Source organism: Haloarcula regularis, assembly GCF_029338315.1.
Classification (GTDB): domain Archaea; phylum Halobacteriota; class Halobacteria; order Halobacteriales; family Haloarculaceae; genus Haloarcula; species Haloarcula regularis.
Genome location: NZ_CP119794.1, coordinates 3,415,867 through 3,502,486, shown reverse-complemented (window position 1 = coordinate 3,502,486; position 86,620 = coordinate 3,415,867). Strand labels below are relative to the sequence as shown.

The window sequence follows — 86,620 nt, the reverse complement described above, 5'->3', positions numbered from 1 at the left end:
TCGGTCGAGAGAGTCGGTGTCGCCGAAGCGACGTCGACGTGCTCTCTGCGAACGGCCCGAGCGTCGCGAGGACGCGTCGGACCGTATTCGCCCGGGGTGGTGCCCCGTGCGACCTTCGCATTTCTTCCGAGGAGAGGGGTATATATAAATGACTCGTCTCAGACCCACACTGTGCAGGCCCCACATGGCCCGTACGTGACGTCACGCCGTCACACACCGAACCGCACGACATCGGAGGGTCGGCGGCAGAACTGGTTTGGTTTCTGATTGATACACCGACGCACGGTTCGCCGACCACCCAGCAGCGGGACCGGAGACGGACAATAGTCTCCCCCGGAGTACCCAGGGATATAGAGGGCTACGTCGTCACACACGGGCAGGTCTCGCCAGCGCGTGCGCGCACGGCGTTGAGTGTGCGAGTCGGCACACGTCGCAGCCGGGGGACTCGCGGACGAACGAGTGCCGGTCGCGTCGGGCCGGTGTGGCGCGGCCGGTGGCGCGGCGACAGTCGGCGTACGAGCGACTCAGGGGAGCCGTCACTCGGGCGCGTCGAGACGGGGTGCAGAAATAAACTTCAGGCGGTCAGCGAGTCGACGTGGCCCTCGGCACGGAGCTGGTCGGCGTCCTGGCCGGTGTAGCGCCACTCGATGTTTGCTTTCTCGTCTTGCCAGTCCCACGGTTCGGCGAGGACGATGTCGTCCTCGTTAATCCACGTGCGGAACTTCATCCGGCCCGGGATACGGCCCAGACGGGTCTCGCCGTCCTCACAGCGGATTCGGACGTGGTTCCCGCCCAGGTGTTCAGTTACGACCGCGAACAGCTCGTCGTTTGTAGGCATACGGAGGTTCCGTCGCCCTGTATCTTCGCTCACGGGTTAACTACGCCCCCACGGCGTATAAGTTGACTGAGAGTTGAGGTACCGCGTACCACACGGGCACACTCAGAAGACGTACTCGTCGTCGTGGCCCATCATCCCGCTGTCGTCGAGCGGGTCGTCCTCGAAGCCCGGTTCGTCGTTGTCCTCGCTTGGGCCGCTCACCTTGTAGGCCTTGAGTCCGGTCGCGAGGAGGCTCTCGAAGGCGTCCTCGCGGTTGAGGAACTCGCCCTGCTCTACCAGCTGTGAAATCTGCATCTCGAGGTGTTCCGGTACGGAGATCTCTATTTTCGGCATCTGACTACCCTGGGGTTCAGCAAGGGTGTATTTAAACGTAGTGGCAGGGCGGCCGGACGTGAGGACGCCGGCGGACGAGAAACCGGTGGCTGGCGGGGAAGTGGGACAGCGGATACCGGCACAGAACGGTTCAGTCGGCGGTGAGCGTCAGCGGTTCGTCGCTACGCTCCAGCATGTCGTCGGTCAGGCCGTCGGCGAGCGCGAAAACGGCGTCTTTGTGGTCAGTCTTCGATTTGTGGATGGACGTCGGCTTGACGCCGAGCGCCGTGTACTCCTCCTGGGCGACCTCGGAACCTGTGTCTGCTTCGTAGTGGTTCTGTACCTGTGCGAGCAGGCTGTGAAGGTGGATGAGCTCCTGCTTCCTCATGGATACAACCGTCTAACAGACGGAGGGTTATAGTACTATCTTGCCACATACTACCACGATTTGACGCGCAGTTCGTGCGGGTTCAAGATATCGAATCGGAGAATTGGGTGCCGATTCCGTGGACTGGGGGACAAAAGAGGGATGACCTGGAGTATCAGGACTGAAAACAGCGCCGAAGTGTACCTCATGAGGGAGAGACACCGGACTCGGGCCCGTCACTCGGCGGGACACCAGCAGGCGACCAGCGAGGACAGATAGCTCCCACCCAGCCATGCGCGCGAGGGCGGCTGGAACGGTCTCGACCACAGGCATCGGGCGCGCCGAGCGATGGAAACGGCCCGAGACGGGGTGCCAGGAAAGGTCGAAGCTTCGATAGTTACCAGATACGTCCCGCCTGACACATCGGTTCCGTCGTGGGATTTCGCGTCGATACGCCTGAAAGCATATTTTTCACGGTCCTCGTTGTTCATCAATAACCACGACAATATATAAGAAATCGAACACTTTATACGCGCAGAGGGAGTACGTGGTGGTGATGAACTGGAAACACCCCCGAAACATGACGAAGGCAGCGACGAAAGAGAGCGAGACCTCCAGCGGGACCCGCTGGTCGTTCATCGCGGCCGCGAGCATTGCCGCGTAACCACCTGCGACTCATTCCACAGCGCGACGCCGAATAGCGGTGTGTCCGCGGTCGGTACCGACGTCAGGTCACTGCTCGACGGCGTCGTGAGGCCCGACCGGCCCGTGTTCCGGACAGGCCCCGACGATGGGCGTCGCGTTGAGACAGCAGTGCCGGCGCGACGTGGCGACGAGACCGGTCACCAGTCGCTCGCCACAGCGCCGGCAGTAGCGCGGCGACTCGTCCATACTACCGCTTCCCGTGCCACGATAAAACGGTTTCCGGAGCGGCCCGGTGTAGGCGAACGACGCGCTCACCCTGCAGATTAAATAAACGGGCGCCGTACTTCGGGACGAGTGACGGCGACAGACACCACGGAACGAGCGGTCATCGCGAAGCGAGTGGACAGCGGCACCGCAGACACCGGGGAGATACGTGACCTCGCGCGCGCGGCGGGCTACGACGTCGTCGCGGAGATAACCCAGACGCGCACCGAGGACCCGGCCTACCACATCGGGGAGGGAAAGGTGACGCGTCTTGCCAACGCGGTCGCCCGCGAGGACGCGACGGTCGTGATCTTCGACAACCAGCTGGGCCCCTACCAGACCTACAACATCGGCAACGAGCTGATGAGCGGCGTCCGCGTCATCGACCGGTTCCGACTCATCCTCGAGATATTCGGGCAACGGGCCCGCACGCGGAAGGCCCAGCTCCAGGTCGAACTCGCCGAGCTGCGCTACGAACTCCCGCGCGCGGAGGCCAAAGCCAGCCTCGCCAAGCGCGACGAGCGCCCCGGGTTCATGGGGCTGGGCGAGTACGACGAGAGCCGCGAAGAGGACATCAAAAAGCAGATCTCGAACATCCGCGACGAGCTCGCCTCCATCGAGGACACCGAGCAACACCGCCGCGAGCAGCGCCGCGAGTCGGGGTTCGACCTGGTCGCGCTGGCGGGCTACACCAACGCCGGCAAGTCGACACTGTTGCGCCGCCTCGCGGCCGACCTCGAGGTCGACGAGAACGAGGACCTCCACCCGGACCTCGACACGACCGCCGAGAGCGAGGACCGTCTCTTTACCACGCTGGGGACGACGACCCGCCGCGCGGAGGTCGGCAAGCGCGAGGTGCTGGTCACCGACACCGTCGGGTTCATCCAGGACCTGCCCCACTGGCTGGTCGAGTCGTTCAAGTCGACGCTGGACTCGGTCTATCGGGCCGACCTCGTCTTGCTGGTCGTCGACGTCTCCGAGTCCGTCGAGGAGATACGCGAGAAGCTGGTGACCAGCCACGACACGCTCTACGAGCGCAACGAGGCGCCCATCGTCACCGTCCTGAACAAGACGGATACGGTCGACGACGAGGAGGTCCGCCGGAAGAAAGAGGCCCTCTCGGCGCTGGCCCCGAACCCCGTCGCCGTCAGCGCACAGGAGGGGCTCAACGTCGAGGCCCTCGCACAGCGCATCGACGCCGAGCTGCCCGACTACGAGCGCGAACGCCTCGTCCTGCCGATGACCGACGACACCATGAGCCTCGTCTCGTGGATCCACGACCACGCTCACGTCGAGACCGTCGACTACGGCGATCAGGTCGTCATCGAGTTCGAGGCCCGCCCGGCGATCGTCGAGCGCTCGCGCGCGAAGGCGGGCGACCTCGTCGGCGCGTCGGCCTGAGCGTGGTCGCGCCTACTGGTCTCCCCAGAGCACCGTCGGAATCGCGTCCAGCAGGTCCGTCGCCACGAGGCCGAATCCGCGGTCCTCGACCACCAGGTCGCCGGCGGCACCCGTCGCGTAGGCCGCGATGGCGGCCGCGTGTCGGGTCTCCTGCGTGCACGCGAGCGCGCCGGTCGCGCCCGCGAGGACGTCGCCGGTCCCGCCGACGGTCATCCCCGCGTTGCCCGTCCGGCCGACGCGGGTCACCTCGCCGTCCGAGATAACGTCGTAGCGGCCCTTCACCAGCAGCGTCTGGCCGAGGTCGGCGGCGAAGGACTCGACGAAGTCGGCCCGCTCGCGCCAGTCGTCGCTCGTCTCGCCACCCATCCCGACGAGTTCGCCCTGGTGGGGAGTACAGATCAGGGTCGCGTCGGTCTCGACCTCCGGAACGACCGCGAGCGCGTCGGCGTCGACGACCGCGGTGCCGTCGAACCGCGAGAGGAGGGCCCGGACGGCGTCCATCGTCGCGTCGGCGTCGCCCAGGCCCGGTCCGAGGACGAGCGTGTCGTGCTCGGCCGCGAGGGAAGCGACCCGGTCGACGTGAGCGGGTTCGAGTCGCTCGCCGTCGTAGGGCCGGACGATGAGGTTCTCGCTGTAGCTCTGGAGTTCGCGCGCGACGGCCGACGGGCAAGCCACGCGCACCAGGTCGGCGCCGGCACGGAGTGCGGCCTGGGCGGAAAGAGCCGGCGCGCCGGTGTAAGGTCCGCCGCCGACGACCAGCACCTCGCCGTTGTCGCCCTTGTGACTGGCCGGGTCGCGCACGAGTCGCTGGAGGTCGCCGCGCTCGACGAACAGTTCGGCGGCGTCGGGGATGCCGATGTCCGCGACGGTCACGCCCGCGTCGAGGTCCGGGAGGCCGGGCTTGGTGTCGTGGAAGGTAACGACGTGGTCGGGGGCGACGGCGTTCTCGGCCAGCGTGCCGTCCTCGGCGTCAAGACCCGAAGGGACGTCCACCGAGAGGACCGTCGCGTCGCCGGCGTTCATCGCGGCCGCCGCCGTGGCGGCCGGTTCGCGCAGCGCCCCCCTGATACCCGTTCCGAGCATCGCGTCGACGACGAGGTCGGGACTCCGGAGATCGAACGCCGAGGCGTCGCGGACCTGTTCGGTGGGGTACTCGGCGCGCTGCAGCGCCTCCCAGTTCTCCCGCGAGATGTCGGTCGTGATGGTCTCGGGGCGACCGAGCAGGAGCACCCGGAGGTCGAAGTCGTCGAGAAAGCGGGCCGCCACGAGCGCGTCGCCGCCGTTGTTCCCCCGGCCGGCGACGACGGTGACCGAATCACCGGGGTCGGCGAGGTCGCGAACCGCCCCCGCGACGGCGTTCCCGGAAGACTCCATCAACTGCTTGCGCGGCACGCCCAGCGCCGCCGCGTTCTCGTCGACGACGCCCATCGCTGAGCCAGTGAGCATGGGCGGGGGTTGGCCGGCCATCCCCCTAACGATAGGGGACGGCCTACCAGCGGACCTCGAACCCCTCGAGCCCGTCGGGGTCCTCGTAGGTCACCTCGACATCGGTGACGTTCGCCCGGTTGCTCCCCTCGTGGCAGAACTCGACCATCGCCTCGACGTCGGCCTCGTCGCCCTCGAAGACCGCTTCGACGCGACCGTCCTCCAGATTCTTCACCCAGCCGTCGATACCCTGGTCCTGTGCCGCCTCGCGGGTCGTCGCCCGGAAGTAGACGCCCTGGACCCGACCGGAGACCAAGACGTGCGCTCGCGTGCGTGCCATAGGGTCGACGTTGCGAGGGACGGAAGTTAGGTCCTAGTGGTCCCGGCCGCCCGAGCGGAGGTAGTGAAAGAGGTACGTCTGCGTGTAGCCGGCGTACGCGCCGCCAAGGGCTTCGCGGATGGCCCGGGAGGTGTCGGCGTAGTTCCCCCGGTCGCACTCGGGATAGTACTCCGCGATGGTGGTGCGGATCCACGTATCGAGGGGGACGGCTTCGAGGTAGCCAAGCGAGAACAGCAGGATGCAGTCGGCCACCTTGTCGCCGACGCCGACGAACTCGGTCAGCGCCGCGCGGGCGTCCTCGTAGTCGAGGCCGCTGGCGTCCTCGGGGTCGGCTTCGCCGTCGGCGACCATCTCGGCCGACCGCTTGACGTAGGGCGCACGGTAGCCGAGGTTCAACTCGCGCAGGTCGGCCTCGCTGGCGGCGGCCAGCGACTCGGGCGTCGGGTAGGCGCGGTACTGCCGGCCGTCGAACGCAACCGGCTCGCCGAACTCGCGGCGCAGCGCCTGTTGCATCCCGTGGATGCGGGCGACCCGCATCTGGGCCGAGCAGATGAACGAGATAAGCGTCGGGAACGCGGGGTCGCGCACGATGCGCATCCCCCAGTAGGCGTCGTAGGCTTCCTCGACGACGGCGTCGGGCGGGGCCGTCTCGCGGATGGCCGGCAGATCGTCGTCCAGGCCCAGGCGGGCTCGCAGGTGCGATTCGGCGTCGAAGGAGGCGTCCCACTCGAGTCGCCCGTCAGTCTGGCGCGCACGGACGACTTCGGGGGCACCGTCGACGCGAGCGGTCGTCCAGTACCAGGCGTCGCTCCCCGTCTCGCCGTCCCGGTCGTACATCCGGTCGTCCTCGCGGTCCCAGAGGTACGACTGGCCGCTCTCGACGGTCGACTGGAGGTCGAAGTCGCCCGCGAGCCCCGCGAGATCGATGGTGCCCTGGTGCATCGTCCGTCCGGACGGACCCGACGCCTTTCCGGGTTTCCATCCGGTCCGGCGTCAGGCCGCCGTCCCGGTGCGAGTCCGGAGGACGGTGATGGCCCCGAGCACGCCGACGACGGCGACGGCCACCGCCTGCGGGGGACTGACCGTGACGCCGACGACGCCGGCGAGGCCCGAGACGAGCGTGAACGCGAGAAACAGCGGGAGGGCGACGGCGACGGCGTAGTACCACGGGAGCCCGGCCATGCGGGCGAGGGGGCCGGCGCCCTTCTCGTACTCCTCTACGGCCAGCCGGCCGAGCACCCAGCCGTCGAACAGCAGGAAGCCAAGCAGACCGGCCGTCAGCGCGAGGTTGGCGATGGTGTCCGCGAGCAGGGTGAACAGCGACGGCGACAGCGCGGCGGCGGTCCCGGTGCCCAGGAAGAGCGCGCCCATGCCGAGGGTCGCCTGCGAGCGAGGGACGTCGTGTTCGTCGACGAGATACGCCACCAGTACCTCGAGGATGCTGATGGCCGAGGACAGCGCCGCCAGCAGGACGACACCGAAGAAGACGACGCCGACGAGCCGGCTGTAGGGGAGGTCGGCGAACGCGCCCGCGAGGCTGACAAACAGCGCGCCGGGGCCGCCCTCGCCGGGCGAGACGCCCAGCGAGAACAGCAGCGGGAAGATGACCAGCCCCGCAAGCACGCCGATGCCGGTGTTCAGGACCGCGATGACGGTGCCGTCTGCCGCCAGCGACCGGTCTTCGTCGACGTAAGAGGCGTAGGTGAGCATCGCACCAGCGCCGACCGAGAGCGTGAACAGGGCCTGGCCGGCCGCGGCGACGAGCACGTCGACGAAGTTCGCCCGGAGGTAAGCCACGTCCAGCGAGAGGAAGAAGGCGTAGCCGCCCGAACTCCCGGGGAGCGTCGCCGCCCAGACGGCCAGCGCGCCAAAGAGGACGACGATGCCGGGGACCATCACCGTCGTTGCCAGTTCGATGCCGCGGTCGACGCCGGCGTAGACGACGGCCACCGTCGCCAGCAAGAAGAGGGCGTGGAAGGCGACCGCGCCGACGCCGAAGTCGATGGCGGCGAAGAACTCGGCGGGGGCCGCGAAGTACGCGCCCGTCGCGCTCGCGACGGTGTAGCGCAGAATCCACCCGCCGACGACCGAGTAAAACGAGATGACCACGACGGAAGCGAGCAACGCCACGCCGCCGAGGGCGCGCCAGCGTGGGCCGCCAAGCGCCCCGAACGCGCCGACGGGGTTCCGGCGCGAGCGCCGGCCGATGACCATCTCGCCGAGCAGTCCGGGGACGCCGACGAGGACGATTACGAGGACGTACAGCAACAGGAACGCTGCGCCGCCGTTGGTCGCGGTCAGCCAGGGGAACCGCCAGATGTTCCCGAGGCCGACGGCGCTCCCGACGGCGGCGAGCAGGAACCCGAGTCGGGTCCGCCAGGTGGCTCTCGTCATCGTTGCAGGGTCCTCGCAGGCCGGTAAACGTGTCGAGAGCGGCCCAGATTGGTCAGAAGGGCGTGAAGAAGGCGGCATCCTCGACGAGGAACAGCTCGTTGATTCCGAGCCCGAGCGTGCCGACGATGGCCACGACCACGACCAGCCGCAGCGTCCAGAGCCACACGGGACCGACGGGACCGAGCCCCTCACTCCCCTGCCGGAGCTCGTCGACGGCGTCGCGGCCGACGACCCAGCCGACGAAGACGACCAGGGCGAGCACGGAGACGGGCAGGAAGAGCTGGTAGGCGACGTTGTCGAACCACGTCAGCCACCCGGTGTCCCACGCCGAGGGGAGCCCGAGCAGGAACAACACGATGCCGACAGCGGACGCGAGGTAGGGCCGCGGAATCCCGAAGTTGTCGTTCGCGTAGGCGACGGTCACCTCGAGCAGGCTGATGGCAGAGGACAGTGCCGCGATGAGGACGACGCCGAAGAAGACGACGCCGAAGACGCGGCCGAAGGGGACCGAACTGAACCCGGCCGCCGTCGCGACGAACAGCGCCCCCGCGCCGCCGCTCTCGGTGGTGATCTCGGCGCCGATGGTCAGCAGGATGGGGAAGACGACCAGGCCGGCGAGGACGCCGACGAGCGTGTTCGTGACGACGACCATGCCGCCGTCGAAGACGAGGTTGTCGTCGCTACCGACGTACGAGGAGTAGGTTATCATGATGGCCATCCCCAGCGAGAGGGTGAAAAAAGCCTGCCCGACCGCGAAGGGGATGATGCTCCCGGCGTTGGCAACCATCACGTCGAGGTCCGGCGAGAGGAAGAAGGCGTAGCCCTCGGCGGCCCCGGGCAGCGTGGCGACCCACGCCGCGAGCGCCACCATCAGCACGACGATGCTGGGGACCATCACCTTCGTCGCCTTCTCGATGCCGTTTTCGATGCCCAGCGCGACGATACCGACGGCGATAGCGAGGAAGGCCGCCTGGGCCAGGACGGCCTCCGGGCCCGAGGAGACGGCCCCGAAGTAGCCGCCGGGGTCGGCGAAGTACGCGCCCGTCGCGCTCCCGAGGATGTAGCGGATGACCCACCCGCCGACGACGTTGTAGTACGACAGGATCCAGAAGCCGGTGAACACCGCGAGGCCGCCGATGATGCGCCACTGGCGGTGGCCCAGTTCGGCGAACGCGTCGACGGCGTTCACGTTGGTCCGCCGGCCGAGCACGAACTCCGCCAGCATCGCCGGGAAGCCCACGAGGACCACCGCCACCAGGTAGAAGACGACGAAGGCCGCCCCGCCGTTGGTCGCGGTCTTGAACGGGAACTGCCAGAGGTTCCCGAGACCGACTGCGCTGCCGATCGCTGCGAGGATGAATCCAACTCTCGTCGCCCACGTCTCTCGCTCGGACATGCTCTATCCTGGCGGGTCTCTCGCATCGCAACAAAATCGCATCGGTTTCCCGGCGAGACTCGCCGAGAACCGCGTTAGCAACCCACAGATCGGTCCGGGGTCCCGTCAGGCCTCGCCGTAGACCGGCACCGCCGCGCCGCTGGTGACAGCGGAGGCGTCCGAACACAGCAGCAGCATCATCGCGGCGATGTCGGCCGGGTCGACCCACTTCGAGTGGTCCGAATCGGGCATCATCTCGCGGTTCATCGGCGTGTCGATGACGCTCGGCAGCACCGCGTTCGCCCGCACCGTCCCGAGGTTCTCCTCGGCGATAGTCTCGGTCAGCAGGCGGACGCCGGCCTTCGTCGCCCGGTAGAGGCCGTCGCCCTCGCCACCCTCCAGCGAGGACCGGGCCGAGACGGAGACGACGGCCCTCCGTCTCCCGGAGGTGTGGCAGGGCGTGTTTCGACGCCAGGAACATCGTCTTGAGGTTGACGTCAAAGAGGAAGTCGAAGGTGTCGACGTCGGTGTCGTGGACCGGGTCGCCGCCGCGCCAGGTGCCGGCGATGTTCAGCAGGTAGTCCAGTCGGCCGTGTTCGTCGATGACGTCGCCGACGACGCGCTCGACGTCGGCCTCGTCGGTGAAATCGCCCTGGTGGAAGTCGATGCGTTCGTGCGGTTCGAGCAGGAAGTCCTCGCTCTCGGGGTCGACGACGTCGGCCCCACAGACCGTCGCCCCAGCCTCCAGGAAGGCCCGTGCGGCCGCACTGCCCAGAGCACCGCCCACGCCGGTCACGAGCGCTACGTCACCGTCGAAGTCAAATTCGACAGACATACGCGAGGTAACGTTCGGCTACCTGATAAATGCCCAGCCGACGCGTCGTGCGTCTCCCGGCGGTCAGAGGCTCGCGAGGTTCTGCCGGAGCTTGATGGTCGCGGTCATCAGCGTCGTCGCCGTCATGATGACGAAGACGACCTGCACGTGCAAGACGACGGCCCGGTCGAGGCCGGCCAGCGTCGCCAGGTCCACGGCCGGGACGAGTGCGGCAAACAGCAAGACCGGCAGGAGATGCCGGAGCAGGGTGTCGACCACCGTGCCCTGGACGCGGGTCGCCGCGGCACCGCGCCGGCCAAAGGAGAACCCCGCGGCCGCGAACACGAGGGCGCTCAGGCCGAGCACCCCGACCAGCGCGGGGTGGCGGCCGACGACGACCAGGCCGGCGAAGACGGCCCCGACGACGAGCAGGGCCGCGCGCGTCAGCGAGCGCGTGTACCGGTGTGGGTCGCCGGTCGAGGGAACGACGTTCCGGTAGAGGACCCGCATCGTGATCGCGAGCAGGAGGACCTGGGCGAGCACGAACGCCCCCTTGAACGGGAACGACAGGGTCGTGACGATCTCCAGCAGGCCGAGCACGGCAAACAGGACCGAGAGGAGGCCGACGACGGCGAGGAAGTCCCACAGCCGGTGTTCCGCCACCAGGTCGCTGGCGCGGCGGTTCCGGACGGCGTAGAACGCGAAGCGAAGCCCCAGCGTCGCGAGCAGAGTCAGAGCGATGAAGAAGATGAACGTCAGGTTGGGGTTGCCCGCCACGAACTGGAGCTCTACGTCCACCTTACCCACCATCGTCTTCGAGACTCTCTTTCAGCGCACGTATCTCTTGTGTTAGGTGGGTTACCGACTCGTAGCGCGCGAGTTTCCGCTTGCCCATCGCCTTGCCGACGAGGGCGTCGACCTCCGACGGGACGTCGGCTACCTCGCTCGGCGTCGGCGGCGGGGCCTGGAGCACGCGCTCGCGGATCGTCTCGAACTCGCCGGCGTAGGGCGGTCGGCCGGTAAACAGGCGGTAGCAGACCGCGCCGAGGTGATAGAGGTCGGTCGCGTGGTCGATGCGCCCGAAGCGACGGTCGTAGAACTCGGGCGCGGCGTAGCGTGGGTCGAGGTAGTTCGCCGGGTCGGTGACGTGCCGGTAGGCCTGGATGGCCCCGACGTTGTCCAGCAGCGGCGGTTGCCGGTCGTCGGCCGCCAGCACGTTCCCGTAGTAGGCGACGTTCTCCGGGTCGATGCTCGCGTGGACGACGCCCCGTTCGTGAAGTGACGAGACGGCGAGGGCCAGCTGTTCGGCGTGCCAGGCGGCCTCTGCCGGGTCGAACTGGTCGCGGTCGGCGAGCGTCTCGTCGGTGTACTCCGTCGTCGCCCAGAGGTACGGCTCGTGGCCCCAGTCATACAGCGAGACGACGTTGTCGAGGCCGGCGACGGCGGCCCAGTCGTCGAGTCGTGTCCCGACGGCCGACCGGAAGGCATCGGTGTCCGTATCGGGCGTGTCGAGCAGGCGTATCGCGACGGCGACGTCGGTGCCGTCGATGGTCCCGAGCGTCCGGTAGACGTCCCCGTACCGCCGTCTGTCGCGCGGGGCCAGGATGGAAAGGTGGTCGAACGGGCTCTCGTGCTCGACGATGGCGAGCCAGTCGGTGCGACCCGGCAACAGGTCGCCGATCGGACGATCGCCTATCGTCCCGTCGGCGTCTTCCTCGTCGTCGGCGGTCTCGACGTCCTCGGGGTCGTAGTCGGTCCGCTGCCCGGTAGTAGCGTCGCCGACGGCCGTCGTCCGGCCCACGTCGAGGCCCAGCGACGGGTCCTGAAGCGTCGCGCTGCCTAAATCCGCCGTCAGGTCACCGAGGTCGCGGTCCCCCTCGTGGGTCGCGTTGTAGGCGTCCAGCTCGGCTTCGACCGCCCCGGGATACCGGGCGGCCAGATACTCGATCGCCAGGGCCACCTCGAGGGGCTGGTCGCCCCCGGTCCGGTCGAGCAGGCGGCGAGCGAGGTAGTCCGCCGTGGCCGGGTGGTCCTCGGCGACGACACAGAGGGCCGTCACCGCGCCGAGTCGGACCTGCCGGTCGCCGACGTCGAGCAACCCCAGCAGGGCCGGGAGCTGCGTGTACCCCGTCTCGGGGGCCGTGATGACCTCGGCAACCAGGGTCCGCGGGTCCGTCGGACCGCGTTCGTCCGGCGACATGATGCGTGACAGTACACTCTAGAAGCGCCCAGCATCACTGTTGTGGTCGTACCGACCGGGGCGGACGCCGGTTCCGGCGGTTCGCCTGGATTGTAGCGCCCCCGGGCGGTACCGGATCTTCCTATCACTGTTGAAAATCGGGGACGAACCCTTTAGGTCGTTTTTTTCGTACCGAACGGCGATGGCATCAGACAGCGCGTCACCGCTTCCGAGCTTCGTCGGCGACAGTTACGCCGGCCGGCTCGGCGCTGCGCTCGCGTTCGCGATCGTCGTCGTCGTCGCCTTCGGGGTCCTCGTCAGCGTCCAGGCGTCTGCCACGCTGGAAGCAGACGTCTCGGACGAGCTGACCGCCCTGTCAGACACCCAGGCCGACCAGCTGGACGCCTGGCTGACGACGACGCGACGCGAGGCCCGGACGACGTCGAGCAGGCCCGTGTTCACGACGGGATCGAACACGGAGAGACAGAATCGGCTCGTGAGCATGGTCGCGGACGACGCGGTCCCGCCGGACGTCGTCGCCGTCCACTACGTGAACACGGCGTCGGGCGAGATACTCGCGAGCTCGAACGAGCAGTTCGTCGGCGTCAACGCCGCGGACCAGGGCGCGCCGTTCGCGACGGACACCCGCCTTCGAGGGGCCCGACGACACCTACGTAACGCGACCGTTCTCCGTCTCGGTCGTCGACCACCCGATCGTCGCAGTGGTCTCGCCGGTCCCGGGCGCCGAGGACCGCCTGCTCGTGTACATGACCGACCTCGAGGCCAAGGCCAGCGAGATATCCAGCCAGCGTGCGGGGTCACGGACGCTCGTCGTCGGCACGGACGGCCGGTTCGTCTTCCACCACAACACGTCGAGGGTCGGGACGGTCGCACCGGTCTCGACGCTCGACGGCGACCCGCTGGGCGAACTCGAACCCGGGAACAGCACGTTCGTCGAGACGGACTCGATGGTGATGGGGCTCTCCCGACTGGAGGGTCAGGACTGGGTCGTCATGACCCACTCCAAACCGTCGGAGGCCTACGCCCTGAGCAGGCAGATAAACTCCGACCTGGTCGGGCTCATCCTCCTGGCGGTGGTGAACCTAGGGCTCGTCGGCGTCACCATCGGTGGCAACACCATCGCATCGCTTCGGCGCCTCTCCGCGAAGGCCGAGGCGATGGCCGACGGCGACCTCGAGGTGGAACTTGAGACCGCCAGGACCGACGAGTTCGGGACGCTCTACGGCGCCTTCGACAACATGCGGACGAACCTCAGAGAACAGATTGCCGAAGCCGAATCCGCCCGCGAGGAGGCCGAGGCCGCCCGTGAGGAGGCCGAAGCAGCGCGGGCAGACGTCGAGCAAGAGCGAAACGAGATGGAAGCGCTCAGCAGCCACCTCGAACTGAAGGCCCAGGAGTACAGCGACGCGCTCGACGCGGCCGCGGACGGCGACCTGACCGCGCGGGTCGACACCGAGAGCATGAGCGACGCGATGGCGGCCGTCGGCGAGGAGATAAACGCCACGCTGGCCGCGCTGGAGTCGACTATCGCGAACATGCAGACGTTCGCCGCGAACGTCCTGCAGTCGAGCGACCGGGTCGCGTCAAACGCCGACCGGGTCGACGAAGCCAGCCAGCAGGTCGCGTCGTCCATCGAGGAGATATTCGAGGGCGCGACCGAACAAAACGAGGGGCTGGACTCGGCGGCATCCGAGATGGAGAACCTCTCGGCGACGGCAGAGGAGGTGGCCTCGGCCGCCCAGCAGGTCGCCGACACCTCCCAGTCGGCCGCGGACGTCGGCGAGGACGGACGCGAGGCCGCACAGGCGGCCATCGAAGAGATGGGCGAGATCGACGACGTGACCAAGGAGACGGTCGCCGAGATCAACGCGCTGGACGACGACTTGGACGAAATCGGCGAAATCGTCAGCGTCATCACCTCCATCGTCGAACAGACGAATATGCTCGCGCTGAACGCCTCCATCGAGGCGGCCCACGCCGACGGCGACGGCGACGGCTTCGCCGTCGTCGCCGACGAGATAAAGGGCCTCGCCGAGGAGACCAAGGAGGCCGCAAGCGACATCGAGGCGCGGATCGAACGCATCCAGGCCCAGGCCGGCGACACGGTCGAGACGATGGAGTCGACGAGCCAGCGCATCAGCGAGGGCGTCGATACCGTCGAGGAGGCCGTCGAGGCCTTAGAGACCATCGTCGAGTACACCGAGGAGGTCGACACGGGAATCCAGGAGATAGATCACGCCACGGCCGAACAGGCCCGGACTGCACAGGACGTCATGGGGACCATCGACGACATCTCGGAGATCAGCCAGCAGACCGCGACGGAGGCCGACGTCGTCGCGGGCGCGGCCGACGACCAGGAAGCCGCCATCGGACAGGTCGCCGACGCCGCCGACGAACTGGGCCAGCGCGCCGCGGACCTCGAGTCGCTCCTCGAACGCTTCCGTGTCGACGCGAGCGGTGAGGTCGGCGCGAACACGGCGACCGCGGAGACCGACGACTGACAATGGCAACGATAACGACCTGGTTCACGCTGGGACTGCTCGGCGAACTGCTCGGGACGGCCGTCCTGGCCTACGGCTACCGGCTCGTCCCCGAATCGACCCGACGGCGCTACCTCCTGCTGGTGGCGATTCCGGGCATCGCCATCGTGGCGTACGCCCTGCTGGTGCTGGGGGTTGGGACCGTCCAGACGGAGAGCCACACGGTGTACGCGGTCCGCTACGCCGACTGGCTGTTGACGACGCCTATCAACGTCCTCTTCCTGGGCCTGCTCGCGAACGCGGCCCGCGAGGACCTCGTCAAGCTCGTGGGCCTGCAGGCGCTGACTATCGTCTTCGGGTTCGCCGGGGCCGTGACCGCCGCGCCGCTGAGTTACGGCCTCTTTGGCCTCGGCGCGCTCGCGTTCGCCGGCGTCGTCTACCTGCTGTACGGCGCCGTCGCCGAGGCCGCCGGACGGGCGCTCGGCGATCTCGAACTGAGCCTCTACCGGACCCTGCGGAACTTCGTCGTGGTCCTGTGGCTCGTCTACCCGGTCGTCTGGCTGCTGGGGCTGGCCGGCATCGGCCTGATGGACGTCGAGACGTCGTCGCTGGTCATCAGTTACCTCGACGTGGTGACGAAGGTCGGCTTCGGCCTCATCGCGATGTACGGGCTCTCGACGATATCGTCGCGTAGCGGACCGACCGCGACGGCACACCCCGCCGACGACTGAACGGTTCCGGCAGGCGGCGATGTTTTCGGTCGCCTCGGACACCTCGAGCACGCGCAGGCGCGTCGCTCACGGGCAGGTGGACGGTTCGAGAGAAGTGTGGTCGGCGGACTCAGTGGATGCCCATCGCTTCGATCTGTTCCTGGTACCGGTTGCGGATGGTGACTTCCGTCACCTGGGCCACGTCGGCGACCTCGCGCTGGGTCTTTTTCTCGTTGCAGAGCAGCGAGGCGGCGTAGATGGCGGCGGCGGCGTAGCCGGTCGGGGACTTGCCCGAGAGCAGGCCCTGTTCGGCGGTGGTGTCGATGATCTCGTTGGCCTTCGACTGGACCTCCTCGGAGAGTTCCAGTTCCGACGCGAAGCGGGGGACGTACTGCTTGGGGTCGACCGGTTCCATCTTCAGCTCGAGCTCCTGGGCGACGTAGCGATAGGTGCGCCCGATCTCCTTTTGTTCGACGCGGGAGACGTCCGACACCTCCTCGAGACTGCGCGGGATGCCCTCCTGTCGGCAGGCGGCGTACAGGCAGGCGGTCGCCACGCCTTCGATCGAGCGGCCGCGGATGAGGTCCTCGTTGAGCGCGCGGCGATAGATGACCGACGCGACCTCGCGTACCGACCGGGGGACGCCCAGCGCCGAGGCCATGCGGTCGATCTCGGAGAGGGCGAACTGGAGGTTCCGCTCGCCGGCATCTTTCGTCCGGATGCGCTCTTGCCACTTGCGCAGGCGGTGCATCTGACTCCGTTTCTCCGAGGAGAGCGAGCGCCCGTAGGCGTCCTTGTCCTTCCAGTCGATCTGGGTGGTCAGTCCCTTGTCGTGCATCGTCTGGGTGGTGGGCGCGCCGACGCGCGACTTCGACTGCCGCTCGGAGTGATTGAACGCCCGCCACTCCGGCCCCCGGTCGATGTTCTCGTCTTCGATGACCAGCCCGCAGTCCTCACAGACGAGCTCCCCCCCGCCGTCACTGGATATCGACTCCGACTCACACTCCGGACAGGTCTGCTGTCCTGTGGCCTCGGACTCCTGCTCGCGCTCCTCCTGTTCGGTGTTGCGCTGGCGCGTCGGACGTTCCATGTGTTCTTTTACGGAGAACAGCCAATTACATATAAATGTTTGGGCGGCTCCGGGGAGTCCGCCGGGCGAAAATCCGGTGACGCTGGCTTCCTATCCCAGCGTAAAGGCTTAACCCGGTTCCAGTCAGTGGTGTCGGCATGGAGGTGGCCGTATCCGGAGCCGGCACGCGGGGACGGAGGCCGTCGCGATCGCCCGCGCGCTCGGAAGCAACAAAGGCGAGCGAACAGCGACGTCCTCGACGGAGCGGGGCGGCCGATGAGCGAGGACGACCAGCAGCCCTCCGACCTCGACGGGCAAGACGCCATCGGCGCGCTCTTCGACGAGCTCGAAGCGCTGGAGGCCATCGTCGACGACCCGACCGAACGCGAGCAGGTCCGGGAGGCAATGCGGGCCGCCATCGACGTCCAGGGTCACGAGACGCCGGTCTTCGGGCGCGTCGTCTGGGGGTTCGACCGCGCGGACTTCGCCGAGGCGGTGCTCGGGTCGCTGCTCTTTGGCATCCCGATGGCCGTCGAGAGCGGGACGGTCGACGCCGGCCGTCACATCGCCCGCCACCCCCTGTACTTCGTCGGTACCGTCGTCGCGGCGGTGGCGGTGGTGGTCGGTATCCTCTACGTCGCCGACTTCCAGGACGTCCGCGTCGCGAACCGTCTGTTCGGGGTCGTCCCGCGGCGACTCGTCGGCGTGACCGTCACCGCCCTCCTGACCGCCGTCGCGCTGCTGACCGGGTGGGGCGTCGTGGCGTGGTCAGCCGACCCCCGGGTGATCTGGGTCTCGCTGTGTATCTGTAGCGTCGCGTTCGTCCCGATGGCCATCGGGGCCGCGCTGGGCGACATCCTGCCGGGGAGCTAGACGAATCCGAGCGAACCCCGGCGGTGTGTCACCCCGTCTCGCCCGGGACGTTTGGCAATCGTTAAAAGTCGCGGTGGGATACGGGGAGGTATGAGCGAGAGCCAGCAGAAACAGGCGCGCAAGTGCGTCTCGTGTGGCATCAACATCGCCGGCACGAACGCCGCCGCGTTCAAGTGCCCGGACTGCGGGCACCAGATCTACCGGTGTGCCACCTGCCGGAAGCAGAGCAACCTCTATGAGTGTCCCGACTGCGGATTCCGAGGGCCATAACGATGGGGAAAGTCGCCGCCAAGATCAAGATCATGCCGCAGAGCCCGGAAGTCGACCTCGACGCACTCCAGGAGCGTCTCGAGGGCGCGCTTCCCGAGGGAGCGAAGATCAAGGGCTTCGAGCGTGACGACGTCGCGTTCGGCCTCGTCGCGCTGTTCCCGACCGTCATCGTCCCCGACGACACCGGTGGTACCGAGGCCGTCGAGGAGGCCTTCGCGGAAGTCGAGGGCGTCGAATCCGTCGACGTCGACAGCGTCGGCCGCCTCTGAACGGACTGGCTCGCGTCTTTTCGGTCACGCGCCCCGTGAGCGACCGCCACAGTCGGTGCCCGACGGCCGCGGAACGCACGTTTTATTAGGGCGAGTGGACAAGCGAAGGCCAAGAATGCCTAGTTCCAACGGACCCCTCGAAGGGACGCGTGACAAGCTCAAGAACAAGCCCCGCGACCGCGGCACCTCCCCGCCCCAGCGCGCCGTCGAGCAGTACGAGGTCGGCGAGAAGGTCCACATGAAGATCGACCCGTCGGTCCCCAAGGGCCGGTTCCACCCGCGCTTCGACGGCCAGACCGGCGAGGTCGTCGGCCAGCAGGGCACGGCCTACAAGGTCCAGATCACCGACGGGAACAAGGAGAAGACCATCATCGTCAAGCCCGCCCACCTCCGACGCCAAGAGAACTAAGCGATGACCATCTTCAAAGAGAAGCTCTCGGAGGAGTATCTCACCGTCGCCGAGACCAAGGAGATACTCGAGGGCCTGGAGATGGAGCGGGCCGCCGACGAGGACCGCGAGATGCGCTACGAGCTCAAGCGGGCCATCGAACACGTCAACCGCTTTGCGATGCTGGACCCCGAGGAGTCCCGCGAGTTCGTCGACCAGCTGCAGGAACTGGAGAAGGTCGACGAGGCGACGGCCTACAAGATTGCCAACCTCCGGCCGCTCGACCGGGACGAGCTCCGCGCCGTCTTCGCCCAGGAGCGGTACTCCCTGGACGGGGACGAACTCGACGAAATTCTCAACATCGTCCGCCAGTACGCCTGAGATTCCGACGCCCCACCGTGGTTCTCCGGGGCACCGTCGACAGGGGAATCAGTCTCACCCGCCGACATTAAGTAGGTTCTGACCGTACGGAGAGGTATGACGACCACGGAACCCGAGGACAGTGGCGACGAGATCGTCGGCGCGGTTCTCGACGTCCTCCCGCACGGACGGAGTGACGACGACCGCCCACAGCACCAGAAAGCGGCGCTCGCGTTCGCGCTCGACGTCCAGGACTTCTCTATCTACGAACTCGTGCTGGACGACGACTCCGACGTCGCCTTCGGTGACCGGGTCGACCTGACGGAGTTCGGCCGTATCTCCGAGGTCGAGTTCGAGGACCTGCCCGGTGGCACCCAGTCGGAGGTCGAGTACGCCGTCGAGGAGATCGTCGAGGGCAACGAGCGGCGCTTCGTCGACTTCTACAACGACGCCCAGCCCATCACGCTGCGCCTCCACCAGCTGAACCTCCTGCCGGGCATCGGCAAGAAGCTGCGCAACTCCATTCTCGACGAGCGAAAGCGAAAGCCCTTCGAGAGCTTCGAGGAGCTGGAAGATCGGGTCAGCGGCCTCCACAAGCCCAAGGAGATCCTCGTCGAGCGTATCCTCGAGGAACTGCGCGAGAACGACCTGAAGTACCGCATCTTCGTCCGGCGGGAAGAGGGCGAATAGGCGCCACTTTTCACCGCCGACCGTCTAGGCCCAAGCGATGACCGACACAGCGACCGGTAGCCGCGACCCGGACGCGCTCGTCAGACGCGCCGGGAAACGCGCCGACACCCGACGGGACCAGCACTTCCTGGTCGACGACCGGGTGCTCGACCGCATCCCCGACTACGCCGTCGACGCGGGGATGGACTGCTCGCACGTCCTCGAGATCGGCGCCGGCCCTGGGGCGCTGACGGACCGCCTGCTCGCCGTCGCCGACCGCGTGACCGCAGTCGAGCGAGACCCGGCCTTCGCCGCCCACCTCCGCGAGGAGTTCGCGCCCGAAGTCGAGGCGGGCCGTCTCACCGTCGTCGAGGGCGACGCGCTCGAGGTCGACCTGCCCGCGTTCACCACCAGCATCTCGAATCTCCCCTACGGTGCGTCCTCGGAGATCGCCTTCCGCCTGCTGCCCGAGAAACGCCCGCTCGTGCTGATGTTCCAGCGGGAGTTCGCCGACCGGATGGCCGCCACCCCGGCGACCGACGACTACGGGCGGCTCTCGGTGACCGCCGGGCACTACGCCGACGTGGAGGTGGTCGAGACGGTGCCGCCGGAGGCGTTCGATCCACAGCCACGCGTGACGAGCGCACTCGTGCGAACGACCCCGCGAGCCCCCGACTACAGCGTCCCGAGTGACGCGTTCTTCATGGACTTCCTGAAGGCGGTGTTCACCCAGCGCCGCAAGACGATGCGAAACGCCGTTCGGAACACGGCCCATATCTCCGGGCTCGGCGACCCGGACGCCGTCGTCGAGGCCGCCGACGAGGACCTGATGAGCGCCCGCGCCGGGAAACTTGCGCCCGCCGACTTCGCGGCGCTGGCGACGCTGGCCTACGAGGTCGGCGAGCCGGAGGACTAGGATGGACGAGGGGGACCCCGGGGACGAGCCGGGCGCGGACGGAGACGACGCGGACGTCCGCGACGGGGGCCGACCGGCGCTCGCCGACGCCCGCGGCGTCGAGTCGGTCTACCAGCCGGCCGAGGACTCGGCCCTGCTGGCACGGACCGCCAGGGAGTACGTCGAACCGGGCGACCGGGCCCTCGACGTCGGCACCGGGTCGGGCTACGTCGCCTCGGTGCTCGGCGACGCCGGAGCGGTGGCCGTCGGCGTCGACCTGAGCCCGCTTGCCTGTCGGCAGGCCGCCGCGAACGGCGTCAGCGTCGTCCGCGGCGACCTCCTCTCGCCGTTCCGCGACGACGTCTTCGACCTGGTGGTGTTCAACCCGCCGTACCTCCCGACGCCCCAGAAGAAAGAGTGGGACGACTGGATGGAACACGCCCTCTCCGGCGGGGAGGACGGCCGGCGCCTGGTCGACCCGTTTCTCGACGACGTCGAGCGGGTCCTGGCGCCCGGCGGCGAAGCGCTCCTGCTGGTCAGCAGCCTCACCGACCCCGAAGCGGTGCGGTCGTACGCGCGCGAACGGAATCTCGAGAGCGAGCGCGTCGCCCGCGAGAAGCACCCGTACGAAAAACTCGTCGTCCTGCGGTTCGTCCCGATGTAATTACTACAGGACATTTTCTTGAATAGGAAATATTAAAGCCCGTCATTTCATAGCCGGGCGTAATGACACAAGTAGTCGCGACGACTCCGGGCCTGTTCCCGCTGCCGGACTGGGCCAAGGACGAGCTGTCCGACCTGAAGGGCCACCAGAAGAGCGACCTCATCTCGGGCGACGAGGGCGACGACGTCGTCGACGCCTACCGGCGCGCCCGCGAGGAGGTCGTCGCCCTCCAGCAGGACGCCGGCCTCGACCGTATCGTCGAGGGGCACTCCGCTGGGACGACATGCTGGCGCACCCGCTGGCGGTCCACGACAGCGTCGAGACGCGCGGTATCGTCCGGTACTACGACAACAACAACTTCTACCGCGAGCCGGTCGTCCAGGGCGAGTTGACCCCCGACGGCGACGTCGCGGCCGAGCTCGAGGCCGCCAGCGAACTCGCCGACGACGGCCTGCAGGCCGTCCTGCCCGGCCCGTATTCGCTTTCTGACCTCGCGACCGACGAGCACTACGGCGACGAGGCGGCGTTCCTCGACGCTGTCGCCGGCTTTCTCACCGGCGAAGTCGAGCAGTTCCCCGACGTCGAGACGCTGTTCCTGCTGGAACCGTCGCTGGTCGAGAACGCGCCCGCCGACGGCCAGGACGAACGAGCAAGCGAGGCCATCGACGCCGTGGCCAGCGCCACCGACGCCGACGTGGTCGCCCACACCTACTGGGGCGCCATCGAGGAGAAGGTCTACGCCCACCTGATGGACGCCGACGTCGACGCCATCGGCTTCGACCTGGTCTCTGACCACGACCAGAACGTCTACAACGTCCAGGAGTACGGGACCAAAGACGACGTCGCGCTGGGCGTCGTCGACGGCCAGAACACGCTCGTCGAGTCACCCGAGACCATCCGTGACCGCGTCGACTGGTTCGAACAGCAGACCAACACCACGTACGACACCGTCTACGCGACGGCCAACACGGAGCTGTTCTACCTGCCGGTCAACAAGTTCGAAGCCAAGCTCGAATCGCTCGCGAACGCCACCGACCTCGCTGTGGAGGCCTAACATGACAGGACCACGAGACCAGTTCAAGCCCGAGAATCACCCCAACGACCACTTCCTGCTGACGACCGTCGTCGGCTCGTACCCCAAGCCCAAGTGGCACGACCGCGCCCGCGAGCTGTTCGAGGACGAGGACGCCGACTTCGGCCAGAAGGAGTGGGAGGAGTCGAAGGACGACGCCTCGCGGCTCATCACCCACGAGCACGAGCGCTCTGGCCTGGACGTCGTCTGTGACGGCGAGATGCGGCGCAACGAGATGGTCGAGTACTTCGCCCACCGCATCGACGGCTACGAGTTCAACGGCCGCGTGAAGGTGTGGGGTCACAACTACTTCGACAAGCCCTCCGTCGCCGAGGAAGTCGAGTACGGCGAGCAGTGGCTCGTCGAGGAGTTCGAGTTCACCGACGAGGTGGCGGAGCGCCCGGTCAAGGTGCCTATCACCGGGCCGTACACGCTCGCAAACTGGTCGTTCAACGAGGTCTACGACAGCGAGGAGACCCTGGCCTACGACCTCGCTGACCTCGTCAACGAGGAGATCGAGGCGCTGGTCGAGGCCGGCGCGCGGTACATCCAGATCGACGAACCGGCCCTGGCGACGACGCCCGACGACCACGCCATCGTCGGCGAGTGTCTCGAGCGCATCGTCGACGACGTGCCCGACGACGTCCGCCTCGGTCTGCACGTCTGTTACGGCGACTACTCGCGCATCTACCCCGAGATTCTGGACTACCCCGTCCACGAGTACGACCTGGAGCTGGCCAACGGCGACTACGAGCAACTCGACGTCTTCAAAGACCACGAGTTCACCAAGGACTTCGCGATGGGCGTCGTTGACGCCCACGTCGCCGAAGTCGAACCCGTCGAGGAGATCAAGGAGAACATTTTGAAGGGCCTGGAGGTCGTCCCACCAGAGCGCCTGACCGTCTCGCCGGACTGCGGAGTGAAAGCTGCTCCCTCGAGAGGTCGCCTACGGCAAGATGAAAAATATGGTCCAGGCCGCCCGCGAGATCGAGGCGGAACTCGACGCCGGCGAGGTAGAGGTCGTCGGGAGCGGTGCGGAAGCCAGCGCGGACGACTGACGGGGCCCCGTAGTACTGTTCACCCATCACCGCTAATTGCCGTCGTGTGAGGTATCGAATATCGGAATATACCGGACACTCGAGTGGCAGATATCTAATAGAAGTTCGAACGACCGTCCCAGAATATTCGACGCTGGCCGAAATTGACATCGACCACCGCTGTAATATAATTTTTTCTAGTTGACACGAATTTCCGAGTCTGTGATTCCCGGAGGCGCTATTCCGATCAAGGATTGTTCTCTGTGGCAGTTCCTTCGTGAGTATGTGTTACGTAATTTATGATTATCTCTGGGAAAGAGTTATGTTGGTATCTGATAAAGTTTGAAACGAGAAACCCATGACAGTCGACTCACAACTCCGGGCGGAACTGTATCTCCGAGGCGACACATACGGAACCTTCGACGCCCAGCAACAGGTCCTGAACCGGGTCAAGCGACTGGAGGCCAACGGCGTGTTCACCGACTCGATGGTCTCCGGTGAGTGGCAGCGCATCCGGACGATGGCCGAGGACAAGCGCTCCGGCGCGCTGGCCACCTACGAGGAGTTCCGTGACTGGGCCGAGCGTAACGGTCACACACTCGAACCGGCGTTCGAGCGCCGAACGCGGACGTACATGGGCATGGACCGCGTCGAGGACGTCGTCGTCTTCCCCGTCGTCTCGCTGGCCATCTACGACGACACCCGGCTCGAGGCGGTGTTCCCCTGCAGCGACGCCGAACGGACCTTCACCGTGGGCGACGCTCTGGAGGCCTTCGAGAGCGGCGACGAGAACTGGCTCGCCCAGTTCGACTCGGTCACCGTGGGCCGTACCGAACCGTGGCTCGAGCCCGGCGTCGAGATTACTGCCTGAGTCCGACGCGAATCACACGTCTCCTCTCTTTTCCCCGTCCCTCTCGAGTAGTCCGTGTCAACCGAATTTCCCACCTAGGCAGTGAACCGACCGGTGTCGCCTATCGCTGGCCGACGGTCACCCCATCGGCGCCCCGTGAACACTGACTTTACGCGTCGGGCCGTAGCGATGGTATGACAGAGCTCGTGCTGATAGCGGGGGTAGGCGAGACGGGCGTCATCGGCGACGGCGAGACCATCCCGTGGCACTACGAGGAGGACGAGCGGCAGTACAAGGAGCGCGTGGCCGGTCACCCGGTCGTGGTCGGCCGGAAGACCTGGGCAGGGATGACCGATATCCGCGGGACCCACCCCGTTGTGCTCACCCGTGACCCCGCCGAGTACGAGGGCGCGAACGCGACGTTCGTCTCGACGGTCCCCGACGCCGTCGAGGCCGTCGCGGCCCGCGACGACGTCGGCTACGTCATCGGCGGCCAGTCCGTCTATTCGATGTTCCTCCCCTACGCCGACCGGGCCCTGGTTTCGGAGCTCCCCGAACGTGCCACGGGCGCGAAGGTGTTCCCCTACCTCGGGACCGACTGGTCGGTGACCGGTCGCGAGCACTACGACGCGTTCGACGTCGTCGAGTACACCCACGAGCACCCCCGTCCGCCGGGCGACGCGGAGACAGCGTAGGCCGCCGCAACCGCCAACGATTACCCTGCCCGGTCCTACGGTCAGGATATGCGACGTGTCGACGCGGCCGGTCTGGGTATCGGCGACGACCAGCCGCCGCGCATCATGGGAGTGCTGAACGTCAGCGAGGAGTCGCCCTACAAGCCCTCCGTCTTCGACGACCCCGGGGAAGCCGCAGCCTTCGTCGACGAGGACCTCATCGGCGAGGGCGCGGACATCGTCGACGTCGGCCTGGAGTCGGCCAACAAGCGCCTGGACGTGCTCTCGGCCGCGGCGGAACTCGACCGCCTGGACACGGCCGTCGAGGCCATCCAGTCGGTCAGCGGCGACGCCGTCTTCTCCATCGAGACCCGGTACGCCGAGGTGGCGGAGGCGGCGCTCGAGCGGGGCTTCGACATGGTCAACGACATCTGTGGCTTCGCCGACCCGGAGATGCCGGTCGTCTGCCGGGAGTACGACGTGGCCGTCGGCAAGATGGCCAGCCCGCCGGACCTCGAGCGCCCCGGCGCCGTCGACGACGTCGACTGGGCCGAGCGGAAGTCCCCCGAGTGGGCCGCCGAGGCCGACTACGTCGACCGTATCTACGAGGCGCTCAAGCAGAACGGCTTCACGGACAAGACCATCGTCGACCCGGCCTTCGGCGGGTGGAGCGAGCGCAAGACGACCGCGGACGACCGCGAGACGTTCCGCCGGCTGCGGGAGTTCCGGGCCTTCGACCTCCCGATTCTGGTCTCTATCAACCGCAAGAACTTCCTCCGGGAGCTGGCCGACCGCTCGACCGATGACGCCCTGCCGGTGAGTCTCGCGGCCACCTCGATGGCCGTCGAGCGGGGCGCCCACGTCGTGCGGACCCACGACGTCCGCGAGACGGTCGACGCCGCGACCATCGGGGCCGCCTTCACCGACCGCCGGTCGGTGGTCCGCGACGGGGTGACCGCCACCGAACTGGACGTCCGCCGGTCCCGGGAGGTAACCCGCCACCTCGAGCGAATCGGCGCCACCGACCGGGACGGGGACCCGTTCGTCGGCCCCGTGTTCGAGGTCCGTGGGCTCGACCCCGGGGCGACGGACGCGCTGGTGACGGCGGCCGGCGAGACAGGGGCCGTGATCCGCACCGGTGACGGCAGTCTCCTGGTGGGCGGCCGCCGGGACACGCTCTCGGCGCTGGCCGACCGCCTCCCCGAGGGACGCGGCTGCGACGCCCTCGTCGACGCACTCCGGACCTGACCGATGGACTACACACAGGAACACGTCACGACGCTGCACGACCTCACGGACCCGACGCCGGACGCACCGGTAGGTGACAGCGCCGTCGTCGTCCCGATCGCCGGGGACACGCTCGAGGCGGTCACGCCCGAGCACGTATTCGGCCCGCTGGAGGCGGTGGGCCCGGCCGAGGTGGTGGTGCCGCTGCGGGCGCCCGCGGCGGTGGCCGAGGGCTTTCGCGAGTGGGTCGCGGGGTTCGACCTGTCGGTGACGACGGTGTGGTGTGACGCCCCGGCGCTGGCGACGCTGCTCGAGGAGCACGGCCTCGGCGGACCGACGGGGAAGGGCCGTGACGTCTGGCTCGGCCTCGGTATCGCGGCCGACCGGGCCGACTACGTCGCGGTCCACGACGCCGACGCGACGACATACGACGAGTCGACGGTGCCCCGACTGCTCGCACCGCTTTCGATGGACCACGAGTTCGTCAAGGGATACTACGCCCGCGTCGAGGGCGGCCAGCTGTACGGGCGGCTCGTCCGTCTGTTCATCGCGCCGCTGGTTCGCGCGCTCGAGGCGCGCCACGCCCACCCGTTCGTCCGGTACCTGGCCGCGTTCCGCTACCCGCTCGCCGGCGAGTTCGCCTTCACCGCCGACGCGGCCCGCCGCATCCGGTCCCAGCGTGCCTGGGGTCTCGAGGTGGGGATGCTCGGGGAGACCTACGAGAAGGTCGGGGCCACGAAGTCGGCACAGGTCGACCTGGGCGTCCACCGGCACGACCACAAGCCGGTCGGCGGCCGCGGCGGCCTCTCGTCGATGGCCGAGCAGGTCGGCGCCGCGCTCCTGCGGGCCGTCGAGGAGGCCGGCGTCGATCCCGACTACGGGAGCCTGACCGAGCGATACCTCGCGGCCGGCGAGCGCCTGGTCGACCAGTACGCCGCCGACGCGGCGTTCAACGGCCTGACCTACGACCGGGCGACCGAACTCGAGCAGGTCGAGGCATACGCCGTCGGCATCCGGTCGCCGGGCCCCGACACGCGCCTCCCCGCCTGGGCCGACGTCGCCCTCTCGCCCGCGACGGTCGTCGAGACGGCCCGGGAGGCACGAGAGACCGTCGACGGCGACGCGAACTGAGCACGGACGGCACGCCGGAGGTGCATCGGTCAACCAGCGGGCGGTTGAAACCCGTTTGAACGGCGGCCCTGCCACGCGCCTGTGGGTTTATCACACACCCGACCACACTGGACTCCATGTCGAACGCCACAGCAGCGCCGGAGGCCCGCGAATGACGGTCCGCGACGTCTACCTCCCGGTGGCCGCCCAGCCGTCCGTCGAGACGCTCGTCGGGATGAGTCAGCGCGCAGAGGACCTGGGCTACGAGCGCGTCTGGTTGCCCGAGACCTGGGGCCGCGACGCCGTGACCACGCTCACGAGCATCGCGAGAGAGACCGACGAGGTCGGCATCGGGACCTCGATACTCAACGTGTACTCGCGTTCGCCGGCGCTCATCGGACAGACGGCAGCAACCCTCCAGGAGGTGTCCGACGGCCGCCTCCGGGTCGGCCTCGGGCCGTCGGGCCCCATCGTCGTCGAGGGCTGGCACGGCGTCGACTTCGAGCGCCCGCTGCGCCGGACCCGCGAGGTCGTCGACGTCGTCAAACAGGTCCTCGCGGGCGAGACGGTCAACTACGACGGCGATATCTTCCAGCTGTCGGGCTTCCGGCTCCGGTGTGATCCGCCCGACCCCGTCCCGCCGGTCGACGCGGGCGGGATGGGGCCCAAGTCGGTCGAACTCGCGGGCCGGTTCGCCGACGGCTGGCACGCGCTGATGCTGACGGCCGACGGCATCCGCGAGCGACTGGCGGACTTCGATACCGGCGCGGAACTGGGCGACCGGGACCGGTCGGCCCAGCGCGTGACGCTGTCACTGCCCTGCTGTGCGCTCGCTGACCGCGAGCGGGCCCGTCACCTCACCCGCCAGCACGTCGCGTTCTACGTCGGCGGGATGGGGACCTTCTACCGCGACGCGCTGGCGAGGCAGGGCTACGAGGAGACGGCCTACGAGATATCACAGCAGTGGGCCTCCGGTGAGAAAGACGCCGCCATCGACGCCATCGACGACGCGCTGCTCGACGAGATCGCCGTCGCGGGGACGCCCGAGGAGTGCCTCGACCGCCTGGACCGGTTCGGGGGCATCGAGGGGGTCGACGCCATCAACGTCTCGTTCCCGCGGGCGGCCGACCGCGAGGCCATCGACGCCACCATGGACGTCCTCGCGCCCTGACTCACAGCGGGTCGATGGCGTCGCGCCGACCGTCCAGTACGGGAAAGCGCTCGCCGCGGCGCCGCTCGAGCCAGTGGAGGAGGCGTTCGGCCCACACTAGTTTCTGCCGCTTGGTCGCGTCGACGCCCGGGTCGTCGAAGTCCCAGCCGACGAACACCAGGTCGGCCGCCCCGAAGTGGTCCGCGAGGAAGGCCGCCCGGTCGCCGTCGGTGAACCCCCCGAAGTTCCGGACGGGGTCCGCCGGCGCGGCCTGCGTCGTCGGCACGACGAACGTGGGGTCGTACTCCGGGACCCACCGCTCGACGGCCGGGACGTTGTCGCCGTGGGCGTGGACGGCGACGGGCCGCCCCGACGCCGTGAACTCCCGGCCGGTCTCTGGGTTCTTGTCCAGGTCAGTCACCATGCAGTCGACGGCGACACCGGCACTCTCGAGGCGGTCAGTCGCCGTCGAGGCCGCGAGGACGACGTCGGCGGCGCTGGCACGGTCGGCCTCGGCCTCGAGCGAGGGGCCGGCGCCGGCGATGGCCACCGTCGCGCCGGCCAGCGGCAGGTCCGCGGGGTCGTAGGTCGACTGGTCGACCAGGAGCGTCGCCAGTCGGTCGCGAGCGTGTTCGTCGCCGGCCCGCGGATACCCGAAGTCGGCGAGCAGCGATTCGTAGACCGGCGCCCACGTCTCGAACTCCATAGCAGGTGCTCCCAGGGTCGTCTCTCGATAAAGTGAGTTTTGAGCCGAAGTGGCACGTCCGTGTACCCCTACCCGGGTGCCCTTTCGGCTTTCATCACGTGTTTTCGAGGCCACCGGTATAAGTTTTCTCTTACTGCCACCTGATTGTCCTGAACGTTCGGCTTAGTTACCACTCCGGTGATACGCCCGCGTAGCGGCGTCAGAGCCGTCATCGAGTGGACATCGGTCACTCGACCGGTGCGAGCGAGAACCGCGGGGTCGGTCGGGCCCCAGCGACGCACAACGTGGCGATCGAACCGACGCGGCAGGCACAGAAAGGCCCAGGACCGATCGAAACCGCAATATTGAGGGGCAGGGTTGCCCGTCGCGTTCGCTTCTCAGGCATCGAGAACGGGAAAAAGAATAATATACTGACTTGTTGAACTACTATACATGGCGACTCGCCAAACCCTACAATCGGAAATCCTCGGCCGGGACGTACAGTTCGACTACTCGGAGAACTGGGTCGGCTATTCCCTGTTCTTCATGCGCATCGTGATGGGCTGGACGCTGTTCCAGGGCGGTATCACCAAACTCGTCACCTACATGGACGGCAACCCGGAGAACAACTGGACTGCGGCCGGGTTCCTCGCGAACGCGATTCCCGAGGGGAACCCCTTCACCGGGCTGTTCGCCACGATGGCCGGTAACCCGCTCATCGACTGGCTGAACATGCTCGGCTTGACGCTTGCCGGCCTGGCACTGTTGCTGGGCGTGGCGGTGCGGTTCGCCGCCTTCTGGGGCGCCGTCATGATGATCTTCTACTGGATGGCGTCGCTGACTGGCGGCCTGCTGGCTGGGCTCCCGGTCGCTCACGGCTGGGTCGTCGACGACCACATCGTCTACGCCGTCCTGCTGTTCGGTCTCGGTGCCTTCGGTTCCGGCCGCATCCTGGGACTCGACGGCTACATCGAGGAGCTCTCGTTCGTCAAGAACAACAAGTGGCTGAAGCTCCTGCTGGGCTGACGGCAACAGTCACATCGCGCTCTTTTAGTCTCGCAACGGACTAGCCACCGGTATGGACAAGGTGAGCATCGGCCTGCGGGGCTGGCGGTTCGACGCGGACGTCGTGGACTCGAACGGCCGCGTCCGCCCGCTGAAGACCATGGAACCGGACACGCGCCAGCGCATCCTCGTGCTGGCCGACCGAGTAGTCGACCCCTGTGACGCCTGCTGGCTCTCGATGGGACGCGAACAGCCCGACCAGTGTAACGTCGCCGAGGTCATCTACGGCGAACCGCTCGGCGAGGTGGTCCTCTGTTCGGCGCACGAACCGGACTTCCTCTACTGGTTTCGCGAAGAAGGCGGCGAGCAGTACGCCGGCGACACCGCCATGCAGGAGGCGTTCCACGAGTGGTTCGTCGACGGTGGGCGCGCGCCGGCGGACTACGAGGGCCTCGAGCACGTCGACGAGGACCCGACGGCCCTCCCCGAGGCACCGAGTCGGGCCGAGGCCATCCCGGGGCTCGAGGCGGAGCTCGAGCAGATGGACGAGGCGGACCTCGAGGCCATCGACCTGAACCTCGACGACCTGGACGTATGATATCGGTCGCCGTCGTCGACGCCGAGACGCCGGGCAACGTCGGCACCATCGCCCGCTCGATGAAGAACTTCGGGCACTCGGACCTGTTGCTCGTCGACCCGCCGGAGTTAGACCCCGACGGCGAGGCCTACGGCTTCGCCGGGCAGGCCCGCGAGGACGTCCTGCCGGACGCACGCGAGGTCACGTTCGACCACCTGGTCGAGAACTACCACACCGTCGCCTGCACGGCCGTCCCGAACGAGGACGACCGGAACCACGTCAGGTACCCGGCGAAGACGCCGCGGGAGCTGGCCGACACGCTGGCCGACGTCGAGAGCGACACCTGCATGATCTTCGGGCGCGAGCGTGTGGGCCTGACCAACGACGAACTGGCACGCCTGGACGAGGTCTGTTCGATCCCCGCGAGCGAGGACTACCCGGTCCTGAACCTCGGTCAGGCGGCGACGATCCTCCTCTACGAACTTCGAGACGTGACCGTCGAGCGCGACCAGCACCCCGACTCGCTGCACACGCGGGCCGAGGAGCGGGCCGTCGAGGGCGTCCACGAGGAGTTCGCCGCCTTCCTCGAGGCCGTCGGTCATCCGGCAGAGAAACAGCCCAAGGCCCGGCGGATGTTCCGGCGCCTGCTGGGACGGGCCCACCCGACGGGTCGCGAGGCGAAGACGCTCCGCGGCCTCCTCCGGAAGGCGAGTCTCCGCCTCGATGGCGAGGAGTGAGTCAGTCGGTCGGGAGGTCGGCCTCCGAGGCGGCGTCGACGTAGGTCTCGGTGAGGTAGGCGTCGAGCCGACTGGTGATGTCGCTGTCGTACGTCCAGAACCCGTTGTACTCGTTGTCGCCGGTCTCGAAGGCGAGCAGCGTGGCCCGCTGGTCCGGGTTGCCGTTGCCGTCGTAGACGACGAACCAGGAGTTGGCGATCTCCGGTTCGTCGTGGCCGTGGGGCACGACGCCGTCCAGGTCGATGTCGGCGTCCGGCACGCCGTAGACGTGTACGTCGGTCCCCGCACGGGAGAGTTTCCGGTAGATGCGGGCGCTCCGCTCGTCGTCGACGAGCCGTGAGAAGCGCTGGAACCCGGCGTGCAGTCGGCCGCCCCCGTTGCGCTCGGCCAGCATCTCGATGTTGTGGCTGACGTCGATGAGCAACGACTTGTCGGCCGCCGAAGCGCCGAAGATGGACTCCTCGAGCCGCGTCAGCAGGTCCGAGGCCCGGCGTTCGGCGAACGCGTCTGTCTCGCCGGAGTCGATCTCGATGGCGCTCCGGAGCGACTGGGCGTTCTCGGAGGCCAGCAGGTCGTCACCGTGGTGGAGCAGGGCGAACGAACGGGGCTGGTCGACGTCCAGCGTCGCCTCCCGAACCGTGACGTTGTGTCGGTCGAAGTACCGCTCTATCTCCGAGAGGGTCTCCGGGGCCCGGTCGTAGTTGCAGATGGTCAGCGTGGGTCGCCCCATCTGCACCTCGTCCATGACCGCCCGGAGCGACTCGGGGACGTCGACGTCGGCCGGTCCCGCGGCGGGACCCGTCACCGACGGCTCGCGCTCGAGCGATCTCGCGAACGGGACCCAGTCAGTGGGTTCGTCGGTCACGCCCAGCACCCTGAGTTCGGTCGCGCCGTCGTCCTCCCGGACCTCGACGACGCCGTCGACGAACGACCGGAGCTGCGTGAGGGCCTCGTCGTCCATTGTATCCGAGTGGGCGACGACGAACCCGACCCCCTCCGCCTCCGAGACGCGGCTGCTGAGGACGTGCAGGAAGCGGACGACCTGCTCGACGGAGGCGTACATCGACATGGTCGTAAGCGAGAAGAGGCCGAGACGGAGGCGGGTCGAGTGTTCGGTGTAGAGGGTTTCGAGCAGGTCGGTCAGTTCCATCCCGATGCCCGTGAGGTCGGCCGGCGAGCCGACGCGGTGGTCCAGCGGGCCGAGTTGGTCGCGGCTCTGCATCTCCCCGACGCAGTCCACGACGCCGAAGGGGAGCCCGTCGACGGCCTCGCCGTGGATCTGTCCCATCATCTCACGGACGTCGTCGGCGCTCGAGTCAGTCGAGACGAGCGCCGCGGCCTCCCCGTCGGCGAACCCCCGTTCCAGCAGTCGCATGCCGAGGAGTCGCTTCCCGGTCATCGGTGGCCCGACCAGCAAGAGCGTCGAGCCCGGGTCGAGGCCATCGACTGGTAGCAGGTCCCCTACGTCGTACATACCGGGTGTAGACCCCCCGGGGATAGAAAGATATCGCCTGCGCGGGGCTCAGGTGTGTGTGTCTCGGCTGCTCAGGCGCGCTTCTGAATCTCCTCGCGGAGCACGTCGCTGACCACGTCGCCGTCGGCCTTCCCGCGGAGCGCGCCCATGCACTCGCCCATCAGCGCCGAGAACGCGCCCATGCCCTCGGCGTCGACCTGGTCGGCGTTGCGCTCGACCACCTCGACGATGGCCTCGCGGACCTCGTCCTCGCCGACGCCGCCAAGGTCCTCCTGTTCGACAGCCTCCGAAGCCGAGAGCGACGGCGTCTCGGCGAGCGCGGTCAGGAGGTCCTCGATGCCCTCCCGTGGAACCTCGCCGCCGTCGACCAGTTCCAGCGTGTCCCGGAGGTGGGCGTCGGTCAGGTTCGCGACCGGCACGTCGTCGCGCCGGAGTTCGGTCAGCGTCGACTCGAGCACCCCCGCGGCGAGCGTGGCGTCGACGCCGTCGTCGACGACCGACTCGAACAGCGGCCAGCGCTGGCCGTAGGCCACCTGGCGGGCCAGCCCCTCGTCTAAGTCGTACTCGGCCTGGTAGCGCTCGACCTTCTCGGTCAGCAGTTCCGGCGTCTCGACGTCGCTCGGGTCCGGTTCGACCGGTGGCACGTCCGTCTCGGGGTACATCCGGGCCGCACCGGGGAGCGGGCGGAGGTACCGCGAGGTGGCGTCGGCGGTGGCGTCGCGGGTCTCCTCGGGGACGCCCTTCAGGGCCGTCTCGGCGCGGTCGACGACGGCCTCGATGGCCAGTTCGGCCGTCTCGGGGTCGTCGGCGACGATCGCGACAGCGTCCTCGGGGTCGGCCCCGACCGCCTCGCGGAGCGCTTCGACCTCGGCCTCGGTGACGCCGTAGGCCGGCAGCTCGTCCGTGTGGAAGATGCCGCCGGCGCCGTGGCGCTTGGCGTGGTCGGATAGCTCCGTCCCGAGGCGGCGGTCGGGCTGAATCTCGCGACCCACGAGCCCGTCGAACCCGGACAGCAGGACGGCCTGGACGCGCCCGCCCGAGGAGAGTGCACCCTGGATGACGCCGGAATCGGTGTCCTCGAAGACCTCGGTGACGTCCCGGGGGTCGCCGACGCTGGCGTCCCGTGCCTGGAGCTCGTCGCGGATGTCGAGCAGTTCGACCTGGCGCCGGACCTCGTTGCGGACCAGAGCCTCGATATCGTCGAGGCTCTGGACGCCCTTCAGTTCGATGCGGGCGCCCTCGGCGATGGAGACGTTGACGTCCTGGCGAATCGTGCCCAGGCCGCGCTTGACCTTGCCGGTCGAGCGCAGCAGCATCCCGATGCGCTCGGCCGCCTCGCGGGCCTGTTCGGGCGTGCTGATGTCGGGTTTCGTGCCGATCTCGACCAGCGGGATGCCCAGGCGGTCCAGCGAGAAGCGGACCCCGTCCGCGGTCTCCTCGACGCGCTGGCAGGACTCCTCCTCGAGCAGGATGTCCTCGACGCCGACGGGCCCCTCGCTGGTCGAGATCTCCCCGTCGTTGCCGACCAGCATCGACCGCTGGAAGCCGGTGGTGTTCGAGCCGTCGACGACGATCTTGCGCATGACGTTGACCTGGTCGACGACGTCCATGTCCAGCAGTTGCGCGATCTCGATGGCGGTGTCCATCGCCTCGCGGTCGATGCGGTGGGGCGGTTCGTCGTCCTCCTCGACCAGGCAGGTCGTATCGTAGGCCAGGTACTCGAACTCCCGGTCGACCATGCTCTCCTCTAAGGCGGCCTCGTCTATCTCGCCGAGTTCGCTCTTGGTCGGGTGGAGGTACCGGGTGAACGACCGCTCGGCGGCCTCGGGTTCGCGCAGGGCGGTCGGGCAGTTACAGAACAGCTTGGTCGCGGTGTCCAGCTGCTGGTGGATCTCCAGCCCGGCCACGAGCCCCAGGTCCTCGTAGTCGAAGTCGGCGGCAGTCATTGTCAGCGTGTCCGTGACCGGGGGCCAAAAAACGCACCCTTCCGGCGGACGCCTTTGCTCCCAGGACCCAACGGCGTGGTATGCGGTGGCACTACGCGGCCGCGGTCGCCGTCCTCGTCGTCACCGCCGGGTGTACGTCCCTCGCGGGGGTCGGGGAGCGGCCGGCCGAGACCGTCACGCCGGCCCCGGTCCCGACCGCCGCGGCGGCGCCCCCGGTGTTGCCGCCGGGCATCTCCGAGGACGGGCTGCACAGCGCGCGGACGCTCTCGACGGCCCACCGGGACGCTCTGGCGAACCGCTCGTACACGATGCACGAGCGGTACGTCGCGACGCGTACGCGAAACAACGAGACCACCACGACCCTCCGGCGCAACGAGACGACGGTCGTCTCCGGGGTGCGGACGTACCGGCACGACCTGGAGCGGGTCCGGACCTCGGCCGACGGTAACCGGACCGAGTACCGACAGTCGACGTACGGCGACGGCGAGCAGTGGTACGAACGTCGCGCCACCGACGGGTCGGTCACCTACCGCGGCGGCGAGATACGCTTCGGCCGCGACCAGTACGCCTACGAGACGGCCTTCTACGTCGACCGGTACCTCGTCACGAACGAGACGTGGACCGCGCGGGTCCAGCGCGACGGGCGCCAGTACGTCCGGCTCGTCGGCGCGGGCGGGTCGCCGCCCTGGGCATCGCTACTCTCGGAACCCGAGACCTACCGGGTCGCCCTGCTCGTCGACGCCACGGGACTCGTCTACCGCATGGACATCCGGTATGTCACGGCCAGTGAGGAGATCCGCTACAGTTTCCGATACGAGAGGATAGACGCGACGACCGTCGAGCCGCCGGCGTGGCTCGGGGAGGCGAAAGCGCAGGTGGCCGCTGCCAACGAGACAGACAGCGACTGAGGCTCCCGCGACCGGACCGCCAGCGGACTCCCGCTCAGTCGTCGCCGAGGACGCCGCGTCTCGTCATCTTCACCGGGTCGAGCACTTCGTCGACCTCGTCCTCGTCGAGGTACCCCTCCTCGAGGACGACCTCGCGGATGGTCTTGCCCTCCGCGAGGGCGCGCTTGGCGACCTTGCTGGCCTTGTCGTAGCCGATGGCCGGGTTGAGCGCCGTCGCAAGCGCCATGCTCTGCTGGACGCGCTCGGCGCAGTGCTCGCGGTCGGCCTCGAGCTTCGCGACGAACTTCTCGGCGAACACCTCGCTCCCGTTGGCGATCAGGCGGGCCGACTGGAGGAAGTTGTGCGCGAGGAGTGGCTTGTAGAGGTTGAGGTCGATCTGGCCCTCGGCGGCGCCGGCCGAGACGGCGGCGTCGTTGCCGACGACCTGCTTGTGAAGCTGGTTGACGGACTCGGCGACGACCGGGTTTATCTTCCCGGGCATGATCGAGGAGCCGGGCTGGTTCTCCGGCTGGTCGAGTTCGCCGAGGCCGTTTCGCGGGCCGGAAGCGAGCAGACGGAGGTCGTTGGCGATCTTGTTCAGCGAGCCGGCGACCGTCCGGAGCGCGCCGTGGGCCTCGGACATGGCGTCGTGGGCGGCCTGGGCCTCGAAGTGGTTGTCGGCCTCCCGGAAGTCGATGCCCGTCTCCTCGCTGATGTACTCGGCTGCCTTCCCGGGGAACTCCGGCAGGGTGTTGAGCCCCGTCCCGACGGCGGTGCCCCCGAGGGCGAGTTCCGCGAGTCGCCCCTGCGTGTCCTGCACCCGGGAGATGCCCTTTTCTATCTGGGTCCGGTAGCCCGAGAACTCCTGGCCGAGCGTGATGGGCGTGGCGTCCTGGAGGTGGGTCCGACCGGTCTTGACGACGTCGTCGAACTCCGCTTCCTTCGCGGCCAGCTCGTCGCGCAGGACCTTCAGGCCGGGGACCACGTCCTTCTCGACGGCCTCGAGGGCGGCGACGTGCATGGCCGTCGGGATGACGTCGTTGCTCGACTGGCCGAAGTTGACGTGGTCGTTGGGGTGGATCTCCCGGGTCCCGATTTCGCCGCCGTACAGCTCGGTCGCGCGGTTGGCGATGACCTCGTTGGCGTTCATGTTCGAGGAGGTTCCCGACCCGGTCTGGAAGACGTCGACCGGGAACTGGTCGTCGTGCTCGCCGGCGATGACCTCGTCTGCGGCCTGGACGATGCAGTCGGCCTTGTCCTCGGGGACGGCCTCCAGGTCGCGGTTGGCCTGCGCCGCGGCCTTCTTGACCACGCCCAGCGCACGGACGAACCGCCGACCGAACGTCTCGCCGCTGATGGGGAAGTTCTCGACCGCACGCTGTGTCTGTGCCCCCCAGTAGGCGTCCGCGGGGACCTGCATCTCACCGAGACTGTCCTGTTCGGTCCGAAACTCGTCGGTCATACAGCTGGAGGGTCGACGGCCGGGTCGTAAAAGCCACCGGTACACCCGAACTGTGCCACGAGACGTCGCTGTCCACGGGGGGAACCGCCCACCTGCCCTCGCCCCGACACCCCCGACGTGACAGCCCTCCGAGCGAAATCGAGAACCGTGAATCACTCGAATTCCACCGTCTCACCCCGTAGAATTGTGCATTAACATTCGGAATCGTTAAGTGTCACCTGTCTCGACTTACGGTGAGTTCGCAGTTCCGGTTGCGACCCACGCAGACCGCAGGTACCGACCGGCGCCACGCCGGGCAAGGTCGCGTCCACACGGCGTTCGACCAGGTCGCGCGGTCGCAGGGAACCACCACCGGACGCGGAAACTCGGATTCGAACGGACCGACCCGCCGCTCACACGCGGGGCGACGGGCCGATTGGGACGCGTCGCTCGCGACGGGGTCGTGTCGGACCCGTGACGGGGACGACTGGCTGACTGCCCGTCACGGCCGCCCGTCGGACTGGCACACCGACGGACCGCAGGGCCATCGAGGCGGCGCCCCACGACACAGCCGCGTGACTGGCACACCCATGCGCGAGATACTCACCCGACTCCGAACTGCCGGAGCGAGGCTCCGGTCAGCCGCACGACGTACAGCACCGACCGACGACAAGGTCGCGACAGACGGCGGAACTGCGGTCGGCGAGCGCCGACGGACCGCACTGCGGGACCGGCTCCCGGTGGAGTGGGAACTGGTCGAGTCCTCGCCGTTCTGGCTCCCGCCGGTCGTCCTGGCGGGGTTTTTCGTCTACGGCGCCATCTTCTGGAACGCCATCATCTCGCTGACCGACTGGGAGGGGCTGTCGCTTTCCGGCGCCGACTACTCCGACCTCGACGTCGAGATGTACGCCCGGTTGCTGGGCGACGGCGCGTTCTGGCAGGCGACACAGAACACCATCGTGTTGCTCGTGGTGTTCACGCTGCTGTGTCTCGTCGTCGGGCTGCTGGCCGCGATACTCATCGACCAGCAGATACGCTTCGAGAACACCTTCCGGACGATCTACCTGCTCCCGATGTCCCTCTCGTTCGTCGTCACGGCGACGATGTGGGCATGGATGTACAACGCCCGCAACGGCGTCATCAACACCTTCCTCCGGCTGCTCAACCTCGAGGGCCTGCTCGTGACGCTCCTGAAACCGGAGGCCATCAACGCGACGGTGCTGCAGTGGCTCTCCTGGAACACGACGGCGCTGCCGGCGGTCATCTTTGCCCTCCTCTGGCAGTTCAGCGGCTACGCGATGGTCGTCTTCCTGGCGGGCCTGCGGGCGATTCCGACCGAGCACTACGAGGCCGCCCGCGTCGACGGCGCCTCGACGGTTCGGATGTACATGCGGGTCATCGTCCCGCAACTGCGGGCCTCGGCGGTGTCGGCCTCGGTCGTCCTGATGGTGTTCGCGCTGAAGGCGTTCGACTTCATTTTCGCGCTGCGAGGCGACCAGCCGGGCGCGAACCTCGACATCCTGGCGACGATGATGTACCGGGAGGCCTTCACCGGCGGCAACGAGTGGGCCTACGGGTCGGCCATCGCCATCGTACTCTTTGTCCTGGCGCTGCTCATCATCGCGCCGTACCTCTACAGCGAGTACAGGCGGGGTGAACTATGAGCACGTCGACGGGCTCCCCGCTTTCGACTCTCCGGGAGATGGGGGCGCGCCGCATCGGGCTCTACCTCGTCTTGCTCGCCGGCATCGTGTTCTACCTCATCCCGGTCGAGACGGCCGTCGCGACCATGTTCAAGACCCAGCAGGCGTTTACCGCCACGGCACCGTACGTCCCCGCGCTTGGCGAGGGGTTCTCCGTCAGTTCGGCCATCCGCGCTTGGGAGACGCTCCGCCCGGGACTCGTCGACTCGATGCTGATGGCGATCCCGGCGACCATCCTCTCGGCGCTCTTTGGCAGCCTCGCGGCCTACGGCCTGACGACGATCGACTGGCGCGGGCAGGTGGCCGTCGTCGTCCTCATCATCGCGGGCATCTTCATCCCGTACCAGGCGGTGCTGGTCCCGCTGACGACGTTCTGGTTCCAGATCTGGCCGGGCCTGGTCACCGGGTTCGTGAACACGGTCTTCGGGTTCGTCACCGGCGGGAACTGGGCGTACCCCCGCAGCGGGAACGTCCAGCTCATCCAGCTGACCATCACGCACGCGGCCTACGGCATCCCTATCTGTACGCTGCTGTTCCGGTCGTACTACCAGGCCATCAGCGACGAGATGATAGAGGCGGCGCGACTCGACGGGGCGACGGCGTTCAGCATCTACAAGAACATCATCTTCCCGCTGTCGCTGCCGATGTTCGCGGTGACGCTCATCTACCAGTTCACGCAGGTCTACAACGACCTGCTGTTCGCGCTCGTCCTGCTGAACGACCCGAACACGCAGGTTGCGACCCAGCGCCTGGTCCGGCTGACCGGCGGGGTCCAGCAGGACTTCACGCTGACGATGGCCGGCGCGGTCATCGCGGCGCTGCCGACCTTGCTCGTGTACATCTTCTTCGGCGAACAGTTCGCGAAGGGAGTCGCGGAGTGATCCACCAATGGCACAACTGACACTCGACGACATCACGAAGATATTCTACGACGACGACGAGGGCGAGATCCGCGCGGTCGATTCGGTCTCGGTCGACATCGAGGACGGCGAGTTCCTCTGTGTCGTCGGCCCCTCCGGCTGTGGGAAGTCGACCACGCTCCGGATGATCGCTGGCCTCGAGGACGTCACCAGCGGCGAGATCCGCCTCGGCGACCGGGTCATCAACGACCAGCCGCCAGCCCAGCGCGACGTCGCGATGGTGTTCCAGTCATACGCGCTGTACCCCCACATGACCATCCGGCGAAACATGGCGTTCGGCCTGGAGCAGTCGACGGACCTCCCGAAAGACGAGATACGGGAGCGCGTCGACGACGCGGCCCAGCTGCTGGGCATCGACGACCTCATCGACCGCAAGCCCGGCGAACTCTCGGGTGGCCAGCAACAGCGCGTCGCGCTGGGCCGTGCCATCGTCCGGGATCCGGAGGTGTTCCTGATGGACGAACCGCTGGCGAACTTAGACGCTAAACTCCGCGCGGACATGCGGACCGAGCTCCAGCACCTCCAGGAGGACCTGGACGTGACGACTGTCTACGTCACCCACGACCAGACGGAGGCGATGACGATGTCGGACCGCATCGCCATCCTCAACGACGGCAAGCTCCAGCAGGCCGCGACGCCGCTCGAGTGTTACCACGAACCGAACAACCGCTTCGTCGCCGGATTCGTCGGCGAACCGGCGATGAACTTCTTCGAGGTGACCCGGGAGGGCGAGACGCTCGTCGCCGGCGACTTCGAGTACCCGCTGTCGGCGTCGGTGGCCGACACGCTCGGCGCTGAGACGGACCTCACGCTGGGTGTCCGGCCCGAGGACGTCGAACTCGTCGCCGAACCGGGTAGCGACCACGACTACGACGCCGTCGTCGACGTCGTCGAACCCCGCGGGAACGAGAACACGGTCCACCTCCATTTCGAGGCCGGCGACCACGAGTCGTTCATCGCGACGGTCGAGGGGATGCGGACCGTCGCGGCCGGCGACGCGGTCACCGTCCGGTTCCCCGAAGAGGCGATTCACGTCTTCGACGGGGCGACCGGCGAGGCCATCCGGAACCGGGACATGGACACGGTCGAGCAGATAGAGTCCGCGGTCTGACGGGCTATCACGGCTGATAGTGCCGTCCCGGAATTTATACGTGCGGATGGGTGACAGACGAATACTACCCAGCAATGCCATGGCAATCGACGTCGACGGTCCTCGTCGTCGGCCGACTGGACGGTCTGCTCGACGCGCTGGCCACTCGGTCGGTGTCGTTCGAACACGTCCCCGACACCCACGCGGCGCTCGAATCGCTCGGTGAGGACCGGTTCGGCTGTCTCCTGAGCGCCGCCGGTAGCACGCCGCTGTCCGGTGTCGAGCTGGCGGCCGTGGCATACGAACGAGCGGGCGTCCCGAGCGTCGTCGTCGGCGGGGACGTGCCGGCGGCAGTCACCGACGTCCCGGGCGTCAGCGACGTCGTCCAGCACGGAGCCCACGAACGGGCCGTGGAGTGCCTTCGCGAGGCGCTGGAGGAGTCCGGTGTGGCGGCTCTCTCGACGACGAGGGAGCCCCCACGTGACCAGCGCTCGGGGAAGGAAAGAGCGCTCGAAGCCCACGAGAAGGCAGTCGATACCGCGGCCGACGGCAGCTGTCGGCTCGACGAGAACGGCCGGTTCGTGACGGTTGACGACGCGCTCTGTGAACTGACCGGCTACGACCGCGAGGCGCTGCTCGGACGGCCCGCCAAGACGGTGTTCGCCGGGGAGCGTGACGACGCGGCGACCGACGGCAACGCGACGCTCGAGACGGTACTCAAATCGGCGCACGCGAGCGACGTCACGGTCGAGACGACCATCGAACGCGCGGACGGCGCGACAGTCCTCGTCGCGCTCCGTCCGTCCGGTCCAGTCGACGGGGGACCGACGACGGGACGGTACTCGCCGTCACGGAGATCAGCGGACAGGTGGCTCACGAGCGGACGCTGACCGAACTCCACGACGTGAGCCGGCGCCTGCTGACCGCGGAAAGCCCGCAGTCGATAAGCGACACCGTCGCGGCAGCCGCAAGGGAGATCCTGGACATCGACGTCGTCGGCGTCTACCGGTTCGACCGGGTGGAAAACGTCCTCCGACCCGAGTGTGTCCCGGACCAGGCCAGGGAGCTCATCGGCGAACCGCCGACGTTCGGTCCCGGCGACGGAATCGCGTGGAAGGTGTTCGTCACGGGCGAGAGCCGAATCTACGACGACGTCTCCCGGGCCGAGGCGGCCTTCAACCCGGCGACGCCCATCCGGTCGGAACTGCTGATTCCCATCGGCAGTCACGGCGTCCTCATCTGTGGGTCGACCGTTCCGGGCGCTTACGACGAGCGGACCGCAGAACTGGCGGATATCCTCGCGGCGAACGCGGAAGCCGCCTACGAACGGATGGAGCGGACGCGGCGCTTGCGCGACCGTGAAGCCGAACTCAGGGCTCAGAACCGACGGCTCGAACAACTCGACGACGTCAACGAGCGGGTCCGGCAGGTGACACACGACCTGGTCGACGCGACGACGCGGGAAGAGATAGAGCGCGTCGTCTGTGACGGACTGGCGGCCGTCGAGGACTACGACCTCGTCTGGGTCGGGGAGCGGGACCCGATCGAAGCCGACGTGACGGTTCGACACGTCGCCGGACCGCGGCGGGGCTACCTCGATTCGGTCTCGTTCACGGACGGTGACGGGGCCCCGTTAGAGCCGACAGCACGGGCCGCACAGAGACGGGAGCCGGTGGTCGTCGACAGCGTCGCCGACGAGCTGCGTGCGGGCACCTGGCAAGGGAAGGCACTCAGTCGTGACTACTGCTCAGTGGCCAGCGTTCCGCTCCTTCACGGCGGCATCCCCTACGGGACCCTCACAGCGTACGCGAGCCGGACGGGCGCGTTCGACGCGGAGACCCGGAGCGTGCTCGCCGACCTCGGCGAAACGGTGGCCCAGGCCATAGCGACGGTCGAACAGCGCCGGGCGCTGCTGAGCGACGAGCAGGTCGAACTCGTCTTCGGCCTCGAAGACCTGCCGACGGTGCTGTTCGAGCTGGCCGGTTCGCTCCGGGGCGCCGTCGAGATAGAACGGGTGCTCCCGGAGAGCGAGAGCGGCAGTCTGGTCTACGGACGGGCGGACGAGACCACCGACAAGGATTTTCGGGCGGCGTGTACCGCGACCGGCGGTATCAGCGACGCCCAGGTCATCACGAACGGCGGCGACGGCCTCCAGTTCGAGGTCCGCATCGAGGGGCCCTGTGTCATCGAACCGGTCGCGGACCACGGTGGCACGTTTACCCGGCTCAGACTGGCCGACGGGCGCGGGCAGCTCGCGGCGACGTTCCCACAGTCGGCTGCCGTCACCGAGTTCATCAAGGCCTACACCGACCGGTACCCGGGAACCGAGTTGCTCGCACGGCGGGAGGTTGGGGTCCCGGAAACGGGCCAGCAGGTCCAACCCCTCCTGTCGGACCTCACCGACCGCCAGCGGGAGGCCCTTGAAGTCGCCTACGAACACGGGTTCTTCGGGTGGCCACGGGAGACGACGAGCGAAGAGATCGCAGCCAGCATGAACATCGCCGGCCCGACCTTCCTCGAGCATCTCCGACGGGCGGAGGGCAAAGTGGTCAGACACGTCCTCGAGGGCTGGGATCGGTCGGCGTCCCCCGACTGAGCGCCGTTTTCACGCCCGATACTCGCGACCCTATGATGATAGGGAACCTCGAGAAACACCCTACTCACCTTGGCAGAGGTGGTAACCCGTGTGACTGAGGTAATTACAGATATGTGGTCGTTACTGACGTCTACCATGGGAAACTCCGCAGGGGAACGGCGAGTCGGGGGCGCGGCCGAAGCCGACGCCGAACGGGCCGACGAGGCAGCGGCGATGGTTCACAGCATCCTCGACGGCCTCTCGAAACCGACCGTGGTGACCGACGAGGAGGGGACGATAACGCACGTCAACAGCCAGGCCACCGCGTTCTACGAAACGGACGAGGCCGTGGCCGTCGGTCGCCGACCGAGCGAGCTCCACGACGATTCGACCGCCATCGTCCGTGAAGCCCTCGAAGAGCGGCGTGACATCCAGGAGCGAGAGACCGTGCTCACCGTCGGCACCGACGAGATTCCGGTCAGTCAGACGGTGACGGTGCTCTACGACGACGCCGGCGCCTGTGTCGGGGCGATGCTTGTCGTCAGGGACGTCTCCGAGCGGCGAAAGCAGGAACGACGGAAGGAGAGGCTGGAGCGCTATCAGCGAGCGGCGCTCGACGACCTCCAGGACAAGCTGCGACGGCTGGCAGAGGGCGACCTCACCATCGACCCCAGCGTCCCGGAACCCGACGCGGACTTCGAGGAAGTCCGGGCGGTGCAGGCGGAGTTCGAGGACATGAGCTCGAACCTCGGGATGGCCGTCTACAACATCCGCGAGGTGATCGAGTCGCTGACCGCACAGTCCGACGACCTCGCGGAGACCGGCGAGGACCTCTCTGCGTCGGCCGAGGAGGTCACCGCGTCGGTCCAGCAGATCGACGCTTCGTCGACCGAACTGGCCGACGGTGCCGAGGACCTCTCGGCACAGACCCAGCGGGCAAACGAGAACGTGGACGACCTCTCGGCGTCCATCGAGGAGATCACGGCGTCGATCCAGCAGATCGACGCCCGCTCGGCCGAGGCGGAGGACCTCGCGGAGACGGGCGTCGAGGAAGTCGACGACGCGGTCGCCCAGATCCGGGACGCTACGGACGCCACCAGCGACGTCGCTCGGGAGATCGACTCGCTGGAGCGCAAGATGGAGGAGGTCAACGACATCGTCGAGATGATTGCGGACATCGCGGAACAGACCAACATGCTCGCGCTGAACGCGAACATCGAGGCGGCGCGCGCGGGCGAGGCCGGAAGCGGGTTCGCCGTGGTCGCAAACGAGGTCAAGGGCCTCGCCGAGGAGTCCCAGGCGTCCGCGGACGACATCGCCGGCATCATCACGGAGGTCCAGGAACAGACCGACGAGGTCGTCGACAGCATCCGGGAGGCCAACGAGCAGGTCGGCGACGGCGCGGACGCCGTCGAGGCTGTGGGGACCCACCTCCACGACATCAAAGAGCGCGTCGAGCAGACCAGCGCGGGCGTCGCAGAGATCAGCGACGCCGTCGAGAAACAGGCCGACAACGCCGAGGAGGTCTCGGCGATCGTCGAGGACAGCTCCGAGCTCTCCGAGGAGATCACCGCCTCCGTCCAGCAGATATCCTCGGGCCTCGACGAGCAGTCCAGGGCGATGGACCAGGTCGCCGACCGCTCACAGCACCTCAACAGGATGAGCGAGGAGCTCTACGAGCTGATCGACCAGTTCCGGCTGGCCGCAGACGAGAACGCGAACCTGGACGACGTCTGAGCGGCCCCTGCAGGGCGAGGCTTGATATGATATCGCGCCGATACGTCCGCGTATGCCGGACGACACGAACCCGTTCCAGTCGGCCTTCGAGCTCCAGCGCCAGGCGATCGAGGGGAGCCAGCGCGCACTGACACACAGCCTCGAGTTCCAGCGCCAGCTCAACCGCGCGATGCTTTCCGGCCTCGAGAGCGGGGCGGACATGAACGAGCGCGGTGCCGAGACCACTCGAGAGACGCTTCACCAGACCCTCGACGCCGTCGAACAGCTCGTCCCCGGGTCGGCGGCGGGCCTCGACCAAGTCAGAGCGGCCATCGACGAGCAGTTCGACGCGGCGAGCGAGGCCGGACAGCAGGCCGTCGAGGCCGCGGAGTCGGGCGTGGAGGGCGTCGAGGACGCGTCGGAGACGTACCTCGAGACGGTCGACAGCCAGCTCGACACACTGCTTGCGGCCCACGAGGACTTCGAGTCACAGACGCTGGCCTTCCTCGACGAGACGGAGCGCCAGCTGGATGCCATCCAGCAGGAAGCCGAGGGGCAGGTCGACGAACAGGTCGAGCGCCTCCAGCAACAGATGCAACAGCTCAGAGACCAGCTGGCCGAGGAGTCCTGAGAAAGACGCCGGTAGTTCGCGGGCGGTGCTGTAGGGCGGTAAGACGCTGTTACCGGATTTTCACGATCGGGCCGTTGCGACGGTGGCCGATGACCTTCGCCCGGGGGCTGTCGATAATCCGGTCGTAACTCTCTTCGTCGAGTTCGATTCGGGTTTCGCCGTTGTTCTGGACCAGGTACACTGCGTCACTCATCACCTGTATAGAACGGGGAGCGGGGTATGAGGGTGGTCGCTATGTGTATAGAACCCCCGCGTCTGACCCGCTAGATAGTTTGCGTCAGCGAGGGTGAAGTAATCGGGTTCAAACCGTTAGTAAGGTTTCCTTATCGGTTCTCGCGGCGGTCTGGGTCTCACGTCCACCGGTCCAGGCCGGTCTGGACCAGCGACTCCTCGATGCGTTCGAACCCGCGCGCGACTTCGTCGGCGTCGACCTCCCACTCCTCGGTGACGAACCGGCGGGCCGCGTCGACGTCCGGGTCCAGGTCCGTCCGGACGCTGTAGTCGTCGGTGACCGCCGGGTCGAGAAAGAGGTCGCGGATGCGGTCGGCGTGGTCGATATGCTCGCCGCGGGCCTCCAGGACGCCGTAGAGGTCGCCGTGCTCGTGGAGCGCCGTGACGGCGGTCTTGGGTCCGATGCCGGCGATACCCTCGTTGAAGTCCGTCCCCATGAGGATGGCGGCGTCGACGAGTTGCTCCCAGGTGAGGTCGTGGCGTTCCAGGGTCGCCTCGAAGTCCATCAGTTCGGGATCGCCACTCGACGTGAGCTGGCGCAGCGTGAACGGCGCCCCGAACAGCAGCGCGTCGTAGTCCTCGGTGCCGGCGTAGTCGACGTCACCCTGTCGGGCCATGTAGGCGGCCTGGCCCTCGCCCTCGGCGGGCGCGTCGACGACGGGCACGTCGAGCAGATCGAGCAAGGCACGAGTGGTCTCGACGATGGTGGATGTCAGGCGCTGGGTCCGCGAGTCGAGCTTCGCCGCGCGCACCGCGTCGCCGGCCTCGCGAGCTTCTTCCAGTTCCGCCTCGTATCGCTCGCGCTGCTCGCGGCGCTTCTGGACCTCGTCCTCTTTGAGGTCGGTGACTGCGCCGTCGAAGACGAACACGGGCGTCAGGTCGTGCTCGAAGAACTTCGGCAGGCCCTGGACGACGCCGATGAGGTTGGCCACCTCCTCGCCGTCGGCGGTGGTGTACTTCGCGTCGCTGGTGAATTTCACCGTGGTCGTGAGATACCGGTAGAGCCAGTTGTGGGCGTCGACGGCGACAACGCTCCCGTCCAGGTCGTCGAACGAGACGTCCTCGATGACTGCGAGCGAGCGGAGGTCTGCGTTTCCCATCGACGGACGTTGGGTCGACATGGGTTTGAAGCTCCCGGGTAGCGAGACGCCGAACGAAGTGAGGCGTCTCGGACCGGAACGGCGACCGGCGGGAGCCGTGGAGGGCGGTGCGGGATGCTAGTGCGAAGTGAGGCGTCTCGGACCGGAACGGCGTCACTCCGCTTCGTCGCTGGGCGGGGCGGTCCCCTCGTGTGCGCGCAGGAACGATTCCTCCACATCCGAGAGGTCACGCTCGCGGAACACGTCGAGCCCCGCCTGATACCGCTCCCTGCTCCGGTCGCCCGGCCATTCGAGTTCGAGTTCGCCCAGGCCCTGTTCGGTGCCGGTGTACGCGAGCCCCGCCTTGTAGGCGGCCTGGTACGAGAACGGATTGTTGACGCCGATGGTGACCCGCTCGTACCCGGTCTGCAGCCTGCTCCCTGACGAAGCGGAGCAGATCGCTCCCGATGCCCTCGCCCCGCCTGTCGTCCCTAACCGTGACGTAGCGAATACAGAGAGTGTCCGGGTCGGTCCGGTCGGCGTCGAAGGCGGCCGCCGCGACGACGCCGTCGTCCCCGACGACGGCCTTCCCCGTCGCGGTCATCACGAACTTCCCGGCGTAGGCGAAGTGCTCGTGGTCGAGCCGGAGTCGGTGGCCGTCCTCGGGCCAGCCCAGCAGGGCGAACTCCATACCCGGGCGTCGCCGCCCGGGGAGAAGTACGTTTGGAGCGGTCGGTCACACCCGGGAGAACAGGCGACGGATGGACGAGGTGATACCGAGGTTCCGTTTCGCCATGATGACGGTGCCCTCGGCGTTGCGCCCGACCGTATCGGGAATGGTCCCGAAGACGATCTGCTGGAGCAGGCCCTCGCGAGTGGCGCCGATGATAGTCAGGTCGTGGTCCGCGGAGGCCTCGACTCTGGTCCCGTCCTCGCTCATGGGACGACCATCAAATCCGAGGGACAAAAAAACCGGCAGGGCGAACGGCAGCCGACGGTATCCGTCGCCGCTCAGAGCACTCGTGGGTCGTCGGGCACCTGGAAGTGGTGCCCACAGGCGGGGCACTCCACACGTCGCGGTTCTGCGTCCGGAACCGCGGCGAACCGCCGGCTCCAGGTCCAGTGGCCACACGCGGGACAACGGCGGGCGAGTGGTGGAATCATGTGACGGTCGGCGGACACTACGGGCCGACCAGGTATGGACCTGCTGGGCGGGCACACGGGTCGGCCGCCACCCCACCGTGACCGCGGCCAGCGCCGTCGGGGAACGGGCGTGTAAATACCTGGGTCGCGAACGAGGGGGTATGCACGCCGACGTCGACCGGTTCGACCGGTTCGCGCGCGCCTACGACCTGGTGATGCCCCGCGCCCGCGTGAGCAAGCTCCGGGCGGGGCTGGCCGTCGCCGACCGAGAGATAGTGCGCGCGCTGGACGTCGGCGGGGGCCCGGGACGGGCCGTCCGGCGACTCGACGTCCCCGAGCGGACGGTGGTCGACGCCGCGCCGGGGATGATCGCCCGGGCGCGCGAGAACGGCGTCGCTGGCGTCGTCGGCGACGCCACGCGGTTGCCGGTTCGCACGGCAGCCGTCGACGCCGTCTTCGTCGTCGACGCGCTTCACCACATCCGCGACGTGGACGCGGTGTTCGCGGAGGCGGCCCGGGTTCTACGGCCCGGTGGTGTCCTCGTCGTCAGGGAGTTCGACCCGACCACGGTACGCGGCCGGGGCCTGGTCGCCGCCGAGCGGCTCGTCGGGTTCGACTCGGCGTTCTACACGCCGTCAGACCTGACCGCTGCGATGAGCGCCGCCGGACTGACTCCGGCGGTCGTCGAGCGCGGGTTCGCCTACACGGTCGCCGGCCGTCGATAGCGGGAGAGCAAAGTACCGCCGCCCCCAACGGCGGGTATGAGCGTCTCGACGGTCGAGAGCGGCCGAGTCGAACTGTCGTCTAGGACCGCCGTGCTCGCGCTCGGGGACGTGCTCGCGCTCCTGATCTTCGTCGTCGCCGGCGAGTACTCACACGGCATCGACCCGCTGGCAAACCCCGGTCGGGTCGGCGGAACGCTGGCCCCGTTTCTCATCGGGTGGGGACTCGTCGCCGTCGCGGGCGGGTTGTACGCCGCCCCGTCACGCAGCTCGCTCGGACGGACACTCGCGACCACGTTCGGCGGGTGGGTCCTCGCCGTGGTCGTCGCTCAGCTGCTCCGAGCGACCGCCGTGTTCCACGGCGACGCCGCACTCACGTTCGCGCTCGTCTCGACGTTCGTCGGGGGTGTGCTCCTCGTGGGGTGGCGCCTGATCGCGACGCTGGTACTGGCAGAGTAGGCAAAAGGAGGCTCCGGAGGTGTCACACGCGACATCGGCGGCGGCCGCTGTCGCCGGGGTCCGACCCCACGCCGGGGATGACGCGCCTACCGAAGGTCGTGTACCGAGACTGTCTTCGAGGACTGGATCCACGCCTGGTGGTTCTCCCGATCGTAGATGACGAACTCGTCGTCTCCGATGCGCAACTCTGCGTATCGCGTCTTCTCGTTTCCCGCGACGTCGGCGGTTTCGTCCGTAGCGTTGGTGCTCATTGATGCTGGGGCAGGTCCCGCGCCGCATTCCCTCCATATCGTGGTATCCTGTCTCACATAATAAGCGCTCCTTCCCGATTATCAGCGGGAAAAATCGGCTCCCGAGACGAGTGGCAAGTCGGGCCGCGATCGAACCGAGCGACGTCCCCCTCGCCTTCGAACCGCTGCTGGAGGGGCTGTTTTCACGCGTCGATGTGTTATGCCCCGCGGGTACTGGAGCCCGCCTCGAAAGTCCATTAGTTCGACGACTGGACAGAACGCGAACAACACTGCGCGCGAGTTCGCTCTTTGGGTCCGGTACTGTCACTCACTCGGCCCAATATAAACGTTAGGAGTCCGTTACCGGCACTTTCCGCACCGAAGCGATGCATAAGTTATCGGTTGGTTTTCTCTGGGCTATATAGTAACTACATAGTACCTACTGAGAATATTATCTGTTGGCTACGGGAAACACTTATGTACTCATAGTTCATACGAATAATTGTACTTATGACGGGTTACTACGACATTGTCCTCGGCCTCATCCCGCTCGCGATGGCAGGAATCACTGGTGGGCTCACGCTCGCCGGCTTCGAACTCACGACCGCGATTCCGCTGGCGTCAGTCGTCGCCGTCGGCCTCATCGGTCACGCGATGTTCGTCCGCGCCCCCGTCGACCCGACGCCGACCGACACGTCGCAGGCCGAGCCGCTCCAGACCGCCGACTGAGTCGCTGAACCCGTCAGCGTTCGTTCTTTTTCAGTCTCGAGCGATTGCTCGAGAATCAGCTCCCCTCTACCCCGCCACATGGGTTAAGGCCCGGTCGGGCAAACACCGACACATGACAGCTGATTCGACCGCGCTGTTTCTCACGAGCGACGACGTCGCCGACCTGGGGACGCCCGCCGAGTACGTCGACGCGGTCCGTGAGGGATACCACGAGCGGGGCGAGGGCGCCCCGGCAGAGCCACGCACGACGCTGTTCAACGAGGACCCCGGAGGCATGCTGACGGGCTACCTCGCGATTCTCCCGGAGACGGGCGCGATGGGTGGATACACCTACGCAGCGGGCTTCGGGGCCCAGGACGCTCACTTCGCCCTTCCGATATTCGACGCCGAGTCGGGCGCGCCGCTGGCCCTCCTCGACGGGGCGAGCATGAACCCCTTCAAGACGGGCGCGGTCGGCGCGGTCGGTATCGACGCGCTCGCTCGTGCGGACGCCACGGACCTCGCGGTCATCGGCAGCGGCGCCCAGGCCCGGGGCCAGGTCCGCGCGGCCGTCACGGTGCGGGACTTCGACCGGGTCGAGGTGTATTCGCCGACTCCCGAGCACCGCCAGGCGTTCGCCGCGGAGCTGAACGAGGAGCTCGACCCGACGGTAGCGGCGGTGGCGTCCTCCGCCGCCGCCGTCGAGGGGGCCGACGTGGTCGTCACCGCGACCACGGCCAGCGAACCCGTCTTCGACGGGTCGGTCCTCGAGGACGGCGCGCACGTCACGGCGATGGGACAGTATCACCCGGAGAAGCGCGAGCTCGACGCCGAGACGATCGCGCGGGCGACGTACGTCCCGGACCTCCGGGCCCGGGTCACGCGGGACGCCGGGTCGTTCATCGCGGCCCTCGAAGCAGGTGATATCGACGAGGACCACGTCCACGCCGAACTCGGCGAGGTCGTCGCCGGCTCGGCCCAGGGGCGGGAGTCACGCGACGACGTGACCGTCTTCGACTCGGGCGGGACGGCAATCGAGACGGTGGCAGCCGGGAAGTTGCTCTACGACCGCGCGCGGGAGGCGGGCCTGGGCGAGGAGATCGAGTTCGCCCGCGAGCGAGGCGCTCACTGGCCGATAACCAGGCCTCACAGGTACGGCGCGAGGCCCAGCGCGTCGACCAGCGTGATGCCCGCCGCGAGCGCACCGAGGAGGTACCCCGCGATGGTCCCGCCGTTCAACAGCGGGAGCCCGGCGTGGGCCCGGCCCTTGAGAACCATCCAGAGGAGGACCGCGAGGCCGGCGAACGTGCCGACCATCGCGGTCACGGTCGGTAGAGGGACGCCGAGGACGGTGGCGATGCCCGCCGGCGCGAAGAACGCCGAGCTGGCGACCAGCACCGACGGGATGACGGCGTCGCCGAGGCCGATAAAGAGCGCGTCCCTGTCCAGCGGGCCGCCGGGACTCGCGTCGGGCTGGTCCTCGGCGGGCCCCGAGTCGCCCTCGCCATCGGTGAGGGGCGCGTCGGATGCGGTGGTGTCGCCGTCGGGCCCGTCCGCATCGTCCTCCGCGCCTGGCGTGGGCGTCTCGGCGTCGAGGAACGAGTACGAGAGCGAGAGGGGAATCACCAGCACCACGGGGACGCGCAGGTCCATCACGCCCGAGGCCAGCGTCAGCATGTGCTCGGTCCCGTAGACGCTGATGGCGTCGTAGACGGCCAGGACGGTCAACAGCACGAGTGCGGGGAGGATGCCGAAGCTGATGCCGAACAGGCCCGCGGCCGCCGCGCCCATCACCGCCCCGGTGGCGTCGATGACGTACCACTCCGGATAGACCAGCAGGCCCGCCGCGACGAGGGCCGCGAGGCCCCAGGCGACGACGTTGAACCCGCCGACGGTCACGACAGGGGGGACCACGACCCGGAAGACGAACAGCGAGAGCCAGGCGCCCGAGAAGACGACGATCGCGCGGATGAGCTGGTCGACGTTGAACTTGAACGCCGCCAGCATCACCGCCGTCGCGACGAGGATGGCGAAGACGTAGGCGATGCTGTTGGTCGGATCGGACGGGTCCTCGACGGCCTGGTAGCCCGCCGACTGGAAGGGCTCGACCAGTGCCAGCGCCCCCAGCTGGACGACCAGGAAGATGAGTGCGATGAGTCCGCTCGCGGCGATCACTCGCCAGCGCGTGTCCATACCGGACGGTCGGCGAGCGTCGGTTTCAGGGTTTCGAAGCCTCGACTCAGCGGGCGTACAGCGTCTGTCCGAGCAGGCCCGGCAGGTGTACCGCGTCCGACGGGTCGACCGCGAGGTAGGGGCGGTCGACCGGGCCGAAGACGTCGACGACGGTGCCGACCGTGCGCAGGTCCTCGTCGACGACGGCCGTCCCGACGTCCGCGTAGGTCTCGTCGGGGCCCGGACGACGGCCAGGCCCTGTGCGGTCCGGACGACGGCCCCGACGCGTCTCATTCGCGCAGGACCTGGAGGTACGCCGCCACGGCACCGAGCAGGTCGCTCTTGCTCGCGTCGTCGGCGTTCTTCACCAGCACCCGGCCCCGCTGTTCGTACTCGCGCGGGTACGTCTTGTCCCGTTCGATGACCGAGTCGTACCCGACCTGCTGGACCGCCTTCGCGATCTCGTCGACGGTGGGGTCCTCCACCGCGAGGTCCAGTGGGACGCGTCGCCCCTCGCTGCGGGTGGCCCCGGCGTCGAGCGCCGCCGGCCAGATGACGTTGTCGACCATACAGACCGTCGCCTCCGTATCCTTATGTGCCTTTCCGAACCGACACGTTGTCGCCGAACCGACCCTTAGGTAGGACGGTATTACTCCGGTAGAAGCGACCTTACACTTACATACTCGCGTCGTCTACCCGGTTGCGAGATGGTCAACAAGGGTATCATCCTGGTCGGGATAATCGTGCTGCTCTCTGCGGTCGGTGTCGGCACCCTCATCGGCATGCAGATCGGTGGCGACGGGCCAGCGCCGGCAATGAGTGACGGCGGCGCGCCCGAAGAACCGACGCAGACACCGACGGGTAACGACGGCGACGATGGCGCGGCGGCGACCGAGACGCCGACCGCGGACGACGAACCGGATGCGACCGAGACCGAGACGGAGCGAACGCCCATCCCACCGTGGGAGTTCAACGGCGACAACGTCGCAGAGCACATCGAACAGTTCATCAACGAAGAGCGACAGGCGAAAGGCCTCGAGCCGCTCGAGCTCACCGGGACGACGTCCAAGGAGCTCGACGACCTCGCGCTCGACCACAGCGCTGGCATGGCGACCGAGGGTCGTGCCGTGCACGAGATCGACGGCGTCTCGAGCGCCGACCGGTACCGGAAACACGACATCTATGATACCTGCGTCTACAAGTCCGAGCGTGGCAGCTACGTCGTCAAGCCCGACAACCCCGAACGCAACCAGTTCGAGGCCGTCGGGAGAGTCGTGGCCGGCCAGACCTACACGGTCGACGGCGAGGAGCGGTTCCTCGAGGACGACCGCGCGGTGGCCAGGGCCATCGTCGACGACTGGATGGCCTCGAACATCTATCGCGACCGGCTCCTGCTCCCGGGCATCGAACGCCTCGGCGTCGGCGCCACCATCGCCAACACCGGCGAGGTGTACGCGTCTGCGAACGTCTGTGGCTGATTAGTCTCGGCGGCGCCACAGGACCTGTGCGACCATCGAGAGGACGACGGCCCCGTCGTCGTTCGTCGTCGTGATCTCGGTGGCGACGCGCCCTCTGGTCTCGTCCCAGACATCTTTCTCGAGGATCTCGACACGCACCGAGAGCTCGTCGCCCGGTTCGACCGGGGTGGGCCACCGGAGATCGTCGACGCCCAAGGCGCCCAGCGCCCCGGACCCGGAGAGGTAGTTATCGACGAGCAGGCGCATCGTCATCGCGCCCGTATGCCATCCGCTGGCGACCAGCCCGCCGAACATCGAGGACGCGGCGGCGGCCTCGTCGGTGTGGAACGGCTGGGGATCGTACTGCCGGGCGAAGGAGACGATCTCGTCGCGCGTGACCTGGTAGGTGCCGAAAGACGCCGTGTCACCGACCGCGAGGTCGTCGTAGAACTCCATACCCCTATCAGGGACGGGACCGAGGAAACGGTTTGGCCGGGAGACTCAGTTCGCGGTCTCGTTTTGCTGGCTCTGGAGCCACTGGTCGTACTCGTCCTGGGGCAGCACCTCGACGGTGCCCAGCATCTGGGAGTGGCCGGAGCCACAGTACTCCGCGCAGTAGAGCTGGTACGTGCCGGGGTTGTTGGCGACCGTCCGGATGCGGTTGTGCTGGCCGGGGAAGGCGTCGGACTTCAGGCCCAGGCCCGGGACGTGGAAGGCGTGGAGCCAGTCGGTCGAGGTTATCCGCAGGACCACCTCCTGGTCGGCCGGGATGCGCAGGGTGCCCTGCGTCGAGACGTCCGTCTGACCGTAGTTGAACGTCCAGCCGTAGCGCTGGGCGACGACTTCGATGCGTTCGGGGTTCTGGTCAGCCAGTTCGGCGCTGTCACCGGCCGACGCCGTCACGTAGGGACTCGCCATCACCTGGTAGGAGGCGACGCCGACGAACAGCAGGATGATGGCCGTCGCGATTGTCCAGGTGATCTCCAAGCGGCGGTTCTCCATGGTCGGGAGCGCTTCTTCCTTGTTCCGGAACCGCCAGACGGTGTAGATGAGAATCCCTTCGACGAGTACCGTGATGGGAATCGCGACGTAGAGCAGGTTCTGGTTCAGGCCCCAGATGAGACTCTCCGTCGTCGAGTCCGCTGTCTGCGCGGCGGCCGGTTCGACGGCGAGCGCGAGTAACGCCACGCCGAACAGCGCGACCAGGCCGGCACGTTTCCGAGTCATATCCGCGGGTTAGGATTTGGGAGATAAATAACTGCTGTCTTCCAGCTGTGGGCGTCCGGTCCCCGACATTTCCCGGGCGCCCGCGTTCCAGGCACACGAGAAAAAGCGCGGGGTCTAAGTGCACCGCACCGAAGAAACGACTAATGGCAGAGACCCGGCGGTTCTCCGGACTGCTGGCGGCCACCGCTGTCGGTGTCTACCTCCTGGTCATCGCCGGCGCAACGAGCGCGGTCACCGACGCCGTGACCGCCTGTACGACCTGGCCGCTGTGTCGAGGCCCCGTGAGCCTGAGCGACCCGGCGCTGCTCATCGCCCGCGGCCACCGACTGACGGCGGCCGTCGTGGGCGTACTCGCGCTCGCGACAGTAGTGGCCGGCCTCAGGACGGCGACCCGGCCACGGGTGAAAGCCGCGCTGGTGCTCGCGCTCGGCCTCTACCCCGTCCAGGTGGCCCTCGGTGCGTTCGTCGCCACGTCGGGGCCGCCGGCCAGCTCCCCGGCGCACACCTCGCCGTCGGGATGGGTATCTTCACCGCGTTCGTCCTGGCGCTGGCCTGGCATCTGGAGGCCGAGACGGGCAGCGACGACGAGGACCCCGTACGGAACCCCTCGCCGGACCCGATGCCCGCCGAGGGCGCCGACGAACCGACCCCGTCGCCGCCGGCGTCGATGACCGCGCGCGAACGCCTCCTCGCCACGGCGTCTGCGTACGTCCGGCTGACCAAACCGCGGCTGATGTGGCTGCTGTGTCTGGTCGCCGCCGCCGCAATGGCGCTGGCCGCCGGCCCGCAGCTGTCGCTCAGGACGGTACTCCTGACCCTGGGCGGCGGGGTCCTGGCCATCGGCTCGTCGGGCACGTTCAACCACGTGCTGGAGCGTGACGTCGACAAGCGGATGGACCGGACCTCCGACCGGCCCATCGCGACCCACCAGATACCCGTCCGGAACGCGATGTCGTTCGGCGTCGCGCTGGCTGTCGCCTCGCTCGCGCTGTTCTGGCTGGTCAACCCACTGGCGGCCGCCCTCGGGCTGGCGGCCATCCTGTTCTACAGCGTCATCTACACGCTGGTGCTGAAGCCCAACACGGTCCAGAACACGGTCCTGGGCGGCGCCGCCGGGGCGCTCCCGGCGCTCATCGGCTGGGCCGCCGTCGAGGGGGCCATCGGACTACCGGGCCTGGTACTCGCCGGGGTCATCTTCCTGTGGACGCCCGCGCACTTCTACAACCTCGCGCTGGCCTACAAGGACGACTACGAGGCCGGCGGCTTCCCGATGATGCCCGTCGTCCGCGGCGAGACGGTCACCCGGAAACACATCGTCTACTACCTCGGGGCGACGCTGGTGGCTTCGGGCGTCCTGGCGGCGCTGACGTCGCTGGGCGCGCTGTACTCGCTGACCTCGGCGGCGCTGGGCGCGGTGTTCCTGTGGGCGGTCGTCCGCCTCCACCGCGAGCAGACCGAGCAGGCGGCCTTCCGGGCGTTCCACGCCTCGAACGCGTACCTCGGGGCGCTGCTGCTGGCCGTCGTCGTCGACGCACTCGTCCTATGAGCACCACCACCAGAATCGACCCGCGCAGGTTCGTCCCCGACGGCCAGTCGCTGTTCGTCGTCGCCGCCGTCCTGAACGCCGAGCTGCTGGCCGTCTTCGTGTATCTCACGCTCGTTCCGGAGCCAGCCACAAACTGGTTCCTGCTCGCCTTCCCGTTCGTCTGGCTCAACGTGGCCGGGCTGGTGTTCTGGCGGGTCCGTCCCGCACCGGCACCGCGGCGCCGGCAGCTCGTCGGCCTGGCCGTGGCCGTCGGGTACGGCCTCCTGCTGGCCTGGATCGGCGGCGTCGCCGGCCTCGGTGGCCAGGGCACCGGCCTCCGGTTCGTGCTCGCGGCCCCACCCGGGTTCTCGCCGACCGTCGTCTACAGCGGATCGCCGCTGGCCGTCGTGCTGACGCCCTGGAAGGTCCTGGGCTACCTCACCCTGTCGTACCTGGTCTACGTCACGGTGCTCGACGCCAGCGGCGGCCTCGCCGGCGGTGTCCTCGGTCTCTTCTCGTGTGTGAGCTGTGTCCTGCCAATCGTCGCCTCGGTCGTCGGCGGGGTCCTGGGCGCGAGCGCGACGCTCTCGGCCGTCGCGACGAACCAGTCCTACGGCGCGTCGACGGCCGTCTTCCTCGTCTCGGTCGGCCTCCTCTATGCCGTCCACCGCTTCGACGTGACGCTCGTCGGATGGCTGAGGCGGTAGGACAGACCTTTGTCGCTGGCCCCGAAGGAGGGGATATGAGCGACGTCACCATCGAGTACTGCGTGCCCTGTGGGTTCCGGGAGCGAGCGCTAGACGTCCAGCGGGCGATACTGAACGGGCTGGAACGGGACCTCGACCGCGTCAGCCTGGTCACCGGCGACCACGGCGTGTTCCGGGTCGCCGTGGACGGCAAGACAGTCTACGAGAAGAGTGAGGACGACTACGACGTCGACGACATCGTCCGCGAGGTCCGGACCCGCCTGTAGGAGAACGGAACGGCTTTCGGCGGCGGGAACGGACGCCTCACCATGGACGAGGTACTGGTCGCCACCGACGTCCGCCGCGAGTACGGCGAGACGGTGGCACTCGACGGCGTGTCGCTGTCGGCCCACGCGGGCGAGGTGCTCGCGCTGGTCGGCCCCAACGGCGCCGGGAAGACGACGCTAGTCCGGGCGCTGACGGGGACGACTGACGCCGAAGGCGACGTCGAGCTGTTCGGCACGCCCGACGGCAGTCGACCGCGACCGGATCGGCCTGTTGCCCCAGTCGTTCACGCCGGCCGAGCGGCTCACGGCGCGGGAACTGGTCACGTACTACGCCGGCCTCTACGACGAGACGCTTTCCGTCGACGACGTGCTGGCCGACGTCGGCCTGGCAGGCAGCGCCGGGACTGCCTACGAGAACCTCTCTGGCGGCCAGCAGCGCCGCGTCTGCGTGGCCACCGCACTCATCAACGACCCGGACCTGCTCGTGCTCGACGAACCCACCACGGGCATCGACCCGGCGGGCCGCCGGGCGCTGTGGGACCTCCTCGAGGGGCTGGCCGACCGGGGCGTGACCATCGTCGTCACGACCCACTACATGGAGGAGGCACATCGCTTGGCCGACCGGGTGGGCCTGCTCGCCGACGGCCGACTCGTCGCGCTCGACGACCCCGACGCACTCGTCGCCGAGCACGGCGGCACCAGCCTGCTCGTCGTCGAGGGGACATTCGACGAGGCGACGCCCGAGCGAATCGACTACCCCGCCGAGATGTCCCTCCGGAACGGCAGCCTGCTGGTCGCCGGCGTCCGCCCGGAGGCCATCGCCGGCGTCGTCGACGCGCTCGAGGACGCGGGAGTCGCCTACGACAGCCTCACCTGGCGACAGCCCGACCTCGAGGACGTCTACCTCGAGCTGACGGGCACGGCGGTCGGCCAGCGCGGCGAACCACACCAGGACGAGCTGCCGGCAGGTGGTCTCGCGTGAGTCGGACCGGTCGCCTGCGGGCCGAGACGCGAGCCGCGACGCTGGCCTTCCTCCGCCGCCGGACGGCGGTCTTCTTCACGTTCTTCTTCCCGGTCATCATCGTCGTCATCTTCGGCGTCCTCGTCCAGACGCGCCCCGGCGGCGGCGGCCTGTTCACGGAACCGCCGGCCTACTACGTCCCCGGTTACCTGGCCGTCGTCGTCCTCTTTACGCCGCTCTCGCGGGTCGGCAGCGAGGTGGCGCGCCACCGCGACGGCAACCGGTTCGAGAAGCTGGCGACGACGCCGCTGACCCGGCCGGAGTGGCTGCTCGCACAGACACTGGTCAACGTCGTCGTCATCGGCCTGGCCGGCCTGCTAATCCTGGGACTGATGGTCGTCCTGACCGGCGCGACCATCCAGCCCTCGCCGCTGCTGGTCCCGTTTGTCGTCCTCGGCGTCGCGCTGTTCTGTGGCGTCGGCGCGATGCTGGGGAGCCTCGCGAGCTCGCAGGACGGCGTCATCTCGGCGAGCAACGGCATCGCGCTCCCGTTGCTCTTCCTCTCCGAGACGTTCGTCCCGCCGACGCTGCTGCCGGCCTGGCTCCCGACGTGGCTCTCGCCGCTGACCTACTTCTCGCGGGGCGTGCGCGCAGTCACCACGGGGACCGGCGACGCGCTGGTCCCGCTCGCCGTCCTCGCGGGGTGTGCCGTCGTCTTCGTCGCCGTCGGCGCGCGACTGCTCCCCCGGACGGACTGACCGCGGGCGGCGACCGCACTCAGCGACGAATCGACGGGCCGACGACCGCGAGCAGGAGCGCCGCCTCGCCGCCCCGTGGCACCCACCCGTAGATGTGGTTGAGCATGACGTAGGTCACGAGGCCGAGGAAGAGACTCAGCCCCCAGGCGGCGACGGCGATGCGGCCGACGCGAGCGTGGGCGGACTCGCGCAGCTCCGGCACCGAGTGCGTGAGTCCGAGCACGACGGCGTGAACGACCACGGGGACCGAGATGGCAGACAGGATGACGTGGACGGCCAGCATCACGATGTAGGCCGTCCAGACGACGCCCTCGGCGAGGATCTCCTTCTCGAAGCCCCGCCGACCTTCAGCAGGTACATCACGAGGAAGGCGATGATGAGGACGAACGCCGTCAGCATCGCGGCCCGGTGTCTGCGGATCTGGTCCGTCTTGATGAAATACACTCCGGCGACGATAGCCGTCAGCGCGCTCGCGTTGACGACGGCGATGGCGTCGCTCAGGAGGATGACGGTCCGGTCGCTGATGCTCGGGAAGGGCAATACGCCGCCGAACGTGGCAAATACCAGCGCGTATCCGACGAGCGAGATGAGAGCGGTGACGCGCCGCGGGGAGGCGCGCACGCGCGACTGGAGTTTCTCTGCGACGGCCATGGATACCCCTCAGGAACGGACGGGTTTCTGTGTTCTGGAACGAATCGGGGAAAACGGGGGTCAGGCGAAGGTCCGGGAGACGTCCTCGTCCTCGGCTTCCTCCTGTTGTATCTTCTCCCAGGCGTCCCGGAAGTCGTCCATCGTGACCTCGGTCCGGTCGTCGCGGATGGCGAACATCCCGGCCTCGGTGCAGATGGCCTTCACGTCGGCGCCCGACGCGTTCTCGACTTCCTCGGCCAGCGCCTCGAAGGAGACGTCGTCGGCGACGTTCATCTTGCGGGTGTGGATCTGGAAGATCTGCGTGCGCCCCTCGGCGTCCGGTTTCGGCACCTCGATGAGGCGGTCGAACCGGCCCGGGCGCAGGATGGCGCGGTCGAGCATGTCAAAGCGGTTGGTGGCCGCGATGAGGCGGATCTCGCCGCGGTCGTCGAAGCCGTCCATCTCCGAGAGCAGCTGCATCATCGTGCGCTGGACCTCGGCGTCGCCGGAGGTTTTCGAGTCGGTCCGCTTGGCGGCGATGGCGTCGATCTCGTCGATGAAGACGACCGCCGGTTCTTCCTGGCGGGCGAGTTCGAACAGGTCGCGGACGAGCTTCGATCCCTCGCCGATGAACTTGTGGACGAGTTCCGAGCCGGCCATCTTGATGAACGTCGCGTCCGTCTCGTTGGCGACGGCCTTCGCCAGCAGCGTCTTGCCCGTGCCGGGCGGCCCGTGGAGCAGGACGCCGCTCGGCGGGTCGATGCCCACGTCCTCGAACATCTCCGGGCTCGTCAGCGGCATCTCGACGGTCTCGCGGACCTCTGCCATCTGGTCCTCGATACCGCCGATGTCCGCGAAGGTGACGTCCGGCGACTGGTCGACCTGCATCACGCGAGCCCGGACGTCCGTCTCGCTGTCGAGTTGCTTGACGATAGACAGGGAGTTGTTGACCGCGACCCGGTCGTCGGGCTGGAGTTGCTCGCGCATCTCGTCGGTGACCTCCGTGACCGCCTCCTGGTTGTTCCCGTGTTGCTTGATAATGACACCGTCGTCCCCGACCTCCTGGACCGTCGCCACGAACAGCGGGGACTGCTTGAGCTTCTTGTTCTCGTGGGTCAGCCGTTCGAGCTTCTGCTGGTACTTGTTGTTCTCGGCGTTCGCGTCGAGCAGCTTGTCCCGCATGTCCTCGTTTTGCGACTCTAAGACCTCGAGTCGCTCCTGCAGCGCCTCAATCTTTTTCTGCTGAGAGGCGTCGTCGTCGTATGGTAAGTCCACCTCATCGACGGTGTCGGTCATTACACCCCTCTTAGTAGATGAACCGTTATGAGGCTTCGGGTAGTGCCAGTTCGAGCGGCCCGCGGTCGTACGCCAGGACCCACGCAAGTGTCCTACGTGGCCCGAAACCGGCAGGCTTCTGTCATCCGACTCGCTACCGGGAGGTATGGCAGACGAACCTGCATCGGTCATCGTGGTCGGTGGCGGCGTCGCCGGGCTCTCGGCGGCGATGTTCACCGCCCGGGCTGGCGTCTCGACGCGGATCGTCTCCGCCGGCGAGTCGATACTCGGTCGGAACGCACACGTAGAGAACTACCCGGGGTTCCCGGCGGGCGTCAACCCGCGGCTGCTCGTCGAACTGCTGCGCGCTCAGGCACGGCGTGCGGGTGTCTGGTTCGTCGACGGGACCGTCGAGTCCGTCGAGCGGACCGAGGCGGGATTTACCGTGCGGACCGCGGACGACTCGTTCGAGTCGACGTACGTGGTTGCCGCCTCCTGGGCCGACCCCTCCTATCTCGACGCCCTCGACGTCGACGTGGTCGACCGCGGCTCCAAGCAGTTCATCGGCGTCGACGCGCAGGGCCGGACGGCCGTCGACGGGCTCTACGCGGCCGGCCGCCTGGCCGAACAGCACCACCAGGCTATCGTCGCCGCCGGTCACGGCGCGCAGGTCGGCCTGACGCTCGTCGAGGACTCGGACGTGGACTTCTATCACGATTGGACCGCCCCGGAGGGCTATTTCACGGACCGGGGGCGCGAGGTGCCGCCGGGGTGTGAGGAAATCGACGAGGCCGAGCGCGAGCGACGCGAACAGGAGTCACTCGAGGTGATGCAGCGGTACTTCGAGGAACCGATGCCGGGCGAACCGACGATGCATCCGAGCCTCGTCGACGACGGGGACGGCGACTAGCCGAAGTTCTCGACCTTGATGGCTTCAGTGTCCACGCCGGCGGCCTCCATGGCTGCCGTGGCCGCGTCGAGGAAGGCAGCGAAGCCGTAGACGAAGACCTGCCCGCCGTCGGCGACGGCCGCCGCGACGGCGTCGGTCAGGTCCTCGTCGGCCGCCAGCACGTGGACCTCGGCGCCCGCGTCCGAGAGCGCCTCGAGGCGCTCGACGTGGATGGGGTCGCTGTCGCGGTAGACGACGGCGGCCTCGTTGCCGTCCTGCAGGGCGCGCTCGGCGATGCCGACGGCCGGCCCGACGCCTGGCCCGCCGGCGAGAATCACGGCCCGGGCCTCGCCCTCGTAGTAGTCCGAGCCGAAGGGGCCCTCGATGCGGACCTCGTCGCCGGCCTGGAGGTCGGCCAGGTGGGGCGCGACCTCCCCCTCCGGGTCGATGCCGACGGTGATCTCGAACTCGCCCTCGACGTCCGGCGAGGAGATGGTGTAGAACCGGGCGTGGTCCTCGCCGTCGACGGCGAGGGTGAGCTTGACGAACTGGCCCGGCTGGGCCTCGAACTCGGGCGGCGTCTCGATGTCGATGGCGACGCTGTCGGGGCCGACGGACCGGACGGCGGCGACCGTGAGTGAACGTTCGTCCATGCCGGGGTGGTGGCCGGGGCCGACCAAGGGGGTTTCGGTCGATTCTGCCGGCTGTCGGAGAAATTGTTTCACATCCGAGTCCACGCGCGGGCGGGCACATACAGAAGCCTTTTCCCACCCCGCAGGCTACCCGTGAGATAGTATGCCAGACGACCTCAACTGGGCCATCGGCGGGGAAGCCGGCGATGGTATCGACTCCACGGGGAAGATTTTTGCGCAAGCACTCTCCCGGGCCGGTCGACACGTCTTCACGTCGAAGGACTTCGCCTCGCGGATTCGAGGCGGCTACACCGCCTACAAGGTCCGCACGGCGGTCGACCGCGTCGAGAGCGTAGTCGACCGCCTCGACATCCTCATCGCGCTGACCGAGCGCACCATCCACGAGAACGAGGACGAACTGCACGACGACTCGGTCATCATCTACGACGGCGAGCGCTCGACGATGCAGGACGTCGAGGTGCCCGGCGACGCGACCGCGCTAGAGGTGCCGCTCAAGCGACTGGCCGAGGACGCGGGCGGGGCCATCATGCTCAACGTCGTCGCGCTGGGCGCGGCCTGCGAGGTGACGAACTTCCCCATCGAGAACTTAGACGAGAGCCTCCAGAAGCGCTTCGGGGACAAGGGCGAGGCCATCGTCGAGAACAACAAGACGGCCGCCCGCAAGGGCCAAGAGTACGTCCGCGAGGAGTACGACCACGACTTCGACTACGACCTGGAGACGACCGACGCCGACTACGTCCTGCTCAACGGCGACGAGGCCATCGGGATGGGTGCGCTGGCCGCTGGGTGTAAGTTCTACTCGGGGTACCCGATCACGCCGGCGACCGACGTCATGGAGTACCTGACCGGTCGCATCGACCAGTTCGGCGGCAAGGTCGTCCAGGCCGAAGACGAGCTGGCGGCCATCAACATGGCACTGGGCGCGGCCCGTGCCGGCGCCCGCTCGATGACGGCAACCTCCGGTCCCGGCATCGACCTGATGACCGAGACGTTCGGTCTCGTCGCGACCAGCGAGACGCCGCTGGTCATCTGTGACGTGATGCGCTCGGGCCCCTCGACGGGGATGCCGACGAAGCAGGAACAGGGCGATCTGAACATGACTCTCTATGGCGGCCACGGCGAGATTCCCCGCTTCGTCGTCGCGCCGACGACCATCTCGGAGTGTTTCTGGAAGACCGTCGAGGCGTTCAACCTCGCCGAGAAGTACCAGACGCCGGTCTTCCTCGTCTCGGACCTCGCGCTCGCGGTCACCGAGCAGACGTTCCCACCCGAGACATTCGACATGGACGAGGTCGAGATCGACCGCGGGAAGGTCGTCGACGAGGAGGAGATCGACTCGTGGCTCGACGAACAGGGACGCTTCCAGGCCCACTTCGCGGCAGCCGACGGCATCTCCCCGCGTGCCTTCCCGGGGACGACCGGCGGCGCACACATGACCACCGGGCTCGAACACGACGAGCTGGGCCGCCGGACCGAGGACCAGGAGATCCGTATCGAGCAGGTCGACAAGCGCCAGCAGAAAGTCGAGACCGCGCGCGAGCAGGAGGACTTCGACTACCGCGAGTTCGGCGACTCCGACGCCGACACGCTGGTCATCTCGTGGGGCTCCAACGAGGGCGCCCTGCGAGAGGGGCTGGGCTTCCTCGAGGAGGAGGGCTACGACATCCGGTTTATCTCGGTGCCCTACATCTTCCCGCGCCCGGACCTGACCGAGGCGGTCGAAGCCGCCGACGACGTCATCGTCGTCGAGTGTAACGCCACCGGTCAGTTCGCCGACGTCGTCGAACACGACGTCCTCCAGCGGGTCGACCGCATCAACAAGTACGACGGCGTGCGGTTCAAGGCGGACGAACTCGCCGAAGACATCGAACAGCACCTCGCCGGCGAAGCCGGCACACAGGAGGCTACACAATGAGCTCAGACGTCCGATTCACCGACTTCAAGTCAGACAAGCAACCGACCTGGTGTCCCGGCTGTGGCGACTTCGGGACGATGAACGGCATGATGAAAGCGCTGGCCGAGACGGGCAACGACCCCGACAACACGTTCGTGGTCGCCGGCATCGGCTGTTCCGGGAAGATCGGGACCTACATGCACAGCTACGCCCTGCACGGCGTCCACGGCCGGGCCCTGCCGGTGGGCATCGGCGTGAAGATGGCCAACCCAGAACTCGAGGTGATGGTCGCCGGCGGCGACGGCGACGGCTACTCCATCGGCGCGGGCCACTTCATCCACGCGGTGCGGCGCAACGTCGACATGTCCTACGTCGTCATGGACAACCGCATCTACGGCCTGACGAAGGGCCAGGCCTCGCCGACCTCCCGGGAGGACTTCGAAACGGCGACGACGCCCGAGGGCCCCGGCCAGCCGCCGGTCAACCCCAAGGCACTCGCCCTGTCTGCCGGCGCGACGTTCATCGCCCAGTCCTTTTCCTCGAACGCTCAGCGCCACGCCGAGATCGTCCAGCAGGCCATCGAACACGACGGCTTTGGCTTCGTCAACGTCTACTCGCCCTGTGTCACGTTCAACGACGTCGACACCTACGACTACTTCCGGGACTCCATCGTGGACCTGGCCGACACCGACCACGACCCGGGCAACCGCGACATGGCCAAGGACAAGATCTTAGAGTCCGACAAGGAGTACATGGGCGTGCTCTACCAGGACGACTCCTCGGTCCCGTTCGAACAGCGCGAGGGCATCGAGGCCCCGATGAACGACGTCCCCGACGGCGCCCCCGAGGGCGCGATGGACCTGGTCCGCGAGTTCTACTAGACCACCCTCCGTCACCTCGGGTTCACACCGAGCGGGACCCACCTGGTTCGCTCGCGAGAGAGTCGTCTTTTCGGCACCCCAGGGAGCGTAGCGGCCCGTGTTCCCACCGGACACACACAACAGAGTTGGGGACGAACCCATACCGCTCGGTGCCCTGGATACGGTATGTACGTCTTCTGGCACCAGCGCGACCTCCGCGTCCCCGACAATCGGGGGCTGGCGCTCGCGGCGAGCGAGGAGCGAGTCCTCCCCGTCTTCGTCGTCGACGCCGACGTCCCGGACCAGGTCGGCGCGCGACAGCGAGCCTTCATCTACGACGGCGTCCGAGCGCTGAAACAGGCCTACCGCGAGCGAGGGAGCGACCTCCTGGTGCGGCCCGGCCCGGCCGCCCAGGTCCTCGCCGACGTCGTCGAGGAGTACGACGCCGACTGCGTCTACTACAACGAACACTACCACCCTGAGCGCCGTGAGCGACAGCGACGGGTCGACGAAACAGTGCCATCCCGGTCGGTCGTCGACCGCGTTCTCGTCGACCCGGGGACCCTCGAGTCGCGCTACCGGAACCACAGCCGGTTCTTCGAGGACTGGCGGACCCGCGAGAAACTGCCGCCCGCCGACGGACCTGCCGACGGGGCGCTGGTGGCGTTCGCGGACGGCGAGACCCCGCCGACCGAGGAGGCCGACGTCGACCTGCCGGCGGCGGGCTACGACGCCGCCCGGGAGCGATACGACCGGTTCCTCGCCGACGGCATCGAGACGTACGCCGACACGCGCGACGACATGGCGGCGGCCGTCGACCGGCCCGTCGGCGCGGTGTCGCGGCTCTCGCCGTACCTGGCGACGGGGATGCTCGGAATCCGCGAAGTGTGGGCCGACGCCACCGACCGGTACCGCGCCGTCGCCGGGGACTCGGAGCGCAACGTCGAGAAGTTCCGATACGAGCTCTCCTGGCGCGAGGGGAACTACCACCTGCTGTATCACAACCCCACGCTCCCGACGGAGAACTACAAATCGTTCCCGAACGCCATCCCGTGGGAGTCGGACCCCGAGCACGTGGCGGCGTGGAAGGCCGGCGAGACGGGCTATCCGCTGGTCGACGCCGGGATGCGCCAGCTGAACGCTGAGGGGTACGTCCACAACCGGCCACGGCAGAACGTCGCCTCCTTCCTCACGAAGCACCTCCTGACCGACTGGCGCGTCGGCGAGCGCTACTTCGCCGAGCAGCTTCTCGACTACGACCCCGCGAACAACGCGGCCAACTGGCAGTGGACCGCCTCGACAGGCACCGACTCCGTCGACGTGCGCATCTTCGACCCCGTCGCCCAGATGGCCAAGTACGACGCAGGCGCCGACTACGTCACTGCCTACGTGCCGGAACTTCGGGGGGTCGACCCCGGGAAGGTGGTCGAGTGGCCGAACCTCTCGGACGACGAGCGAGCACGGGTTGCGCCCGACTATCCACACCCCATCGTCGACCGGAACGCGGCCTACGAGCGCGCCCAGCGGGTCTTCGAGACGGCACTCGGGAAGCGGTAGGGGGTCACAACGAACCGGGGAGCACCCGCGGGTCGCCCGACCGGTAGATGTACTCGGCGGCGATACCGGTCAGTGGCGAGTCCGCCTCGGTGGCGTACGACTCCGCGAGGTCGAGGTACTGCTCGGTGATGTCCACGACGTGCCGGTAGGCGGCCTCGTCGTCGGGCGCGAGCAGGTACTCCGCAGTCACGGGCGTCAGCTGGCCGTTCACCCGGTCGTCGGCGTAGTCGTCGACGTCGTCGAGCCACACCTGCGCGCCGATGATGGCCAGCACGATGGCCTTCGCGAACGTCTCGTCGACGTCGAGACCTGCCAGGCGATAGAGGTCCAGCATGCCGTCGTAGATGACGCCCACTCGGGCGTACTGGGTCTTGCTGTAGGGGAGGGTCATCTCGCGCTCGCCGAACGTCGGTGGCTCCTCCTCGTAGTCGGCCAACTTGTACTCCGCGCGGACGGCGTCGAGGGCCGCCTCGTCGCCGGCCTCCGCGTCGGCCATCAACTCGCGGAAGTGCTCGTCGCGGTCCTGGTGGGCCTCGCTGTAGTCGACGGCCCACTGGTAGGCCTCCTCGACGACCGGCGGGAGCTCCTCGAGCAGGCCGTCGAGGTGGTCCTGCAGGGCGGCCTGAGCGACTTCCGCGACGCGTCGCCGGTCGGCTTCGTCGGCGTCGAAGTCCACCTCGAAGTCCTCGAACTCGTCGTCGTTTATCGCGTCGCGCATGTCACCGTCGACGAGCGCCTCGATGGAGAGGCGGGTCATCTGCTCGGCCCGGACGACCATCTCGCGGGGCGAGAGGTCCTGGGCCGGCCCCTTCTCGAGGGCGGTCTCGTCGACCGACGGGATGCCGTCGGCGATGGGCTCGCGGACAGGGTCGCCCTCGGCCGCGTGGCGGGCCTCGCGGTAGACGTAGCCGAGCGTGAGCTGGGCCGGCAGGATGAGCTTGGTGTCGTACTCGAACTCGACGGGGTGGCCGAACTCCGCTTCGAGTGCGTCCTCGACGCGGGCGTTCACGTCGGCGACCATCCGTTCGGTGCGGTCGTCGATCTCGGACTTCAGGGAGAGGCTCGCGTAGTCGAAGACGCCGGTGTCGGCGTAGTACCCCAGGACCGCCCGCAGGGCAGTCGGTACTCGCCGCCGGTTCGCGAGGACGCCCGCCGCAGTTTGCAGGACCATCTGTCGAATCTCCGCGTTGGCGGTGCTGTGACTGGTGGGTCCTTTACCCTTTCGAGACCCGAGTCGGGACATTCAGCAAGACTGATTACGCACAGGCGGGACCTTGGACTATGCGCGAGCGCTTTGACGTGGTGATAGCCGGGGCCGGGCCTGCCGGAGCCCAGTGTGCCCGCGACATAGCAGAGCGGGGCTACGACGTCCTCGTCCTCGAGACGGAACCGGAAGCCGAGTTCCCGCGTCAGAGCAACAAGTCGACCGCAGGCACGTTCCCCTCCATGATGGCCTCGTTTGGCATCCCCGACGACGTCGTCATGAACTACACCGACAGCGTCGTCCTCGAGTCGCCCAGCGACCACTACGTCCGCGAACAGACCGGCGCGGTGCTGGAGTTCGCCGACTTCAAGCGCTTCCTCGTCCGGGAGGGGCGGGAGAACGGCGCGACCTACCGCTTCGACTCGCGGGTCTCGGCGCCCATCACGGAGGACGGCGAGATCGTCGGCGTCCGCTACGACGGCGACGAGGAGGTCTACGCCGACGTCGTCATCGACGCGACCGGGCCGGCGGCGCCGCTGGCGAAGAAACTCGGCGTCACCGACCTCGCTCGGGACCACCAGGCTATCGGCGTCGAGTGGGAGTTCGAGGGGGTCGACGTCGACCACGACGACTACGCGGACCTCACCGACGCGATGATGCTCCGCCTCGACCACGACCTGGCGCCGGGCGGCTACTCCTGGATCTTCCACACCGGCGCGGACACGGCCAAGGTCGGCCTCTGTTACATCCAGAACGACTCCCACCAGCAGTATTCCAAGGACGGCATGGGCATCGACGACTATCTCGAGTACTGGCTCGAGACGGACCCCCGCTTCGACGACGCCCGACGCCTCGACGGCAAACAGCACCGCGGGTCGGCCCACATCCAGTCGCCGGGACAGATGTACACGGACAACTTCCTGGCCATCGGGGACACCGTCCCCAGCATCGACCCGCTCTGGGGCGAGGGCATCCACACGGGGATGAAGTCCGCCCGCGCGGCCGCCATCACTGTCGACTCGGCGCTCACGCCGGCCGAACGCGACACCTCGGCCGAACACCTCTCGGTCTACCAGGACCTCTGGCACCGGGACGTGGCTCCGCGGGCCCGGGCGCGCCTGACGCTGACCGAACTGCTCTATCTCGTCCCCAACGAGCGTTACGACCGCCTGATGGCGGACCTCCGCGCGTGCGACGACGACGTCCTCCAGCGGGCCAACCGGGGCGACAAGCTCGCGATGGCACGTCTCCTGCACCTCGATGACCTCCCGACGCTGTTCGAGTACGCACGGAATCGGTTCCTGAACTGAGCGGCGACAGAGCGCCCGCTGTGGGGGCAGTGCGGCAGGCTTTGCCAGTCGGTCGGACCCTCCTGTGATGACCGCGAACCCGAGCGACACCGTCGGAGTCGTCGGCGACGACGACGTAGCGGCGCGCCTCGAGTCGGCCGACGTGCCGATCGAGACGGGGACGACCGGCGCAGTCCCGTCGACGGACCGCGTCGTCGCCGTCGGTGAGGCCGCCGTGACCGCTGCCGCGCGGGCCGACCACGACCCACTGGTCCTGCCGGTCGCGGCCGGGCGGGGCGTCCGGTCGGTGTCCCGCGACGCGGTCCCGGACGCGGTCCGGTCGCTCGAGTCGGCCCGTGTCGAACGCCACCCGCTCCTGTCGGTCACGCTCGACGAGGAACCGGTCGGGACGGCAGTGAGGGACGCGATTCTGGTCACGGCGGACGCGGCCCACATCTCCGAGTACACCGTCGCCAGCCCGACGGACCACGTCGGGACCTTCAGGGCCGACGGCGTCACCGTCGCGACGCCGGCGGGCTCGCCAGGCTACGCGCGGCGCATCGGCGGGCCGGTGATCGAACCCGCACCCGTCACCGTCGTGGCCCCCGTCGCCCCGTTCGCGACGAACCCCGACCACTGGGTGCTCCCCACCGAGACCGTCACGGTGACCGTCGACCGCGACGAGGCCACCGTCTCGCTGTTCGTCGATGGGGCGGAGGCGGGGACCGTCGACTACGCAACCTCGGTGACGCTCGCCAGGGAGGGGTTCTGGCGGGCCGCCGTCGTCGACGCGAGCCGGTCGCGCTTCGACTGAGCGGGCGAGAATTGGAAAGACACTAATGGGGACCGGACACAGTGTCTCGTATGCAGCCATCAGTCACGCTCTTCGGGCCGCTGGACACCATCTTCGGGAGCACGGGCCCCGGCGGCGTCCTCGTCATCGAGTACGTCATCATGGCCCTGGTGGTCGCGAACCTGCTGACCCGACAGCTGGCCCACCGACGACACGTCAAGCAGTACAAAGAGGGCGGTGTGGACGCCATCACCCGCATGCCCCTCCACGTGGGGACGAACGTGCAGCTGGTCGTCGCCTCGTTTTACTACATGACGCTGGCCCACCACGGCGGGATGGTCATGTCGATGCTCGTCCTCGGGGCCGTCATCACGGACTTCTTCGAGTTCGAGTCCCGCAAGGTCGAGGCACGCCGCGACATTCCCCTCGAACGGCCGAAAGGCTCCATCGTCGCCTCGATGCTCGTCCTCCTCTATGCCGGCTTCCAGAGCCTCTTCTGGATAATCGCCTCGCCCTGGAACGCCATCGTCTGACGCGACACAGACGACCTGCTTTTGCGATCGAGTCATCCACGACCGGACGGCCCTCGACCGGCCGGGCTCCGGCGGCGAATCTCGAACGTGTCCCGGACTGACGGAGTAGAGCGATTGCAGAACCTCGGACCCCGACTTACCGGTCCCGGCGACCGCGTGGCGAGTCCGACGCCGTCGTCCGTGCTGGCTCGCAGGCTACGCGCCGACTGCGACGCTGTCTGTCCTCCTGCACCGACGACTTCCCACACTGGCCCCGGAGTCGCCCCAGGTGTCGGACCGGCGGCGCGACGACGCCCGAAAAGTGCAGGTGCCGTCGGCTGCTCGGGAAAACGTCGTGGCGACGACGGCGGGATCTCGGCCCTGAACGGAGAACGGAGAATCAGGCCGAGCGCTCGTCGAGGTACTCGCGGGCTTCGCCGATCAGCGGGATGACCACCCAGAACGTCAGCGCGCCGATGATGGCGAACCAGAAGAACGCGTCCATCAGGACGAGCCCGATCTGGTCGAAGACGGTCGGGTTCTCGATGGTGACCTCGCCGGTGAGCTGTGCCTCCTCGAAGCTCGGCGTGCGGTACCAGCCCGCGAAGGTCATCCAGGCGAGCCCGCCGACCATGAGGATACCGAACCCCTTGATGAATTCGTCAGCCATTACCTGATTCTTCGGTAGCGTCGTCTTTAGACTTTCCCATTTCCTCGGTCCGAAAGCGCGTCGAGAAGGCATAGACCACGGCTCCGGCGAGGATGAGTCCCAGCCCCGCGATGGCGACGGGCACGTCTATCTCCGAGGCCGGGACCGACGCGCGCTGGGTCGCCGTGTCCACGAGGATGAACCCCCCGACCACACAGAGGACGGCAAACAGCGTCGAGAACACGGTGACGGTCTTGTACACGCGCAACGGCACGACGACGTCACGTCGGCCCGCCGTCGGCTTCGAGTCGTCCTCTGTCATCACCGCCACTAGGGGCGCGACCTACTTTACTGCGGCGAGACGCCTCTCTGGGAGCCCGTCCGGTCGTCGTGTGAGCGACACTGGAAACACGGCTCGAACAGCGTCGAGAGGTATCCTGACGAAAAACAGGGGGAGTCTCGAACCTGGGGGCTACTTCGGCGGCCGCAAGCGGTAGTACCGCCGGTTGAGGTCGAACATGTACCCCTCGCGCATCGTCTTCAGCACCGCGTAGGTAATGGTGGCGCTGACGACGGGCAACAGGAAGGTCAGGTCGAACAGCAGGTGGGAGTCCATCGGGATGAGGTTCTTGATGGACAGCGCGGCGATGGTCAGGCTGAAGATGACGCCGGACATCCCGACAGCGGCCCAGAACGGCTGCTCGACGGGGCGCCGGGCCGACCCCTTGTTCAGGAAGGGGACGATGGCGACGAAGCCGACGACCACCACGTTGGCGAGCACACCGTAGGTCCGGTCGGCCATGATCTTCTGGCCGCCCAGGATGCTCAGGCTGGGGTTCAGCGGGCCGAGTTTCAGCAGGCCAAAGGACCAGTAGAGGTACCAGTCCGGCAGGATGATGGCCGGCGTGACGCTGGAGTTTGCCGGGTTGGGCATCTCCGGCGGGAGCGCCGCGGAGACGAACAGGATCATCCCGACGAAGAACGCCGACAGCGCGAGGTTGCGGATCATCTCGTGGGGCCAGGCCGGGAACGCCAGCACGTCGCGCTCGACGTAGTCGGACTCCTGGCGGAGGTCCTGGTCCTCGCGGCGGGACCGCTCGAAGTACTCGTAGGTCAGCCGGGAGAGTCCCTGGGTCCGCTGCTTGCGCTCGGACCACGTCGGGGTCTCGTCGTCCGGCGGGACGATGCCGGTACCGCCGCCGTCTGTGCGAACGTCGTCGTTGGTGTCGTTGTCGCTCATTGTATCAGTGTGGTTCCGCGATGCCCTGCATCCAGACGATACCGATGTGCACGGCGATGACCGCCGTCGTGACGAACGGCAGGACGAACACGTGCAGGATGTACATCCGCACGAGCGTCGACTGGCTCAGCGTGAAGCCGCCGAACATCAGCTGGGCGACCCACTCGCCGATGAGGGGGATCGACAGCGACATCTCGACGCCGATCTGGCCGGCCCAGAACGACAGCTGGCTCCAGGGGAGCAGGTAGCCCGTGTACCCAAAGACCAGGGTCAGCGAGATGAGGACGATGCCGATGATCCAGTTGAGCTCCCGCGGTTCCTTGTACGCGCCCGTGAAGTAGACCCGCAGCATGTGCAGGAACACGGCCGCGACCATGATCTGTGCGGCCCACCGGTGGACCGAGCGCAGGAAGAACCCGAGGTTCAGCTGGCCCATGATGAGCAACACGGAGTCGTACGCGATGGTCGGCGACCCGTCCGCTGCGGCCGCAGCCGGTGCGTAGTAAAAGCCCAGCAGGGCACCGGATATCGCCGCGACGATGTACGCGAGCGTCGAGAACGACCCCAGCGCGTACAGCGGGTACCAGTACCAGAACTTGTTGTCGAGGTTGTACTGTTCGGTGTGGCTCTTTGGCATCTGCATGTTGACCTTGTAGTAGAGGTCCTCGAGGATCTCGAGGTAGTCAACGATGCGGAGCCGCTTGTCGAGCCAGATCAGCGCCGTGAGGTACACCGTCTCTATCGGCGTCAGCTCACGCGATTCCATCCAGCCTTTGTGGTCGTGGTCGTCTTTGCGTTCGAGACTCATTGGTTACTCCTGTGGTGGCCGCGGGAGCGACACGAACTGTTTCTGGACGGGACTGAACGGGTCGTACACCGACTGGTGACACTGGCAGTAGATCTCGTCGGCGGCTCCGAAGTTCGCGCTCCCCGCCTGTGTCTTGAAGCCCGGGACACAGCAGAAGTGGGTGCACTTGTTCAGCCAGGCGATGAATCCCTGGTCGGTCGCCTCGGAGATGAACGACGAGACCGGTCCCGGGAGCTCCGAGTACTTGCCCTCGCCGTTGGCCATCTTCTCGACCTCGACGGAGCGGATGATCTGGACCGGCACGCCGCCGGTACCGTCGCTGTTCGACCGCCAGGTGACGCTCGCCGGTTTGCCGACCCCGGACCGTCCGATGCCGTTGCCCCACTCCTGGTAGTCCGAGAACATGTCGACCGTGAGCGTCGCGCCGCTCTCGAACTCGCTTTGCCAGGCGAACGTCCCGGTGTTGTTGAGGAAGCTGTTGTTTCGCTCGGCCTGCGGGTAGATCGCGCCGTCGCTCTGGATACCGCAGTACTGGAACCAGGCCGACGAGTAGTCGATGCCGCTGCCGCCGTAGTCCGGGTCCACGGCGACGCCCTGTGCGGGGTCGTATTCGGGCCAGTGGCCGCTCAGTTCGCCCCCGCTGATCTCGATGGGGATGATGGGCATCCCGCGCGGGGCGGGTCCGTCGGTGTTCTCGACGCCGACGAACGTGGTCGTCCCACCACCTTCACCGGCCGCGTCAGTCGTCGCGTCGACGGCGGCCGCGCCACCGACGCCGACACTCGACAGCGCTGCGCTCCCGACGACGCCTTTCACGAAGCGGCGCCGACCTGTCTCGGATGGGTATTTGTCTTCGTCCAGTGGCATTATTTCTTGTAGTATGGGTAGACCGCACGTTTGATGTTCTCGACGAGCGCCTCGTTGTCGAGGACGGTGGTCCCGTCGACGTCGTCCTGTTCGATGTAGAGGTCCTCCCACTTGCGACGGCGCTTCTTGACGATCATCACGTCCGGGAGGAACTCCTTCCGATACAGCATCATGATGAAGGCCAGGTCGATGAAGATAGCCGTCAGGACGCCGCCCAGGAACATGTTGGCCTCGATGAGCCGGAGGGTGAGCGTGGTGCCGATGCCGGACGCCCAGCCGGCGAGCATCCCGTAGGTAAAGAGTCCGACGAGGACGATCTGGATGACGGTGAGCAACACGATGCCGACGGCGGCGGCCGTGCTCTCTCGGGGCGGTTCGTACCGGTGGATGTCACCGTAGGTGGAGCCTTCGGAGGACATCAGTTGTTCCCCCCGCTCGTGTGTGGCGACTCACCGTACTTCAGGAGGAAGAACGTAAAGACCAGCGAGATGACGACCGCCAGTCCCGCGCCGAACCCGACGAAGTGGGGCTGGATGGGGACGCCGGCGTAGTGGGGGTCGACTTCCACCGGGCCGCCACCGCCGACGGTCTGGGTGGGGTAGTCCTCGCCGACGACGATGGCGCCTTTCATCCCGAGACCCTCGTGTGGGACACAGACGTACGGATAGATGCCGTCTTCCTCGAAGGTGTGTTCGTAGTTGACGCCGGCGTTCGACACCGGGTCGCCGGAGTCCAGCGGCCCGTCACCGTCCGAGACGACGTTGTGGCCGCCGCCCTCGCCGGTCCATTCGAACTGGACAGTGGCACCGTTGTCGACGTGTACCGCAGGTGGGTCGAAGGCGAACGCGCCGCCGTTGCCCTGCGCACCGACCGAGACTGTCACTTCGTCCTGCCCGGTCGCGTCGACGGTCGTGCCGTCGAAGTTCCCAACCTGATCCAGGAAACCGCCGTAATCCGGGACTGTCTCGCCGCCGCCGCCCTCCTCCTGGGCCGCGGCTGTGCCGGTCGCACTGAGGGCCGCCGTCGCACCGGCGGCACCCCCGGCAGTCCGGACGAACTCCCGCCTGTTCATATACAACGAAAGGTCAGGACTGAGTTTGTATAAACCCACCGGATACCGCCCGCAGGCACCGTGTTGGCCACCTCCGGTGCGTTACTCCGTCTCCTCTCGCTCCCCGGCCCCCTGGGGATCGAGTTCAGGGACGAAGTCCGGCCGTTCGCCGTCCTCGAGGCCGATAGCGCGGAGTCGCTCGCGGTACTCCTCGGCGCGGAAGGTATCCGAGAGCCGGGCGTTGGCCACGGTGAAAAAGAGGACGAGCGCGATAGCGATGAACGCCAGGCCGGCGACGAACAGGAAGACAGTGTTGACGCCGGGCCCGCCGATGAGATTCGCCACCGCCAGCACGCCCGAGCAACAGACCGAGGCCCGCGAGCAACTGCGCGCCGGCGATGACCTGGAGCATCCGGTTGCCCAGTTCGCCGCCGCCCTCGGGGACGGCCTCGGGTTCGGGCAGGGGGTTGTCCGGTACCGTCTCGGGGACGTCGTAGGAGTCCATCGACGCGAGCGCCACCGTCGGTTTCACGTCCCGCATGACCGTGCCCTCGCCTTCGACGCTACCGTCGGGGTAGACCAGCGCGTAGCCCTCGTCCGAGTAGGCGAGTACCCGCGGCGGGTCCTCGTGGCGCTCGATGCGGGCAAAGACGTCCCGCTGGGAGACGCGGTTCCGGAGGTCGCGGTCGACCCGGTCCAGCAGTTCGTCACCGGTGATCCACGAATCGGGGTCGAAGGCGACGTCCCACTCCTCAGCGGTCATCTCGGCCATGTCCGCCGGCCCGAAGTTGTCGAAGTCGTACTTCTCCTCGACCTGTTTCCGGAGCGCCTCGACGTCCTCGGAGTCGGTGTCGGGCGAATCGGCTGGCCGCTCCGGGCGAGACCGCTTGTCCGAGGAATCACTCATCACGTCGCTCTAGGGGGGCGATGCCCCTTAGGGTGACGATTGTGGGCGCTCGTCGCCACGACGCCGCGCCCCATCGGCGGCGGATGCCGGCCTGGCCCGGGACGCGAATCTCGTAACCGCGCCCCTTTTGCCGTCGGGTCCTAAGCCGCGGTTATGGTGTCCGAGAGCGCCATCGCGACAGTGGTGCTGGTGTCGGTGACGCTCAGTTTCCCCTGTTTCGTCTACGGCGCGTACTACATCATCGAGTCCGACCCGGTCACGTGGGACGTGCTGGTCCACCACCTGAAGTTCGTCACGACGGGCCTGACGCTGACGACAGTGCCCATGCTGGGCTGGATGGTGCCACGGCTCCCGGACCAGCTCGGTGGCCTCTCGGCGGTCCACGCCTATCTGGGCCTGCAGGCCTACGCCCTCCTGCTGTTCGGCGGCACGGGCATCGTACGTATCTTCCGGGCCAAGCGGGAACACGACCTCTACAACGACTACGACCAGGACCTGCTCTTGGAGGAGATCGGCGGCGAACAGATGGACCACTGGCGGTCGCGCCTTCGCATCGGCGTCTTCGGCTACGTCATCTTCTGGATGCTGGCCTACGTCGTCGGCGCGGCGCGGTACGTCCTCCGGTACGTCGTCTGAGTGCCGGTCGAGCGTCCTGAATCAGGCCCAGGGCTCGCCGCTGGCGAGGTCGACGTCGCTGTCGCCCTGCTCCGACGGGCAGATATCGGCGAGCACACAGGCATCGCAGTCGGCCGACCGCGCCCCACAGACCGCCCGCCCGTGGTCGATGAGCAGGTGGGTGAACTGCTGCCACTCGGCCTCCGGGACGACATCGAGGAGGTCCTGCTCGATGGCCTCGGGTCGTTCCGCCTCGGTCAGGCCGAGGCGACGCGAGAGGCGCTGGACGTGCGTGTCGACGACGATGCCCTCGACGACGTCGTGGCCGTGCTGGAGGACGACGTTGGCGGTCTTGCGGCCCACCCCCGGCAGGTCGGTCAGAGCCGACATGGTGTCCGGCACCTCGCCGTCGTGTTTCTCGACGATCTGCTCGCCGATGCCCTGCAGGTAGCCGCCCTTGTTGTTGTGGAAGGTGATGCCGTAGATGTCCTCGGCGAGCTGTTCCTCGCTGGCCGCGGCGTAGTCGGCCGCCGTCTGGTACTTCTCGAACAGGTCCTCGGTGACCTCGTTGACGCGCTCGTCGGTACACTGCGCCGAGAGGACGACGGCGACCAGCAGTTCCAGGCGGGTCGAGTAGTTCAGCGAGATGGTCGAGTCGGGGTACTCCTCGTGGAGTCGGTCGACGACCTCGGCGGCCTGTTCGTCGCGTGCGGGAAGCGGCGTGCCCATACCGGGCCACGGGGTGGCACCGACTTTGGCGTGTCGTTCCCGCCTAGAGCCGGCCGACCGCGTCGAGGAGAGGATCGACGTCGGGCGCCGTGTCGGGAGCCTCCCGCTCGTCGACCCACCGGAACGCGACCCGGACACGCCGGTCGACGAGGAACGCCGAGCGGCGGGTCGTCCCGTCGGGCCGCTGGACGCCGAACTGGGCGTCGACGCCGGGGTCGTCGACGAGCAGGGGGAAGGGCAGGTCGAGTTCGGTCGCGAACTCGCGGTGGGATTCGAGCGTCCCGGGGGCGACGCCGAAGACGCCGATGCCGTCGGTCAACGCGCCCCAGTCGGCGTCCCGGAGCGCCTCGAGGTAGCCCGCACAGGCCGGCGCGAAGTCCTCGGTGTAGAAAGCCACCAGCACCGGGACCCGGTCGGTGGCCGCCGAGAGCCGGTAGGACCCAAAGCCCGCCCCGGCGGTGCCGTCGAGGTCGAAGTCAGGTGCGGGGTCGCCCACGTCGAGCATGCCACCACCGAGGGACGACCGGCCGATAAAACCACGGTCGATGCCGTCGGCGACGAGCCGACGCTGTCGCTACCGGATCAGGACCGTCCGAAAACCCGCGGGAGCGAGTGTGTCCGAATCACTCGGTTAGTCGGCCGTCACTTCGTGGCCAGCCGCACCCGCTTCCTCCTCAATCTGGGCCGTGAACCGGTAGGCTCCGTACAGCGCCAGGATGGCCAGCCCGAGCAGGACCAGGCCGGTCCGGAGCGTCGGGTCGACCATCGGGGTCGCTACGATTTCACCTGCGTCGTTCGTCATCGGTGCCGCCCCGTAGGGCTGGCCGGCGAGGATCTCGACGATGCCGAGCCCGACGATGCCCAGCAGCATCAGTCCGCCGCTCAGTGCCAGTGCCGCTTTGTCGATGATGTCGTTAGTCATTGTTGTGTCACCTCCTCAGCCGAGGATGTATTTCAGGCGTGGGCGCCGCTTGACGAACTCGAGCTTCTCGATGATGGCGTCGAGCCCGTAGTATCGCCCCGTGCCCAGGATGAGCATCGTGGCGAACAGCAGCAGGCCCATGAGGTCGCCGTTGACGAGGCCGTGGCCGAATCCGGCGTTGCCGATCCAGAACAGGGTCATGAAGATCATGCCCCCGAGAGAGGCCAGCCGGACCAGGACGCCGGCCATCAGCGCCAGGCCGATGAGCGTCTCGAACAGCGGGACGCCGGGCTTGATAAGCCACGCCAGGTTGTTGCCCATCCAGACCGGGATGGGGCCCAGCGCGGTGCCGGTCATCTGCTGCATGTAGGCCGGTCCGTAGGTGAAGGCCAGCCCATCCTCGATCAGTTTGGTCACACCGGCGTGGAAGAACCACCATCCGGTGACGATGCGCAGGAAGGCCAGCCAGTACGCCGTCAGTGGGCCGTCCAGGTCGAGCGTGAACTCGTCGGCCAGTGGGTTGGTCGCTTGGTAGGACATCGTCGTTACCTCACATGTGAACGTGTGTGGAGCAACTCCATATAAACAGCCACACGTTCCCAGCAACTGAAAACGGTTCTGAAGGGCTGAAAATGCAGAATCCTGTAGAATCGGGTTGCCGGGCGCGTTCGGTCGAGGGTTTTTATCGAGCCCCGACTACTCCCGACGGCGGTCGCTGGGGACCGGGTCGGTGAGACACGTCGAATGACTCCGAGCTGCCTGACTCCGCCGAGTATATCATTATCAATAATCGAAGAAACTACTATACCACCCAATTCAGCATTATCTATTATGGGAGTTAGAGGACTGGGTGGCGGCGACCAATGTCCCGAGCCGAGCGGCGAGTGCAGGACTGCGGCCCAGAGTCCGATCGCCTCACGGCGGCGGCCGCGACCGGTCGTGCTCGTCGTCGACGGGCCGACCCGCGCCGAGCTGTTCGAGCTCTGGATTAGCGACGGGTGCGAGGTCCGGACAGCGAACACGATAGCGGAGATACGGGACGCGTTCGAGGAGACGATCTCCGTCGCGCTGGTCCGGAACGAACTCCCGGACGAGGCGAAGGCGGAAATCGAGACCCGGATCAAAAATTCCTCGCCGTACTGCCGAACCGTCGTCACGACGACCGAACACGTCGAGGTGATGTTCCCCGGGCTGCCCTACGACGTCTGTCTGTCAGAACCCACGACGAAGTCGGCAGTCCGCCAGACGGTCGACCGTCTGACGCGCCGGTCGCGGTATCAGTCGCTGCTCAAGGACTACTACGACGTCACGCTCGGCATCACGAACATGGAAGTCGGGGCGACAGCCGCGGAGCTCGACGGGTGCGAGCGGTACGAGGAGCTGTTGGGGACCCGAAGCCGTCTCCGGGCGGAACTGGACGACCTGAAGTCGACGTTCGACTCTGACGATCTCCGTGCGGTCCAGCGGGACCTTCGGCCCGAGCGGGGCTTCGGGCCAGAGACGACGCAGCGGAACTCACGGCGGAGCGAGAAGCACAAACCGGACACGTGTATCGGTTGCGGGCGGACCTGGGACGTGGGTACCGACGGGTCGGGGGGAGCGGGCCATCGTCGGCTCGGTGCGTTCGTCTGGAAGTGCATGGAGTGTGGCACCGTCCAGAACCTCCCGGACCCGAGTCACCGGCGCGTCACCAAGCGGTGAGGTGAGTCCGGGGGTCCCGAGCGACCGGTCCCACCGACCGTGAAGTTCAACACATCGACTCGACTACCCCCCGACAGAGATGCCCATCGAACTGGTCGGCGAGCACACCACCGCTCGGGTGATGGTCGAGGACAAATCGCTGCTGGAGGAGTCGTGTCGGGCCCAGATCCAGTCGCTCGTCGACCACCCGGCCTTCACCGAACCGGTCCGCGTCATGCCGGACACCCACTGGGGCGCGGGCGCGCCCATCGGCTTCACGATGCCGCTGGGCGACCGCATCGTCCCGAACGTCGTCGGCGTCGACGTCGGATGCGGGATGGCCGCGACCAACCTCGGCGAGGAGCTCCCTCTGGCCGACGCGGAGCGCGAACGTCGCGTGCGCGCGGCAGTTCCGATGGGGCGGTCCGTCCACGACTACGACGACGCCCCGCACCTCGTCGAGGAGTTCCCCTTCGAGCGGGCGAACCGGGTGTTCGAGCAGTTCGACGCCGCGTTCGAGGCGCGGTTCGGGGAGCACGTCGACCCCGTCGGGTTCGACTTCGACGGCTACGACGGCGAGTACTTCGAGTCCCTGTGTGCGCGCGTGCTGGCCGACCAGCGCCAGGGGATGGGCCACGTCATCCAGAGTGCCGGCACGCTGGGCGGGGGCAACCACTTCGTCGAGTTCGCCCGCGCACGCGACTCCGGCGACTACTGGCTCGTCGTCCACAGCGGGTCCCGGTACCTGGGCAAGTCCGTCGCGGAGTACTGGCAGTCGAAAGCGACCGACCGCAGGGCGGTCGGGGCCATCCGCGAGTCGATTCCCGAGGCGTACACAGACTACCTGAAATTCGATCCGGAGACGGTCAGCGACGCCGACCTCTACGAGTGGGTCACCGGCGGCAAGGGCGAATCACACATCCGGAAGGACAAACTGCGCCGGGAGCTGTCGGGGACGGACATCGAGAACGCCTTCGACGCGCTCGGATCGCTGGGCCCCCACGTCGGCGACGGCGAGGACCGGAACACCGACCTCGACTGGCTGGAGGACCGTGAGGCACACGGCTACTACGTCGACATGCTGTTCGCCCAGCAGTACGCCCGCTGGAACCGCGAGCTGATGAGCGACGCCATCTGCGAGGCGCTGGGCGTCGACCCCGTCGACCGGTTCCAGAGTATCCACAACTACATCGACTTCCGGGACCTCACGGTTCGGAAGGGCGCGACGCCGGCACGCGAGGGCCAGCGCCTCGTCGTCCCGTTCAACATGGCCGACGGGTCGGTCATCGCCCGCGGGAGAGGCAACGACGACTACCACCAGACGGCCCCCACGGGGCCGGCCGGGTGATGAGTCGGGGACGCGCCCACGACGTCGTCGACATGGACGCGTTCGCCGAGGCGATGGACGGAGTCTACTCGGAATCGGTCGTCGAGGCGGTCCGCGACGAGGCGCCGATGGCCTACAAGGACGCCGAGGTCATTCGCCGGGCCCTGGAACCGACCGCCGAGGTACTCGAGCGTCTCGACCCGGTCCACAACCTGAAAGCCCGGCGGTAGGGCGGTGGCGATGAAACGTATTTCCTGCTGGCGCACGTGGCTAGCGTATGACAATCCTGGTGGCCATCGCACCAGACGCCGTGTCGGACGACGTCCTCGACACCGCGATAACGCTCGCAGAGGGCCTGGATGAAGAGCTGTACGTCGTCCACCTGCTCGAGGAGGAACTCGCAGACGCCGGCGCGAGACAGCTCCGCGAGGAGCTCAGACAGCGCCTCGCGGACGCGCCCGTCGTCGCCACGGTGGCACTTGAGTACGTCGGCCGGTCGGGTCGGCGCAACGGGACCCGGGTCGCACAGGAACTGCTGGAACTGGCAGCCGACGTCGACATCTCCCACATCGTGATGGGACACAGACACAAGGGACTCAGGGACCGGCTGACCGGCGGGACCGCCGCCTTCGCCGTCCTCGATACGGTGTCGGTGCCGGTGACCATCGTCCCCGAAGCCGAGTAAGCCCACCTTAGTCGGCCGGCTGGGCCCCTGCGTCGGCGTGGCCCTCCGCCTGGTCGGCCCGGTCGGCGAGTCGCCGGACCAGGCGGTCGAGCCCCAGCGTCGCGAGGAAACAGCCGGCACTCACGTACAGCAGGAGACGGGAGTCGACGAGGGCCCGGTGGAAGACGCCGGGGCCGTAGCCGAGGCTGAACGCGAGGAAGCCACACAGCGAGGTCGTCCACCCGAGGCCGGTGAACGCGGCGAGTTGGTCGAGCGAGTCGGTATCGAGCGACAGGCGATCCAGGTCCATAGCGGGTAAGGAAAACATACCCTCAAAACCGTTCTTCTTGTGGGTACCTACCCGACAGCGAGTGGCCAGTGAGCGGCCTCATCCACACCGGAGTGGTACGTAGCCCGCCACCACCCCGCTGGTATCAGGGAACGTGACGCGTCGGCCGGCGTGGTCGGCCGACGAGCGCCCGATTCCCCCATGTGCCCATCGGTCACTCGACCGATCGGCTACAGGCCGAGTTCGCGACCCAGCACCAGGCGCTGAATCTCGCTGGTTCCCTCGCCGATCTCCATCAGTTTCGCGTCCCGGTAGAACCGCTGGGGCGCGAAGTCCGTGGTGTAGCCGTAGCCCCGAGCACCTGGACGGCCTCCTCGGCGACCTCCCGGCAGATCTCGCTGGCGTCGAGCTTCGCCAGGGAGGACATGCGTGTGAGGCTGGCGGCTTCGCCGCCGCCTCGCTGGCCCTTCGGCCCAGCGCTATCCTCGCCCGCGTCGTACATCGTCGCGGCCTTGTGGGTGAGCAGGCGAGCGCGCTCGATCTTGCGGTCCATCTCGACGAGTTTGTCGCGGACGGCGTCGAACCTCGAGATGGGCTTGCCGAACTGCTCGCGTTCCGTGGCGTACTCGCGGGCGGCCTCGAACGCGCCCTGTGCCAGGCCGACCGAGAGCGCGGCGATGGAGATACGGCCCCCGTTGAGCGTCTGCAGCGTCTGATCCCACCCCTCGCCCTCCTCGCCCAGCAGTCGGTCCGCGGGCACCCGGCAGTCCGTGAACTGCAACTCGCAGGTCGGCGACGCGTTCAGCCCCATCTTCTCCCACTCGGCGGTGACCTCCCAGCCGTCGTCCTCGGGCGAGACGATGAACGTCGAGACCCCGTCGTACCCCGCGTCCGGGTCGGTGACGGCCTTGACCAGCACCGACCCCGCGACGGAGGCGTTGGTGATGAACTGCTTGGTGCCGTCGATGACGTACTCGTCGCCGTCCCGCACGGCGCGCGTGTCCATGTCGCTGGCGTCGCTCCCGCTGCCGGGTTCGGTCAGCGCCCACGCGCCGAGGTACTCGCCCGTCGCGAGCGGGCGGAGCCACCGCTCGCGTTGCGCGTCGGTGCCGAACTGTTCGATTGGTTTCGACCCCAGCGACGTGTGCGCGACGTACGAGAGACCGACGCTCCCCGAGACCCGGCCCAGTTCCTCGGCGACGAGCGCGTAGGTCAGCGTGTCGCTCCCCAGGCCGCCCCACTCCTCGTCGATGGGGACGCCCATCACGTCCAGGTCGGCCAGCTGGTCGAATATCTCCGCCGGGAACCGGTGGTCGTCCTCGATGTCCTGGGCGATAGGCGCGATCTCGTTCTCGCAGAACTCGCGGACCGAATCCCGTATCATCCGGTGTTCGTCGGGGAGCGTGAAGTCCATACCCGGCGTAGGGGTTCTGTGACCAAATACCACGGGGCCGGTCACAAGCCATTTGCCCGCGCCCATCCTCCAGTCCGACGATGGCGTTCCGACGGTTCCTGCGCGGGTCAGTCCCCTGGGAGCAACTGGAGGGCGTCGTTCGGGCGGTCATGGACCGCTACGACGAACCGTCGGCCCGCGTGACGTTCCTGAACGCGGACAACTGGCTCTCGACGCCCTTCGTGGTCAACGATCGGTGGTTCGTGAAGCTCATCACCCAGCAGAACTCGCTGGTCCACGGCCTGCTGACCACGGGGCGGAACCTCGGCGCGTTCTCCTCGGGGACCGAGGGCTTCTTCGAGCACTTCGGGACCCCGTACGAGATGGCCGAACACGAACTCGCGGCCACCGAGCGAATGCAAGAACTGGGCGTCAACGCCCCCGATCCCGTCGAGGCCTTCGAGTACGAGGGGATGGGCGTCGTGGTGCTATCGTATCTCCCCGACTTCGAGACGCTCGACGACCTGCCACGCGAGCAGATAGAACGCCACACGCCGACGGTCTTTCACGACCTGCACCGGATGCACGAACACGGCCTGGCCCACGGCGACTTCCGGTGTGAGAACGTCCTGGTCGCCGACGACGAGGTGTACTTCATCGACGCGACGAGCGTCCGGGAAGACGCCATCGCCGACGCTCGGGCCTACGACCTCGCGTGTGCCCTGGGCGCGCTGGAACCGCTCGTCGGCGCGCCGCTGGCGGTCGCCGCGGCCAGCGGCGTCTACGACGCCGCGGAACTGCTCGCTGCCGAGGAGTTCCTCGACTTCGTCAACCTGCGACCGGACCACGACTTCGACGCCGCCGCGATTCGCGGGGCCGTCGAGAAGCGGGCACTGGACAGCGACGGGGCGTGAGTCGCCGGCGGCCGCTCACGGCGCGTCGTCGGGCGTGTCGAAGTCGTGGAAGTGTTCGCCCTTCTCCTTCGAGAGGACGTTCAGCGCGGCGGCCGCGCCGTCGCCCGCCGAGATGATGGCCTGCCACTCCTCGGCACGGACCATCGCGCCCGTCGCGTAGGCGTCCGTGACGCTGGTCTCCATCGAGACGTCCACGTCGACGACGCCCTCGTCGGTCGTCGCACAGCCCAGGTCCTCGGCCAGGTCGCGTTTTGCGCCAGTCGCCAGGATCAGGTAGGTCGCCGTCACCTCGCCCTCCTCTGTCGTCGCGGTGAAGCCGTCGTCCGTGGTCTCGACCGCAGTGACCGCTGCCTCGCGGCGGTCGGCGCCGAACGACGCGACCTGCTCGCGGGCGTCCTCGAGGAACTCGGTGCCGTCTCGCGACTCGATACCGAGGTAGTTGAACAGGTGGGCCTTGTGGAGCCAGGTCTTGTCCGTGTCGTACACGACGGTCTCGAGGCCGTTCTTGGAGGTGAACAGTGCGGCACTGAGGCCGGCGGCGCCGCCGCCGACCACGAGTACATCAGGCATACGATACAATGGCTCGTTTGACAGATAAATGTAGGCCTTGTCGGACTTGGTCTACGGGCACGGGACGCTACAAACGACGCTTGAGCCATCTGAAGGGTTATTCCCGACGGTCGCGTGGTTGCGACCGTGAACCGACGACGCTATCTGTCGGCCCTCGGCGGTGGCCTCGCCGCCCTCGTCGGCGCAGTGGCACTGGGGGACGCCACCAGAGCGGACGTCGCCGCGGAACGCGGCCTCCACCGGCCGAGCGGAGCACCCGTCTCGACGCGGACAGTCCGCGACGACGTCACGTACCTCCCCGAGCGAGACGCCGTCCGCGACGGGGACGGGACTCGCCCGTTCGCCGCATGGCTTCGGCGCACGGCGTTCGAACACGCCGCCGAGACCGTCGTTCCGGTCGTCGAGGACCGCCTGGGCGAGTCCGACGCCGGCCTCGGCCGGGGCATCCGGAGCCTCCTGTTCGGGTCGATCGTCACCGTCGACTACGGCGTCACGCGGAACCGGGATGGAGACGTCGTGGCCGAACCGTCTGTCCCGCTCGAGCGCGTGCTGTCTGTCGCTCCCCGCTCGGTGGACGTGACGGTCGAACTCGACGGCCGGACGGCGCGCCGCGGGGCCCCGGTCGGCGTCGAGGTGACCGAGACCCAGTACCTCTAGGCTTCGAGGAGCCGTTTCGTCTCCCGATGGCGGTAGCGGAACATCGGTTCGAACCCGACGACGCCGAGCGGCCCCACCGCACGGCCCAGTGGCCCGCCGGGGAGTTCGTACTCGACGTGGTCCTCGACGATGGTGGCGTCAGGGCCGTCGGCACGGAACCGATGGGTGTGTTCCCAGTGCGGGAACGGACCCTCGCGCATCACGTCGCGGAACATCGCCTCGTCCTCGCCGGCCTCGCGGGCCACGATGTCCGAGACCCAGCGCTGGCGCGGGCCGACGCCGAACGGTCTGATGGAGGAGACGACGGTCGACCCCGCCTCGAGCACCTCCGGGTCGGACTCACCGTCCGGGCCCGTCTCCGATTCGATGCGGAGGTTCATCCAGTCGGGCGTCAGCGCGACGAGGCCCTGGCCGGTCGAGTGGAACTCCCAGACTGTCTCGAACGGGGCCTTCACGCGGACCGACCGCTCGTAGGTGTCCATGTCGGAGCGTGGGACGGAACGGTGAAAACGGCGGCGGTCCCGGCGAGTTACGGCCAGATACCGGCCTCTTCGGCGGCCGAGACGACCCGCTGGATGGCGACGACGTACATCGCCGTCCGGAAGTTG

Annotated in this window: 85 protein-coding genes and 15 pseudogenes (1 of these 100 cut by a window edge); 52 read left to right on the top strand and 48 right to left on the bottom strand. The window is 67.7% G+C overall.

Annotated elements, in window-relative coordinates:
* Positions 1–574 precede the first annotated feature (574 nt).
* The 4 genes from P1N55_RS18970 to P1N55_RS18955 form a co-directional block, all read right to left on the bottom strand.
* Positions 575–871, bottom strand: coding sequence for a translation initiation factor eIF-1A (locus tag P1N55_RS18970; RefSeq protein ID WP_276277008.1), 297 nt, complete (start codon positions 869–871; stop codon positions 575–577).
* A 69-nt stretch (positions 872–940) separates the two neighbouring features.
* Positions 941–1,171 (bottom strand): DUF7120 family protein, encoded by a 231-nt coding sequence (locus P1N55_RS18965; protein ID WP_276277007.1) that lies wholly within the window; start codon positions 1,169–1,171, stop codon positions 941–943.
* Positions 1,172–1,301: 130 nt separating this feature from the next.
* Positions 1,302–1,538, bottom strand: a complete 237-nt coding sequence (locus P1N55_RS18960; RefSeq protein ID WP_276277006.1) for a UPF0058 family protein — start codon at positions 1,536–1,538, stop codon at positions 1,302–1,304.
* A gap of 711 nt (positions 1,539–2,249) precedes the next feature.
* Positions 2,250–2,408 (bottom strand): hypothetical protein, encoded by a 159-nt coding sequence (locus P1N55_RS18955; protein ID WP_276277005.1) that lies wholly within the window; start codon positions 2,406–2,408, stop codon positions 2,250–2,252.
* 108 nt (positions 2,409–2,516) lie between these two features.
* Here P1N55_RS18955 and hflX point away from each other — a divergent pair, with 108 nt between their 5' ends.
* On the top strand, positions 2,517–3,827 hold the full coding sequence (gene hflX, locus P1N55_RS18950; RefSeq protein WP_276277004.1) for a GTPase HflX: 1,311 nt from the start codon (positions 2,517–2,519) through the stop codon (positions 3,825–3,827).
* 12 nt (positions 3,828–3,839) lie between these two features.
* Here the strand turns inward: hflX and P1N55_RS18945 are convergent, their stop codons facing one another.
* The 8 genes and pseudogenes from P1N55_RS18945 to P1N55_RS18910 form a co-directional block, all read right to left on the bottom strand.
* Complete coding sequence (locus tag P1N55_RS18945; RefSeq protein ID WP_276277003.1) at positions 3,840–5,273, bottom strand: NAD(P)H-hydrate dehydratase; 1,434 nt, start codon at positions 5,271–5,273, stop codon at positions 3,840–3,842.
* A 43-nt stretch (positions 5,274–5,316) separates the two neighbouring features.
* Positions 5,317–5,592, bottom strand: coding sequence for an acylphosphatase (locus P1N55_RS18940; protein ID WP_276277002.1), 276 nt, complete (start codon positions 5,590–5,592; stop codon positions 5,317–5,319).
* Between the two features lie 33 nt (positions 5,593–5,625).
* The gene (locus P1N55_RS18935) at positions 5,626–6,534 is read right to left on the bottom strand and encodes a DNA-3-methyladenine glycosylase family protein (protein WP_276277001.1); all 909 of its coding nucleotides are present in this window, start codon (positions 6,532–6,534) and stop codon (positions 5,626–5,628) included.
* 51 nt (positions 6,535–6,585) lie between these two features.
* Positions 6,586–7,986 carry a sodium-dependent transporter gene (locus P1N55_RS18930; protein WP_276277000.1) on the bottom strand — a complete coding sequence of 467 codons (1,401 nt, stop codon included), beginning with the start codon at positions 7,984–7,986 and terminating at the stop codon, positions 6,586–6,588.
* 52 nt (positions 7,987–8,038) lie between these two features.
* Positions 8,039–9,382: a sodium-dependent transporter gene (locus P1N55_RS18925; protein ID WP_276276999.1), complete on the bottom strand. Its 1,344-nt coding sequence runs from the start codon at positions 9,380–9,382 to the stop codon at positions 8,039–8,041.
* A 105-nt stretch (positions 9,383–9,487) separates the two neighbouring features.
* Positions 9,488–10,196, bottom strand: a pseudogene (locus P1N55_RS18920) (SDR family oxidoreductase).
* Between the two features lie 63 nt (positions 10,197–10,259).
* Positions 10,260–10,985 (bottom strand): hypothetical protein, encoded by a 726-nt coding sequence (locus P1N55_RS18915; RefSeq protein WP_276276998.1) that lies wholly within the window; start codon positions 10,983–10,985, stop codon positions 10,260–10,262.
* Entirely contained in the window at positions 10,975–12,375 is a 1,401-nt protein-coding gene (locus tag P1N55_RS18910) for a protein kinase domain-containing protein (protein WP_276276997.1), read from the bottom strand. The genes P1N55_RS18915 and P1N55_RS18910 overlap by 11 nt, the downstream gene beginning before the upstream one ends.
* Positions 12,376–12,556: 181 nt before the next feature.
* Here P1N55_RS18910 and P1N55_RS18905 point away from each other — a divergent pair.
* A pseudogene (locus P1N55_RS18905) lies at positions 12,557–14,876 on the top strand (methyl-accepting chemotaxis protein).
* Positions 14,877–14,878: 2 nt separating this feature from the next.
* Positions 14,879–15,586, top strand: a complete 708-nt coding sequence (locus P1N55_RS18900; RefSeq protein WP_346429982.1) for a bacteriorhodopsin — start codon at positions 14,879–14,881, stop codon at positions 15,584–15,586.
* A gap of 109 nt (positions 15,587–15,695) precedes the next feature.
* Here the strand turns inward: P1N55_RS18900 and P1N55_RS18895 are convergent, their stop codons facing one another.
* Positions 15,696–16,655: a transcription initiation factor IIB gene (locus tag P1N55_RS18895; RefSeq protein ID WP_276276996.1), complete on the bottom strand. Its 960-nt coding sequence runs from the start codon at positions 16,653–16,655 to the stop codon at positions 15,696–15,698.
* A gap of 255 nt (positions 16,656–16,910) precedes the next feature.
* Between P1N55_RS18895 and P1N55_RS18890 the strand changes: the two genes are divergently transcribed.
* The 15 genes and pseudogenes from P1N55_RS18890 (at position 16,911) to P1N55_RS18820 (ending at position 28,163) form a co-directional block, all read left to right on the top strand.
* Positions 16,911–17,507, top strand: coding sequence for a DUF2391 domain-containing protein (locus tag P1N55_RS18890; RefSeq protein ID WP_276276995.1), 597 nt, complete (start codon positions 16,911–16,913; stop codon positions 17,505–17,507).
* Positions 17,508–17,597: 90 nt separating this feature from the next.
* The gene (locus P1N55_RS18885; RefSeq protein WP_276276994.1) at positions 17,598–17,777 is read left to right on the top strand and encodes an HVO_2753 family zinc finger protein; all 180 of its coding nucleotides are present in this window, start codon (positions 17,598–17,600) and stop codon (positions 17,775–17,777) included.
* 2 nt (positions 17,778–17,779) lie between these two features.
* Positions 17,780–18,046, top strand: a complete 267-nt coding sequence (locus P1N55_RS18880) for an elongation factor 1-beta (RefSeq protein ID WP_276276993.1) — start codon at positions 17,780–17,782, stop codon at positions 18,044–18,046.
* Positions 18,047–18,161: 115 nt separating this feature from the next.
* Complete coding sequence (locus P1N55_RS18875; protein WP_276276992.1) at positions 18,162–18,455, top strand: 50S ribosomal protein L21e; 294 nt, start codon at positions 18,162–18,164, stop codon at positions 18,453–18,455.
* Between the two features lie 3 nt (positions 18,456–18,458).
* Positions 18,459–18,815, top strand: coding sequence for an RNA polymerase Rpb4 family protein (locus tag P1N55_RS18870; protein ID WP_276276991.1), 357 nt, complete (start codon positions 18,459–18,461; stop codon positions 18,813–18,815).
* 96 nt (positions 18,816–18,911) lie between these two features.
* A complete protein-coding gene (locus P1N55_RS18865; RefSeq protein ID WP_276276990.1) occupies positions 18,912–19,484 on the top strand; it encodes a DUF655 domain-containing protein in 573 nt (190 codons plus the stop codon).
* Between the two features lie 37 nt (positions 19,485–19,521).
* Positions 19,522–20,379 carry a 16S ribosomal RNA methyltransferase A gene (locus tag P1N55_RS18860; RefSeq protein ID WP_276276989.1) on the top strand — a complete coding sequence of 286 codons (858 nt, stop codon included), beginning with the start codon at positions 19,522–19,524 and terminating at the stop codon, positions 20,377–20,379.
* A gap of 1 nt (position 20,380) precedes the next feature.
* Positions 20,381–21,022 carry a HemK2/MTQ2 family protein methyltransferase gene (locus P1N55_RS18855; RefSeq protein WP_276276988.1) on the top strand — a complete coding sequence of 214 codons (642 nt, stop codon included), beginning with the start codon at positions 20,381–20,383 and terminating at the stop codon, positions 21,020–21,022.
* A 62-nt stretch (positions 21,023–21,084) separates the two neighbouring features.
* Positions 21,085–22,076, top strand: a pseudogene (locus P1N55_RS18850) (5-methyltetrahydropteroyltriglutamate--homocysteine methyltransferase).
* 1 nt (position 22,077) lies between these two features.
* Positions 22,078–23,152: pseudogene (locus P1N55_RS18845) on the top strand (methionine synthase).
* A gap of 337 nt (positions 23,153–23,489) precedes the next feature.
* A complete protein-coding gene (locus P1N55_RS18840) occupies positions 23,490–24,002 on the top strand; it encodes an HTH domain-containing protein (RefSeq protein WP_276276987.1) in 513 nt (170 codons plus the stop codon).
* 173 nt (positions 24,003–24,175) lie between these two features.
* Positions 24,176–24,676: a dihydrofolate reductase gene (locus P1N55_RS18835; protein WP_276276986.1), complete on the top strand. Its 501-nt coding sequence runs from the start codon at positions 24,176–24,178 to the stop codon at positions 24,674–24,676.
* Between the two features lie 48 nt (positions 24,677–24,724).
* Positions 24,725–25,903, top strand: a complete 1,179-nt coding sequence (gene folP, locus P1N55_RS18830) for a dihydropteroate synthase (protein ID WP_276276985.1) — start codon at positions 24,725–24,727, stop codon at positions 25,901–25,903.
* A gap of 3 nt (positions 25,904–25,906) precedes the next feature.
* Entirely contained in the window at positions 25,907–27,013 is a 1,107-nt protein-coding gene (locus P1N55_RS18825) for a glycosyltransferase family protein (protein ID WP_276276984.1), read from the top strand.
* A gap of 151 nt (positions 27,014–27,164) precedes the next feature.
* Positions 27,165–28,163: a TIGR04024 family LLM class F420-dependent oxidoreductase gene (locus tag P1N55_RS18820; RefSeq protein ID WP_276276983.1), complete on the top strand. Its 999-nt coding sequence runs from the start codon at positions 27,165–27,167 to the stop codon at positions 28,161–28,163.
* A 1-nt stretch (position 28,164) separates the two neighbouring features.
* Here the strand turns inward: P1N55_RS18820 and P1N55_RS18815 are convergent, their stop codons facing one another.
* Positions 28,165–28,848 (bottom strand): 6-hydroxymethylpterin diphosphokinase MptE-like protein, encoded by a 684-nt coding sequence (locus P1N55_RS18815; RefSeq protein ID WP_276276982.1) that lies wholly within the window; start codon positions 28,846–28,848, stop codon positions 28,165–28,167.
* A gap of 432 nt (positions 28,849–29,280) precedes the next feature.
* Here P1N55_RS18815 and P1N55_RS18810 point away from each other — a divergent pair, with 432 nt between their 5' ends.
* From P1N55_RS18810 to P1N55_RS18800, 3 genes are read left to right on the top strand one after another with little or no spacing between them, the layout of a single operon-like run.
* Positions 29,281–29,853, top strand: coding sequence for a DoxX family membrane protein (locus P1N55_RS18810; RefSeq protein ID WP_276276981.1), 573 nt, complete (start codon positions 29,281–29,283; stop codon positions 29,851–29,853).
* A gap of 52 nt (positions 29,854–29,905) precedes the next feature.
* Positions 29,906–30,430 (top strand): hypothetical protein, encoded by a 525-nt coding sequence (locus tag P1N55_RS18805; RefSeq protein WP_276276980.1) that lies wholly within the window; start codon positions 29,906–29,908, stop codon positions 30,428–30,430.
* Positions 30,427–31,146 (top strand): RNA methyltransferase, encoded by a 720-nt coding sequence (locus P1N55_RS18800; RefSeq protein WP_276276979.1) that lies wholly within the window; start codon positions 30,427–30,429, stop codon positions 31,144–31,146. The genes P1N55_RS18805 and P1N55_RS18800 overlap by 4 nt, the downstream gene beginning before the upstream one ends.
* 1 nt (position 31,147) lies before the next feature.
* Here the strand turns inward: P1N55_RS18800 and P1N55_RS18795 are convergent, their stop codons facing one another.
* Positions 31,148–32,620 carry a DUF7504 family protein gene (locus P1N55_RS18795; RefSeq protein WP_276276978.1) on the bottom strand — a complete coding sequence of 491 codons (1,473 nt, stop codon included), beginning with the start codon at positions 32,618–32,620 and terminating at the stop codon, positions 31,148–31,150.
* 71 nt (positions 32,621–32,691) lie between these two features.
* Positions 32,692–34,566, bottom strand: coding sequence for a Glu-tRNA(Gln) amidotransferase subunit GatE (gatE, locus tag P1N55_RS18790; protein ID WP_276276977.1), 1,875 nt, complete (start codon positions 34,564–34,566; stop codon positions 32,692–32,694).
* A gap of 80 nt (positions 34,567–34,646) precedes the next feature.
* On the opposite strand from gatE, the gene P1N55_RS18785 reads away from it, so the two are divergent.
* The gene (locus tag P1N55_RS18785; RefSeq protein ID WP_276276976.1) at positions 34,647–35,474 is read left to right on the top strand and encodes a hypothetical protein; all 828 of its coding nucleotides are present in this window, start codon (positions 34,647–34,649) and stop codon (positions 35,472–35,474) included.
* 34 nt (positions 35,475–35,508) lie between these two features.
* Here P1N55_RS18785 and P1N55_RS18780 read toward each other — a convergent pair whose 3' ends face one another.
* A complete protein-coding gene (locus P1N55_RS18780; protein ID WP_276276975.1) occupies positions 35,509–36,915 on the bottom strand; it encodes a class II fumarate hydratase in 1,407 nt (468 codons plus the stop codon).
* A 569-nt stretch (positions 36,916–37,484) separates the two neighbouring features.
* Between P1N55_RS18780 and P1N55_RS18775 the strand changes: the two genes are divergently transcribed.
* The 7 genes from P1N55_RS18775 to P1N55_RS18745 all read left to right on the top strand — a co-directional run bounded on the left by P1N55_RS18775 (position 37,485) and on the right by P1N55_RS18745 (position 45,529).
* Positions 37,485–38,558 carry a carbohydrate ABC transporter permease gene (locus P1N55_RS18775; protein ID WP_276278765.1) on the top strand — a complete coding sequence of 358 codons (1,074 nt, stop codon included), beginning with the start codon at positions 37,485–37,487 and terminating at the stop codon, positions 38,556–38,558.
* The gene (locus tag P1N55_RS18770) at positions 38,555–39,478 is read left to right on the top strand and encodes a carbohydrate ABC transporter permease (RefSeq protein ID WP_276276974.1); all 924 of its coding nucleotides are present in this window, start codon (positions 38,555–38,557) and stop codon (positions 39,476–39,478) included. The genes P1N55_RS18775 and P1N55_RS18770 overlap by 4 nt, the downstream gene beginning before the upstream one ends.
* Before the next feature lie 7 nt (positions 39,479–39,485).
* A complete protein-coding gene (locus tag P1N55_RS18765) occupies positions 39,486–40,628 on the top strand; it encodes an ABC transporter ATP-binding protein (RefSeq protein WP_276276973.1) in 1,143 nt (380 codons plus the stop codon).
* 74 nt (positions 40,629–40,702) lie between these two features.
* A complete protein-coding gene (locus P1N55_RS18760; RefSeq protein WP_276276972.1) occupies positions 40,703–41,497 on the top strand; it encodes a PAS domain-containing protein in 795 nt (264 codons plus the stop codon).
* Positions 41,476–43,203 carry a bacterio-opsin activator domain-containing protein gene (locus P1N55_RS18755; RefSeq protein WP_276276971.1) on the top strand — a complete coding sequence of 576 codons (1,728 nt, stop codon included), beginning with the start codon at positions 41,476–41,478 and terminating at the stop codon, positions 43,201–43,203. Before P1N55_RS18760 ends, P1N55_RS18755 begins: the two co-directional genes overlap by 22 nt.
* A gap of 135 nt (positions 43,204–43,338) precedes the next feature.
* Positions 43,339–44,919, top strand: a complete 1,581-nt coding sequence (locus tag P1N55_RS18750; RefSeq protein WP_276276970.1) for a methyl-accepting chemotaxis protein — start codon at positions 43,339–43,341, stop codon at positions 44,917–44,919.
* Positions 44,920–44,971: 52 nt separating this feature from the next.
* Entirely contained in the window at positions 44,972–45,529 is a 558-nt protein-coding gene (locus tag P1N55_RS18745) for a hypothetical protein (RefSeq protein WP_276276969.1), read from the top strand.
* A 49-nt stretch (positions 45,530–45,578) separates the two neighbouring features.
* Here the strand turns inward: P1N55_RS18745 and P1N55_RS18740 are convergent, their stop codons facing one another.
* The 4 genes and pseudogenes from P1N55_RS18740 to P1N55_RS18725 form a co-directional block, all read right to left on the bottom strand.
* Positions 45,579–45,722: a hypothetical protein gene (locus P1N55_RS18740; RefSeq protein ID WP_276276968.1), complete on the bottom strand. Its 144-nt coding sequence runs from the start codon at positions 45,720–45,722 to the stop codon at positions 45,579–45,581.
* Between the two features lie 157 nt (positions 45,723–45,879).
* Positions 45,880–46,860: a flap endonuclease-1 gene (gene fen / locus P1N55_RS18735; RefSeq protein ID WP_276276967.1), complete on the bottom strand. Its 981-nt coding sequence runs from the start codon at positions 46,858–46,860 to the stop codon at positions 45,880–45,882.
* A gap of 153 nt (positions 46,861–47,013) precedes the next feature.
* Positions 47,014–47,530, bottom strand: a pseudogene (locus P1N55_RS18730) (GNAT family N-acetyltransferase).
* Between the two features lie 45 nt (positions 47,531–47,575).
* Positions 47,576–47,764 (bottom strand): annotated as a pseudogene (locus tag P1N55_RS18725) (hypothetical protein); the annotation flags it as partial.
* 379 nt (positions 47,765–48,143) lie between these two features.
* On the opposite strand from P1N55_RS18725, the gene P1N55_RS18720 reads away from it, so the two are divergent.
* Together P1N55_RS18720 and P1N55_RS18715 are read left to right on the top strand one after the other, a co-directional pair.
* Complete coding sequence (locus P1N55_RS18720) at positions 48,144–48,707, top strand: class I SAM-dependent methyltransferase (protein WP_276276965.1); 564 nt, start codon at positions 48,144–48,146, stop codon at positions 48,705–48,707.
* A 36-nt stretch (positions 48,708–48,743) separates the two neighbouring features.
* Entirely contained in the window at positions 48,744–49,163 is a 420-nt protein-coding gene (locus P1N55_RS18715; RefSeq protein ID WP_276276964.1) for a DUF3054 domain-containing protein, read from the top strand.
* Between the two features lie 86 nt (positions 49,164–49,249).
* On the opposite strand, the gene P1N55_RS18710 is transcribed toward P1N55_RS18715, so the two are convergent.
* Positions 49,250–49,414: a DUF7331 family protein gene (locus P1N55_RS18710; RefSeq protein ID WP_276276963.1), complete on the bottom strand. Its 165-nt coding sequence runs from the start codon at positions 49,412–49,414 to the stop codon at positions 49,250–49,252.
* A gap of 489 nt (positions 49,415–49,903) precedes the next feature.
* Between P1N55_RS18710 and P1N55_RS18705 the strand changes: the two genes are divergently transcribed.
* Together P1N55_RS18705 and P1N55_RS18700 are read left to right on the top strand one after the other, a co-directional pair.
* Positions 49,904–50,122: a hypothetical protein gene (locus P1N55_RS18705; protein WP_276276962.1), complete on the top strand. Its 219-nt coding sequence runs from the start codon at positions 49,904–49,906 to the stop codon at positions 50,120–50,122.
* Between the two features lie 112 nt (positions 50,123–50,234).
* Positions 50,235–51,240 (top strand): annotated as a pseudogene (locus tag P1N55_RS18700) (ornithine cyclodeaminase family protein).
* Between the two features lie 7 nt (positions 51,241–51,247).
* On the opposite strand, the gene P1N55_RS18695 reads toward P1N55_RS18700, so the two are convergent.
* From P1N55_RS18695 to srp19, 3 genes and pseudogenes are all read right to left on the bottom strand, one after another.
* Positions 51,248–52,294, bottom strand: a complete 1,047-nt coding sequence (locus tag P1N55_RS18695; protein WP_276276961.1) for a presenilin family intramembrane aspartyl protease PSH — start codon at positions 52,292–52,294, stop codon at positions 51,248–51,250.
* Positions 52,295–52,340: 46 nt separating this feature from the next.
* Positions 52,341–52,567, bottom strand: a pseudogene (locus P1N55_RS18690) (H/ACA ribonucleoprotein complex subunit GAR1).
* Entirely contained in the window at positions 52,564–52,842 is a 279-nt protein-coding gene (srp19, locus tag P1N55_RS18685) for a signal recognition particle subunit SRP19 (protein ID WP_276276960.1), read from the bottom strand. The pseudogene P1N55_RS18690 and the gene srp19 overlap by 4 nt, the downstream one beginning before the upstream one ends.
* Positions 52,843–52,980: 138 nt before the next feature.
* Here srp19 and P1N55_RS18680 point away from each other — a divergent pair, with 138 nt between their 5' ends.
* A complete protein-coding gene (locus tag P1N55_RS18680; protein ID WP_276276959.1) occupies positions 52,981–53,751 on the top strand; it encodes a CAP domain-containing protein in 771 nt (256 codons plus the stop codon).
* On the opposite strand, the gene P1N55_RS18675 is transcribed toward P1N55_RS18680, so the two are convergent.
* Together P1N55_RS18675 and coxB are read right to left on the bottom strand one after the other, a co-directional pair.
* Positions 53,752–54,186 (bottom strand): MaoC family dehydratase, encoded by a 435-nt coding sequence (locus P1N55_RS18675; RefSeq protein ID WP_276276958.1) that lies wholly within the window; start codon positions 54,184–54,186, stop codon positions 53,752–53,754. It lies immediately after the preceding gene.
* Between the two features lie 45 nt (positions 54,187–54,231).
* Positions 54,232–54,957 carry a cytochrome c oxidase subunit II gene (gene coxB, locus P1N55_RS18670; RefSeq protein WP_276276957.1) on the bottom strand — a complete coding sequence of 242 codons (726 nt, stop codon included), beginning with the start codon at positions 54,955–54,957 and terminating at the stop codon, positions 54,232–54,234.
* A 143-nt stretch (positions 54,958–55,100) separates the two neighbouring features.
* Between coxB and P1N55_RS18665 the strand changes: the two are divergent.
* The 5 genes and pseudogenes from P1N55_RS18665 to P1N55_RS18645 all read left to right on the top strand — a co-directional run bounded on the left by P1N55_RS18665 (position 55,101) and on the right by P1N55_RS18645 (position 59,174).
* Positions 55,101–56,503 (top strand): annotated as a pseudogene (locus P1N55_RS18665) (heme o synthase).
* Positions 56,500–57,189: a DUF7546 family protein gene (locus P1N55_RS18660; protein ID WP_276276956.1), complete on the top strand. Its 690-nt coding sequence runs from the start codon at positions 56,500–56,502 to the stop codon at positions 57,187–57,189. Before P1N55_RS18665 ends, P1N55_RS18660 begins: the two are co-directional and overlap by 4 nt.
* A 35-nt stretch (positions 57,190–57,224) precedes the next feature.
* Complete coding sequence (locus P1N55_RS18655; RefSeq protein ID WP_276276955.1) at positions 57,225–57,455, top strand: Rdx family protein; 231 nt, start codon at positions 57,225–57,227, stop codon at positions 57,453–57,455.
* 42 nt (positions 57,456–57,497) lie between these two features.
* Positions 57,498–58,437: pseudogene (locus P1N55_RS18650) on the top strand (ABC transporter ATP-binding protein).
* Entirely contained in the window at positions 58,434–59,174 is a 741-nt protein-coding gene (locus P1N55_RS18645; RefSeq protein WP_276276954.1) for an ABC transporter permease, read from the top strand. The pseudogene P1N55_RS18650 and the gene P1N55_RS18645 overlap by 4 nt, the downstream one beginning before the upstream one ends.
* A gap of 19 nt (positions 59,175–59,193) precedes the next feature.
* Here the strand turns inward: P1N55_RS18645 and P1N55_RS18640 are convergent.
* Positions 59,194–59,825, bottom strand: a pseudogene (locus P1N55_RS18640) (DUF420 domain-containing protein).
* A 60-nt stretch (positions 59,826–59,885) separates the two neighbouring features.
* Complete coding sequence (pan1, locus tag P1N55_RS18635; protein WP_276276953.1) at positions 59,886–61,100, bottom strand: proteasome-activating nucleotidase Pan1; 1,215 nt, start codon at positions 61,098–61,100, stop codon at positions 59,886–59,888.
* A 145-nt stretch (positions 61,101–61,245) separates the two neighbouring features.
* Here pan1 and P1N55_RS18630 point away from each other — a divergent pair, with 145 nt between their 5' ends.
* Positions 61,246–61,989 carry an FAD-dependent oxidoreductase gene (locus P1N55_RS18630; protein ID WP_276276952.1) on the top strand — a complete coding sequence of 248 codons (744 nt, stop codon included), beginning with the start codon at positions 61,246–61,248 and terminating at the stop codon, positions 61,987–61,989.
* Here the strand turns inward: P1N55_RS18630 and P1N55_RS18625 are convergent.
* Positions 61,986–62,621 (bottom strand): FAD-dependent oxidoreductase, encoded by a 636-nt coding sequence (locus tag P1N55_RS18625; protein WP_276276951.1) that lies wholly within the window; start codon positions 62,619–62,621, stop codon positions 61,986–61,988. The two genes, P1N55_RS18630 and P1N55_RS18625, sit on opposite strands and share 4 nt — an antisense overlap.
* A gap of 142 nt (positions 62,622–62,763) precedes the next feature.
* Between P1N55_RS18625 and P1N55_RS18620 the strand changes: the two genes are divergently transcribed.
* The 3 genes from P1N55_RS18620 (at position 62,764) to P1N55_RS18610 (ending at position 66,932) form a co-directional block, all read left to right on the top strand.
* The gene (locus tag P1N55_RS18620; protein WP_276276950.1) at positions 62,764–64,536 is read left to right on the top strand and encodes a 2-oxoacid:acceptor oxidoreductase subunit alpha; all 1,773 of its coding nucleotides are present in this window, start codon (positions 62,764–62,766) and stop codon (positions 64,534–64,536) included.
* A complete protein-coding gene (locus tag P1N55_RS18615; protein WP_276276949.1) occupies positions 64,533–65,396 on the top strand; it encodes a 2-oxoacid:ferredoxin oxidoreductase subunit beta in 864 nt (287 codons plus the stop codon). Before P1N55_RS18620 ends, P1N55_RS18615 begins: the two co-directional genes overlap by 4 nt.
* A gap of 165 nt (positions 65,397–65,561) precedes the next feature.
* A complete protein-coding gene (locus P1N55_RS18610; RefSeq protein ID WP_276276948.1) occupies positions 65,562–66,932 on the top strand; it encodes a cryptochrome/photolyase family protein in 1,371 nt (456 codons plus the stop codon).
* A 4-nt stretch (positions 66,933–66,936) separates the two neighbouring features.
* On the opposite strand, the gene P1N55_RS18605 is transcribed toward P1N55_RS18610, so the two are convergent.
* Entirely contained in the window at positions 66,937–68,103 is a 1,167-nt protein-coding gene (locus P1N55_RS18605) for a hypothetical protein (protein WP_276276947.1), read from the bottom strand.
* Between the two features lie 110 nt (positions 68,104–68,213).
* Between P1N55_RS18605 and P1N55_RS18600 the strand changes: the two genes are divergently transcribed.
* From P1N55_RS18600 to P1N55_RS18590, 3 genes are all read left to right on the top strand, one after another.
* Positions 68,214–69,446 (top strand): digeranylgeranylglycerophospholipid reductase, encoded by a 1,233-nt coding sequence (locus P1N55_RS18600; protein ID WP_276276946.1) that lies wholly within the window; start codon positions 68,214–68,216, stop codon positions 69,444–69,446.
* Between the two features lie 67 nt (positions 69,447–69,513).
* Positions 69,514–70,239, top strand: coding sequence for an NAD(+)/NADH kinase (locus tag P1N55_RS18595; protein WP_276276945.1), 726 nt, complete (start codon positions 69,514–69,516; stop codon positions 70,237–70,239).
* Between the two features lie 50 nt (positions 70,240–70,289).
* Entirely contained in the window at positions 70,290–70,751 is a 462-nt protein-coding gene (locus P1N55_RS18590) for a DUF7313 family protein (RefSeq protein ID WP_276276944.1), read from the top strand.
* 379 nt (positions 70,752–71,130) lie between these two features.
* Here the strand turns inward: P1N55_RS18590 and P1N55_RS18585 are convergent, their stop codons facing one another.
* The 8 genes and pseudogenes from P1N55_RS18585 to P1N55_RS18550 all read right to left on the bottom strand — a co-directional run bounded on the left by P1N55_RS18585 (position 71,131) and on the right by P1N55_RS18550 (position 76,252).
* On the bottom strand, positions 71,131–71,400 hold the full coding sequence (locus P1N55_RS18585) for a DUF7314 family protein (RefSeq protein WP_276276943.1): 270 nt from the start codon (positions 71,398–71,400) through the stop codon (positions 71,131–71,133).
* On the bottom strand, positions 71,393–71,701 hold the full coding sequence (locus P1N55_RS18580) for a DUF7315 family membrane protein (RefSeq protein ID WP_276276942.1): 309 nt from the start codon (positions 71,699–71,701) through the stop codon (positions 71,393–71,395). The genes P1N55_RS18585 and P1N55_RS18580 overlap by 8 nt, the downstream gene beginning before the upstream one ends.
* A 150-nt stretch (positions 71,702–71,851) precedes the next feature.
* Complete coding sequence (locus P1N55_RS18575) at positions 71,852–72,619, bottom strand: cytochrome b family protein (protein WP_276276941.1); 768 nt, start codon at positions 72,617–72,619, stop codon at positions 71,852–71,854.
* Between the two features lie 4 nt (positions 72,620–72,623).
* Complete coding sequence (locus tag P1N55_RS18570; RefSeq protein ID WP_276276940.1) at positions 72,624–73,427, bottom strand: cytochrome b; 804 nt, start codon at positions 73,425–73,427, stop codon at positions 72,624–72,626.
* A gap of 3 nt (positions 73,428–73,430) precedes the next feature.
* Positions 73,431–74,294, bottom strand: a complete 864-nt coding sequence (locus tag P1N55_RS18565) for a ubiquinol-cytochrome c reductase iron-sulfur subunit (RefSeq protein WP_276276939.1) — start codon at positions 74,292–74,294, stop codon at positions 73,431–73,433.
* Entirely contained in the window at positions 74,294–74,713 is a 420-nt protein-coding gene (locus P1N55_RS18560) for a DUF7318 family protein (protein WP_276276938.1), read from the bottom strand. The genes P1N55_RS18565 and P1N55_RS18560 overlap by 1 nt, the downstream gene beginning before the upstream one ends.
* Positions 74,713–75,366, bottom strand: coding sequence for a halocyanin domain-containing protein (locus P1N55_RS18555; RefSeq protein ID WP_276276937.1), 654 nt, complete (start codon positions 75,364–75,366; stop codon positions 74,713–74,715). Before P1N55_RS18555 ends, P1N55_RS18560 begins: the two co-directional genes overlap by 1 nt.
* 81 nt (positions 75,367–75,447) lie before the next feature.
* Positions 75,448–76,252 (bottom strand): annotated as a pseudogene (locus P1N55_RS18550) (DUF7319 domain-containing protein).
* A 153-nt stretch (positions 76,253–76,405) separates the two neighbouring features.
* Between P1N55_RS18550 and P1N55_RS18545 the strand changes: the two are divergent.
* Positions 76,406–76,888, top strand: coding sequence for a DUF7321 family protein (locus tag P1N55_RS18545; protein ID WP_276276936.1), 483 nt, complete (start codon positions 76,406–76,408; stop codon positions 76,886–76,888).
* A gap of 21 nt (positions 76,889–76,909) precedes the next feature.
* On the opposite strand, the gene nth is transcribed toward P1N55_RS18545, so the two are convergent.
* The 4 genes from nth to P1N55_RS18525 form a co-directional block, all read right to left on the bottom strand.
* Positions 76,910–77,596, bottom strand: a complete 687-nt coding sequence (gene nth / locus P1N55_RS18540; protein WP_276276935.1) for an endonuclease III — start codon at positions 77,594–77,596, stop codon at positions 76,910–76,912.
* A gap of 43 nt (positions 77,597–77,639) precedes the next feature.
* Complete coding sequence (locus P1N55_RS18535; protein WP_276276934.1) at positions 77,640–78,101, bottom strand: redoxin domain-containing protein; 462 nt, start codon at positions 78,099–78,101, stop codon at positions 77,640–77,642.
* Between the two features lie 126 nt (positions 78,102–78,227).
* Positions 78,228–78,518 (bottom strand): hypothetical protein, encoded by a 291-nt coding sequence (locus P1N55_RS18530; RefSeq protein WP_276276933.1) that lies wholly within the window; start codon positions 78,516–78,518, stop codon positions 78,228–78,230.
* A gap of 15 nt (positions 78,519–78,533) precedes the next feature.
* Positions 78,534–79,058, bottom strand: a complete 525-nt coding sequence (locus P1N55_RS18525) for a DoxX family protein (RefSeq protein WP_276276932.1) — start codon at positions 79,056–79,058, stop codon at positions 78,534–78,536.
* 291 nt (positions 79,059–79,349) lie between these two features.
* Between P1N55_RS18525 and P1N55_RS18520 the strand changes: the two genes are divergently transcribed.
* The 3 genes and pseudogenes from P1N55_RS18520 (at position 79,350) to P1N55_RS18505 (ending at position 82,210) form a co-directional block, all read left to right on the top strand.
* Positions 79,350–80,219 (top strand): HalX domain-containing protein, encoded by an 870-nt coding sequence (locus P1N55_RS18520; protein WP_276276931.1) that lies wholly within the window; start codon positions 79,350–79,352, stop codon positions 80,217–80,219.
* A 79-nt stretch (positions 80,220–80,298) separates the two neighbouring features.
* Positions 80,299–81,755, top strand: a pseudogene (locus P1N55_RS18515) (RtcB family protein).
* A gap of 47 nt (positions 81,756–81,802) precedes the next feature.
* A complete protein-coding gene (locus P1N55_RS18505) occupies positions 81,803–82,210 on the top strand; it encodes a universal stress protein (RefSeq protein ID WP_276276928.1) in 408 nt (135 codons plus the stop codon).
* Positions 82,211–82,217: 7 nt separating this feature from the next.
* Here P1N55_RS18505 and P1N55_RS18500 read toward each other — a convergent pair whose 3' ends face one another.
* Both P1N55_RS18500 and P1N55_RS18495 read right to left on the bottom strand, forming a co-directional pair.
* The gene (locus P1N55_RS18500) at positions 82,218–82,499 is read right to left on the bottom strand and encodes a hypothetical protein (RefSeq protein ID WP_276276927.1); all 282 of its coding nucleotides are present in this window, start codon (positions 82,497–82,499) and stop codon (positions 82,218–82,220) included.
* Between the two features lie 209 nt (positions 82,500–82,708).
* Positions 82,709–83,892: pseudogene (locus tag P1N55_RS18495) on the bottom strand (acyl-CoA dehydrogenase family protein).
* A gap of 80 nt (positions 83,893–83,972) precedes the next feature.
* Here P1N55_RS18495 and P1N55_RS18490 point away from each other — a divergent pair.
* Positions 83,973–84,785 (top strand): RIO1 family regulatory kinase/ATPase domain-containing protein, encoded by an 813-nt coding sequence (locus tag P1N55_RS18490; RefSeq protein ID WP_276276926.1) that lies wholly within the window; start codon positions 83,973–83,975, stop codon positions 84,783–84,785.
* Positions 84,786–84,800: 15 nt separating this feature from the next.
* Here the strand turns inward: P1N55_RS18490 and P1N55_RS18485 are convergent, their stop codons facing one another.
* Positions 84,801–85,355, bottom strand: a complete 555-nt coding sequence (locus tag P1N55_RS18485; RefSeq protein WP_276276925.1) for an FAD-dependent oxidoreductase — start codon at positions 85,353–85,355, stop codon at positions 84,801–84,803.
* Positions 85,356–85,481: 126 nt separating this feature from the next.
* On the opposite strand from P1N55_RS18485, the gene P1N55_RS18480 reads away from it, so the two are divergent.
* The gene (locus P1N55_RS18480) at positions 85,482–86,012 is read left to right on the top strand and encodes a hypothetical protein (protein ID WP_276276924.1); all 531 of its coding nucleotides are present in this window, start codon (positions 85,482–85,484) and stop codon (positions 86,010–86,012) included.
* Here P1N55_RS18480 and P1N55_RS18475 read toward each other — a convergent pair.
* Both P1N55_RS18475 and P1N55_RS18470 read right to left on the bottom strand, forming a co-directional pair.
* A complete protein-coding gene (locus P1N55_RS18475; protein WP_276276923.1) occupies positions 86,009–86,494 on the bottom strand; it encodes an SRPBCC family protein in 486 nt (161 codons plus the stop codon). The genes P1N55_RS18480 and P1N55_RS18475 overlap by 4 nt on opposite strands.
* Before the next feature lie 47 nt (positions 86,495–86,541).
* Positions 86,542–86,620, bottom strand: a pseudogene (locus tag P1N55_RS18470) (Glu/Leu/Phe/Val family dehydrogenase); it runs 1,176 nt beyond the window's last position.

Bases quoted from the DNA above. Each gene is read 5' to 3' on its own strand.
- P1N55_RS18965 (WP_276277007.1), bottom strand. From the start codon at position 1,171: ATGCCGAAAATAGAGATCTCCGTACCGGAACACCTCGAGATGCAGATT.
- P1N55_RS18960 (WP_276277006.1), bottom strand. From the start codon at position 1,538: ATGAGGAAGCAGGAGCTCATCCACCTTCACAGCCTGCTCGCACAGGTA.
- P1N55_RS18955 (WP_276277005.1), bottom strand. From the start codon at position 2,408: ATGGACGAGTCGCCGCGCTACTGCCGGCGCTGTGGCGAGCGACTGGTG.
- P1N55_RS18945 (WP_276277003.1), bottom strand. From the start codon at position 5,273: ATGCTCACTGGCTCAGCGATGGGCGTCGTCGACGAGAACGCGGCGGCG.
- P1N55_RS18940 (WP_276277002.1), bottom strand. From the start codon at position 5,592: ATGGCACGCACGCGAGCGCACGTCTTGGTCTCCGGTCGGGTCCAGGGC.
- P1N55_RS18935 (WP_276277001.1), bottom strand. From the start codon at position 6,534: ATGCACCAGGGCACCATCGATCTCGCGGGGCTCGCGGGCGACTTCGAC.
- P1N55_RS18930 (WP_276277000.1), bottom strand. From the start codon at position 7,986: ATGACGAGAGCCACCTGGCGGACCCGACTCGGGTTCCTGCTCGCCGCC.
- P1N55_RS18925 (WP_276276999.1), bottom strand. From the start codon at position 9,382: ATGTCCGAGCGAGAGACGTGGGCGACGAGAGTTGGATTCATCCTCGCA.
- P1N55_RS18915 (WP_276276998.1), bottom strand. From the start codon at position 10,985: ATGGTGGGTAAGGTGGACGTAGAGCTCCAGTTCGTGGCGGGCAACCCC.
- P1N55_RS18910 (WP_276276997.1), bottom strand. From the start codon at position 12,375: ATGTCGCCGGACGAACGCGGTCCGACGGACCCGCGGACCCTGGTTGCC.
- P1N55_RS18900 (WP_346429982.1), top strand. From the start codon at position 14,879: ATGGCAACGATAACGACCTGGTTCACGCTGGGACTGCTCGGCGAACTG.
- P1N55_RS18895 (WP_276276996.1), bottom strand. From the start codon at position 16,655: ATGGAACGTCCGACGCGCCAGCGCAACACCGAACAGGAGGAGCGCGAG.
- P1N55_RS18890 (WP_276276995.1), top strand. From the start codon at position 16,911: ATGAGCGAGGACGACCAGCAGCCCTCCGACCTCGACGGGCAAGACGCC.
- P1N55_RS18885 (WP_276276994.1), top strand. From the start codon at position 17,598: ATGAGCGAGAGCCAGCAGAAACAGGCGCGCAAGTGCGTCTCGTGTGGC.
- P1N55_RS18880 (WP_276276993.1), top strand. From the start codon at position 17,780: ATGGGGAAAGTCGCCGCCAAGATCAAGATCATGCCGCAGAGCCCGGAA.
- P1N55_RS18875 (WP_276276992.1), top strand. From the start codon at position 18,162: ATGCCTAGTTCCAACGGACCCCTCGAAGGGACGCGTGACAAGCTCAAG.
- P1N55_RS18870 (WP_276276991.1), top strand. From the start codon at position 18,459: ATGACCATCTTCAAAGAGAAGCTCTCGGAGGAGTATCTCACCGTCGCC.
- P1N55_RS18865 (WP_276276990.1), top strand. From the start codon at position 18,912: ATGACGACCACGGAACCCGAGGACAGTGGCGACGAGATCGTCGGCGCG.
- P1N55_RS18860 (WP_276276989.1), top strand. From the start codon at position 19,522: ATGACCGACACAGCGACCGGTAGCCGCGACCCGGACGCGCTCGTCAGA.
- P1N55_RS18855 (WP_276276988.1), top strand. From the start codon at position 20,381: ATGGACGAGGGGGACCCCGGGGACGAGCCGGGCGCGGACGGAGACGAC.
- P1N55_RS18840 (WP_276276987.1), top strand. From the start codon at position 23,490: ATGACAGTCGACTCACAACTCCGGGCGGAACTGTATCTCCGAGGCGAC.
- P1N55_RS18835 (WP_276276986.1), top strand. From the start codon at position 24,176: ATGACAGAGCTCGTGCTGATAGCGGGGGTAGGCGAGACGGGCGTCATC.
- folP (WP_276276985.1), top strand. From the start codon at position 24,725: ATGCGACGTGTCGACGCGGCCGGTCTGGGTATCGGCGACGACCAGCCG.
- P1N55_RS18825 (WP_276276984.1), top strand. From the start codon at position 25,907: ATGGACTACACACAGGAACACGTCACGACGCTGCACGACCTCACGGAC.
- P1N55_RS18820 (WP_276276983.1), top strand. From the start codon at position 27,165: ATGACGGTCCGCGACGTCTACCTCCCGGTGGCCGCCCAGCCGTCCGTC.
- P1N55_RS18815 (WP_276276982.1), bottom strand. From the start codon at position 28,848: ATGGAGTTCGAGACGTGGGCGCCGGTCTACGAATCGCTGCTCGCCGAC.
- P1N55_RS18810 (WP_276276981.1), top strand. From the start codon at position 29,281: ATGGCGACTCGCCAAACCCTACAATCGGAAATCCTCGGCCGGGACGTA.
- P1N55_RS18805 (WP_276276980.1), top strand. From the start codon at position 29,906: ATGGACAAGGTGAGCATCGGCCTGCGGGGCTGGCGGTTCGACGCGGAC.
- P1N55_RS18800 (WP_276276979.1), top strand. From the start codon at position 30,427: ATGATATCGGTCGCCGTCGTCGACGCCGAGACGCCGGGCAACGTCGGC.
- P1N55_RS18795 (WP_276276978.1), bottom strand. From the start codon at position 32,620: ATGTACGACGTAGGGGACCTGCTACCAGTCGATGGCCTCGACCCGGGC.
- gatE (WP_276276977.1), bottom strand. From the start codon at position 34,566: ATGACTGCCGCCGACTTCGACTACGAGGACCTGGGGCTCGTGGCCGGG.
- P1N55_RS18785 (WP_276276976.1), top strand. From the start codon at position 34,647: ATGCGGTGGCACTACGCGGCCGCGGTCGCCGTCCTCGTCGTCACCGCC.
- P1N55_RS18780 (WP_276276975.1), bottom strand. From the start codon at position 36,915: ATGACCGACGAGTTTCGGACCGAACAGGACAGTCTCGGTGAGATGCAG.
- P1N55_RS18775 (WP_276278765.1), top strand. From the start codon at position 37,485: ATGCGCGAGATACTCACCCGACTCCGAACTGCCGGAGCGAGGCTCCGG.
- P1N55_RS18770 (WP_276276974.1), top strand. From the start codon at position 38,555: ATGAGCACGTCGACGGGCTCCCCGCTTTCGACTCTCCGGGAGATGGGG.
- P1N55_RS18765 (WP_276276973.1), top strand. From the start codon at position 39,486: ATGGCACAACTGACACTCGACGACATCACGAAGATATTCTACGACGAC.
- P1N55_RS18760 (WP_276276972.1), top strand. From the start codon at position 40,703: ATGCCATGGCAATCGACGTCGACGGTCCTCGTCGTCGGCCGACTGGAC.
- P1N55_RS18750 (WP_276276970.1), top strand. From the start codon at position 43,339: ATGGGAAACTCCGCAGGGGAACGGCGAGTCGGGGGCGCGGCCGAAGCC.
- P1N55_RS18745 (WP_276276969.1), top strand. From the start codon at position 44,972: ATGCCGGACGACACGAACCCGTTCCAGTCGGCCTTCGAGCTCCAGCGC.
- P1N55_RS18740 (WP_276276968.1), bottom strand. From the start codon at position 45,722: ATGAGTGACGCAGTGTACCTGGTCCAGAACAACGGCGAAACCCGAATC.
- fen (WP_276276967.1), bottom strand. From the start codon at position 46,860: ATGGGAAACGCAGACCTCCGCTCGCTCGCAGTCATCGAGGACGTCTCG.
- P1N55_RS18720 (WP_276276965.1), top strand. From the start codon at position 48,144: ATGCACGCCGACGTCGACCGGTTCGACCGGTTCGCGCGCGCCTACGAC.
- P1N55_RS18715 (WP_276276964.1), top strand. From the start codon at position 48,744: ATGAGCGTCTCGACGGTCGAGAGCGGCCGAGTCGAACTGTCGTCTAGG.
- P1N55_RS18710 (WP_276276963.1), bottom strand. From the start codon at position 49,414: ATGAGCACCAACGCTACGGACGAAACCGCCGACGTCGCGGGAAACGAG.
- P1N55_RS18705 (WP_276276962.1), top strand. From the start codon at position 49,904: ATGACGGGTTACTACGACATTGTCCTCGGCCTCATCCCGCTCGCGATG.
- P1N55_RS18695 (WP_276276961.1), bottom strand. From the start codon at position 52,294: ATGGACACGCGCTGGCGAGTGATCGCCGCGAGCGGACTCATCGCACTC.
- srp19 (WP_276276960.1), bottom strand. From the start codon at position 52,842: ATGGTCGACAACGTCATCTGGCCGGCGGCGCTCGACGCCGGGGCCACC.
- P1N55_RS18680 (WP_276276959.1), top strand. From the start codon at position 52,981: ATGGTCAACAAGGGTATCATCCTGGTCGGGATAATCGTGCTGCTCTCT.
- P1N55_RS18675 (WP_276276958.1), bottom strand. From the start codon at position 54,186: ATGGAGTTCTACGACGACCTCGCGGTCGGTGACACGGCGTCTTTCGGC.
- coxB (WP_276276957.1), bottom strand. From the start codon at position 54,957: ATGACTCGGAAACGTGCCGGCCTGGTCGCGCTGTTCGGCGTGGCGTTA.
- P1N55_RS18660 (WP_276276956.1), top strand. From the start codon at position 56,500: ATGAGCACCACCACCAGAATCGACCCGCGCAGGTTCGTCCCCGACGGC.
- P1N55_RS18655 (WP_276276955.1), top strand. From the start codon at position 57,225: ATGAGCGACGTCACCATCGAGTACTGCGTGCCCTGTGGGTTCCGGGAG.
- pan1 (WP_276276953.1), bottom strand. From the start codon at position 61,100: ATGACCGACACCGTCGATGAGGTGGACTTACCATACGACGACGACGCC.
- P1N55_RS18630 (WP_276276952.1), top strand. From the start codon at position 61,246: ATGGCAGACGAACCTGCATCGGTCATCGTGGTCGGTGGCGGCGTCGCC.
- P1N55_RS18625 (WP_276276951.1), bottom strand. From the start codon at position 62,621: ATGGACGAACGTTCACTCACGGTCGCCGCCGTCCGGTCCGTCGGCCCC.
- P1N55_RS18620 (WP_276276950.1), top strand. From the start codon at position 62,764: ATGCCAGACGACCTCAACTGGGCCATCGGCGGGGAAGCCGGCGATGGT.
- P1N55_RS18615 (WP_276276949.1), top strand. From the start codon at position 64,533: ATGAGCTCAGACGTCCGATTCACCGACTTCAAGTCAGACAAGCAACCG.
- P1N55_RS18610 (WP_276276948.1), top strand. From the start codon at position 65,562: ATGTACGTCTTCTGGCACCAGCGCGACCTCCGCGTCCCCGACAATCGG.
- P1N55_RS18605 (WP_276276947.1), bottom strand. From the start codon at position 68,103: ATGGTCCTGCAAACTGCGGCGGGCGTCCTCGCGAACCGGCGGCGAGTA.
- P1N55_RS18600 (WP_276276946.1), top strand. From the start codon at position 68,214: ATGCGCGAGCGCTTTGACGTGGTGATAGCCGGGGCCGGGCCTGCCGGA.
- P1N55_RS18595 (WP_276276945.1), top strand. From the start codon at position 69,514: ATGACCGCGAACCCGAGCGACACCGTCGGAGTCGTCGGCGACGACGAC.
- P1N55_RS18590 (WP_276276944.1), top strand. From the start codon at position 70,290: ATGCAGCCATCAGTCACGCTCTTCGGGCCGCTGGACACCATCTTCGGG.
- P1N55_RS18585 (WP_276276943.1), bottom strand. From the start codon at position 71,400: ATGGCTGACGAATTCATCAAGGGGTTCGGTATCCTCATGGTCGGCGGG.
- P1N55_RS18580 (WP_276276942.1), bottom strand. From the start codon at position 71,701: ATGACAGAGGACGACTCGAAGCCGACGGCGGGCCGACGTGACGTCGTC.
- P1N55_RS18575 (WP_276276941.1), bottom strand. From the start codon at position 72,619: ATGAGCGACAACGACACCAACGACGACGTTCGCACAGACGGCGGCGGT.
- P1N55_RS18570 (WP_276276940.1), bottom strand. From the start codon at position 73,427: ATGAGTCTCGAACGCAAAGACGACCACGACCACAAAGGCTGGATGGAA.
- P1N55_RS18565 (WP_276276939.1), bottom strand. From the start codon at position 74,294: ATGCCACTGGACGAAGACAAATACCCATCCGAGACAGGTCGGCGCCGC.
- P1N55_RS18560 (WP_276276938.1), bottom strand. From the start codon at position 74,713: ATGTCCTCCGAAGGCTCCACCTACGGTGACATCCACCGGTACGAACCG.
- P1N55_RS18555 (WP_276276937.1), bottom strand. From the start codon at position 75,366: ATGAACAGGCGGGAGTTCGTCCGGACTGCCGGGGGTGCCGCCGGTGCG.
- P1N55_RS18545 (WP_276276936.1), top strand. From the start codon at position 76,406: ATGGTGTCCGAGAGCGCCATCGCGACAGTGGTGCTGGTGTCGGTGACG.
- nth (WP_276276935.1), bottom strand. From the start codon at position 77,596: ATGGGCACGCCGCTTCCCGCACGCGACGAACAGGCCGCCGAGGTCGTC.
- P1N55_RS18535 (WP_276276934.1), bottom strand. From the start codon at position 78,101: ATGCTCGACGTGGGCGACCCCGCACCTGACTTCGACCTCGACGGCACC.
- P1N55_RS18530 (WP_276276933.1), bottom strand. From the start codon at position 78,518: ATGACTAACGACATCATCGACAAAGCGGCACTGGCACTGAGCGGCGGA.
- P1N55_RS18525 (WP_276276932.1), bottom strand. From the start codon at position 79,058: ATGTCCTACCAAGCGACCAACCCACTGGCCGACGAGTTCACGCTCGAC.
- P1N55_RS18520 (WP_276276931.1), top strand. From the start codon at position 79,350: ATGGGAGTTAGAGGACTGGGTGGCGGCGACCAATGTCCCGAGCCGAGC.
- P1N55_RS18505 (WP_276276928.1), top strand. From the start codon at position 81,803: ATGACAATCCTGGTGGCCATCGCACCAGACGCCGTGTCGGACGACGTC.
- P1N55_RS18500 (WP_276276927.1), bottom strand. From the start codon at position 82,499: ATGGACCTGGATCGCCTGTCGCTCGATACCGACTCGCTCGACCAACTC.
- P1N55_RS18490 (WP_276276926.1), top strand. From the start codon at position 83,973: ATGGCGTTCCGACGGTTCCTGCGCGGGTCAGTCCCCTGGGAGCAACTG.
- P1N55_RS18485 (WP_276276925.1), bottom strand. From the start codon at position 85,355: ATGCCTGATGTACTCGTGGTCGGCGGCGGCGCCGCCGGCCTCAGTGCC.
- P1N55_RS18475 (WP_276276923.1), bottom strand. From the start codon at position 86,494: ATGGACACCTACGAGCGGTCGGTCCGCGTGAAGGCCCCGTTCGAGACA.